The sequence below is a fragment of the Hymenobacter baengnokdamensis genome, from assembly GCF_008728635.1.
GTDB lineage: Bacteria > Bacteroidota > Bacteroidia > Cytophagales > Hymenobacteraceae > Hymenobacter > Hymenobacter baengnokdamensis.
Genome location: NZ_CP044285.1, coordinates 515,657 through 630,641, shown reverse-complemented (window position 1 = coordinate 630,641; position 114,985 = coordinate 515,657). Strand labels below are relative to the sequence as shown.

General features: G+C 59.1%; 103 protein-coding genes and 2 tRNA genes (1 of these 105 only partly in view). 47 read left to right on the top strand and 58 right to left on the bottom strand.

Translation table 11 applies throughout. From position 1 onward, the window contains the following. Positions 1-179 precede the first annotated feature (179 nt). Positions 180-1,628 carry a hydrolase gene (locus tag F6X24_RS02645; protein WP_151086364.1) on the top strand — a complete coding sequence of 483 codons (1,449 nt, stop codon included), beginning with the start codon at positions 180-182 and terminating at the stop codon, positions 1,626-1,628. An 81-nt stretch (positions 1,629-1,709) separates the two neighbouring features. Here the strand turns inward: F6X24_RS02645 and F6X24_RS02640 are convergent, their stop codons facing one another. The 6 genes from F6X24_RS02640 to F6X24_RS02615 all read right to left on the bottom strand — a co-directional run bounded on the left by F6X24_RS02640 (position 1,710) and on the right by F6X24_RS02615 (position 10,416). Next, on the bottom strand, positions 1,710-4,331 hold the full coding sequence (locus tag F6X24_RS02640) for a DUF5686 and carboxypeptidase-like regulatory domain-containing protein (protein ID WP_151086362.1): 2,622 nt from the start codon (positions 4,329-4,331) through the stop codon (positions 1,710-1,712). Positions 4,332-4,431: 100 nt separating this feature from the next. Next, positions 4,432-5,616, bottom strand: a complete 1,185-nt coding sequence (locus tag F6X24_RS02635; protein ID WP_151086360.1) for a hypothetical protein — start codon at positions 5,614-5,616, stop codon at positions 4,432-4,434. A gap of 39 nt (positions 5,617-5,655) precedes the next feature. Beyond that, on the bottom strand, positions 5,656-6,990 hold the full coding sequence (locus F6X24_RS02630) for a family 1 glycosylhydrolase (RefSeq protein WP_151086358.1): 1,335 nt from the start codon (positions 6,988-6,990) through the stop codon (positions 5,656-5,658). Positions 6,991-7,130: 140 nt separating this feature from the next. Next, positions 7,131-8,822 (bottom strand): GMC family oxidoreductase, encoded by a 1,692-nt coding sequence (locus F6X24_RS02625; protein ID WP_151086356.1) that lies wholly within the window; start codon positions 8,820-8,822, stop codon positions 7,131-7,133. Positions 8,823-8,857: 35 nt separating this feature from the next. Next, the gene (locus F6X24_RS02620; protein ID WP_151086354.1) at positions 8,858-9,427 is read right to left on the bottom strand and encodes a gluconate 2-dehydrogenase subunit 3 family protein; all 570 of its coding nucleotides are present in this window, start codon (positions 9,425-9,427) and stop codon (positions 8,858-8,860) included. Between the two features lie 95 nt (positions 9,428-9,522). Beyond that, positions 9,523-10,416, bottom strand: a complete 894-nt coding sequence (locus F6X24_RS02615) for an SDR family oxidoreductase (RefSeq protein ID WP_151086352.1) — start codon at positions 10,414-10,416, stop codon at positions 9,523-9,525. A gap of 252 nt (positions 10,417-10,668) precedes the next feature. On the opposite strand from F6X24_RS02615, the gene F6X24_RS02610 reads away from it, so the two are divergent. After that, positions 10,669-12,177: an alpha/beta hydrolase family protein gene (locus F6X24_RS02610; RefSeq protein WP_151086351.1), complete on the top strand. Its 1,509-nt coding sequence runs from the start codon at positions 10,669-10,671 to the stop codon at positions 12,175-12,177. A gap of 6 nt (positions 12,178-12,183) precedes the next feature. Here F6X24_RS02610 and F6X24_RS02605 read toward each other — a convergent pair whose 3' ends face one another. From F6X24_RS02605 to F6X24_RS02580, 6 genes are all read right to left on the bottom strand, one after another. Continuing rightward, positions 12,184-13,350 (bottom strand): PA14 domain-containing protein, encoded by a 1,167-nt coding sequence (locus tag F6X24_RS02605; RefSeq protein WP_151086349.1) that lies wholly within the window; start codon positions 13,348-13,350, stop codon positions 12,184-12,186. Positions 13,351-13,398: 48 nt separating this feature from the next. Further along, on the bottom strand, positions 13,399-14,109 hold the full coding sequence (locus tag F6X24_RS02600) for an SDR family oxidoreductase (RefSeq protein WP_151086348.1): 711 nt from the start codon (positions 14,107-14,109) through the stop codon (positions 13,399-13,401). 41 nt (positions 14,110-14,150) lie between these two features. Further along, on the bottom strand, positions 14,151-14,615 hold the full coding sequence (locus tag F6X24_RS02595) for a putative signal transducing protein (protein WP_151086346.1): 465 nt from the start codon (positions 14,613-14,615) through the stop codon (positions 14,151-14,153). 75 nt (positions 14,616-14,690) lie between these two features. Further along, positions 14,691-15,230, bottom strand: coding sequence for a hypothetical protein (locus F6X24_RS02590; protein WP_151086345.1), 540 nt, complete (start codon positions 15,228-15,230; stop codon positions 14,691-14,693). A gap of 27 nt (positions 15,231-15,257) precedes the next feature. Then, complete coding sequence (locus tag F6X24_RS02585) at positions 15,258-15,854, bottom strand: energy transducer TonB (RefSeq protein WP_151086343.1); 597 nt, start codon at positions 15,852-15,854, stop codon at positions 15,258-15,260. Between the two features lie 152 nt (positions 15,855-16,006). Beyond that, positions 16,007-16,570, bottom strand: coding sequence for a fasciclin domain-containing protein (locus tag F6X24_RS02580; RefSeq protein WP_151086341.1), 564 nt, complete (start codon positions 16,568-16,570; stop codon positions 16,007-16,009). A gap of 255 nt (positions 16,571-16,825) precedes the next feature. Here F6X24_RS02580 and F6X24_RS02575 point away from each other — a divergent pair. Continuing rightward, positions 16,826-16,901: transfer RNA gene (locus F6X24_RS02575), tRNA-Gly, on the top strand. A 92-nt stretch (positions 16,902-16,993) separates the two neighbouring features. Then, a tRNA-Leu gene (locus F6X24_RS02570) sits at positions 16,994-17,076 on the top strand. 95 nt (positions 17,077-17,171) lie between these two features. Here F6X24_RS02570 and F6X24_RS02565 read toward each other — a convergent pair. The 6 genes from F6X24_RS02565 to F6X24_RS02540 all read right to left on the bottom strand — a co-directional run bounded on the left by F6X24_RS02565 (position 17,172) and on the right by F6X24_RS02540 (position 23,043). Further along, positions 17,172-17,954 carry a hypothetical protein gene (locus tag F6X24_RS02565; RefSeq protein WP_151086333.1) on the bottom strand — a complete coding sequence of 261 codons (783 nt, stop codon included), beginning with the start codon at positions 17,952-17,954 and terminating at the stop codon, positions 17,172-17,174. A 185-nt stretch (positions 17,955-18,139) separates the two neighbouring features. Then, complete coding sequence (locus F6X24_RS02560) at positions 18,140-18,724, bottom strand: arylesterase (protein ID WP_151086331.1); 585 nt, start codon at positions 18,722-18,724, stop codon at positions 18,140-18,142. A gap of 100 nt (positions 18,725-18,824) precedes the next feature. Further along, positions 18,825-19,436, bottom strand: coding sequence for a hypothetical protein (locus F6X24_RS02555; RefSeq protein WP_151086329.1), 612 nt, complete (start codon positions 19,434-19,436; stop codon positions 18,825-18,827). Between the two features lie 61 nt (positions 19,437-19,497). After that, complete coding sequence (locus F6X24_RS02550; RefSeq protein ID WP_151086327.1) at positions 19,498-20,163, bottom strand: carotenoid biosynthesis protein; 666 nt, start codon at positions 20,161-20,163, stop codon at positions 19,498-19,500. A 104-nt stretch (positions 20,164-20,267) separates the two neighbouring features. Next, positions 20,268-21,770 carry a 1-hydroxycarotenoid 3,4-desaturase CrtD gene (gene crtD, locus F6X24_RS02545; protein WP_229725299.1) on the bottom strand — a complete coding sequence of 501 codons (1,503 nt, stop codon included), beginning with the start codon at positions 21,768-21,770 and terminating at the stop codon, positions 20,268-20,270. A 73-nt stretch (positions 21,771-21,843) separates the two neighbouring features. Beyond that, positions 21,844-23,043 carry a class I SAM-dependent rRNA methyltransferase gene (locus F6X24_RS02540; protein ID WP_151086326.1) on the bottom strand — a complete coding sequence of 400 codons (1,200 nt, stop codon included), beginning with the start codon at positions 23,041-23,043 and terminating at the stop codon, positions 21,844-21,846. Between the two features lie 67 nt (positions 23,044-23,110). Between F6X24_RS02540 and F6X24_RS02535 the strand changes: the two genes are divergently transcribed. After that, positions 23,111-23,575 (top strand): GNAT family N-acetyltransferase, encoded by a 465-nt coding sequence (locus F6X24_RS02535; RefSeq protein ID WP_151086324.1) that lies wholly within the window; start codon positions 23,111-23,113, stop codon positions 23,573-23,575. A gap of 15 nt (positions 23,576-23,590) precedes the next feature. Here the strand turns inward: F6X24_RS02535 and F6X24_RS02530 are convergent, their stop codons facing one another. From F6X24_RS02530 to rbfA, 12 genes are all read right to left on the bottom strand, one after another. Next, positions 23,591-24,031, bottom strand: a complete 441-nt coding sequence (locus F6X24_RS02530) for an SRPBCC family protein (protein WP_151086322.1) — start codon at positions 24,029-24,031, stop codon at positions 23,591-23,593. Positions 24,032-24,055: 24 nt separating this feature from the next. After that, positions 24,056-24,730, bottom strand: a complete 675-nt coding sequence (locus F6X24_RS02525) for a hypothetical protein (RefSeq protein WP_151086320.1) — start codon at positions 24,728-24,730, stop codon at positions 24,056-24,058. Between the two features lie 6 nt (positions 24,731-24,736). Next, positions 24,737-26,452: a hypothetical protein gene (locus F6X24_RS02520; protein WP_151086319.1), complete on the bottom strand. Its 1,716-nt coding sequence runs from the start codon at positions 26,450-26,452 to the stop codon at positions 24,737-24,739. A gap of 25 nt (positions 26,453-26,477) precedes the next feature. Further along, the gene (locus F6X24_RS02515; protein ID WP_151086317.1) at positions 26,478-27,776 is read right to left on the bottom strand and encodes a hypothetical protein; all 1,299 of its coding nucleotides are present in this window, start codon (positions 27,774-27,776) and stop codon (positions 26,478-26,480) included. Positions 27,777-27,785: 9 nt separating this feature from the next. Beyond that, positions 27,786-31,247 (bottom strand): hypothetical protein, encoded by a 3,462-nt coding sequence (locus F6X24_RS18840; protein WP_191906425.1) that lies wholly within the window; start codon positions 31,245-31,247, stop codon positions 27,786-27,788. An 85-nt stretch (positions 31,248-31,332) separates the two neighbouring features. Then, the gene (locus tag F6X24_RS02505; protein WP_151086315.1) at positions 31,333-32,817 is read right to left on the bottom strand and encodes a hypothetical protein; all 1,485 of its coding nucleotides are present in this window, start codon (positions 32,815-32,817) and stop codon (positions 31,333-31,335) included. Positions 32,818-32,949: 132 nt separating this feature from the next. After that, a complete protein-coding gene (locus tag F6X24_RS02500; protein WP_151086314.1) occupies positions 32,950-33,360 on the bottom strand; it encodes a hypothetical protein in 411 nt (136 codons plus the stop codon). An 11-nt stretch (positions 33,361-33,371) separates the two neighbouring features. Continuing rightward, positions 33,372-34,688 carry a hypothetical protein gene (locus F6X24_RS02495; RefSeq protein WP_151086312.1) on the bottom strand — a complete coding sequence of 439 codons (1,317 nt, stop codon included), beginning with the start codon at positions 34,686-34,688 and terminating at the stop codon, positions 33,372-33,374. Positions 34,689-34,808: 120 nt separating this feature from the next. Further along, on the bottom strand, positions 34,809-37,808 hold the full coding sequence (locus F6X24_RS02490) for a DEAD/DEAH box helicase (protein ID WP_151086311.1): 3,000 nt from the start codon (positions 37,806-37,808) through the stop codon (positions 34,809-34,811). A 128-nt stretch (positions 37,809-37,936) separates the two neighbouring features. Then, positions 37,937-39,169, bottom strand: a complete 1,233-nt coding sequence (locus F6X24_RS02485; RefSeq protein WP_151086309.1) for an ABC transporter permease — start codon at positions 39,167-39,169, stop codon at positions 37,937-37,939. A 263-nt stretch (positions 39,170-39,432) separates the two neighbouring features. Next, positions 39,433-40,260, bottom strand: coding sequence for a class I SAM-dependent methyltransferase (locus F6X24_RS02480; RefSeq protein ID WP_229725297.1), 828 nt, complete (start codon positions 40,258-40,260; stop codon positions 39,433-39,435). A gap of 41 nt (positions 40,261-40,301) precedes the next feature. Continuing rightward, positions 40,302-40,721 carry a 30S ribosome-binding factor RbfA gene (gene rbfA / locus F6X24_RS02475; protein WP_151086307.1) on the bottom strand — a complete coding sequence of 140 codons (420 nt, stop codon included), beginning with the start codon at positions 40,719-40,721 and terminating at the stop codon, positions 40,302-40,304. Positions 40,722-40,908: 187 nt separating this feature from the next. Here rbfA and F6X24_RS02470 point away from each other — a divergent pair, with 187 nt between their 5' ends. Continuing rightward, positions 40,909-42,345, top strand: a complete 1,437-nt coding sequence (locus F6X24_RS02470) for a hypothetical protein (protein ID WP_151086306.1) — start codon at positions 40,909-40,911, stop codon at positions 42,343-42,345. 51 nt (positions 42,346-42,396) lie between these two features. Here the strand turns inward: F6X24_RS02470 and tatC are convergent, their stop codons facing one another. The 5 genes from tatC to F6X24_RS02445 all read right to left on the bottom strand — a co-directional run bounded on the left by tatC (position 42,397) and on the right by F6X24_RS02445 (position 46,492). Continuing rightward, complete coding sequence (tatC, locus tag F6X24_RS02465; RefSeq protein WP_317132505.1) at positions 42,397-43,275, bottom strand: twin-arginine translocase subunit TatC; 879 nt, start codon at positions 43,273-43,275, stop codon at positions 42,397-42,399. A gap of 180 nt (positions 43,276-43,455) precedes the next feature. Beyond that, on the bottom strand, positions 43,456-44,763 hold the full coding sequence (locus F6X24_RS02460) for a serine hydroxymethyltransferase (protein WP_151086304.1): 1,308 nt from the start codon (positions 44,761-44,763) through the stop codon (positions 43,456-43,458). A 92-nt stretch (positions 44,764-44,855) separates the two neighbouring features. Further along, on the bottom strand, positions 44,856-45,557 hold the full coding sequence (locus F6X24_RS02455; RefSeq protein WP_151086302.1) for a metallophosphoesterase: 702 nt from the start codon (positions 45,555-45,557) through the stop codon (positions 44,856-44,858). 96 nt (positions 45,558-45,653) lie between these two features. Further along, entirely contained in the window at positions 45,654-45,866 is a 213-nt protein-coding gene (locus F6X24_RS02450) for a hypothetical protein (RefSeq protein ID WP_151086300.1), read from the bottom strand. A gap of 113 nt (positions 45,867-45,979) precedes the next feature. Then, the gene (locus tag F6X24_RS02445) at positions 45,980-46,492 is read right to left on the bottom strand and encodes a hypothetical protein (protein WP_151086299.1); all 513 of its coding nucleotides are present in this window, start codon (positions 46,490-46,492) and stop codon (positions 45,980-45,982) included. A 267-nt stretch (positions 46,493-46,759) separates the two neighbouring features. On the opposite strand from F6X24_RS02445, the gene F6X24_RS02440 reads away from it, so the two are divergent. The 7 genes from F6X24_RS02440 to F6X24_RS02410 all read left to right on the top strand — a co-directional run bounded on the left by F6X24_RS02440 (position 46,760) and on the right by F6X24_RS02410 (position 51,622). Beyond that, entirely contained in the window at positions 46,760-47,014 is a 255-nt protein-coding gene (locus F6X24_RS02440) for a hypothetical protein (protein WP_151086297.1), read from the top strand. Positions 47,015-47,227: 213 nt separating this feature from the next. Continuing rightward, on the top strand, positions 47,228-47,488 hold the full coding sequence (locus F6X24_RS02435) for a 4a-hydroxytetrahydrobiopterin dehydratase (RefSeq protein ID WP_151086295.1): 261 nt from the start codon (positions 47,228-47,230) through the stop codon (positions 47,486-47,488). Positions 47,489-47,585: 97 nt separating this feature from the next. Further along, on the top strand, positions 47,586-48,353 hold the full coding sequence (rsmI, locus tag F6X24_RS02430) for a 16S rRNA (cytidine(1402)-2'-O)-methyltransferase (RefSeq protein WP_151086294.1): 768 nt from the start codon (positions 47,586-47,588) through the stop codon (positions 48,351-48,353). Further along, positions 48,334-50,037 (top strand): apolipoprotein N-acyltransferase, encoded by a 1,704-nt coding sequence (gene lnt / locus F6X24_RS02425; protein WP_151086292.1) that lies wholly within the window; start codon positions 48,334-48,336, stop codon positions 50,035-50,037. The genes rsmI and lnt overlap by 20 nt, the downstream gene beginning before the upstream one ends. Positions 50,038-50,074: 37 nt before the next feature. After that, positions 50,075-50,893 (top strand): inositol monophosphatase family protein, encoded by an 819-nt coding sequence (locus tag F6X24_RS02420; protein ID WP_151086290.1) that lies wholly within the window; start codon positions 50,075-50,077, stop codon positions 50,891-50,893. Between the two features lie 80 nt (positions 50,894-50,973). After that, positions 50,974-51,165: a FeoB-associated Cys-rich membrane protein gene (locus F6X24_RS18835; RefSeq protein ID WP_191906424.1), complete on the top strand. Its 192-nt coding sequence runs from the start codon at positions 50,974-50,976 to the stop codon at positions 51,163-51,165. 115 nt (positions 51,166-51,280) lie between these two features. Further along, complete coding sequence (locus tag F6X24_RS02410) at positions 51,281-51,622, top strand: hypothetical protein (RefSeq protein ID WP_151086288.1); 342 nt, start codon at positions 51,281-51,283, stop codon at positions 51,620-51,622. 138 nt (positions 51,623-51,760) lie between these two features. On the opposite strand, the gene F6X24_RS02405 is transcribed toward F6X24_RS02410, so the two are convergent. The 5 genes from F6X24_RS02405 to F6X24_RS02385 form a co-directional block, all read right to left on the bottom strand. Further along, positions 51,761-52,783 carry an SPASM domain-containing protein gene (locus F6X24_RS02405; RefSeq protein ID WP_151086287.1) on the bottom strand — a complete coding sequence of 341 codons (1,023 nt, stop codon included), beginning with the start codon at positions 52,781-52,783 and terminating at the stop codon, positions 51,761-51,763. An 80-nt stretch (positions 52,784-52,863) separates the two neighbouring features. Then, a complete protein-coding gene (locus tag F6X24_RS02400; protein WP_151086285.1) occupies positions 52,864-54,438 on the bottom strand; it encodes a TlpA family protein disulfide reductase in 1,575 nt (524 codons plus the stop codon). Positions 54,439-54,688: 250 nt separating this feature from the next. Further along, positions 54,689-56,089 carry a DNA repair protein RadA gene (gene radA / locus F6X24_RS02395; protein ID WP_151086283.1) on the bottom strand — a complete coding sequence of 467 codons (1,401 nt, stop codon included), beginning with the start codon at positions 56,087-56,089 and terminating at the stop codon, positions 54,689-54,691. A gap of 170 nt (positions 56,090-56,259) precedes the next feature. Further along, positions 56,260-56,877 (bottom strand): IS630 family transposase, encoded by a 618-nt coding sequence (locus tag F6X24_RS02390; protein WP_191906310.1) that lies wholly within the window; start codon positions 56,875-56,877, stop codon positions 56,260-56,262. Continuing rightward, on the bottom strand, positions 56,823-57,209 hold the full coding sequence (locus F6X24_RS02385; RefSeq protein WP_191906309.1) for a transposase: 387 nt from the start codon (positions 57,207-57,209) through the stop codon (positions 56,823-56,825). The genes F6X24_RS02390 and F6X24_RS02385 overlap by 55 nt, the downstream gene beginning before the upstream one ends. A 329-nt stretch (positions 57,210-57,538) precedes the next feature. Here F6X24_RS02385 and F6X24_RS02380 point away from each other — a divergent pair, with 329 nt between their 5' ends. Continuing rightward, complete coding sequence (locus F6X24_RS02380; protein WP_151086280.1) at positions 57,539-59,041, top strand: helix-turn-helix domain-containing protein; 1,503 nt, start codon at positions 57,539-57,541, stop codon at positions 59,039-59,041. A 4-nt stretch (positions 59,042-59,045) separates the two neighbouring features. Here F6X24_RS02380 and F6X24_RS02375 read toward each other — a convergent pair whose 3' ends face one another. Next, the gene (locus F6X24_RS02375; RefSeq protein WP_151086278.1) at positions 59,046-59,747 is read right to left on the bottom strand and encodes a hypothetical protein; all 702 of its coding nucleotides are present in this window, start codon (positions 59,745-59,747) and stop codon (positions 59,046-59,048) included. A gap of 55 nt (positions 59,748-59,802) precedes the next feature. After that, complete coding sequence (locus F6X24_RS02370) at positions 59,803-61,956, bottom strand: sigma-54-dependent Fis family transcriptional regulator (protein WP_151086276.1); 2,154 nt, start codon at positions 61,954-61,956, stop codon at positions 59,803-59,805. A gap of 241 nt (positions 61,957-62,197) precedes the next feature. On the opposite strand from F6X24_RS02370, the gene F6X24_RS02365 reads away from it, so the two are divergent. The 4 genes from F6X24_RS02365 (at position 62,198) to F6X24_RS02350 (ending at position 66,912) form a co-directional block, all read left to right on the top strand. After that, the gene (locus tag F6X24_RS02365) at positions 62,198-63,562 is read left to right on the top strand and encodes a TolC family protein (RefSeq protein ID WP_151086275.1); all 1,365 of its coding nucleotides are present in this window, start codon (positions 62,198-62,200) and stop codon (positions 63,560-63,562) included. 95 nt (positions 63,563-63,657) lie between these two features. Next, the gene (locus F6X24_RS02360; protein ID WP_151086273.1) at positions 63,658-64,050 is read left to right on the top strand and encodes a universal stress protein; all 393 of its coding nucleotides are present in this window, start codon (positions 63,658-63,660) and stop codon (positions 64,048-64,050) included. Positions 64,051-64,142: 92 nt separating this feature from the next. Further along, positions 64,143-65,228 carry an HlyD family secretion protein gene (locus tag F6X24_RS02355; protein WP_151086272.1) on the top strand — a complete coding sequence of 362 codons (1,086 nt, stop codon included), beginning with the start codon at positions 64,143-64,145 and terminating at the stop codon, positions 65,226-65,228. 112 nt (positions 65,229-65,340) lie between these two features. After that, positions 65,341-66,912 (top strand): DHA2 family efflux MFS transporter permease subunit, encoded by a 1,572-nt coding sequence (locus F6X24_RS02350; RefSeq protein WP_151086270.1) that lies wholly within the window; start codon positions 65,341-65,343, stop codon positions 66,910-66,912. Between the two features lie 143 nt (positions 66,913-67,055). Here the strand turns inward: F6X24_RS02350 and F6X24_RS02345 are convergent, their stop codons facing one another. Next, positions 67,056-68,084 (bottom strand): hypothetical protein, encoded by a 1,029-nt coding sequence (locus F6X24_RS02345; protein WP_229725296.1) that lies wholly within the window; start codon positions 68,082-68,084, stop codon positions 67,056-67,058. Between the two features lie 159 nt (positions 68,085-68,243). Here F6X24_RS02345 and F6X24_RS02340 point away from each other — a divergent pair, with 159 nt between their 5' ends. Continuing rightward, the gene (locus F6X24_RS02340) at positions 68,244-69,080 is read left to right on the top strand and encodes a class I SAM-dependent methyltransferase (RefSeq protein ID WP_191906423.1); all 837 of its coding nucleotides are present in this window, start codon (positions 68,244-68,246) and stop codon (positions 69,078-69,080) included. On the opposite strand, the gene F6X24_RS02335 is transcribed toward F6X24_RS02340, so the two are convergent. After that, on the bottom strand, positions 69,077-69,793 hold the full coding sequence (locus F6X24_RS02335) for a pyridoxine 5'-phosphate synthase (protein WP_151086266.1): 717 nt from the start codon (positions 69,791-69,793) through the stop codon (positions 69,077-69,079). The genes F6X24_RS02340 and F6X24_RS02335 overlap by 4 nt on opposite strands. A gap of 223 nt (positions 69,794-70,016) precedes the next feature. Here F6X24_RS02335 and F6X24_RS02330 point away from each other — a divergent pair, with 223 nt between their 5' ends. The 14 genes from F6X24_RS02330 to F6X24_RS02265 all read left to right on the top strand — a co-directional run bounded on the left by F6X24_RS02330 (position 70,017) and on the right by F6X24_RS02265 (position 84,108). Further along, the gene (locus tag F6X24_RS02330; protein ID WP_151086264.1) at positions 70,017-70,481 is read left to right on the top strand and encodes a GatB/YqeY domain-containing protein; all 465 of its coding nucleotides are present in this window, start codon (positions 70,017-70,019) and stop codon (positions 70,479-70,481) included. Positions 70,482-70,560: 79 nt separating this feature from the next. Continuing rightward, positions 70,561-71,082, top strand: a complete 522-nt coding sequence (locus tag F6X24_RS02325) for a CvpA family protein (protein ID WP_151086263.1) — start codon at positions 70,561-70,563, stop codon at positions 71,080-71,082. Between the two features lie 140 nt (positions 71,083-71,222). Beyond that, complete coding sequence (locus tag F6X24_RS02320; RefSeq protein ID WP_151086261.1) at positions 71,223-71,807, top strand: anthranilate synthase component II; 585 nt, start codon at positions 71,223-71,225, stop codon at positions 71,805-71,807. Between the two features lie 146 nt (positions 71,808-71,953). Further along, positions 71,954-72,733, top strand: a complete 780-nt coding sequence (locus tag F6X24_RS02315) for an alpha/beta fold hydrolase (protein ID WP_151086259.1) — start codon at positions 71,954-71,956, stop codon at positions 72,731-72,733. A gap of 243 nt (positions 72,734-72,976) precedes the next feature. Beyond that, a complete protein-coding gene (locus F6X24_RS02310) occupies positions 72,977-73,654 on the top strand; it encodes a CBS domain-containing protein (protein ID WP_151086257.1) in 678 nt (225 codons plus the stop codon). Between the two features lie 9 nt (positions 73,655-73,663). Continuing rightward, positions 73,664-75,229, top strand: a complete 1,566-nt coding sequence (locus F6X24_RS02305; RefSeq protein WP_151086256.1) for a POTRA domain-containing protein — start codon at positions 73,664-73,666, stop codon at positions 75,227-75,229. Between the two features lie 25 nt (positions 75,230-75,254). Beyond that, the gene (locus F6X24_RS02300; RefSeq protein ID WP_151086250.1) at positions 75,255-76,145 is read left to right on the top strand and encodes an NAD kinase; all 891 of its coding nucleotides are present in this window, start codon (positions 75,255-75,257) and stop codon (positions 76,143-76,145) included. A gap of 141 nt (positions 76,146-76,286) precedes the next feature. Then, positions 76,287-77,159, top strand: coding sequence for a DUF6089 family protein (locus F6X24_RS02295; RefSeq protein WP_151086248.1), 873 nt, complete (start codon positions 76,287-76,289; stop codon positions 77,157-77,159). 42 nt (positions 77,160-77,201) lie between these two features. Then, positions 77,202-77,966, top strand: a complete 765-nt coding sequence (porG, locus tag F6X24_RS02290; RefSeq protein ID WP_151086246.1) for a type IX secretion system protein PorG — start codon at positions 77,202-77,204, stop codon at positions 77,964-77,966. 153 nt (positions 77,967-78,119) lie between these two features. Then, a complete protein-coding gene (locus F6X24_RS02285) occupies positions 78,120-78,863 on the top strand; it encodes an isoprenyl transferase (RefSeq protein ID WP_151086244.1) in 744 nt (247 codons plus the stop codon). A gap of 14 nt (positions 78,864-78,877) precedes the next feature. Continuing rightward, positions 78,878-81,391 (top strand): outer membrane protein assembly factor BamA, encoded by a 2,514-nt coding sequence (bamA, locus tag F6X24_RS02280; protein WP_229725294.1) that lies wholly within the window; start codon positions 78,878-78,880, stop codon positions 81,389-81,391. A 147-nt stretch (positions 81,392-81,538) separates the two neighbouring features. Further along, positions 81,539-82,234 (top strand): OmpH family outer membrane protein, encoded by a 696-nt coding sequence (locus tag F6X24_RS02275; RefSeq protein ID WP_151086241.1) that lies wholly within the window; start codon positions 81,539-81,541, stop codon positions 82,232-82,234. 57 nt (positions 82,235-82,291) lie between these two features. After that, positions 82,292-82,924 carry an OmpH family outer membrane protein gene (locus tag F6X24_RS02270; RefSeq protein WP_151086239.1) on the top strand — a complete coding sequence of 211 codons (633 nt, stop codon included), beginning with the start codon at positions 82,292-82,294 and terminating at the stop codon, positions 82,922-82,924. A gap of 104 nt (positions 82,925-83,028) precedes the next feature. Then, positions 83,029-84,108, top strand: a complete 1,080-nt coding sequence (locus F6X24_RS02265) for an RluA family pseudouridine synthase (protein ID WP_151086238.1) — start codon at positions 83,029-83,031, stop codon at positions 84,106-84,108. A gap of 65 nt (positions 84,109-84,173) precedes the next feature. Here F6X24_RS02265 and F6X24_RS02260 read toward each other — a convergent pair whose 3' ends face one another. From F6X24_RS02260 to mazG, 10 genes are all read right to left on the bottom strand, one after another. Then, a complete protein-coding gene (locus F6X24_RS02260) occupies positions 84,174-85,811 on the bottom strand; it encodes a tetratricopeptide repeat protein (RefSeq protein ID WP_151086236.1) in 1,638 nt (545 codons plus the stop codon). A 71-nt stretch (positions 85,812-85,882) separates the two neighbouring features. Continuing rightward, the gene (locus F6X24_RS02255; RefSeq protein ID WP_191906421.1) at positions 85,883-86,902 is read right to left on the bottom strand and encodes a PstS family phosphate ABC transporter substrate-binding protein; all 1,020 of its coding nucleotides are present in this window, start codon (positions 86,900-86,902) and stop codon (positions 85,883-85,885) included. Next, entirely contained in the window at positions 86,889-87,155 is a 267-nt protein-coding gene (locus tag F6X24_RS02250; protein WP_151086232.1) for a hypothetical protein, read from the bottom strand. Before F6X24_RS02250 ends, F6X24_RS02255 begins: the two co-directional genes overlap by 14 nt. Positions 87,156-87,297: 142 nt before the next feature. After that, positions 87,298-88,122: an energy transducer TonB gene (locus tag F6X24_RS02245; protein WP_151086231.1), complete on the bottom strand. Its 825-nt coding sequence runs from the start codon at positions 88,120-88,122 to the stop codon at positions 87,298-87,300. 182 nt (positions 88,123-88,304) lie between these two features. Further along, a complete protein-coding gene (locus tag F6X24_RS19055; RefSeq protein ID WP_229725292.1) occupies positions 88,305-88,808 on the bottom strand; it encodes an energy transducer TonB in 504 nt (167 codons plus the stop codon). A gap of 5 nt (positions 88,809-88,813) precedes the next feature. Further along, positions 88,814-89,128 carry a hypothetical protein gene (locus F6X24_RS19050; protein ID WP_229725290.1) on the bottom strand — a complete coding sequence of 105 codons (315 nt, stop codon included), beginning with the start codon at positions 89,126-89,128 and terminating at the stop codon, positions 88,814-88,816. Further along, positions 89,125-89,682, bottom strand: coding sequence for an ExbD/TolR family protein (locus F6X24_RS02235; protein ID WP_151086229.1), 558 nt, complete (start codon positions 89,680-89,682; stop codon positions 89,125-89,127). Before F6X24_RS02235 ends, F6X24_RS19050 begins: the two co-directional genes overlap by 4 nt. Positions 89,683-89,694: 12 nt before the next feature. Beyond that, a complete protein-coding gene (locus F6X24_RS02230; protein WP_151086227.1) occupies positions 89,695-90,327 on the bottom strand; it encodes an ExbD/TolR family protein in 633 nt (210 codons plus the stop codon). 196 nt (positions 90,328-90,523) lie between these two features. Continuing rightward, positions 90,524-91,411, bottom strand: coding sequence for a MotA/TolQ/ExbB proton channel family protein (locus F6X24_RS02225; RefSeq protein WP_151086225.1), 888 nt, complete (start codon positions 91,409-91,411; stop codon positions 90,524-90,526). 375 nt (positions 91,412-91,786) lie between these two features. Next, on the bottom strand, positions 91,787-92,614 hold the full coding sequence (gene mazG, locus F6X24_RS02220; protein ID WP_151086223.1) for a nucleoside triphosphate pyrophosphohydrolase: 828 nt from the start codon (positions 92,612-92,614) through the stop codon (positions 91,787-91,789). A gap of 181 nt (positions 92,615-92,795) precedes the next feature. Here mazG and glmM point away from each other — a divergent pair, with 181 nt between their 5' ends. The 4 genes from glmM (at position 92,796) to F6X24_RS02200 (ending at position 97,817) form a co-directional block, all read left to right on the top strand. After that, positions 92,796-94,187, top strand: coding sequence for a phosphoglucosamine mutase (gene glmM, locus F6X24_RS02215; protein ID WP_151086221.1), 1,392 nt, complete (start codon positions 92,796-92,798; stop codon positions 94,185-94,187). A gap of 99 nt (positions 94,188-94,286) precedes the next feature. Further along, a complete protein-coding gene (locus F6X24_RS02210) occupies positions 94,287-95,429 on the top strand; it encodes a cysteine desulfurase family protein (protein ID WP_151086219.1) in 1,143 nt (380 codons plus the stop codon). A 103-nt stretch (positions 95,430-95,532) separates the two neighbouring features. Beyond that, entirely contained in the window at positions 95,533-96,495 is a 963-nt protein-coding gene (locus tag F6X24_RS02205; RefSeq protein WP_151086217.1) for a ComEA family DNA-binding protein, read from the top strand. A gap of 98 nt (positions 96,496-96,593) precedes the next feature. Beyond that, the gene (locus tag F6X24_RS02200) at positions 96,594-97,817 is read left to right on the top strand and encodes a PepSY-associated TM helix domain-containing protein (RefSeq protein ID WP_151086216.1); all 1,224 of its coding nucleotides are present in this window, start codon (positions 96,594-96,596) and stop codon (positions 97,815-97,817) included. Between the two features lie 11 nt (positions 97,818-97,828). Here F6X24_RS02200 and F6X24_RS02195 read toward each other — a convergent pair whose 3' ends face one another. Next, the gene (locus F6X24_RS02195; RefSeq protein ID WP_151086214.1) at positions 97,829-99,133 is read right to left on the bottom strand and encodes an MFS transporter; all 1,305 of its coding nucleotides are present in this window, start codon (positions 99,131-99,133) and stop codon (positions 97,829-97,831) included. Between the two features lie 122 nt (positions 99,134-99,255). Between F6X24_RS02195 and F6X24_RS02190 the strand changes: the two genes are divergently transcribed. Next, positions 99,256-99,639 carry a hypothetical protein gene (locus tag F6X24_RS02190; protein ID WP_151086212.1) on the top strand — a complete coding sequence of 128 codons (384 nt, stop codon included), beginning with the start codon at positions 99,256-99,258 and terminating at the stop codon, positions 99,637-99,639. 8 nt (positions 99,640-99,647) lie between these two features. Here the strand turns inward: F6X24_RS02190 and F6X24_RS02185 are convergent, their stop codons facing one another. After that, positions 99,648-100,583, bottom strand: a complete 936-nt coding sequence (locus F6X24_RS02185; RefSeq protein ID WP_151086210.1) for an NAD(P)/FAD-dependent oxidoreductase — start codon at positions 100,581-100,583, stop codon at positions 99,648-99,650. Positions 100,584-100,736: 153 nt separating this feature from the next. On the opposite strand from F6X24_RS02185, the gene F6X24_RS02180 reads away from it, so the two are divergent. The 9 genes from F6X24_RS02180 (at position 100,737) to F6X24_RS02140 (ending at position 110,740) form a co-directional block, all read left to right on the top strand. After that, positions 100,737-101,096, top strand: a complete 360-nt coding sequence (locus tag F6X24_RS02180; RefSeq protein ID WP_151086209.1) for a winged helix-turn-helix domain-containing protein — start codon at positions 100,737-100,739, stop codon at positions 101,094-101,096. 133 nt (positions 101,097-101,229) lie between these two features. Next, positions 101,230-101,697: a molybdopterin-dependent oxidoreductase gene (locus tag F6X24_RS02175; RefSeq protein ID WP_151086207.1), complete on the top strand. Its 468-nt coding sequence runs from the start codon at positions 101,230-101,232 to the stop codon at positions 101,695-101,697. 26 nt (positions 101,698-101,723) lie between these two features. Further along, positions 101,724-104,375: a TonB-dependent receptor gene (locus tag F6X24_RS02170; protein WP_151086206.1), complete on the top strand. Its 2,652-nt coding sequence runs from the start codon at positions 101,724-101,726 to the stop codon at positions 104,373-104,375. Between the two features lie 75 nt (positions 104,376-104,450). Continuing rightward, entirely contained in the window at positions 104,451-105,533 is a 1,083-nt protein-coding gene (gene moeB / locus F6X24_RS02165) for a molybdopterin-synthase adenylyltransferase MoeB (RefSeq protein ID WP_151086204.1), read from the top strand. Between the two features lie 277 nt (positions 105,534-105,810). Next, positions 105,811-106,578, top strand: coding sequence for a hypothetical protein (locus tag F6X24_RS02160; protein ID WP_151086202.1), 768 nt, complete (start codon positions 105,811-105,813; stop codon positions 106,576-106,578). A 26-nt stretch (positions 106,579-106,604) separates the two neighbouring features. Continuing rightward, positions 106,605-108,701: a T9SS type A sorting domain-containing protein gene (locus F6X24_RS02155; protein WP_151086201.1), complete on the top strand. Its 2,097-nt coding sequence runs from the start codon at positions 106,605-106,607 to the stop codon at positions 108,699-108,701. A 215-nt stretch (positions 108,702-108,916) separates the two neighbouring features. Continuing rightward, complete coding sequence (gene moaA, locus F6X24_RS02150; protein WP_151086199.1) at positions 108,917-109,933, top strand: GTP 3',8-cyclase MoaA; 1,017 nt, start codon at positions 108,917-108,919, stop codon at positions 109,931-109,933. A 53-nt stretch (positions 109,934-109,986) separates the two neighbouring features. Then, positions 109,987-110,229 (top strand): MoaD/ThiS family protein, encoded by a 243-nt coding sequence (locus tag F6X24_RS02145; RefSeq protein WP_151086197.1) that lies wholly within the window; start codon positions 109,987-109,989, stop codon positions 110,227-110,229. A 70-nt stretch (positions 110,230-110,299) separates the two neighbouring features. Next, positions 110,300-110,740 carry a molybdenum cofactor biosynthesis protein MoaE gene (locus F6X24_RS02140; protein WP_151086196.1) on the top strand — a complete coding sequence of 147 codons (441 nt, stop codon included), beginning with the start codon at positions 110,300-110,302 and terminating at the stop codon, positions 110,738-110,740. 17 nt (positions 110,741-110,757) lie between these two features. Here the strand turns inward: F6X24_RS02140 and moaC are convergent, their stop codons facing one another. Next, complete coding sequence (gene moaC / locus F6X24_RS02135; RefSeq protein WP_151086194.1) at positions 110,758-111,252, bottom strand: cyclic pyranopterin monophosphate synthase MoaC; 495 nt, start codon at positions 111,250-111,252, stop codon at positions 110,758-110,760. A gap of 140 nt (positions 111,253-111,392) precedes the next feature. Continuing rightward, positions 111,393-114,985, bottom strand: partial view of an Ig-like domain-containing protein gene (locus F6X24_RS02130; protein WP_151086192.1) — the 3' portion only. 1,276 nt of this gene lie beyond the right edge of the window; the window shows 3,593 of its 4,869 coding nt (coding positions 1,277-4,869); its start codon lies off the right edge, out of view; its stop codon occupies positions 111,393-111,395.

Sequence of the window (114,985 nt, the reverse complement as noted above, 5' to 3'; positions counted from 1 at the left end):
GTAAGCAAAAGCCCTCTTCCCTCGCTGTGGGGCAGGAGGGCTTTTGGCTTTGCTCGGCCGGGTGGGCGATAATCGGCTGTTACTCATCCGCAACCCGGGTTTTATGCAGGTAAATTTTAGGTGAAAAAAGGTTAGCTTTGCTGCTACACAGTCTTTCTTTCTTTTCCTAAAACCACCGCATGAAAAATGTATTTCGCTACCTGGCAGCCCCGCTGCTGAGTGCCTCCCTGCTGGCGGCCTGCGCCCGGCAAGAAGCCAGCCCGGTGCTGCCTGCCGCCACCGCTCTTAGCCAGAATGCCTCGGCACCGGGCTTCCCTGAGGGCTTCGAAACGGGCACCAAAACGGCCTATACCGCCGGCACCGTCACGCTCAGCTCGGGCTCGTGGACCCTCACCGACGCGCTTCTGGGCAACACCAGCGCCGATGCCCACACGGGCACGCAGTCGGCGCGGGTGCGCAACAGCGGCTCGCTGAGCATGAACTTCGACCTGACCAGCGGGGCGGGCGTCGTCACCGTCGACCATGCCCGGTATGGCACCGATGCTTCCGGCACCTGGGAGCTGTGGGCCAGCACCAACAGCGGCAGCAGCTACGCCAAAGTGGGCAGCACCATCACGAGCAGCAGCACAACCCTGGCCACGGCTAGCTTCACCCTGAACATGGCCGGTGCGGTGCGCCTGCAGGTGCGCAAAACGGATGGCAGCACCAACCGCCTCAATTTCGACAACATCACGGTACAGAGCTACGCGGGCACGGGCGGTGGTGGCACCCCGCCTCCCGGCAGCGGCGGTACCAAGTTCCTGTTCGACGCCAGCCACGCCGAACTGGCTGGCAACGCCGACTGGGCCCTCGACGTGGATGGCGGCGTGGCCCCACGCTACCCCACGCCAGCCGCTTCGGGTATCACGGCCAGCACCCCGGAAAGCTACTGGACGGCCGCGCTCTCTTCCTGGGGAGTGGCTCTGGTAAAGCTGGGCAACTCGGTTGAGAACCTGCCGGCCGGCACGGCTATTACCTACGGCAACTCATCCAACCCCCAGGATTTGGCCAACTACAACGTGTTTGTAATTGACGAGCCAAACACGCTCTTTACGGCCAGCGAGAAGACTGCCATCCTCAATTTTGTAAAAAATGGCGGCGGCTTGTTCATGATTTCCGACCACGACCAGTCGGACCGTAACAACGACGGCTACGACTCGCCCGCCATCTGGAACGACCTGATGACCAACAACTCGGTGCAGGTCAACCCTTTCGGCTACAGTATTGCGCTCACCAATATCTCTGAAACGACCAGCAACGTGCTGGCTGGCAGCACCAACACTATTCTGCACGGCTCGCAGGGCAACGTTACGCAGCTCAAGTTCTCAAACGGCGCCACCATCACTAAAACCTCGGGCTCGCAGGCCGTGCCCCTGGTGTGGCAAAGCAGCTCGGTCCAGGGCCTGAGCAACATCATGTGCGCGAGCAGCACCTTTGGTACCGGCCGCGTCTTCTGCATCACCGATTCGTCGCCGGCCGATGATGGCACCGGCAGCCCCGGCAACACCGTGTACCCCGGCTGGACGGAGCTGGCCAGCCACGCCAACCTGCACCTGAACGCCTCGCTTTGGCTGGCCAAGCAGCAGTAGTTGGTAATACGCAATGGGTACCAGGTACTGTCGTTCTGCTGTGTGAGCGATAGTACCTGGTACCCATTGCATAAGTGCCAATCAGAGCCGGAACTGCGCGCCCACCTTGATGCCGAAGTTTTTGGCGTTGGGTAAGTCGCGGTAGGTGAGGCGATGAATAAAATCGACTCGCACAAACTTGAAGATATTCTCAATGCCGTAGCCGGCCTCTATATAAGGAGTGTTCGGGTTCAGGGCATTCAGGCGCACCAGGCGGTTGCCGTCCTTATCGGTGGGAGGTAGCATATTACGATTGGCATCGGTAAGGCCCCCATAAAGCGCGTTGACGGTACCCACCAGCCGCCAATTGAAGCGCCGGATGACTGGCAGCGCGTTCAAAATAACACCTTCAAAATGCTGGTCGAGCCGCAGCGACACCGAGCGGTCGGTCACAAACTCGAAGTAGTTCATCAGGTTAAAAGCATTCGCATTAAAAAACGGCGTCTCGTTGCCCAGCGGTGTCTTCAGGATGATATAAGGTACCGGGTCGGGTATATAATTGCCCTCAATACGGTAGCCCAGCCGCCCAAAATGACCCAGCGACACGCTGTGTGTCAGGAGCAGGTTGTATTTTTGATAGCGCGGGTGCTGGCTGTCACTCAGATAATTGCGGGCCCCAATAGTATAGCGGAACGTAACTACCGGTAGTTTTTTAAGCCCGATGGCACGACGGCGGTTCTCACTCTGCACCAGATTTTCGTCGGGCGCGTAGCGCGACTCAAACACGGCTTCCGACAGGGTGAGGTCGCGGCCCAGGGGGGCGTCCGGGCCTTGGTTAGGCGTGTCGTAATAAGAGAAAGGGTGCAGCGGGTGAATACCCTGGTAGCGCAGGGTCAGGGTTTCGGTAAAGCCATGAAACAAATCGCGCTGAATACTGACCGAAGCCAGATTGCGCAAAATAGCGCGGCCCTCGGTAAAGCGTCCCCAGCGGGCAGCCGCCACAAACAGATTGTTGTCGGGTAAAAAGTCATTGTCCAGGAGGGCCACCTGCTCCACATCGTGTCGAAACTCGCCGGTAATGAGCGTCCAGTGGCGGCGCTCCGCAATGTAAGTCGACTTAATGCCGTACTTCACAATATTGTCCAGCGTGCCGTAAGCCACGTAGGCCTGGTGTACCCAGCTGCGGCTGAACTCGGGCGTAGTGCGCCCGCCGAGCCGAAAGCGGCTGCCTTCGAAGTTGTTATGCGCGTAGGTATTAATGATTGGGCCCAGCTCAAACTTGGCGGCGGTGGCGGCCGAAAGCAGCGGGGAATGCTGCGGGCCAATGGCCCCCAGCTTTTTATAGCCATTGATAAATAAATCGACCCAGTCGAGGGTACTGCGCACCGAGGGCAGCTCGCGGGCCGAGTCAAGCACGGCAAACGTCTGCCGCTCGCTCAAGCTCAGGGTATCGGGCCGGTTCTTGTCAAAATAGCCTTCGGAGGCCCCGCTGGGCAGCAGCCCACTCACGAGGTCACTGGTTTGTCCCTTGCCGGGCTCCAGAATAGTCGATACAATGGGCTGGTCATAAAAGCCGCTTTCGGTATGCGGCTGGTTGCGCACAAAGTCGGAGTTGACGGTGGTAAAGCGCACGCGCATGGCCGCCTGCTTTTCGTAGGGGCGCACCCCCAGCACCAGCCGGGTGCGGATGGGCAGGCCGGGGCCTTCGCTGGGCGAAGTCATCTCCTGGAAGATGCGCAGGTCGCTGATAAAGTTGATGTTAGCCTTCTCACTAGTCGTGACGTCGATGCGCTTTAAAGCATACTTATCAGCTGTAATCCAGATAGTGCCCGTGAATGCCAGGTCATGCGGGCGCTTGGGCGCGATAGCGATTTTGTAGCAGTAGTCTTTGCCTACCAGCAGCGAGTCTTGCAACTCGTAGTTGTAGGTGAGCCGGCCGCCAGCCGAGATAGGCGAGATAAAATCCTTGCCCAGGATATTCTGCCAGTTGGGATAAAAATCGAAATTCTGGAAGTTGGAGCCCAGCATCTGGCTCAGTACCGAGCCTTCGCGGGGACCGGCGCCGCGCATCTGCTTGTGCAGGATATCTTCGCGGCGGCGCAGCGGCGGGCCATACTTCTGATACACCTTTGAGCCCACCTCGGAGGCAAACAGGGGCAGGGGCGCGTCGGGGTCAGAAGCAGCTGCCGCGCCCTGGCGCACGGCCAGCGCCCGAATGTCTTTGACTACCTTACGGTTGGCCAGCGACTTCGGAATGTCGGCCAGGCTCACCTCAATCCGGTTGTATGAGCTGTACTCGGAGGTGTTGAGCGCCGTGCGCTCATTTTCGGGCTTGTGCTTCAGCACCTCGCGCAAGATGCGAAAGGCTGGGTTTTCGGGCTGCCGCGAGCTTACCACTACTTCGGCCAGGGCTACGCCGCTGCCCTTGCGCAGCCGAAACAGAATGGACTGCTGCGCCTGATTGCTCAGGTGCTTGCGCTGGGTGACGAAGCCCAGTGCCGAGGCAGCCAGTGAGTCTGGCGTGCCCGTCACGGTCAGCTTGAAGCGGCCGTCTACATCGGCCGTGATGCCGGTGCTGGTGTTGGGTACGAAGATAGACGCAAACGGAATTGGCTCGCCCGAAATCGCCTCTACCACCTGACCGCTAAGCACGAGGCGCTGGGCCACCGAATGCCGTCCCGCCAGCAGTAGTCCAAGCAACAGCAGCGAAACAATAAATCTCATAAAAATAGCGCGATAAGCAGAAGTTTAGAAAGTAGAGTTATGTTCGCAAGTTACAGAGTGCGTGGTAGGGTAGCAATAACTACTAGCCTAGTAGTACCATCTACTTGCTGGATGAGGCTGCCCGCTCGTTGGCCCTGGCCAGCCACCGCTGTAGCGTGGGCTGGGCCCCCAGCGCCGCCAGCAGCAGCCAGTAGGGGATGAAGGGGCCGGAAAAGCGCGCTCCCCATTCTTCTACTGTCATCATCACCACACTGATTTGCAGAGCAATAGCCAGCCCCGCATAGGATGGCGCCAGGTGCGCGGCGGGGCGCTTCAGCATACCCAGCCCGGCCAGTGTGTAAAGGGGCACCAGGCTGACTATCACCCACACCCGGTGCAAGGTAGAATACCAGGGCCTGGGAAAGCCTAAAAAATAAATGGCTTTTAGTAGGCACAACTTGCTGAAATAGCCAAAATTATGCGCTATAAACCAGCCCAGCTGGCTGATTGGCAGCCAGGCAGCGGGTGGGATGGCCAGGCTGGCGGGCCGCTCTACCGCCGTGGGCGGATAGTCGAAGATGACCGTGCCAGCTGCGTACGTAGCAATAAGATTGAACGCCGTAACAATGCGGTTAAGGCCCACGCCGGCCAGTACCGCCAGTACCAGCAGCCACGCCACCGCCCAGCCGCGCCGGCCCTGCTGCCACAAGTGATGCAGGCCCACAAGGGCCGCGGCCGCCAGGGCCACAAAGCCATTAGGCCGGATAGTTGCCGTGTAGCAGAGAATGGCCGCCGCTACCGCGCCGCTGCGCCGGTCGCGCACCCGCGCCATCGCCCACAAGCCGAATAGCAGGAAGCTCGTAAACAGCGACTCGGTCAGGATAAACGGGTTAAAGGCCTGCACCTCTACCCAGCTTACAAGGGCCGCCGTAGCTAGCGCCGCCGTGGGCCAGTGCCCGCCCGTAAGCCGCCGCATGGTCGCGTAAAACGCTTGCGCCGCCAGCCCCGAGAGCGCCACCTGGCCCAGCCCTACGCCCATCAGCCCCAGCCCCGTTTTCAGAAACAGGCTGATAAAGAGTGAGTAGCCGGCATAGTAGCCATAGTGGCCGCCGGCCAGCGTGCCGGTGTCGGCCAGCTGCCGGGCATAGGCCACGTAGCTGAAGCCATCGCCTAGCAGATGCGGCCCGCGGTAGTAGCGCCAGCAACCGGCCTGCACCACCGCCCACCAGGTGGCCAGCAGCCAGCCGTGGTAGCGGGCCAGCCACCCCCACGCCGCCCGCCATCTGGAAAAGGCTGCTGAATTCATTGTTTGCAAAAATAGGCGGCTCGCCGCCAGCCGGCGGGCCTACACCTCTACCTTCAGCGTAGCCGGCCGGGTAGTTACCTCAAACAGCTCGCCGTGCGGAACAATAGTAATTTGGCCATATTCGCGCAGCAGCATCTTGTAGGCCTCCGCTACCGCGCGGGGCTTGCGGTCGAGGTCAAACAGGCCGCAGGCGTTTACGGTGCCGGTTTTTTGAGCCAGGCCCTTGTCCCAGTCAATCTGGTCGATGAGCGAGTACCAGGTAAAGCCCAGCACGGGTACGCCTTCCTTGCGCATGCGCAAGATGTTGACCCACTGCTTCCAGAGCCAGGTAGGGCCTTCGCTGGCGGTGAGCACATTGGTTTCGGTATGCATCACGGGCTTTTGGTAGCGCTGGTAGTAGTCGTGGGTAATGGTGTACCACCCGAGCACGTCCATGCTGGTGCAGATTTCCCCATTGGGTAGCACAATCTTCTCGTTGCGACCGTAGTAGTCGTTGCCCATCACCTGGTAGCCGGGCGGCTCGCCGGCCATAAACCAGTCGTACTCACGCCGCGTCATGCCATTGTCGTAGAGGTAGTTTACTACTTCGCCTTCGGGCTGATGGGCATAAAGCAGGTCGAGAGCCGTGAAGCGCAGCTTGTTTTCCAGCTGCACGGCGGGGGTGCGCTCGGCCCGCAGCTCGTGGGTAAACTCGGCCGACTCGCTTTGTACAATAATGCAGTCGGGCCGGTGCTTGGCAATGCGCTGCGTGCCCATAATGCTGGCGGCGACGATGTGCTTGAGCGCCGTGACAAACGCCTTGTCGGTCGTCAGCTGCTCGTTCCAGAGACCGTCTTTGGCGCTCATCTTGGCCGTGACATAAATCTCGTTTACCGGCGTGTAGTAGCGCACCCAGGGGTAGCGCTTGGCTACCTGCTCGCAGTAGGCCGCAAAATGCACCGGCAGCTCGGGGTTCTGGAAGTTGCCCAGCCAGTCGGGTACCCCAAAGTGCATCAAATCCAGAATTGGGGTAATGCCCAGGCGCTGCATCTCGGCCATGGCCAGGTCGGCAAATTCCCAGTTGTATTTTTCGGGGCTGAGCTGGATGTTATAGTAGGGCAGGCCGTAGCGCAGCACTTTCAGGCCCATTTCCTTCACCAGGCCCAGGTCTTCCTGGTAGCGGTTATAGTGGTCGCACTCGGCCAGCAAGTCGCGGCGGGTGCGGCCGTGGTCGATGGTAGGGTAGCTGCACTCGATGCCGGTGGCAAACATAAAGTTGTTGGGCAGGCCCGTGGGCAGGCCGCTGCCGTTGTGGCCGGTGGCGCCGCCAAACTCATCACCCTCGTAGTTGCCGCTGCCGAAATGCTCTTTTATCTCGGTGAGAAATGATTTCATAAAGAAATAGTTAACGATAACTAGTGAACAGTTAAGCACAAAAGAGGAGAGCCTGACAATTGCTCACTACTCGTTAAAGCTGTTTAAAAAGTCAGCCTGACATTCTTGCACTTGCTATAACAGCTTCTTTGCTAACAGCTTTACTTGTCCCGCCTTTTCTGCTTCTCTAAAAACTTATCGGCCGTGCGCAGGCTCAGAGCCATAATAGTAAGGGCCGGGTTTACGCTGAGCGCGCTCGGAAACACCGAGTTATCGCAGATGTACAGGTTGGGTACGTCGAAGGCCCGGCCATCGCGGTCCACCACGGCATCGTCGCCGCTCAAGCCCATGCGGGCCGTGCCAATAACGTGGGCGTAGCGCCCAAACGCCCAGATATCGGTAGCGCCGGCGGCTTCCCAAATGGCCCGCATCGTTTTTTCGGCGTGGGCATTCATCCGCAGCTCGTTTTCCTGGGCCGTGAAGTGCAGGCGCGGCTTGGGCAGCTGGCGGGCATCCTGCTCCTCGCTCAGCTCCAGGTAGTTATTGGGGTGTGGCAGGCAGTCGCCGAGGATATTGATGCCCGCAATGTGGTTGAACTGCCGCATATAGTCGCGCAGGGCCTGGCCCCAGAGCTTGCGCCCGCGCGCTACCTGGCCTGCAAACGTAACCGGCATTACCCCAATGCTTTGCAGGAGGTAGCCGCCCGCAAAGTCGGCATCCTTGGGCCGGTGCGTATCCTGCGAAATCAAGCCGCCCGGAATACCCTTGGTGGGCCGCACCTCGTCGGCAAACGTGCCCCACACCTGCACGCCTGTATGCGCCATCAGGTTGCGGCCCACCTGGCCGCTGGTCAGGGCCAGCTCGTTGAGCAGCAGCAGGCGGGGCGTCTCTACCGCGCCGCCGCATAAAAACAGGTGGTTGCAAGCCAGACGGTGCGTCTGGTCGTTTTGTTTATATATAACAGCGCTAATATTTCCGTCCGCGTGGCGCTCTATCTCGGTTACGAAGCTATTAGGCCGAATGTCGGCCCCGTATTTCACGGCTAGCGGAATAAAGGTGACATCCATGCTGGCTTTTGCCCCATTAGCGCAGCCGGCCTGGCAAAAGCCGCACTTGATACATTCTTCGCGCCAGCCCACGCCCTCCTGGTAGTAGCGGCTGGCCAGGGCCGCGTTGGCGGCCGGCGAAGTGAGAATCCCGAGTTTTTGGGCCCCACGGCCCATCAATTGCGCGGCGCTGTTGAGGGGCAGCGGCGGCAGGGCGTAGCCTTTGGGTCGGGCGGGCCCCCAGGGATAAGGCGTTGGCCCTGAAATACCTAAAAACTGCTCAACCTCCTCAAAGTACGGAGCGAGGTCGTCGTAGGTAAGGGGCCAGTCTTCCCCCTTGCCAAAATCGCGGCGCAGGTGCAGGTCGTCGGGCAGCGGGCGGGGCGTGTAGGCCGTGTAGTGCAGGGTAGAGCCACCCACGCCGGTACCAGAGTTGTTTTTACCCATGGCCAGCGGGTCGTGGCCGGCCGCCAGCCGCTCATCATTCCAAAATAAAAAGTCCTGGGCTTTTTCGTCGGTAGCGAAGTCGGTTTGCGGATTGTGCCAGGGGCCGGCCTCCAGCGCCACTACCTTAAGCCCCGCCTGCGCCAGGCGGGCCAGCAGCGGCGCGCCGCCCGCCCCCAGGCCAATAACAATGCAGTCGACCGTCTCGCTGGCAGCCGGCACGGGCTGCGGCTTTTCCAGCGGGGTGTCGATAGGAGCAGTTAAAGGCGCATTTTCAGCCAGCAGCTCGCGCAGTAAAGGGTCCTGAACGGCGGGCTCGGCCGGGCTAAGGATACCTTCCTCGGCTATTTCTTCGTCGGGCATAAGCTTATAAAGCAGTGGTCAGAATAGGGAAATGGCTATGCCTCGCGGGGTTCTTTTTCGTTCAGCCCGATTTTAGTCCAGGCCGGCAGGTTGGCATAGCCTACATAGCCGATTTCATCCTGAGCCCAGGGATGGGCATAGTAGGTTTCGGTCAGCTCGGCCAGCAACTCTTCGAAGAAACGGTCGGCAGGTAGCGTTTGCCAGGTAGTGCCGGGCGGGTTGCCGCCGGCCAGGGCCCCCAGTACTTCGTCCTGCTTATCGCCAGCGAGCTGCTCAAAAGCAGTCGCAAACAGCGCCTGTGCTATTTCCTGCACCCCGCCCAGGCCAAGGCGATAGGCTTCGCGGTCGGGGGGCAGGGCATCGTAACGCCAGCCATCGGCCCGGCCCTCCGCCAGGCGGCGGTCTACGGCCGGGGCCAGCGGAATCGGCACCGGGCGCTCGGGCTGGGGCAGCAGGCGAGCGGCTACGGCTTCGAGCAATTGGTAGGTTTCGGGAGCCAGAAACTGCGGGGTATAGGGCGTGCCGGTTTCGGCCAGGCGCTCGGTGAGGGCGGCGCGGGTAGCGGCCGATACGTGCGCTGTAGGCAGCAGTTCCTGAGAGGTCATAACAAGAAAACAGGTTGAAGCAAAGCCAGTAAGCCGGTGCTTAACTGCTCCGCTTCAACCTGAACGGTAAACCAGGGCAGATGTTTGCGCTACGCTTATTCGTCGCTGCTCAGCTTGCCACCCGTTACGTGTACCAGCGCGCCGGTCATGAACGAGCCGTCTTGCGAGGCCAGCAGCACGTAGGCGGGCGCCAGCTCCTCGGGCTGGCCGGGGCGCTTGAGCGCTACCTCGTGCCCAAACTTCTCAATCTCGGACCGCGGCATGGTGCCCGGGATGTTGGGCGTCCAGACCGGCCCCGGCACTACGCAGTTTACCCGAATGTTACGCTCGCCCAGGTACAGCGCCAGCGACTTTGTAAGCGCATGAATACCAGCCTTGGTACAGGCATAATCGACCAGAATCGGAATGCCCACAATACCCACAATGCTACCCGTATTGATGATGCAGTCGCCGCTTCGCAGGTGCGGAATAGCGGCCTGCGCCATCCACATATACCCCATGATATTGGTGTCGAAAGCCCGCCGAATCTGGGCTTCCGGGATGTCTTCAAACTTCTCCTGCGCCATCTGGAAGGCGGCATTATTGACCAGAATATTCAGGCCACCCAGCTCCTGGCGCACCAGCCGCACGGCCTGAAACGCCTGCTCGCGGTCGCGCACATCAAGCTGCAGCACCTGGCACCTGCGCTTTTCGAGCTCCACGAGGCGCTTGGTTTCCTGGGCATCTTCCTGGTTTTCATTGAATAAAATGGCTACGTCAGCCCCTTCCTTCGCAAAGGCAATGGCTACGGCCCGGCCAATGCCCGAGTCGGCGCCGGTAATAAGCGCAACTTTGCCTTCCAGCTTGCCGGCGGCCCGGTACGCCGCCAGGCTGCTCTGCGGCTGAAACTTCATGTCGGCCTGCCTGGCCGGGTAAGGGAGCTTCTGGGCGTGCTCCTTCATGTCTTTCGCAGTGGGGCGCTTCGGCGGAGCCGGATGACGGGTTGGCATAACAGAAAAGAATAGGAATGATGCCCGCGTTTACGCAAAAGCCTCCGGCGTGGTCAGCGAGCCAACGGCGGGTAATTTATTAACCCACCAGCTGGAGCGGGCAACTCGCTGATTTAGCGCTCTCAAAAACCGAAAAGCTTATGAAAGCAGTACGTAGCCCAGCCACCAAAATGGGGCTGAAGCGGCCGTTCGCCGGTATTTTGCAGGGTGTGGTGCGCGTGCCGTTCGCAACCCTTCACAGAGTGAAAATTTATGCAGAAATCCTTACTTTTCCTGATGCTGTTATTGTGGGCGGCTGGTGCAGCATCCGGTGCTTCTGGTCGCCCAGCTGCCGAGCCGCCCCGCCTGAACGGACAGTGGCAGGGCCCGCTAAAAGTGCCCGGCGGCACGCTTACGCTGGCTATTACCATTGTGCCGCTCAGCAACGGTACGTATTATGCGGCCCTGGACGTACCCCAGCAGCGCATCAGCCGCATGCCCGTTGAGGTCGAGCTGAAAGACGATAACCTGACCTTGCGCATCGAGCAGGCGGGCAGCAGCTTTGTGGGGAAGGTGCTGGCTGGCGGCGACAAGCTCAGCGGTACCTGGCAGCAGCCGGGCCTCAAAACCGACCTGGTGCTGGAGCGCAGCACTGCCCCGGTAGCTGCGCAGGCGGCCAGGAAGCTCCGCCTCACGCCGCCCTACCGCGAGTCGGAAGTGACCTTCCCCAACGCCATAGCGAAAATTAAGCTTAGCGGCACGCTCACCGTGCCCAGCGGGGAGGGACCGTTTGCGGCCGTGGTGCTGCTCTCCGACTCGGGGCCGCAAGACCGCGAAGCCGATGTGCAGGGCTACCATTTATTTGGTATGCTGGCCGATTACCTCACCCGGCGCGGCATTGCCGTGCTGCGCTTCGACGACCGGGGCGTGGGGAAGTCGGGCGGCGACTACAGCCGCGCTACCACGCCCGACTTTGTAACCGATGCCCAGGCAGCCCTGGCTTTTTTGCGCGGCCGGCCGCTTATTGCGCCGCAGCAAGTGGGCCTGCTCGGCCACGGCGAAGGGGGCAACATCGCGCTGCTGGCCGCTTCCGAGCCGCTGGAGGCACCCAATTTTGTGGTCTCGCTGGCCGCCTACGGGCAGCCCGGCCGCGACGTGCTGCGGCGTCAGCAGGGCGAGATTATGCGCCTTATCGGCGCCGATGGGGCACAGGTAAAAGCGGCCCAGGGGTTATTTGACCAGTTAGTGGAAACTGTGCGCCAGACGCCCAACCAGGCGGCCGCCCGGGCCAAGATTATCAGCTTGTTGCGCAGCAACAACACGGGGCTCGATGAGCCTATGGCCCGCGCCCGCGCCGCCCAGCTGACTTCGCTGTGGTCACGGTTCTTCTTCGATTTTAACCCCGCTACGCGCCTGCCGCTGGTGCGCTGCCCGGTGCTGCTGCTCAACGGCACCGCCGATTTGCAGGTGGCCGCCGGCCGCAACATGTCGTTGCTGCAAAAAGGGCTGCGCCAATCGGGTCAGGCAGTGCAGGCCCATCGCCTGGCGGGCGTCAACCACTTATTTCAGGATGACCCCACCCAATGGCCCATCGTGGGCGGCGAGCGGCAGGCAGCCTTTTCTGCTCAGGGCCTCACGTACCTGCGCGACTGGCTGCTGGAGCGCTCGCGCCTGCTTAAAACCCAGCAGCCCGTAACGGTGCGTCGCCCCGCTCCGCGCCCCAAGGCGCTTACGCCGCTGCGCAGCCGGAGCCGCCGGGGCGTGGTCACTGCGGCGCAGTAGGGCGCGCTAGGGTAGTGGCCGCAGCACCACCCGGCGGTTGCGCGAGCGCTGGTCGGGCTGGTTGTTGTCGGCTACCGGGCGGGTGCCGCCGTAACCCACGGCCCGCAGCCGGGCAGCCTCTACCCCCTGCGTGGCCAGGTACTGGCACACGGCTTCGGCCCGCTGCCGCGAAAGCCGTTGATTGATAAAAGGGTCGCCCTGGTTGTCGGTGTGGCCCTGTACTTCTAGATGCAGAGCAGGGCGCTGGGCCAGCGCCGCCGCCAATGTATCGAGGCGAGCCCGCACGGGTGGCAATAAATCGGCCCGGCCTTGCTCAAAATACAAGTCAGGCAGCGTTACGGCTTGCCCGGCAGCCAGGCGCGCGGCCAGGGCATTTGTCTGGTCCGAGGCGGTTGGAACCTCAATTGGAATTGGGCGGGCAACCGGCGGCGCAGGCGTAGTTGCCAGCGCCAGGTAGCTCCGGGGATGCGTTTTCAGCGGGGCAACTGCCGGCCCTGCAAGCAGAACTGTTTTAGTAGGTGCCGGTTGCGGGGCGGGCACCTCAGCTGTACGGAGCTGCGCAGGGGCCGCTGGTTGAGCAGGAGGTGTCGACCGGGCCGGCACGCTGGCTAACGGCAGCTGACTGAATAAGTAGCGCGTCGGAATAACATCCGGCCCGGCCTGCTCTTCGATTATGCCCCAGAGGTTGCGCCAGCTGCTGGGGGTAGTAGTTACGGCGGGCATCTCCCAGGCAAGCCGCATTCGCGTGGAGAAGGAATACTGGCAGTAGTCTATCCGTAACGAGTAAGGCTCTCCGGCGTTAAGGTTCACAGCCAGTTGATAGTAGCTAAGGGGCTGCCCCCGCCACTCATTCAGCAGCTCGCGGCCATTGAGCCATAGCCTGATACCATCATCTACGCTGAGGTGTAGCACGTAGCGGCCGGTAGTGGGCGGCACGAGCCAGCCCGTCCAGCGCACCGAAAACTCCTCGGCCGCCAGGCCAGGCACGGGGGGCTGCTGGTGCCAGTCGAAGTTAATGACCGGGTCGTGCCGGGTCAGTACCTTGCGCTCAAAGTTGCGGCCATCGTAGTACACTCCCACAAGGCCATCGCCGCCCTTACGGACCTGTGCTCCCGCACCCAGGGGCAGCAAGCCCAGCAGCCACCAGCAGAAATACCATCCGTACCGCATCATGCAGTAAAGATGGCATTTTGCTATAAATAGTTGCTACCAGTAGCTTGCTTACCAGGGCAGGTGCTCGCCATCGTGGAAGTAGCCGCCGGTAGGCCCATCAGTGGGCAGCAGCGCCAAGCGCACGGCAGTTTTGGCGCCCTCGCTCACGTCGAGCGGCGCATTGGAGCCGCCCAGGTCGGTTTTGACCCAGCCGGGGTGCGCGGCGTTCACTTTGATATTTGTGTCGGACAGGTGCTGGGCCAGCACCACGGTCAGCATGTTCAGGGCCGCCTTGGAAGACGTGTAGCCCGGCGTAGCCCAGCTGCCGCCCTGCCCCTGACTGATAGCCGTGAGCGAACCCAGAATGCTGCTCTGGTTCACAATGCGCCCGGCCGGGGCCTCGCGCAGCAGCGGCAGCAGCACCCGCGTAATAGCGTATGGGGCAATAGTATTGGTCTCATACACCTGCCGCAGCGTGTCAGGGCTGATATCAAAGCCGTCATCCAGCTGCACGCCCGCGTTGTTTATCAGAATATCCAATCGGCCGAATGTTTGCTCGAAGTAGACTGGCAGGGCTGCTACGTCGGCAGCATTGGTCACATCGAGCCGGAGCGCGTGCGCGTCCAGTCCCTGCTGGCGCAGCTCGGCGGCCGGAGCGTCGGCCTTGCCGGGGCGCGCCCCCAGCACCACCGTAATACCCTGCTGGCCCAGCTGGCGGGCTATTTCCAGGCCCAGTCCTTTATTAGCTCCCGTAACAAGAGCAACTTTTTGAGTGTGCATATGGCTTAAACTGCCGGCCGGAGCCGTGGGTTTGCCGCTTTTCAAAAATTGAGGCCACAGTGGAAGCAATGATGAGCCCGGCCTTGCAGCGGGTAGCGCCGCAGCCGCGATAGCAGGGCCACAAACCAGTGGGCTGCGCCCGGCCGGGCCGCCGCGTCGAAGCTCACTTCGTCGGAGCCGCAGCGCGGGCAGATTGTCACGGGCTGCGTTGCCGGGGTAGCGGTAGTAGGCTCGGCTAGTCCGCCGCGCACGGCCTGCATCACGGCCGGCTCGCGCAGCGCTTCGGCCGCCCGGCTGGCGTCGCGCTCATACACGTGCAGCCGCACGCCCCCCGCCACGGGGCTATACATCCGATTGAGCGATACCAGGTTCTCATTAGTAAGAAAGCACGGAATGCCAGCCGCTTCCAGCCGCGTGCGGGCCAGGTGGGCCGCCAGCGGCTCGTAGTACGAGTCGAGCACGATAATATTGTCCGACCGGGAAGCAGTAGAGTAGTCAGTTGCCATAAGTAGAGCAGTTGGTTGCCGGATAAAGTACTGCCGCCGGCCCCTTATCAGCTACCAACAAGCGGCGGGCCATAATCATTTTTGGGTGGTCGTGGCGGCGTGCAGGTCCTGGGCTGTTCGCTTGGCCCGCAGGGCCGTAAACTCGGCCTGCCAGGCCCTGATGCGCAGCTCGTCGCGGGCGGGCAGGTCCAGGCGGATGCGGGCCAGCTGAGCATTCAGGCGGCGATAGGTATCCTGGGCATAATCCCAGTCGCGGGCCTGCCAGGCGGCCTGGCGCACGCGGGTAGCCCGCAGTAGCTGCCCATAAGCCCCGGCAATAGTGGCCGGCGTGAGGCCGCTCACCTGCCCGGCGTAGCTGCCCAGCAGCTCCTGGTCCACGGTTTTTTGCTTTTGCGGGGCCAACGGCACGGCCCGCCGGGCATGGTTGGCCGAGTCGAAGCGGGCCGTCTGGTGGCCCAGACGGCTTAAGGTGCGGCCGGTAGTATGGGCCGCAGTATCGAGCTTGCTTATTTCCTGACGCACTATTTCCTGGCGCTCGCGGGGTGTCGAGTCGCAGGCTGTCAGCAGTGCGCCCAACAGAAGTCCGCACAGTAACGGGCTATAGAATGCTTTCATAGCGCCTTGCTACGGCCACAAGGGGGGTTAGGGTTGGGCGAGCCGAAAATTGAGCGGTAGCTCGTACTCCACCGGCACGGCCCGGTGACCCACACGGGCCGGTATCCACTGATTGGGCACCAGCTGAGCTACGCGCAATGCTTCCTCATCGCATCCTCCCCCGATGCGCTGCACCAGGTGATGGTTGCTGGTATGCCCCAGCGTATCTATCAGAAAGCCAACCACTACCTTGCCCTGAATATTACGGGAAATAGCCGCCTGGGGGTAGTTCAACTGCGTAGTGTATTGCGACAGCGTCGCGTCGCCGCCCACAAACAAAGGCGGCTGGTCTGGATGCACGTAGCTCCACTTGCCGGGGCTTACCTCCGCGTGGCACGTGACATCGGGGCCCGGCCGAAAGTATAGCAGCTTTTGCTTGTCGTAGTCGTAGCGCTGCAGCACTACTTTTTCCCCCGAAAGCGTGTACCCATAGTACTCCCAGATACCGGTTTTCTGTCCTTTGTCAATAAATCCTTTTTCGAATCTTGTTTCCCGCAACTTCTGGGCATCAGCAAGTTGGCTAATAAACAGGCAGCTGAGGAATAGCAAAAAAGTACAAATGCAATAGCGAGTAGAAATAAACATAGAATGGAGTGGGAAAAGGATGAAAAACAGAATTGACGAACCAAGATAGCACCCTTAGGCCAGCCGTCAAAACGCCGCCGCACGAAACAAAAAATCACTGGCTACCCATTTTGGGTAGCCAGTGATTTTTTGTAGGTCAGTAATAACGCCGGTTAGGGCATCAATACTTTATTTATGACATGGATAACACCATTGCTTTGCATAACGTCGGCAATGGTCACGGTGGCGATGCCACCTTTCTCGTCTTTCAGCTCAATGGTTTTCGGACCTTTCATCATCGCCGTCAGGGTGCCGCCGCTCACGGTGGTGAGGGTAGCCTTTCCGCCGCCAGCCTTAATGGCCTTCATCAGGTCGGCCGATGTCATGCGGCCAGCTACTACGTGATAGGTCAGGATTTTGGTGAGGGTAGCCTTGTTTTCGGGCTTTACTAGGTTATCGACCGTACCAGCCGGCAGGGCGTTGAAGGCCTCATTAGTAGGGGCGAATACAGTAAATGGGCCAGGCCCCGACAGCGTTTCGACCAGGCCAGCGGCCTTCACAGCGGCTACCAGCGTCGTGTGGTCCTTCGAGTTGACGGCATTTTCAATAATGTTCTTCGTGGGGTACATTGGGGCGCCGCCCACCATAACCGTTTTAGCTTTTTGGGCCGAAGCTGAGTGAATGCTGGCGGTGCCAAGCAGGGCCACCAGGGCCAGCGATGCAAAAGAGAATTTCATCTGGAATGGGTAAAAAGGAAGTGAATGGTTGAGGTTTAAACCTGACCCACCTACGGTCTGCCTTCACCAACTGGATTCTGAGAAAATGAAAAAAAGGCGCAACTTGCCGGCAATGACCATAAAATAAAAAATTTTCCCCTTGAAAATGAAGCGGAAAGCCCCGGTGTATTAAAAATAAACAGCCTTACTCTTGACAGTATCGACCTTTTGCCTACCTTTGTACCACCATTCGCCACCGCGGCGAACAAGTCTCAAGCGAGAGTAGCTCAGTTGGTAGAGCGCGACCTTGCCAAGGTCGAGGTCGCGAGTTCGAACCTCGTCTCCCGCTCCAAACAAAAAAGACGTTGCGTACTTGCAGCGTCTTTTTTTTTATATCAAAAGAGCAACGATTTTATCGTTAATTTTGCTAGCAAAGCGCCCCGCGCCAGAGTGGTGGAATGGTATACACGAGGGACTTAAAATCCCTTGCCTTCACGGGCTTACGGGTTCGAGTCCCGTCTCTGGTACGAAAAGCCCCGTTTGCAGCCTGCAAATGGGGCTTTTATCATTTAGAGCCAAGCTGGCCCTTGCTGCCAGCTGTGGTCACCACTGAATAAGCTGGTTAGTCAGGGAGCGCAAGCTGGTAAGCCCCAATAATGGGGCTTTCAGGGATGAGGCCGTTCTTTTTCGCCCGGCCCATCATCCAGTGGGTGACAGGCTTCCCCGCTTTCATCGTCTCAACCTCATGGATGCTGAAGGTCGTACCAAACCGGTCTTGCTGGCCCATCGTGCAAAAAGCGGCGTGCGGACCCGAGTAGATGACGGCGGCCGGTATGGTAGCTAACCGGCTATAGTCGGTAATCCAAACTGCCTGTAGGGCCAGCAGGCGGTAGGCATCACGCGTAGGGTAGCCAGAATCAAGTAAGGAAACCGCGTTCGTAAAGCTTTTCACGCACCCGCTTTTTGCGTTGTTCCGGTCCGTAAAGTCCTTGTGCAACACCCACATTCGCTTGCAGATAAGGGTATACATTGTGAGAGCATCTTGTTGAAAGGCAGATGTCTGCCCTTTCAACGCCCTGATGCCGGCCATTTTCCGTACCGTATCTAATTCGCCGGCTCCCACGGCCACGCGGGTGCCGTCATGAAAAGTGCAGCGCGTACTATCCGCGGCTCGTCGAAACGAGGTAAAAACGGCATTGATTGACCCAAACTCCGCCAAAGCGGCTTTAATGAGCGCAATAGTGGTGCAGTTTCCGGGGCCCGTATCTCCACTACAATGCCCGAAGGCAGAGTCAATTACGGCGGAGGTCTGGCGAAAGTCGGAAATCAATTGTGGGTGGCTCTGGGCGTAGCTTAAGCGGCTGCTAACCAACAGCCCCACAGTTATAAATGCTGATTTTACCATAAACCTCAAAGAGTAGCTTTAGACCTGAGTTGCCGGCGTGCCGCAAAAGTAGGTGCATTAGTCAACCGGAAAGAGCCTGATTTTATGTGTTTACTCTTACCCATAGGAGAAGTCCGGTCTTTGCCGATAACCCGGCGGTGGTATCGGCCAGCAGCTTGGTAGCAGCGGCCACCGATGGCAGGCTCCTACACCTGCACCCGGAGCAGCGGCTCCAGCACGGCCCAGACATTGGCCGCAAGCACCTGCTGGCCCGCGGCGTTGGGATGCACGCGGTCGGGTAGGTTAAGCTCGGGGCGGCCCAGCACGCCCGCCAGCAGCGATGGAATAAAGGCTACCCCTTCGGTGCCGGCCAGGCTGCCAAACAGGCTGCCAAACTCCTGCGCATAGCGGCCGAGCCCCGGCAGACCCAGCGGCCCAAGGTCGAACGGCACTTGCAGGCCGGCCAGCACAAGCTGGGCAGCGGGAAACTGCCGCCGCACCTCTTGCAGTATAAAGCGCAGGTTGGCCGTGGTTTCGCGCACCGCAATGCCGCGCAGGCCGTCGTTGGCCCCCAGCGCCAATACAAAGACATCTACTACGTGGCGGGCGAGCACACTGGCCAGCCGCTGGCGGCCGCCAGCGCTGGTTTCACCACTAATGCCGTAGTTATAAGCCCGGTAGGGCAGGCCCGCAGCGTCCAGCCTGGCCTGAATAAGCGCCGGGAAGCTGGCCGCAGCCGGCAGCCCATGGCCGGCCGTGAGGCTATCGCCGAAGAAAATTATATTTTTCATATAGTTGAGCAACCAAAATCCCGCTGCAAGGCCTTTGCAAGCCAGGCAGCGGGATACTGCAAAGCGGGTAAGCCCCGCCTGATAAGTGACTAATTTTTAGCTAGATTCGGGCGAAATGCTCGGCTGCCAGGCGGGCACCCTCTTCGGTGCAAAGCCCGCGGATGTAATACAAGAAAATGCTGCGAAATATTTCCGCCACTGGTATTGCGGCCGGAAATACGCCGGGCGTAAGCACCATGGTAAGCTGTTGCAATAGTATAATCGTAACTAGCTGAATATTTATATCACTCCGAAAAAGCTTCTGTCGGATACCTTCGTTGAGCAGCTGTTGCAGCTGGGGCGAGGAGTAGGAAGCCAAATGGTCCTGAAAAGCTTGCCATACTTTTGGAAAGCCAACCAACTCGCTTAGATACAATGGATTGAGGTCGGTCAGGTCAATTAGCGCGTAGTTCAGCAGCCCATACAGGCGCTCTACGGCTGCTGAGTAGTGCTCATACAGGCGAAGGTGGTCGGCCTTCTGGCGCTCAAAATCGGCCAGGGTGGCATGCAGTACAAAATCGGCGCGGCTGGGGTAGCGGGAGCTGAACTCGGTACTTGTAAGGCCCTCAGTCTGGGCTAGTTGGGCATCGGTAGGGGCCAGAAGGCCAGCTTGCCGAAACAACTGCATAGTGGCCGACGGAGGTGAAGGGGTCAGGGCGGAAGTCGATTTCATAGAAGAATAAATCGCCGGAAAGAAATAAAGGTAGGGTCAGGGCCGGTCATTTCGGGCTAACTCAGGGAACTAATAACCCCAGACCGAAGAAAAACAATAGCTGTACTAAATACACCAGCGGCGCGAGCGGGTTGCGCTTGGGAAAGGGTGTGCGTACAAATAGAACCTGAAGCACCAGCGCCAGCAAAAACCAGTCACGAAAATTGCGCAGCGGCACCAGGTCGCCGGTCCAGTGCCAGAAATCGTAGCGCCCGGCCACGGGTTCCATGCACAGGTCAAAGCCTACCATCAGCACGGCGCCTACCAGCACCCGCACCACCCCCGAAGCCGGCAGGTAAGCTGCCAAAGTGCCCGCCAAATACGTGACCAGCACCCAGTTGAGGCCGATAAGCCACGGCGCGCTCATGTACTGCGGCCCCAGCGTGGCGCCGTAGATATAGTGCCCAAACAGCAGGCCGGTATTAGTGCCTACCACCTCGGCTACCATCCCCAGCAAAAAGGTCTGGGCCACAAATAGCCAAAAAACCAGGCCCCGCATGGGCTGAAATGCCGCCAGCAGCCCCGCCGTGAGCAGCAGCGTAAGCGGAGTGTAGTTGAGGTAAAAGGCCTTATTCTGACTAAACGCCAATCCCACGAAGCCCGTGAGGTGAAATAATAAAACCAGCCCCTGCGCCAGCCGCAGCCGCCCGGTAGAAACCGCCGTAGCGGGTGAATTTGAAAACTCCATGGAGAAGAAAATCAAAAATCAAAAAGCACGAATCAAAAGCTATAAAGCATATTGCAATGAGTATCAAAGCAATAGAAAATAGTTTTAATTTGTGTTTTTAACTTTTAATTGGAAATGAGTTCGGCTACAATTTTGGCCGAAAGCAGGCACAGCGGAATACCACCGCCCGGATGCACTGAGCCACCGCAAAAGTACAGCCCATTCAGCCGGCTCGAAAAGTTGGGGTGACGTAGAAATGCGGCCAGCGCGTTGTTGCTGGAGCTACCGTACAGCGCCCCGCCAAACGATGAGGTGTCGGCCGCAATGCCGGGCGGAGTCCATATTTTTTCAGCTTTGATAAGGGGCTCAAGCTCAACGCCCAGCGTGCGGCTGAGCTTGGCCAGCACCACCCGGCGGGTTTTGGTGGTCAGCGCCTCCCAGTCCTGGCCCTGGTCGTGGGGCACGTTCACCATCACAAACCAGTTTTCGTGGCCGGCCGGGGCATCAGTGGGCGTTTTTTTAGAAGTAATGTTGACGTACACCGTCACGTCGTCGGCCACGGTCTGCTGCTGGAAGATGGCGTCAAACTCTCGCTTGTAATATTTTGAAAACACTATATTGTGCAAATCCAGCTCGGGGAACTCGCGGGCGATGCCCCAGTAAAAAATCAGGGCCGATGACGAGCGCGGCTGCGCCAGGGTGCGCTCGGGCGCGGGCTGATGCGGCAGCAAGCGGCGGTAGGTGGGCACCACATCCATGTTGCTCACTACCAGGCCGAAATCGTAAACGTCTTGGTCGGTACGCAGGCCGGTGATAAGGGCGCCGGCCGTCAGGATTTCGCGTACCGGCTCGTTGAACCGAAATTTCCCCCCAAACTCTTCGGCCAGCCGGTACAGGCTTTGGGCAATGGCGTAGATGCCGCCTGCGGGATAAAACGCGCCGATGCCATGCTCGAGGTGCGGAATAAGCGAGAGCGTAGCCGGGGCCTGGTACGGGTCGGAGCCGTTGTAGGTAGCATAGCGGTCAAATAGTTGCACTAGCCTGGAATCGTTGCCGAAGGCGCTGGCGTGGCGCTGGTGCATGGTGCCCGTGAGACCCAGGCTGGGCAGCGCCGCTACGGCCTTCAGCGTTTCGGTGCTGAGGTAGGTGCCTAGTTTGTGCAGCGACTTATGCAGAAACGTGCCGGCCGTAGCGTCATACGCCCGCCCGCTGCGGGCCAGAAAATTGGTGACCTGCGCCGCCGGCACCCCGAGCTTTTGCTCGACCTCGGCCGCAAACTTTTCTGCGTCGGCCCAGGCAGTCAGCCGCGTACCGTCGGCAAAAAAATAGTTGGTAATGGGGTCGAGGCGCTCGTAGCGGAAGTAGTCGGTGGGCTCACGGTGGGCCAGCCGGAAAATATCATCTACCAATTGCGGCAGCGTGAAGAGCGACGGCCCGGCGTCGAAGCGGTAGCCGCCCGGCAGCTCAAACTGGTGCATCTTGCCCCCAAACGAGCCGCTGGCCTCGAATACCGTGACCGGGTGCCCGGCAATGGCCAGCCGCGCGGCGGCGGCCAGCCCCGCCACGCCCGCACCGATAATGGCAACGGACTGGCGCGAAGGCGATATTTTTGGCCGTTTCGTAAACACTATACTGTTAATCAACCCCACTAGGCAGAAGTTTGACCAAGCCGATGAAAGGAAGCAAACTACAGCGCTTGCGCTACTCGACGGCCAGCACCAGACCCTTCAGGTACGCCCCTTCGGGGTGAAAGAGGCTCACCGGGTGGTCGGCAGGCTGGGTAAGGCGGTGCAGGATGCGCGCCGGCCGCCCGGCCTCGATGGCGGCGGCCAGTACCGCGCCTTCAAACAGCTCGGGGCTAACCACCTGCGAGCACGAGAAGGTAAAGAGCAGCCCGCCCGGCGCGAGGTGCGCAATGCCGGCCGCGTTCAGGCGCTTGTAGCCCATGAGGGCCGCGTGGCGGGCGCCCAGGTGCTTGGCAAACGCGGGCGGGTCGAGCACCAGCAGGTCGTACTCAGCCGAGTGGCTTTTGAGGAAGGTGAGCACGTCGTCGGGGTAGGCGGCGTGGCGCTCGGGGTGGCTCGACAGCCCGGCGTTGCGCTCGGTGAGGGCGATGGCTTTCTTGCTCGAATCGACGGAATGCACCAGCTCGGCCCCGGCTTCGAGCGCGTAAACCGAGAAGCCCCCCGTGTAGCAAAAGGTATTGAGCACCCGGCGGCCGGGCGAGTAGCGGGCCAGCAGCGCGCGGTTGTCGCGCTGGTCGATGAAGAAGCCGGTTTTCTGCCCCGTTTCCCAATCCACGGCAAACTGGTGGCCATTTTCCGAAACGATATGCTCGTGGCCGCTGCTTTCGCCGAAGAGGTAGCCATTTTTGGCATCGCCTGCGGCGTGGCCGGGTACGGTTTCCGAGCTTTTATCATATATAGCCCGTAGCTTATGGCCAAACACGGCTTGCAGCGCCGCCGCAATGGCGGGCCGGGCGCGGTACATGCCCACACTGTGGGCCTGCACCACCGCCACGTCGCCATACACGTCAATGATAAGGCCGGGCAGGCCATCACCTTCGGCGTGTACCAGCCGGAAAACGTTGGTATCGGCCGTGCCGGTGAGGGACAGGCGCTGGCGTAGGGCGTAGGCATTGGCCAGGCGCTTTTGCCAGAACTCCGCCGTTGGCAGCTCAGCTTCGGGGCCAAAATCGAGCATGCGTACCGCGATGGAGCCGCCACCCGAATAGTGGCCGACGCCGAGCAGCTCGCCGGCCTGGGTTTCGACGCGCACGGCCTCGCCCTCGGCCGGCTCGCCCTGCACGCGGGCAATAGCCCCCGAAAATACCCAGGGGTGGCGGCGGCGCAGCGAGTGGTCTTTTCCGTTTTTGAGGACGATGGTGGCGAAAGTCGGCATAGCTGGCAAAGGTACGGCCCCGGTGGGGCGAACTTTGCCTTGTTCTGGCCATTTTACCCGCTGCCTTATGTCCGCTACGCTTGCTATTCTGAACTACGAGCCCGCGCACCAGCCTGCTTTCCGGGCGCTCAATCAGGAATGGATTTCGCGCTACTTTGCGCTGGAAGCGCCTGATAAGGCCATGCTCGACGACCCCGAAGGCTACATTCTGGCACCAGGCGGCCATATTCTCATGGCAGACTATGCGGGCCAACTGGTAGGCACCTGCGCACTCATCAAAGCGCACGAGGGCGTGTATGAGCTGGCTAAAATGGCGGTATCGCCGCGGGTGCAGGGGCTGGGCATCGGGCGGGCGCTCGGCGAGGCGGCCTTGCAAAAAGCCCGGCAGCTGGGCACGCATCGCGTCGAGCTGCTGTCCAACTCGCAGCTGACTCCGGCCCTGACGCTCTACGAAAAGCTGGGTTTCCGGGCCGTGCCCGTGCCGCCCAGCCCCTATCAGCGGGCCAACGTCAAGATGATAATCGACTTGTAACTAATGCGTTAATTCTTACTTAAACCACTTCCGGTACACGGGCCCGCGCATGCTAAACTGCGCCCACATGGCAGGCCAAATCAGCACATCGAGCCAGCGGCGGCCGGTGCTAAACGTAATATCCTCGACGATGACACTGCCGCCGCCCGGCGCGGGCGCGATGAGGTGGCGGTGCCGCCACTCTCGTAGCGGCGCGGGCAACTGCTGGCCTTCGTCTACGAAGTAACGCGTGCCATCCGGCAAGGTGCCGTTGTCGGTGATGAGCGAGGTCCAGCGCCAGCGCCTGGGGCCGGCTTGCAGCTCGATAATGACCGTGTCGCCGGTACTGCTGCCATCGTAGCGAATTAGATGCAGCTTCGGAAAGGGCGGGGCCAGGGCCACAAACAGCTCGCGGGTGAAGCCGGCCAGCACCTGGGCGGGCGGCTGAGCTACGGGGAAGCGGAGAAGCAAGTGCATAAGTGCTTCCTTATACGGCTCAGGCTAACGCGTAGGCGTGGCATCGAGCGAGCCGATTTTAGGCTGAATCTGGATGATAAAGCGCTTGTTGAGGTGTTCCTGGCTGTAGCCGCTGTAGCGTCCGGCGCCCCGGTACCCGCTACCGGCCGGAATAACCTCAATATTTTTAGGGAACTGAAGGCCGGCTTCCGACCACAGATAGAGTACGGCCAGCGCCCGGTTGTAACTCAGCTCACGAACATTCTGAAGGTCTGAGTTTTGGCTGGAATTCAGCGGAAAGTTAGGATTCATCGCCGCCCGGCCTTCAATGATGACGAGGTACTGAATGCCATCATTGCGCAGGCTTTGTACTTGCCGCAATAAAAACCGCCCCGCATCAATGAGCGGCTGGCGCGCCGCCGGAGGCAGGTCGTAGCGGCCGGGCTGAAACAATACCTCAAAGTTTAGCTCGTAGCGCTTAAAGTCCTTATTATAAGTGAAATACTGCGAATTGTCTAGTCGCTTCAGTGCTTCCTTTATCTCGTCCAGCTTTTTCTTTTCTTTCAGCTGCACTTCCAGCTTGGCGTAGGCGTCTGCCAAGCGGGCTTGCTTGTCCTGAAACAGCTTGTAGCTCAGCACAAAGAGCACGAGCATGGTCAGAAACAACGCCGTCATCAGGTCGACGTAGCTGGGCCAGAAAAAGTCTTTGCTTTGTTTCATAACGCCTTAGCCGACCATGCGTTGAAGCCAGTTGCGCTGGGTGAGCTTTTCGAGCACGGCGTTGGTGCGCTCGGTTTGGCGCAGCAGCTCTTCCTGAATGCGGCGGTTCTGCTCCAGCGGCTGTTGCAGGGCTTGCAGCGCCTCGGCACTACGGCGGGCCTGGGTTTCCTGGAGTTGGTTGAGGGCCTGCTGCTGCGCCGGCAATTGCTGGAACGGCGACAGATACTCCACAATTTTCTGATACACATTGTCTTGGTTGAGCTGGCGGAAGTGCGCCGACCACTGGGCGTGCGCGGCCTGGGCTTCCTGCTCAAACTCCTCGCGGCGGCGCGCCAGCACCTGCTTCATCTGCGCGGCATCTTCGCTCAGCGCCTGCCCCACTCCCTGGCTGATTTTAGCCAGCAGCGCCTGGTGCTCGCCAAAAAACTGGGCCTGCTCCCGGATGCGGGCGTCGTGCTGCGCCAGGTAGCCAGGCACCTGGTTCAGTGCTTTTTCGAGACTGCCCAGGCGGTCGAGCAGGGCCGTGATGGTGCGCGCCGTGTCGGCCCCCTGGCTCACGGCCACGTTGAGGGCCTGCTGGTAGCCCAGAAACTTCTCGAACGAAGCGGCACTCTCATCTACCCGGTCGAATACCTTGATGGTGGCATTGGCCAGCTCAGTGTAGCCGATGGTTTGCAGCTTTTCCAGGAAGTCTTTCTGGATGCTGATATTCTCGGTTATGCGGCTGATGAGCGGGGTAAACTCCGCGATTTTAGCAAAAAAATCAACCTGAATCTTGGAGAAAAAATCCTGGTTGAACGTGTCTAGCACGGCTTTGAGGCTGCTCATGCTGTTCTGCATGTCGGTGTTGAGCCGGGGCAGCAGGGCCTTTTGCAGGAAGTTGTAGTAGCCGTTTTTAAGCCGGTCGCGGGTGGCGCGGGCCGATTTCAGCAGCTGGTTGCCAGCCAGCGTCAGCAGCAGGCCGGTAAAGCTGCCGCTCATGGCGATAAGAATGCCGCCCAGAAAGTGCGTGACGTCGGCGTTGTTGAACGACGACGCGCCCGTGGCGCTGGCCGCAGCGGTCGGCGCCGCTCCGAAAGGATTTACTAAGGCTATCAGCCCCAGAATAGCCCCCAGAAAAGTGCCGAGCAGTCCCAGGTAAAGCGGTGTAGAAAGCTGCGCCTCAATCTCCTGGTCGAGCAGGGCGGTTTCGCGCTCCGATATGTCGCGCAGGGTGTTGAAGTCGGCCGCCGCCCCTTTGTTGGCTTGCAGGTAATCGTTGGTATCGGTAACGATGCGGGCAAACTCGGGGCTGGGCCGAGCCACGGTCAGCGCATCAAACGCAGTCCGGTTGGTTAGGTCGTGCGCCAATTGGAAGTCACCAGCGTTAAGAAATTGAGTTACCGCGCTTTCCGGCTGCTGATTGAAGCTTTCCCATTGATTAGCTGTGCTATTCCATTTGCTTACCTGCACCGTTCCGTCACCCGGCCGTTGCGTTATAGCAAACTCCTCCCCAGGGTAGAAAGCCCAGGCGAAAGAGCTGTGGCCCTGCAGAATCCGCTCTTTAGCAGGCAGGTTGGAAAAGTCATGTTCCGCTACCTCGACCGCTTCTACCCGTAGCTGGGCCACTTCTGGGTACATACCCTGCACCCGCTGAATAAGCCTGCGATTGAGGAAGAATGTATACCCTTGCCAGGCAATAAGCCCCAGAATAAGGACGATTTCGAGTAGCTGTAAAGACATAGTAAATAAACTATATTTTGGGTGCCTAGCTGATGAGAAGCCGCGCCCGCTCTACTACCTGCCAGCCGTTGTCGTGGCGCTCAAGCCTACCCGCTTTCATTGCCGCCACCGACGTAATGCGCCCGCCCAGGGGTGGGTCGTAGTCGAAGAATTTTTGCAGCCGGGTCAGGCCATCACCGATGAGGCGGACCTGGTCTACCTGCGGATTGAGCGTAAAAGTGGCCTGGTCGGGGTTACGCGGGTTTACCGTCAGCATCAGCGCGAGCTGGGGCAGGGGCATATCCACAATTTTGCGCTCCTCTACAAAAGGCGTTTCCTGCACCGGGCCATAGCGCGTGGCGGAGGGAGCAGACGCAGTCGGTGTTTCGACCGGCGCGCCTACCAGCTCTTCGATAGAAATTTCCGTCGGCGGGGCCGGTGGCGGCACAACCGGAGGCGCGCTTTTGGAAGGAGATGCTTTTTTCGGCGGACTAGCCGCCGTACCCGAAAGCTGCTTCTTAAGCTCGTCCAGCTCCTGCCCAAGGCGTTTCAGCTGGGTACTGAGATTCTGATTCTGCTTTTGCAGCTTGCGGTATTCCTGCGAGTTCATGATAAGCGAAGTATCGGGTTCGACCGCTTTTTGGGTGGTATGCGAGTGGGAGTGGTGCCGGGAACTGCGGCGTAGCGACCGGGCCAGCCCCACGCCGGCCAGCGCACCGAGCAGCAGCATTGCAAGCCCCGCCAGCGTAGGCGGCAGACCCAGGTAGCGCGGCTCAAGCTGCGTCACGGTATAAGCCGGAGCAGGCGGCGCTGACGCTCGCTCCGGCTTAGGATGCTGTTCTTCGGCTACCGCTGGCGGCGCAGCAGCTGGTGCTGGGGCTGCCAGGGAGGCCGAATCGGTAGGCTGACTAGAGGCGGCCAATGCCTTGGGTTGCGTGAGCGTAGCGAAAGTGGTTTTTAGCTCCGTCAGCTTCAGGCGGGTCAGGCGGCCTTTTTTACTTTGCTGGCGCTTGCTTATCTCCGTTAGAATGGCTTTCGCCACCTGCTCCGGCGTGGCTTTTGTGCCCGCTCCGATGCTCTTGACCACATCGCCGCGCAGCAACCCCAGCTCCGACTTGTCGGCTGGGGTTGCCAGGCGCCAGTCCTCAAACGCCCCGACCGTAGGCCAGGCGGCTGGCTGCGGCTGCGGCGGCTTGGTATCGGCCCAGATACGGCGCGCGGTAGCGGTCCATATTTTACCCTTCAGGCTATCCTCGGGGCTCGGGGCCGAAACGGTTTGACCTATTCCCGAATGGCCGGTACCCAGCAGCAGCGACAAATACAGGAGCCGATGGCTAATTTTCATAGGCCTGAGTTAGTTAGCCGAGCTATGCAGTACCTGCGACAGCACGTAGAGCGCGTGTTTCAGCGGCAGGAAAAACAGTGTTTCCGGAATTGGCTCACCAGCCGGCAATGTGTTGGCGTAGCGCTGGCGGCCCAGGTTAAAGGAATCGGCCAGGGCAGCGGTTAGCTCGCGGAGCACCAGGCCGGGCGGGTTTTTGATGCCCAGGTTGTGCATTGCCGCCACCAGGTCGGGGTCAGTGAGCAGCAGGGTCAGACACTTCTCCACGTTGGCGAGCACCGCATTCTTCACGTCCTCCGTGATGTCGGTGGGGTAAAGAGGCCGGTTTTCAGCCTGCTCCTCGGTACCGGTGCCCACGGGCTGCACGATGGGCGGCACCTCCGCAGTGCTTTCGGCATCGAGGCCAGTGGCGAGTACGCCACCATTGGCAGTAGTCTGCTTGGGGTCGTCGGCCAGCACTATTTTAAAATTGGCGGGCGCGGGCGTGCCCATTACTTTCGACAGAATGAGGCTGGCTACCTGCTCCAGGGGCCGCAGGTTGGTGGGGCACAGCAGGCGCAGGTAGAGGCTGCCGCGCCCCGTAAAGCACAGGTAGCGCGGCGCGGCCAGCCCCCGCAGGGCCGTTACCTGCCCCAGATGGTACACGATGGCTCCGAAGTGCAGGTAAAACAGCACCCGCAGGTGCTGAGCCAGCAGTAGCCGCTCGCCAAACTGGAACTCGCGCTCGTAGTTAAAGAGCAGACTAGCAACCTCCTCCGAGCCGAAGGCCGGATTGGCTTCAACCACGGCCAGGCACTTCACGGCCAGCTCGGCGGCTTTGGTCTGGGGCAGCGGGTGAGCCTTGATGCTATCGAGGCCGAAGCGCACGAGGCCGTTGTCTTTGGTGCCGCGCACGTCGGCCGCACCGTCGCCCCATAGCTCATTGCCCGCAAAGCGAAACGACGTACTGAAGGCCGGATGGTGCTTGCGCGGGCCCGTGGGGTTGGCCGTCTGGTCTGAATAAAACAGCACGTCGGAGGTGCCGCCGCCGATGTCGATAAACGCCGCATTCTCGCCGGGGCCGGGCGTGACGAGCCCGCGCCGGGTCAGGAAAAAATAGGGAGCCGACGACTCGGGCAAGTATGTGGTGCCGCGGCTGGTGTGAAAAATCTCCTTAAACAGCGTATCCCACTCGCGCTGGTACAGGTCGCGGCTGAAGGCCGAGAAGCTGAGCGGTGCGAACCACACCACCTGCGTAGCCGAAACATTTCCGCCGTGCGCTGCCGCTTTGTACTTGAACAAGAGCAGCATCTCCCGGAAAAACATCCGCACCCGGTGGCGGGCGGCCTCACTGGTATCGCCCCACTTCAGGTTGGTATGGTACGAGTCGTTGGTTTCCTCTTCCGTATTAATGCCGAAGCCCACGTTGACGTTGGCCAGCAGGCGCGGCGTTTCGATAGAGAAGCCCGGCGCTTCGCTGGTGGCCGTGCGAATGGGAAACTGGTAGGGCGACCCGCCCGCCCCCACGAACGAGGGCACAAATTCGCGCTGCTGGTAGCGCTGCCAGCGCCGCAGCTGAATGCCGTGCGCCGGGTCTTCCTCAATGCCCCGGTACAGCTGCTCGTACGCCTGATAATCGGTTTCCTCCGAAGACTTTTTCAACAAGGCTACGGCCGAATCTTCCGGACCAAAATTGAACGGCTGCGGCGGCTGGCTGGGGCCATCGTGGTAGGCCACGTGCGTATTGGTAGTGCCAAAGTCGATGGCAAAGCGGAACTCCTTGGTGCCCTGGCGCACCTCGCGCCACCTGGGTACCACGAGCGCCTGCCCGGCGGCCGGCGCGGGGCTGCTCACCACCACGTAGTCGAAGGGGGTGCCCTTTACTTCGTAGTAGGTGCTTCCTTCGTCGGTGCTGGTTTTGGGCGTGCGGCGGTAGGCCGTGGCGCTCTGCTCGGTGCCGCTGGCCGACAGCAGCCGGCCCTGCACCCCAAATTGCAGTTCTACCGGCTTGTGCACCAGGCTGGGGTCGATGTTATTGGCATCGACCAGCATTACTTTATAAAAGTCGTTGAGCTGGGGCGCGTCCGCGATTTTTACGAAGGGGAAAACCGATAGCCCGATGTTGGTTACCAGCAGGCGGCCCAGGCCCTCGGTGCGCGGATTGGGATAGTAGGCGCGCTCGTAGTCGACGGTGAAGCCGCCCGCCACCGGAATGCGCAGGCGCACCCGCACGCAGGCCGGGTCCAGCTCCAGCGTGAGCTGGGTGGCCAGCTCAGCCGCCGTGAAGTAGTCGAAATACAGCGGCTTCACCGGCAGCAGCGGCCAGCACGTGGGTTTGTAGCCGGGTGCGGTTTTGAGCTGGCCGGTCACGAAGCGGCTGCTATCGACCTCATACGGCACGGTGAGCAGCGTTTCTTCCAGCAGGTCGTTGAGCGTCAGGTAAGGGTAGGCCAATTCGGGGCCGGGCAGGGTACGGTCGGCCAGGGCGCGGGCGTCGGCGGCGGGCACTTTGGTGCCGCTGTCGCCCAGCAGCGAGTTGTTGTAATAAAACTTGCCGGGCACCTGCAGGCCGGGGCGCAGCACGAGCGGCAACGGGTTGGGCAGCGGCCAGCCGGGCACCGGCACGCGGTCGGGCCGGATGGTGAAGTCGGAATTGCGAATCACGCCCTCATCGGGACGCACGCGCACGGGCACGCCGGCCACCGCCACCGGGTTGCCAACCTGGTCGGTGAGCAGCGGGTAGTCGGCCAGCTGGGCGTTGCCATCCAGGCCCCACTTATTCAAAATATTGGCATCGAGCGCATTGCGCACCGCCGGGGCCAGCCGGGCCAGCGCCGGGTCGGCCACAAATTGCTGGTAGATGAAGTCCTGAAATGCCTGCTCGCGCTGGTTCAGGGCCACGTAGCGGCCATCGAAATAGTGGCCGCCGCCCTCGGGCCGCTGCACCGGCAGCGTTCGCACGGCCGGCGCTGGGAAGAACAGCGTGAGTGGCGAGGTGCCGCCCAGCAGTTGCGGCGCTTCCTGGGGGGTAGCACCGGGAAAATACAGCAGGTTGAGGTCGGTGATGGGGGCAAAGCGCTTGTCGTTCAGATAAAGCGCCAGTGCCTGCGCAAGCGGCTTGGTTTGTGGATTGGCTTCCAGACGAGCCAGCTCGGCGGCCTTATTCCAGGTGCGCACGCTCAGGCGCTGGCCCGACTGCCGCCGCTGAAAGTAGTTGAATACCAGCTCCCACAAATCCCAGAACTGGCCCACCAGCCGGTGATGCACCGTGTCGGTGGGGCCGGTAGCGCTGCCCACGTAGGCCAGCGCCGTTTCTACCAGGTGCAGACGGGCAAACGGCGACGGAATAGCCACTGCCACGCGCTCGGCCCGGCCGCCCTCGGGGTCGAGAATGCCGCTGGGACCATCAATCTCATTTTTGCCGATTTTGCCGGTGCGGCCCCAGCCTTCGTGAGTGCTGGAACCCGTGCGGTGCAGGCGAAGTATCTTGGCCATAAGGTTTATAAGCGAGTAGCTGGCGGTACTTAGCCGGCAGCTTTCTTCTGATTTTTAGTAAGCTAAATTGCCCGGCGCATGGCCCTTACGAGTATTGCAGCTTGGTGTCGACAACCTTTTCGGTAGCCTTGTTGAAGGCTTCCACCAGCCAGCGCAGCGCACGGGGCGCATCGGGGTTGTCAAGGTTGGTTTTCCCCACGGCGTCGTTCAGCTCAGCGCGGATTACATCATCGGTCAGCCCTTTATTGAAGAAGCTGGTCGCAATGGTTTTATCCGCTACCATCTTATTAAAGTCGGTTTCGTCGGGGTGCAGGGCGCCGAAGCGGCGCTCGCTCACGCCCAGCTCGCGTAGCCAGCTTTCGTACTCCGTAAAGAAATCGGTGAGGTCGGCCAGCGGGCCGGTGCTGGCGGGCAAATGCTGGCCCAGCTTACCGCCTTTATAAAGCGGCGCGTTTTTCTCTTCGAGTAAATGCTGCCGGAAGTACCGGGCGAAATAGTGAAACTGAATCATGGGCCGGGCTACTTCGCGGCGTAGCGCGGGTGGCAGCTGCCCGAAGTCAACCGTTGGCTCGTCGCTCTTCAAGCCAAATTCGTGGTAAGCCGGACTGCCGCGGTCGAGCTGACTGGCGGGCTGCCCCAAAAAGTGCGGAATGGAAAGTGCTCCTAGCAGCTCAATCAAGTGTGCTTGGTTGCGCTGCTCGGCGCGGCCGGGGTTGTTGGGCAGCGGCTGGCCGGCCTGGTCGCCGAGGTAGTACATGGCCTCCAGGCCTTCGAGGTGCTCGGCGTAGTAGCTCAGCGCCGTCTTGGTTTTGGTAATGAAGGTATTGGAGTCGATAAAATCCTGACCGTTCTTCTTCTCTTCGGCTGAAGGCTGCTGGAGCTTGAAGTAAGGTAGCAGCACCAGTGCCCCGGCCGGCACGGCGGCCCGCACCGAAGGCTGCGGCAGGTCTACCCCAGGGTCGCGCAGGTTCTTGACCAGCAGCGGAAAGCCTGCCGCGCCGGTGCCGCCAAAAATGCTGCTGATAAAAAATACCCGGTCGTCGGAGTTCAGGCTCTGGGCCAGGTAGCGCATTTCTTTGGCCTGCACCAGGGAGTTCAGTACCACGCTGCCCACGTTGGGCGAGCCCCGGAAGCCAAGGTCGAGGCTGGCATTGAGGCTGTCGGGGGTGAAGAGCAGGTCCAGCAAGCCCCGCGTCTCAACCGAAGTCTCGTTGTAGTGCATGAAGTCCTTAAACGACTGATTGATACCGCCAAAGTCGTACACAAACGAGTCGCGCAGGCCTTCCACGCCCGAGGTGTTAAGCTGAGCCAGGGTGGTGAGCGGCTGCCCAAAAAAGCCTTCGCCTTTGACATGCTGCCCATCCTGGTGTAGCGCGTTGTGGATGCGGGCATAGCGCTTAAGCAGGTCGACGGTGCGGGTTACGTCGCCGTTCTGGGTATCGGGGTCTACCAGCACGGGTACTACCTGGTCGCAATCGGGCAGGCGCATACCCGCAGCCAGCAGCATAGTGAGGGAGCGCAGCACCCGCGCGCCGGTGCCGCCCACGGCAAAAATGAAAAGACGAGCCAAAGCTTTCTAATATGGTAATGTGATAGATGAGATGAATGTGCAGCATGTAAAAACGTATGGAATGTGATAAGCTTACTTAAAAAGCGTGTGCCATTTGCACATCTCCCACACTTAATACATCCCGCACATCAGCTAAAACGGCGTGCGGCGGGCGTGATTGGACCCCCACTTCAAAATCAACGAGAAGAGAACAAACCATAACGGCGCTACCAATGTGTTGGTAATGATGAAATAGCGCATGTAGGGGTCGCGTACTGCTTCTGCGCCTATGCTTACGCGGTAGGCCAGCAGCGCCCCCAGGCCGGCCACCAGCAGCAGCACCAGCAGCCAATGCGTAGGCCGATACCAACCCTGATGAGTGAGGGCTGGCACGGCATGATTGAATATATAGTAAAAAACCACTACCAGCGCCAGCGCAGTTAGCAGGGTATAAAAGCCAGCAGTGTTAAAAATCTCGGCCTTATAAAGCCCGTACATCGGCGATTTACGGTCGTAAAACAGTTCGATTCCGTTGGTATAGAGGCTGTTAAAGAATTGCTGCATGGAAAGGAAAGTTATTGCTGAGCAAGGGTGAAAGAGGCGGTGAAAACGGGTGGTGAAGTCTGTGGAAAAGCTTCGCGCACGCCGTTCATAATCTCAGTGAGGCGGTAGGTGTGCGGCACCGGACCGGGCTGGTTATCGTTTTCGGTGCTACGCTGGGCTACCCAGGCCGGGATACCCGGCGCGGGCAGCGATAGCCGGAGCTGACCACCCGCCTTAGGGAAGTCGCTGAGATGCAGGCGCAACGTGTGAGTATAAGCTTGCAGCTGGGGCACACCGGCGGTTGTTTTAATGGAGTTGGGCAGCAGCGTTACACTGCCATCGGGCACCTGGGCCTGCAAGTTGTGCGCCAGAAAAGCCGGCTCGCGCCAGGCGGCCGGCAATTGGCGCAGGTCGAGGGCCACGGTAAAGTCTACGCCCTGCTTAACGGAGGAAACGTCCAGATTCGTACTTACCCCGGCCCCGCTGTATGAAATGGAACCGCCACCGCCCGGCGCGAGTGGGCTGGTAGCCGGCACCTGCGTAAGCACCGCCGCGTAAGGCACAGCAGGGAAGGTTAGGCCAAAATAAGCCTGCTGGGTAGCGGCCGAAGGCGCGGGCAACACCTCGTTGAGGTAGCGAGCCACGGCAGTAGGCGGCCCGATTACCCAGATGTAGTATGGCATACTCTCGCCCTTTAGCACTACTTGCTTGCGCGGCGTCTTCACGGCCGGGAAGAAGTTGCCATAAAACCGGGAGGTTTCGCCGAGTACGGCTACGGCCAATTGCTTTTTGGTAACCGACGTCAGGGCACTAGCGATTTTTACGTCTATTAGTGCCGTAGCACGTGGGTCTTGCGGACCGTATATAAAATCGGAAATGACGACGCTAACATGCTCCGTAGCATGGGGAAGCGCCAGGATACCTTCGAGCATTGTAGGCAGTTCCGTTCCAAGGGCTGCCTGCCGGGTATCGCCCTGCACTACCTGCTGAAACTGCTCATAAGTGCGCGACGCTGGTTGCTTGTTTAGTGAAAGCCAGAAATTTGCATGCTCCATCGCCGGGCTACTATTCGTTCGCAAAGCCAGTAAGCTGATGCGCTGCTGAAAAGCAGTGGGTGGTGTAGCTGCGTTATTGGCTGGCATAAAGCCCCGCATACCGCCCGAAAGCTCCAAAAAAACGTTGGCCTGCAAGGGCAATGCCTTGGTATCAGCTGCCACTCTGGGCTTTACCGTGGCCGTTGTTGGAGCGGTAGTAGATTGGGGAGAGTCGTCCTTGACTTCCCCGCAGCTGCTAAGCAGGGCGCTACCAAGAGTAAAAGTCAGAAAAGCCGCCGAAAGGTGGTTGCGCATACGCCAGAAGGAAAGGCCGGCAACTACTGTCGCCGTTACAGACGCAAGTAACGGCTTTTAGCGGAATGAGGATATACTTGCCTGGCCCCTTGTGGTCTAAAGAGGCCAGTTTTACCGGCCTTACCCCAGCAGCTCCTCAATATCCTCCCGCGTCAGCGACTTTATCACGGCTTCGTCGGTCGTTATCAAGTCGCTGACCAGCTTGAGCTTGCGCTTCTGTAGAGCCAATATTTTCTCCTCTACCGTGTTCTGGCTGATGAATTTGTACACGAATACCGGCCGTTGCTGGCCAATGCGGTGGGCGCGGTCGATGGCCTGGGCCTCTACGGCTGGGTTCCACCACGGGTCGAGGATGAAGACGTAGTCGGCCGCCGTGAGGTTGAGGCCCACGCCACCGGCTTTGAGGCTGATAAGGAAGATTTGCAGGTCGGGGTCTTCCTGAAAGCGCGCTACTTCACCCTGGCGGTCGCGGGTGTGGCCGTCGAGGTAGGCGTAGGCCAGCTGCCGCTCGTCGAGGCCGGCGCGCACCAAACTCAGGTGTTGCACAAACTGGCTGAATACTAATACTTTGTGTCCTTCGGCTACCACGCTGCGAATCATGCGCAGAATCTCCCGCATCTTGCCCGACTCGCCGGTGTACTTCTCATCGGCCAGGCGCGGGTGGTTGGCAATCTGGCGCAGGCGCGTGAGGCCCTGCAAAAGCATCAGCTGGGTACCGCCGACCGGGGTTGGGGCGTGGCCATCGAGCGTTTCCAGAATTTTATTGCGGTAAAAGCTCTTGGTTTCTTCGTAAAACTGCTGCTGCTCGTCGGTGAGCGGGCAATAGCTGAGGTGTTCGGTTTTGGCAGGCAGCTCGCTGGCTACCTGCGCTTTGTGCCGGCGCAATACGAAGGGCTTGATGAGCGCGTGCAGCTTGCGGGTGCGGCTCTCGTCCTGATGCTTTTCAATGGGCTTCACAAATTCCTTGCGGAAAAATGCCTGGGTGCCCAGCAAGCCAGGGTTGATAAACGACATCTGCGACCACAAGTCCATGGTGCTGTTCTCAACCGGCGTGCCGGTAAGAATAAGCCGATGCCGCGCCCGCAGCTGCCGCACGGCCTGCGCCGTGGTCGAGCTGGGGTTTTTAATGGCCTGCGACTCGTCCAGAATAACGTAGTCGAACTGGTACGAGGCTAGCAGCTCGGTATCGAGGCGCACAATGCCGTAGCTGGTCAGCACCACGTCGTAATCGGCAAACTGAGCTACGTCTTTGGTGCGATACGTACCAGTGTAGGCCAGCAGCCGCAGGCTGGGCGTAAACTTGCGGGCTTCATTTATCCAGTTGTGTACCAATGAGGTAGGTAGTACCAGTAGCGAAGCCGCGCCGTTGGCCGCGCCGCTTTCCTTGCGCTCCATCAGCATCACCAGGGCTTGCACCGACTTGCCCAGGCCCATATCGTCGGCCAGGCAGCCGCCGAGGTGGTAGTCTTGCACAAAGCGCAGCCAGTTGTAGCCGGCCTGCTGATAAGGCCGTAAAGTGCCCCGAAAGCCTGTCGGCAGTGGCCGGTCTTCCACGGCAGCAAAGTCGCGCAGCTTTTCGAGCCGGCGCGTCAGCGTCACGGTCGCCAGGTTATCCTGTTCTAAATCAGTAATCAGCGAAAGGTGATGGCGGCGCAGAGCCAGCGGCTGGCCCTCGCTTTCCTCGGCAAAAGCAAATAGCTCGAGGTAGTCGGTAAACCACTCGTCGGGAATGAAGGCCACCTGGCCATTGGGAAGGCGGTACTCGCGGCGGCGCTGCAAAATATAGGGCCGCAGGCGAATAAACGGTACCGCAAACTCGCCAAACCACACCGTGCCGCGCACATCAAACCAATCGCCGCGCTCCTCAATACCCACATCAACCCGTACCGGGCCAATGAAATAATCCTGGCTGGCCGAGGCCGCGCCCTGCACCTGGTAGCCCAGCTCCGACAGCGCGGGCGCGTTGTCGTGCAGCCAGCGGAAAGCTTCGGCTTTGGGTAAGGCCGCGTGGCCATCGGCATCGAGCGGCAGGCCGCGCTGGCGCAGCACATCGGCCCGCTCGTTTTCTTCCTTCGCCGAGCGGAGTAGGCGGCGGAATATATAGGAATCCGCATCCTCTTCCAGCTGCACGCTCATGGGGCGCGGCGGCGTCAGCGGTAAGTCATAAGCGCCGTAGCGAAACGTGAGCGTGAAAAAGAGCGGGGCTTCGTCGGTGCCCAGGCCGGGCACTACTACGGGCTTGGGCAGCGGCACCCGCCCGCGCCGGGGCGGGCCAGGCGGGCGCACGGGCACTACCGGGGCACCGGCTGGCGGCCCCGCCGGCACATCAGAAAACGTAAGCTGCGGCCGGGCCAGGTAGCGCTCAGTGCGAATGTCGAAGCCGCGCGCGTGCACGTCAAACGACTCCATGAGCGGGGCCACGAATTTCTGGAAATAGCTCTTCTCCACGGCGCGGGGCACCATGATAAACTTCTTATTCAGAAAGGGTTGCAGCTTGCGCCCATCTACATCGTGCCGGAAGCAGTAGAGCACGTCATCGACGAGTAGCCAGGCCGGCTGCTGGCACACCAGCACGGCGTTCTTAAACTGAAAGTCCAGCTTTTGATTCTGGTATTGAATAGTAGGAAAGTAGTGCGTGCTTTCCTCATTGCGCCGAAAGTGAAACAGCACCGAGGCTGGTGTAGGCGCCAGCTTCAGCTCGCGCCAGGTGGGCTCGCCATCGCGTCCCATAATGAAAACCTGCTTGCCCTGCAACCCCGCCAGCAGCCGGCCCAGGCGCGACTGCACGTAGCGCGCAATGGCTTCCTGCATGGGCTTGTCGCCTTTCTCCGCATTGTAGATTTTCAGGAAAAACTCGGCCGGCGTTATTTTACGGGGCCAGAATTCCTTGATAACCGCATCTTGCTGCAGCTGGTCGCAGAGCGCAATCAGCTCGTAGTCGTCGCGCTCCAGGCCATCCGCAAACTCAGGCGCGTTTTTAACCGAAATCGTTTGGTGCTGCAGCGTCAGCTGGCCGCGGGGGCCCAGCTGCACCACGTGCGCCGTAAATAAATGGCCCAGATACTCGTGCGCGAACAGCGAGTAAACAAGTTGAAAAGGTTGCGCAGTAGAAACATTCATAGCCGAGCACGAGAGCGTGCAAGTTACTCGTTTTTCGTGGTTCGTCGGCTATTTCCAGCTGCGGAGCAATGCTAAATGAGGCTTGGCCAGCAGCGAAAAGCGAAAAACTACCCGCCTAATACGGGGCATTACAGGTTTTCGCGAATCTCCATGCGTCCGGCATTCAGCGCGGGGCGAATAGACACTGCTAAGGTTATCGAGATGATAGCCAGAGCAATAAAAAAAATGTCGGCGGCCTGCATTTTTACCGGGTACGAGTCGACCACGCTCGTCGCCATGCCCATGCTTACCACATGAAAGGTTTCCTGCACCCAGCAAATAGTAACGCCGAGCACCAGCCCGGCCACCGCGCCTACCAGCGCCACAATAGCGCCGACCAGCAAAAAAGAGCGCCGAATGAGCTGCTGCGTTGCCCCAATGGCTTGCAGCACGGCAATATCCTTGCGCTTATCAATCACCAGCATAGATAGCGAAAAGAAGATATTAAGCGAGGCAATCAGCAGGATAAAGGCAAACGTGATAAACACGAACAGCTTCTCAATCTTGATGGCTTTGAGCAGGCTCACATGCTGCTCGTCGGAGTCGAGCACCGTGAAACCCTGGCCGAGGCGCTCGCGTAGCTCCTGCTTCACCTTATCGGCCTTAAAGCTGGCCCCTATGCGCACGTAGAGCGCGGTGCGGCGGGCTCCGTAACCCAGCAGCCGCCGCGCAAAGCCCAGGGGCACAAACAGGTAGCTGTCGTCAAGGTGCTGCTCAATCTGAAAAATGCCCCCGGCCAGGATAGACTCCTCATTAAAAGCTTTTTCAGGATTGATGTTAAGCGTTTTGCGGCCGGGCTCCTGGCGTGGGTACAGCAGGCGCAAAGGCGCCAGGCGGTTATCGAGCGTAATGCCCAGCTCGTGCTGCACCCCTTCGCCGATGAGCGCATACTCGCGCTCGCCGCGCCGCAAACGGTGGTCGCCGGCAATCAGATTAGAATCAATAGGAATCTGGCCAAAGTAATTCTCCGACAGCCCGCGCATCTTCACCACCATCTGGCGGTCGTGGTATTGCAGCAGGGCATTGTCTTCGATTACCTCGGTAAGCAGCGCCACGCCCGGCGTAGTTTGGATACGGGTAAGTAGCAGGGTATCAACCGGAAAGGACTTGCCCTGGCGGGCAGCAATGACCAGACTCGGGTCTGATTTGCCGTAGAGCGAGCGTACCAGCTCTTCGAGGCCGTTAAACACCGAGAGCACAATGATGAGCGCCGCCGTGCCCACGGCCACCCCCACCATCGAGATGTTGGAGATAATGGTAATAATGTTGCGCTTTTTCTTGGACAGGAAGTAGCGACGGGCAATGAGGAGGGGAACGTTCACAGGACCACTGATTGGCACGAATTGGAGCGGATTTCACGGATTTTGTGGACGATTGCTCGGCCACTCGCCACGCGCAGGCTTGCGCTTGCCAGCCTGCCAGCTTCGTTTTCTCAGCCTTATACATAAATACTGCGAGCCGGGTAGGGCGCGGCGTCCATAAAATCCGTGAAAGTTAAGCCCAACGGGAAACGGGCGCTCAAAGCCGCCGGCCGCGCCGCCCACAAAATCCGTGAAATCCGCTCCAATCCGAGCTAATCAGTGGTCTATTTCCAGGCTTTTACGATGAGGCCGGTGCCCGAGTCGTGCAGCGTGCGGGCATCGAACCAGTTGAGCAGCAGGCAAAACGGGAAAACAACCGCGTAATAGAAGGGCAGCAGCACAAAAAACCAGCGCGACTTACCCAGCATCAATATAGGGTATTTCATACTTAAGCGCCACGAAATCTGGCCGGGCTCGCCGTAGCTGTAGCGGGCCTCAATGCGCTCGAAGCCAGCCGTACGCAGCTTCTGCTGAATCTCGTGAATGTTGTAGCCGTCGCGTACGTGTTCCTCGATAAAGCTGGTTTCGGAGTCGGCGTGCACATCGGAGCCGCCCTGGTCGCTGGGCGTGGAGATGAGCAGCATGCCGCCATCCTTGAGCGAGGCGTGAATGTTGCGAAACACTTCCACATCTTCCAGAATGTGCTCCATCACATCCACGGCCAGCGCCAGGTCAAACGAGTTGTGTTCCTGGTAGAGTACCAGGTCCTGCACGGCAAACTGCACCTGCGGCCGGTTGATGGCCCGAAAGAAATTATTGGAGTCGGCTACCTGCTCCTGCTTTACATCTACGGCCAGAATGCGCCACAGGCTGCTGAGCCCGCTGAGCCAGTAGCTGTACTGGCCGTAGCCAGCGCCGGCATCCAGTATGTCGAGCGGCGTGCGGGTGCGGCCCCTGGCCCACTGGCGCAGCTCGCGGTGCACGTGCCAGGTGCGCAGCAGTAGCAGGTCGAGCAACGTATAAAACAAGCGCCGCAGCCACGGCGAACGGTTAAATACATTGCCCAGGCTGCGTTTAATCGGGTCGTAATACATAGAAGGGGTGCGTCGCACGCGCCCGTTAGGAAATGGTAAAAACGGGTAGAGTGAGAAAGTTACCGGAATAACCGCGGCCGTTCGTTGGCAGTATCCTCGTCGCTCTCACCTTGTTCGGGGTCGGCGGGCGGAATATCCAGCTGGCTGAGTACCTGGTCCATGTGAGCGGCGTAGGCGGCGCTGTCGTCGTGGAAAAACGTCAGTTCGGGCACTACGCGCACCTGGCTGCGAATGCGCTTGCCCAGCGCAAACCGGATTTCCTTGGTATGCTCCTTGATGGCTTCGAGCCGCTCGGGGGCATCGTTGCCGATAAGCAGGCTCAGGTACACGCGGGCCACGGCCAGGTCGGGCGTCACCTTCACCGTGCTGATGCTGGGCACGAGCCCCCCGCCAAACAAATGCGGCAAGTCGCGCTGAAGTACCTGGGCCAGCTCCTGCTGCAGCAGGCTGGCCATCTTTTGCTGTCGTTTGCTTTCCATAACTCGTTGCTAAACCACAAAGGTACACCGCCCGGTAGGGTGGTTTCGGGTTCGTGGGTTGCCAGTGCTGGTTTTTGGCTGGTCGTTTCCCGGTTTTCGTTTTCCCGGATTTCAGTTTAAGCGCCGACCTTTGCCTGCAGCTAGTCTAAAACTGCCTGGCCACCCACGCTAAACCACTACTCAATTAGTGCTTCGGTTTTTTAAAAGCTCTCTTCCTGCGCAGCTGCTGGGGCTGCTGGTGCTGGTGCTGGCCATTCGGCTGCCGCTGCTGTGGCTGGGCCTGCCCACCACGGCGGCCGAGCTGCGCCTGCTGCTGCTGGGCGAGGGCGTGGCGGCCGGGGCCTGGCCCTACCGCGACCTCTACGATGGCACCGCCCCGCTGGCCGCCGCCGCCGCCGGTGTGCTGGAGCTGGCCTGGAGCCGGCCAATGATGCTATACCGGGCCGCCGCGCTCGGCTTGCTGCTATTGCAGGCACTGCGCTTCAATACCGTGCTCAACCGGGCCGATGTGCATCCCGAGCGGGGCTTTCTGGCGGCCCTCACGTATCTGGTAGTCGGCAGCCTGAGTAGTGAGCTCGACACGCTGACGCCGCTGCTCATCGGGCATACCTTTCTCATCTTTGCGCTCAGCGCCCTGCTGCCTACCTCCCGCGAGGGCTACGACAACCGGCGCCTGTTCCGGGCGGGTTTTTTAATAGGGCTGGCCGCGCTCTGCTACCTGCCGCTGGCATTGTTCGTCGGGCTGGGGCTGTTTGCCGTGCTCATCTTCGCGGCCAATTCCTTCCGCAGCTCGCTGCTGCTTATCTGCGGCTTTCTGTCGCCCTACGCCCTGGTAGCTACGGTTTTTCTGTATGTCGGAGCGCTGCCCAACTTTGCCCTGATGCACCTGGAGCGGGGCTTTAGCGTGCCGGTAGCGGCTACCGATGCCCTGCCGCCGGCGGTGGTCTGGCCGCTACTGGGCGGCGCGGCGGTGCTGCTGGGGCTGGGGCTGCTGCGGGCCGCCGGCACGGCGCTCGGACTGGTATTCCAAACCAAGTTTAGGCAGCTGATGCTGGTGTGGCTGCTGGTGGTGCTGGCGGTGCTGGCCGTGGGGCGCGGCCTGGCGCCGGGCTCGCTGCTGCTGCTGCTGCCGCCGCTTACCTACTTTGGGCTGTTTTTGTGGCAGCGCCTGCCGGGGCAGCTGAGCTGGGCTCCCGAGCTGTTGTTTGTGGTGGTGCTCGGGGCTACGGTGGTAGTGCGCTACCGCGAACTGGTGCCCGGCCTGCCCGGCCTGTTGCGGCTGCCGGTCGAAAGCTCGTTTGCGCCGCAGCCTAATCCGGCTTATCGCCGCCTGGCTACGGGCCGGGCGGTGCTGGTACTGGGCCCCGACCGCCGCGACTACCTCACGCACCCGGCCGCCCGCCCCTACCTCGACTGGGCGCTGGCCCAGGCCGATTTCGGGCACCTCAACGAATATGCGGCGGTGGTGCGCGTGGCCCGCAATATCGGTCCGCATCCGCCTACCTATCTGCTTGACCAGAATGGACTGCTGCCGCGCCTTAAATATCTATTACCTGCTATATTTGGGCCGTATGAGCCGGTGCCCGCTGTGCCGGGAGCTTATGAGCTAAGAGTTAAGAATTAAAAGTGAAGAGTCAAAAGGCAGATACATTAGCTTTTGACTCTTCACTCTCAACTATTCCTGCGCCGCTTTGAGCCGGAGCTCTTCATTGAGCCGGGCGGCGCTGTTGCGGCGCACTACGCGGGCAATGTGGATACTCAGCTCGTAAAGCATCAGAATGGGAATGGTCACGATAATCTGAGCCGAGATATCGGGCGGCGTAATAATGGCCGCAATAATGAGAATCACTACGATGGCGTGCTTGCGGTACATAGTCATCAACTCGGGCGTGACCAGGCCGGCTTTGGCCAGGAAAAACACCACCATTGGCAGCTCAAATACGAAGGCGCAGGAGAGCGTCATGGTGCTGAGCGTGCTCAGGTAGCTCTGCAAGTCAATCTGGTTCTGGATGGTAGGGTCGACGGTGTAGGACGCCAAGAAGTTAATACTTAGCGGAGCTGCTATATAGTACCCAAACAATAAGCCCAGTACAAACAGTACCGATACGAAAAACACTGCCCCCTTCGAGTTGGCTCGCTCATGCGGATACAGGCCGGGCTTGATAAAGCGCCACAATTCCCAGAATAGATAAGGAAAAGCCAGGCAGATACCCACCATAAACGAGGTGCTGATGTGCATACTCAGCTGCCCGCTCATCTCCCGGTTCTGGATAATGAAATTGACCTGGTTTTCGCACGGGTCGGTCGAGCCGAAGTAATGGCCGATTTTGCAGAAGGTCTGGTACGTCCAGAAATCGGAGCGCGAGGGGCCCAGAATAAGGTCGTGAAACAGGAAGGTCTTAGCAAAAAATGCGCAGAGCGAGAACACCACTACCGCGATAGCCGCGCGGATAATGTGCCAGCGCAGCGCCTCCAGGTGGTCGATGAAAGACATCTCCGCTTCGCCCTCGGCGGCGGCGCGGTTCTGCTGAAACTTTTGAGTGGGGGAGGTCAACGGGTAGATACTGAATTTGTTAATAATAGTCTGTCATTGCGAGCGCAACGAAGTGAAGCGCGGCAACCTCTCCCTCACGTAAGCGCCGGTGGGCAGACGACAAGGAAGGATTGCCGCGCCTTACTTCGTTGCGCTCGCAATGCACAGATGCCTTTTACGAGGCATACGGTTTCGCGGCTTTTACGCCTGAAACAGTGGGTAAGCCTGCATCCACTCGTTTACCTGGTGGCGCACGCCAGTGATGCGGCTCGCGTCAGCGTGATGGGTGAGGGCTTCGTCAATTAATTCCACGATGCGCGTCATGTCGGCTTCGACCAGGCCGCGGGTAGTTACGGCCGCCGAGCCAATTCGGATGCCGCTCGTCACGAAAGGCGACTTATCGTCGAAAGGCACCATATTCTTGTTAATGGTGATATCGGCCTGCACCAGGGTATTTTCGGCCAGCTTGCCGGTAAGGCCCTTCGAGCGCAGGTCGATGAGCAGCAAGTGGTTGTCGGTGCCGCCCGAAATAATGTCGTAGCCCCGGCTTAGCAGCTCCTTGGCCAGTGCCTGCGCATTCTTCTGTACCTGCTGCACATACGTGGTATAGCCGCTGCTGAGCGCTTCGCCGAAGGCCACGGCCTTGGCCGCGATAACATGCTCGAGCGGCCCGCCCTGGGTGCCGGGAAACACGCCCGAGTCGAGCAGGGCCGACATGGGCCGGATGTCGCCTTTCGGCGTTTTCAGACCGAACGGATTATCAAAATCCTGGCCCAGCATGATGAGGCCGCCGCGCGGGCCCCGCAGGGTTTTGTGCGTGGTGGTAGTGACGATGTGGCAATGTGCAAACGGGTTGTTGAGCAAGCCCTTGGCAATGAGGCCAGCCGGGTGCGAAATGTCGGCCAGCAGCAGGGCTCCTACTTCGTCGGCGGCACGGCGCAGGGCGGCGTAGTTCCAGTCGCGCGAGTAGGCTGAGGCTCCGCAGATAATCATCTTGGGGCGTTCGCGGCGGGCCGTGTCCACCACTTTATCCCAGTCGATGAGGCCGGTCTCTTTTTCAACCCCATAAAAGCTGGGCTGGTAAAGCTTGCCCGAAAAATTGACGGGCGAGCCGTGCGTGAGGTGGCCACCGTGGCTGAGGTCGAAGCCCAGAATCTTATCGCCGGGGTTGAGGCAGGCCAGCATCACGGCCGCGTTGGCCTGCGCGCCCGAGTGGGGCTGCACATTGGCCCAGGCCACGCCAAATAGTTCCTTCACCCGGTCGATGGCCAGCTGCTCGACCTGGTCAACTACTTCGCAGCCACCGTAGTAGCGCTTGCCGGGCAAGCCCTCGGCGTACTTATTGGTGAGAATGGAGCCCTGGGCCAGCATCACCTGGTCGGAGACGTAGTTTTCGGAGGCAATCAGCTCCAGGCCGTGGGTCTGGCGCTGGCGCTCCTGCGCGATGAGGTCGAAAATGGCAGTGTCGTACACGGCGGTAGTAGCGGAGGTGGAGGCAGTGGCTTGCATGGGCTCAAAAGTACAACTGGCTACCTCACCCTCAGCGGCTTTTCAAAGACAGGCCAGAATAGCTGCCTGCCCGTCAAGCAGTAGGCCGTTGCTCAGCGCCGCGCAATAGGGTAGGCCAGCTCGCGGTTTTCAACCGCGTGCAGCTGCCAGCTGTCCAGATTGAGGGCTGCTAGGTGGCGCAGCTCGGGGTTGAGCCGATACACGGCGCCCGCATCGAGGCCGATGGCACCGGCACGGGCGGCCACCTGGGTCTTGATGTCGGCCAAAGGCTTGGGCACGTGGCCGTGCAGCAGGCGCTTGCCGGCCAGCCGCGAAGGGTCATACGCGAAGCTCTTGGTAGTGAGCATCGTGTCAAAATCACGGTGCATTTCGGCGGGCGGCAGGGCAAAATTGTAGCCCGCGTGCACCAGCATGAAGTCGGGTAGCTCCAGCTCGTAAGGTAGCCTGGCTAGCCAGCTCAGGTATTTTACGGGTATTTCGCCAACGCTTGCTATGCCGAAGCTGGCCAGTGTCAGGGCGCGCTCGGGCTCGGTAAGCCACGTTTTTTTGGCGTGGCCGTGTGCTGCGTCGAGGAGCTCCTGCTCATGGTTGCCGCGCAGGCAGTGTACTTGGTAGCCAGCGGCTTGCAGCTGCATCAGGTAGGCCAGCAGCCCGCCACTGCTGGGGCCTTTGTTTACGTAGTCGCCCAGCAGGTACAAGGTATCGGCGGGGCGCAGGCGTAGCTCTTCTTCCACCAGGTAGCGGAAAGTGCGCAGGCAGCCGTGCAGGTCGGTGGCAGCGAAGCGGCGGGCCATTGGGCTGAAATTAAAAATATTATATTTATGCTATATAAAACAATAAAATGCCCCGGCTAGAAGGCACGGGGCATTTTTAGGGCAAAGGCTCAGCGCTTAAGCGTAGCTGCCTTTGTCAAGCTCGGGCTTGTTGTGGCCGCGATTGGGGTGAGTAGTACCCGCGTCCTGCGCGTCATCGGCCAGATGAGCTTCGGTAGCTTCGTCGAGGCTGCCGGCCGGCAGGGCATCGGCTTTGTGCTGCTCGGGCAGGCCTGCCTGATTCTTATTGGTCTTCGACTCCTGGTTCTGCTCCTGGTGGTGGGTAGACATGGTGCGTAGCGTTAATAAGTGGATACTATGACAAAGGATAGGAAGTCGTCAGCCAGCGCGTATGAGTGGCCGGAGGCAACCTAAATCCGCAGGTTGTTACTTCTCTACGGCACTTAAAAGCCCTGGTCGATGGCCGAGTCCTGGGCGCCGGGGTCAGTCAGCTCGGCGTTGGTGTCAGTGCCGGTAGCGGGCTTGAACGGCTTGGGAGCCATCTGACCCATGCCTACGTGCGAGTGGGCATCTTCCATCTCGTCAGGACCCCGGCGCAGGTCATCGGCGTCAAGCTCGTCAACAGGACCGCGCTGCGGGCGGTGGCCATTCTCGTCGCGCTCGTAGTCGGGGCTGGGCAAATCCTGGTCGGGGCGCTGGTCGGCTCCCTCGTCGGCCGTGCGCATATTGTCGCCGGGCTGGTGGGTGTCGGTGTTCGAATTCATGGCCAGGGCGGTTTCGCCCTCGCCGTTTACCGTGCCGAAGCCTTCCTTGCCATCGCGATTGCCAAAACCACCGCGGGCTTTTTCATTCTTGGGCGGGTCGGCATTGGGAATGCGCAGGCCGGCAGCAAATTCTGCTTCGGTCGTATCGTCGTTGATGACGCGGATGGGACGGTTGTTCGGGTCGACTGACATAAGTAAGAGGCGCGGCTGGTTGAAAAGGCGGGGCGCCTGGGAAAGTGTACTGTGGTTTGCTGATTTGGGTTTAGCCACCGCCGCTTTCATCGGCATACTTCCTCATTTAGTCGATAGTTAAAGCCTTCTTCGAAAATGTAAGTTGCTCATTAGTAATATTAAAGTGAATAAATCACTCAAAGCACCTTCCCACATATGGCACAGGGCTTGCCTTGCAATAGGCAGACGCGTCCTGATTTTCTTTCTCACTTTCCACTCGCTTTTCCCATGAAAACCTCCCTGCTTTCGTTTGCTGTAGCGCTCACGCTGCTTGTTACTACTGCTGCTTCGGCCGCTACTTTTCCCACTCAGGGTCCTTACCGCCCGTCGCCCCGCCAGCACGAGCGCCTGGAGATGGCTCGTAGTGAGCAGCAGCACCGCATGGCCCAGGAGCGCCGTATGGAGCAGCGTCGGGCAGCCGAGCATGCTCGCTTCGAAGCTATACATCGCCACGACCGCGGCTATAGCTACAGCCACCGCTAACCGGTTATCGTAGCGTAATTCAGGCAGCCCCAGACTTTGTAAAAAGTCTGGGGCTGCTTTTTTATGGGCAGCCCAAAGCGCTTTTTATATAAAGGGGCTAAGAAGTCCAGCTACTTTACCTTGAGCGTTATACTGAACGCAGTGAAGCATGCCGTTCTTTAGTAGTTTCACCGCCTCCTAAGTAAGTTCTTTAGTAGCAATAGCCCCACCTTTATGTGGACCGAACAAGACAATGCCCTGACCCGCACCTTCCGCTTTAAGGACTTCCGGACGGCCTTTAGCTTTATGACTGATGTAGCCGAGGAGGCGGAGTTTCAGGACCATCACCCGTGGTGGAGCAACGAGTATGGTACGGTGAGCTTTCGGCTCTGCACCCATTCGGCCGGGCTCGTGGTTACGGCCAAAGACCATCAGCTGGCAGCAGCTATCGATAAACTGGCGGCTGCCTACCAGGGTAAGGAGCTGGCAGGGTGAAAACCGGGCGTGTTGCCAGCCTGCGCGAAGCGGGGTTAGGGGTTGCCTTTTCGCCTGAAAACGTGCTGCCTCTTCGTCTCGCCCTACCTTTGTAACTATGCCCGAAGCCGCTGCCCTTACCCTCGTGCCGACGCCCATCGGCAACCTCGAAGACATTACGCTGCGGGCCATTCGGGTGCTGCGCGAAGCCGATTTGGTGCTCTGCGAAGACACCCGCACCAGTGGGCGCCTGCTCCAGCACCTGGAGTTAAAAAAGCCGCTGCAGGCCTACCATCTGCACAATGAGCACCAGGTAGTGCCGCGCCTGCTCGAGCGCCTGGCCAGGGGCGAGCGTATGGCCCTGGTGAGTGACGCCGGTACGCCGGGCATCTCCGACCCGGGCTTTCTGCTGGTGCGCGAGTGCCTGGCGCGGGGTCTCGCCGTAGAGTGCCTGCCTGGGCCAACGGCCCTCATCCCAGCGCTGCTCAAGTCAGGCTTCGGGGCCGAGCGGTTTGCGTTTGAAGGCTTTTTGCCGGTGAAGAAAGGCCGGCAGACCCGATTGCAGGAGCTGGCGCGCGAAACGCGGACGCTCATTTTTTACGAGTCGCCGCACCGCATCGTCAAAACCCTGACGCAGCTGGCCGAGGTGTTTGGTCCGGAGCGGCCCGCCAGCGTGAGCCGCGAGCTGACCAAGTTGTTTGAGGAAACACTAACCGCCCCGCTCGGTGAGCTGGCGGCGACGCTGGCGGCCCGCCCGGCCATTAAGGGCGAAATTGTACTGGTAGTAGAAGGTGCTAAACAAGAAAAAGGTGAGCGCAGCAAATACAACTTCCGCGACGACGAAGCCTCCGACGACGGTGACGCCGATGACGACCCCGCCGCGTAGCTTCTGGCAGCGCCCCCTGGTGCTGGCTACCCTGAGCGCGCTGCTACTGAGCGGCGGCTGGCCTCCGCAGCCGATAGGCCCGCTGGCACTCACGCTCTTCATCGGCTGGATACCCTACCTGCTGATGGAGCGGCAGCTTACCCTGACCAAGGCGCGCAAGAGCCGCGTATTTGCCCATACCTACTGGCTGCTGCTGCTCTGGAACGCTCTCACTACCTGGTGGGTAAGCTATTCGTCGCTGCCCGCCGGCATTGCGGCCGTGGTGCTCAATGCCCTGCTGATGTGCCTGCCGCTCATGGCCTTCCGGCAAACCAAAAAGCGCTTGGGCAACCGCTTGGGCTACCTCTCGCTGCCCATCTACTGGATTGCCTTCGAGCAACTGCACCTGCACTGGAACCTTACCTGGCCCTGGCTCACGCTGGGCAACGGCTTTGCCGCCGCCCCCGAGTGGGTGCAGTGGTACGAGTACACGGGCTTCCTGGGCGGCTCGGTGTGGGTGTGGGCAGTTAATATGCTATTCTTTAGCTGGATACTTAAAAACGAAAAGTTAAAACCTGAAAAGGAAGCCGGGCGGTCAGTCAGTGTGAATGCCAGCGTAGTAAAGCCCCAGCTTTTAATTTTTAATTCTCAATTTTTAATTCCCCTGCTGGTCATTATCCTGCCCATTGGCCTTTCTTACCTCATCGGGGCGGCTTACCACGAAAAAGGCCCTACGGCCGAAGTAGTAGTGGTGCAGCCCAACCTCGACCCCTACAATGAGAAGTTTGCAGGGGGAGCCAGCTTTGTCTCACCAAACGAGCAGCTCACGCGCTTTCTCACGCTCTCCGAGCAGCACCTGACGCCCGCTACGCGGCTGATTATCTGGCCCGAAACTGCTCTGGAAGAGCCGATGTGGGAAAAAACGATTGAAAGCAGCCCCAAAATTCAGCGCATCCGGGCGTGGCTGGGGTGGCATCCGGGCGTGGCCCTGCTCACCGGTGTCACTACCATCGGCTCGTATCCAAGCAAGGAAACGGCCAGCGAAACCGCCCGCTACCGCGACGACCTGGGTTACTTCGATACCTTCAACGCCGGGGCCTACTTTGCCTCCGCTACCGCCCCCATCGCCTTCTACCACAAGTCGCGGCTGGTGCCCGGCGTCGAGAAGATACCTCCCGTGCTCACCGCGCTGGTGTCGCACATCGACCTGGGCGGCTACGTGGGCTCCTATGGCAGCCAGGCCGAGCGCACGGTGTTTGCCGCACCGGCCAGTGCGCCGGCCCTGCGGGCAGCGCCCATTATCTGCTATGAATCCATATATGGCGACTTTGTGAGCGAGTATGCCCACAATGGCGCCACGCTACTGGCGCTGTTTACCAACGATGCCTGGTGGCACGACTCGCCGGGCTATCGGCAGCTGCTGCGCTACGGCAGCCTGCGCTGCATCGAAACCCGCCGTGACCTGGCCCGTGCCGCCAACACCGGCTTTACGGGCTTCATCAACCAGAAGGGCGAAATCTTTCAGCTGGAGCCGGCCTGGATACCTACCGCCAGCCGGGGCACCGTGCACCTGAATGATGAGGTGACGTTCTACGCCCGCTTCGGCGAGCTAATCGGGCGCGCCGCGCAGCTGCTGGCCGTGCTGGGGCTGCTGGCTATAGTAGCGTGGACTCTGCGAGTCCGCAGGTTGACTACTAATTCTTAATCCACACGCGGACTCACAAAGTCCGCGCTACTTTTTTATGGCTCCCGACCTGCTCCAGCTCTCTCATTCCGTGGCTGCCCTTTGCCGCGAGGCGGGCGCTTTTATTCGCCAGGAAGTAAGCAATTTCGACCAAAGCAAAATTCAGCAAAAGGGTTTGCACGACCTGGTTTCCTACGTCGATAAGGAATCGGAAAAGCGTCTGGTAGCCGGCCTGCAAATGCTGCTGCCCACGGCCGGCTTCGTGACCGAAGAGGGCACCGTGGCTAACTCCGACGCCAGCGTGGCATACCGCTGGATTATCGACCCGCTCGATGGCACCACCAACTTTATTCATGGCCTGCCGTGCTTTGCCGTGAGCGTGGCCCTGGCGCGCGGCAATGAGCCGGTGCTGGGCGTGGTGTACGAGGTGAGCCGCGACGAGTGCTTCCGGGGGGCGCAGGGCCACGGTGCCTTCCTCAACGAACAGCCTATCCGCGTTAGCTCGGCCGCTACCCTCAACGATTCGCTTATTGCCACCGGCCTGCCCTTCTACAAGTTCGACCACCTCGATGCCTACCTGCGCATTCTGACTGAGTACATGCAGGCCTCGCGGGGGCTGCGGCGCTGGGGCTCGGCCGCGACCGACCTGGCCTACGTGGCCTGCGGGCGCTTCGACAGCTACTTCGAGTTCAATATCAATGCCTATGATGTGGCCGCCGGCATTTTGCTGGTGCGCGAGGCGGGCGGCCGGGTCACGCAGTGGCTGAGCGATGGCGACCCGGTATTCAACCGTGAAACTCTGGCAACCAATGCAGTACTACACGATGAAATGCAGGCAGTAATGAAACGCCACTGGGATGCGTCGTACCAGTCGTAACGCCATGTATAATATAGTATTTTTTGAATATTAATGATTCTTGTAAACTTTCTGGCAGCGGCCACAGTTTTTCAGGCAGTATGAACGCTCAGCTGCTTATCATCATTGCGCTTTTTGCCGCGGCGCTGGCTTACCTGGGCCGGCGCGTATGGCTGACTTTTGCTGCCAAAGGCCAGGCTGGCTGCGCCAAAGGCTGCGGCGGTGCCTGTGGCGCCGCTATCGACGTTGAGGCCTTGCAGCGCACCATTGAGGCCCGCACGGAGGCCCGCTGAGGCCAGGCATAAAAACTAGTAGCATTGCATAACCCACCCCCGCCCTGGCTCCGTATAGCCGGAGCAGGCTACTTTAGGCCCGCTTCATCTCCAGTTATCCGAAACACCCATCGCCATGCAGGATAAAGAAGAAATGACCAGTCTCGTGACGGTCGAAAAAAAGCTGAACAGCCAAGGCTATACGCACGATTTTACGGTGCGCGGCGGTCGCCTGTGCACGATGGACGACGACAGCGCCCGTACCTATAGCCCAGAGGAAACGACCATCATTGATTATTTCCGCTTCGAAGGAGAAAGCAACCCCGACGATATGGCTATTCTCTACGCGATTGAAACCTCAGATGGTACGAAAGGCACCATCTCATCAGCCTATGGCACCTACGCCAATGAAGACGTGGATAAGTTTATCCTGAACGTCGAGCTACTGGGCAAAAACCTGGTTAAAGGCAAAAAATAGACCACTGATTAGCACGGATTTAAGCGGATTTCACGGACGCAAGAAAGGCTACCCACAGAGGTAGCCTTTCACTTTTTGGGATAAGAAGCATCGTCCACAAAATCCGTGAAATCCGCTTAAATCCGTGCTAATCAGTGGTCAGCCCCATACCCTTGTACCCTCGGTGCAGTTGCGGCACATTTCTATCTGGTCGCGCCCTTTGAGCAGGGCCTGGCGAAAACCCTGGTATTTCTGGCCGTGCCAGAGCGTGCGGAAGCTTTCGTTTTCACGGTCGCCGAGCCGGTATTCGGCGTCTTTGTCGAAGCAGCAGGGCACTACCTTACCGTCCCAGGTTATCACGCAGGAATGCCACATTTTCCAGCAGCCGTTCACGAGCTTGTTTTTCAGGCTAAAGGTGCCATTGCCGTTGTTGGCATACCGCGAATAGTAATCGATGGTCGGGATGAGCGGGGAGCCTTGCTGGTAGTCGTAAATCTGCGCGGTTTTAAACCATACATCGTCTACGCCCATCGCCTGGGCCAGCGCTTTGGCATCTGCTATCTGGTGCTCATTGGGGCGCACTACCAAAAACTGAAAAATAATTCGTGGGGTGCTGCTGTTTAGCTCTTTACGCCACTTTACCACGTTGCGGGTGCCGGCCAGTACTTTTTCCAGCTTGCCCCCCACGCGGTACTGCTGATAGACCTCCTGGGTAGTGCCGTCGAGCGAGATAATAAGGCGGTCGAGCCCGCTTTCTACCGTGCGGCGCGCGTTCTGGTCGTTGAGAAAGTGGGCATTGGTACTGGTGGCGGTATAAATACCCTTTTTACTCGCATACTCCACCAAATCCAGAAACTGCGGGTGCAGATACGGCTCGCCTTGAAAGTAGAAAATGAGGTACCACAACCGGCTGGCTACCTCGTCAATCGTTTGCTTGAACAGCTCGGCCGGCAACATACCCGTCGGCCGCGTAAACGAGCGCAGGCCGCTGGGGCACTCGGGGCAGCGCAGGTTGCAGCTGGTAGTTGGCTCAAACGCCAGCGCTATGGGCAGGCCCCAGGCCCGCGCCCGCCCCGTGAAGCGGCTCAGCATATAAGACGATACTACCTGCGCGGCGTTAAGCACACGCCTGGGTGTGGCTTTACGCAAAAAGGAAAGGCTGTCGCGGATAGTGGAGCGCATAGTGTGAGGGAGTGGCGGCAAGCTGCCGCACCACAGACACCCGAACCCCCGCAGAAGTTTGCGCCGGCCGGGCTGCTGGCCTACTTGGCTCCGCTGCCAGATAACTGCGACACGGCCGCGCTGTAGATACCCGCCTTGCCAAACGACTGGTTTATCTCGTCTACGGCGGCGCGGCTGCTCATGCGCTTGGGCTTGGGATTGAGGATGGTGCCATCTTCGCCCAGCAGGAAATAGGTCGGTACTTCGGTGAGGTTGTAGGCTTTAGCTATTTCTGAGCGCATGCCACCCATTGCCCGCACATGCACCCCCGGCAGCTTTTTGATAGTAACGAGCTGTTTCCAGGGGGCCTCCAGCTCATCGAGCGCTACGTTGACAAACACGATATTTTTACCTTCAAAGCGCTTATTGAGGTCCTGGGCATAGGCCAGGTCGCGCAGGCACAGGCCGTTGGTCGATTTCCAGAAGTTTAGGTACACCAGCTTGCCCTGAAAGCTGCTCAGGCGCACCGAATCGCCAGCGGCCGTCAGGAGCCGGAAATCGGGCGCCTGGGCACCAATGGCCAGGGCTTTATGCTTGCTAAAATCGCTGTCGAGCGCTGGCAGAAAGCGCTTGCGGCTGTCCAGGTTGCGGAAGTCGGCGAGCATGGCCGACGACTGCCGCACGTGCCCAAACCGAAACGACTCCTGCAGGATGCGACCCAGCGTAAGCAGCTTCATGGTGCCATTCAGGCGCTTGCTGGCCAGCGAGTAGCAAAAGGGATAGAAATCGGGGTCGGTACGCAGGTGCTTTTGCTGCGCCGCCATGTAGTGCACGTAGTTGAGCAAAAACTCCTGAAACTGCTCGTTGCTAATGGCCGTCTGGTCGTTGAGCAGGTTGGGGTCACGCAGGAAGTCGTAATAGCCCGGCGTCATTGTCAGCCGGCCTTCCGTGCTCACCACCTGCTCGCGCAAATCGGGGAAAGTGAGCCGGTCGTTGGCATTGGAATAAGTTATTTCTGCCTTGGCATAGTTATAAAAGTCAATCGTGAAGGATTGACGCGCGGCCCGGTCTTCCAGGAAGTTTTGCTCATGCTTGATGCGATAGTCAAGAAACGAAACAAAGGGGGCTTCATAGAGCTGAATATTATCGGGAAGGACCTGAAAGCCGTCGTTCGAAACAAACTGCTCGTCAAATTCAGCCAGGTATGAGTTGGCATTTGCCATCTGCTGGCGGTGGCGCTGCGCGTCGGTCAGGTTGGCGTTGTTACGGAGCTTGGTAGCAAAGCCGGTAGGCACATCATTGGCTTTAAACTTAACCGTGCCGGGCAAATCGTCACCTTTAAAACGCACGTCCAGGTCAGTGCCGGGGTCCAAAAACAGGTCAGCAACCGCGTCGCCGTATACTAAATCAGCTTTTGTAGAGCCGCTAAGCAAAACACTGAGCCGAAATTCACCTTTCTCATTAAGGCGGGCATAGCTGATGCGCTCTTTGGCATCAAACGGACTGTCGCGAATAGAAACTGCTACCGTATCGGTAGTCGGATTGGTGACGCGACCCGTGAGTATCGCCGCGCCGGCCACGTCGGCCGGCCGGGCCCCCGCCGATTGGGCCTGGGCAGAAAGTGCCAGCGCCCAGCATAGTACCCAAGTTACTAGACAGGTAAAAGGTAATTTCATATAAAGTCGAACGGGGTATCGAAAGGCGTGGTTTTGCCAAGCCAGCAGGTAGTATAGAAGTTGAGTACCTACTTTGTTTTCGCGGTAAAAGTCAATTGTGACTTCGAAGATAAGACACGTTTGGCGCTCATCTTACACCGAGCCCCGTAAAAAAAAATACTCCTGAAAATTATGGCCTTACCCACTGCTGTTCGAGGGCGAATCCTATATTGGTTTGCTGGCTTGTCAGGTGAACGTTGGCTGAGTTAGCTTACCCAAACAGGCCTTGCAGCACTTCATCGAGCCGGCTCACTGCCTGAATGCGCAGACCCGCGCGGTCCTGGTCGGCCAGGTTCTTGCCGTTGAACTGCGACACGTACATTTCGCGGAAGCCCAGCTTCTCGGCTTCGGCCAGGCGCTGGTCGAGGCGGGGCACGGCGCGCATCTCCCCGCTGAGACCAACTTCGGCGGCCAGGCACACATCGCCGGGAATGGGCAGGTCGTTGAGCGATGACACCACGGCGGCGCACACGGCCGCATCGAGCGCCGGGTCGTCGAGGCGCAGGCCACCGGCGATGTTCAGAAACACGTCGTGCTGGCCGAGGCGCAGGCCGGCGCGTTTTTCGAGCACGGCCAGCAGCATTTGCAGACGCTTGCTGTCGAAGCCCGTGCTGCTACGCTGGGGCGTGCCGTAGGTGGCAGGTGTCACGAGCGCCTGCACTTCTACCAGCAGCGGGCGGTTGCCCTCCAGCGTAGCCCCGATAGCCATGCCGCTCAGGCTTTCGGCGCGTTGCGAAAGCAGAATCTCAGACGGGTTCGACACCTGCCGCAGGCCGGTGCCCTGCATCTCGTAAATGCCTAGCTCCGAAGTGCTGCCAAAGCGGTTTTTGGTGGTGCGCAAAATGCGGTAGCTCAGGTGCCGGTCGCCCTCAAACTGCAGCACGGTATCGACCATGTGCTCCAAAATCTTGGGGCCCGCAATGCTGCCATCCTTGGTAATGTGCCCGATGAGCAGCACCGGCACGCCGGTTTCCTTGGCGTATTTCAGAAACTCGGCCGTGCACTCGCGCACCTGGCTCACCGAGCCCGCGCCGCTCTCCACGAGCGTCGAATGCATGGTCTGGATAGAGTCGATGACGAGCAGGTTGGGCTGCACCTGGTCTACCTGCCGGAAAATATTCTGCGTATTGGTTTCAGTTAATATGTAGCAATTGGCGTGTTGGCCGTCGGCCAGGCGCTCGGCCCGCATCTTTATCTGGGCCTCGCTTTCTTCGCCGCTCACGTACAGAATACGTAGCTGCTTCATCATCAGGGCAATCTGAAGCATAAGCGTACTTTTGCCAATGCCTGGCTCGCCGCCAATGAGCACAATGGAGCCCGGCACGAGGCCACCACCCAGCACGCGGTTCAGCTCGCCGTCGGGCGTGAGAATGCGCGGCTCTTCTTCGTGCTGAATATCAGCCAGGGGGCGCGACCTGGCTGCTTTGTTGAGGTTGCCGCCGGGCACGGTGCTGGCGGGCTTCCACTGGCCGGTAGTGGTGGCCACGGTTTCCTTCTGAATAACTTCTTCAACGTAGGTGTTCCACTCGCCGCACGAAGGGCAACGCCCTATCCACTTGGCCGACTGCGCCCCGCAGCTCTGACAGAAATAAACGGTTCTTGCCTTCGCCATTTGTCCCGGATTCTTGCTAAAATAATGTGCAAGAATAAGGCTCAAAAAGCTAAAAAGGTTGCACAAGGCCAGGGAAGATGCCCGGCATTAGTAGTAGATTTTTGCTATATAAAAAGCCTCTCCCGAAACGAAAGAGGCTTTCCAAACACTTACTTAGAGCAGATTTCAGGTTAGTGTACATGATAACCACAGTGGTCAAACCAGTTTTTCGCGTCGAGCTCAGTTATCCAATTGGTGGCGTCGTGAATGACGCTTTCCAGGGCCTCGCGGGTGCGGGCCTGGGCGGTGCGCAGCCAGGTTTTGAGCTTGCTGAAGGCGAGTTCGATGGGATTGAAATCGGGCGAGTAGGGCGGCAAATACAGCAGGCGGGCCCCGCGGGCTTCGACGAGCTCGGTCAGCCCGGCCACTTTGTGGGCCGGCAGGTTGTCGAGCACGACCACGTCGCCGGGCCGCAACGTGGGGCCGAGCACCTGGTCGAGGTAGGCGGCAAACACGTCCCCGTTGACGGCCCCGCTCAGGGTCATGACCGCTTGCAACCCGTTCGGCGTCAGCGCCGCCACCAGCGTCACGTTGGGCCCGCCGTGCAGGGGCGTGGCCTGGCGGGCGCGCTGCCCGCCTTCGGCCCGGGCGTAGCGGCGGCAATACGTCAGGTTAGTGCTGGTCTCGTCCACGAACTTAAAACAGGTAAAATCCTCGGCTTGCAGCGCCTCTACAAAAGCTCGGCGCAGCTCCTTCACCCGTTGCGTGTCGCGTTCGGCGGCATGGACGCTCTTTTTTTTCGCCGCCAATCCAGTGCCTGCACCGCCCGCCAGAGTGTGGTCTGGCTCACTGCCGGACCGCCGATGGCGGCCAGCCAAATACACAATTCCGCCAACGTGGCATCGGGCTCCTGGCGCAAACAGGCCGCCAGCTGCGCTTGGGCCGCCGCGTTCAGAAACGGCGCTGGCCCACTGCGTTGCGGCAAAGCAGCCACGGAACCGCTCGTGCGCTGGCGTCGGCGCAACTTGCGCACAAACGAATCCGACACGCTGAACTGCGCGGCCACTTCGCCAATCGTGCGGCTACCTTGCTGGCAAGCGGCCGCCACGCGTTCGCGCAAGTCAGTAGAATAAGCTTTCATGAACGGAATGTACGTTATAGCCTGTACACAAACCTGAAGTTTGCTCTAGGTGGATTTGGGCCGGGTAGCAACAGACCTTATGCCAAAAACCAGCAATGGCTCAAGCGCAAGGCCGGGCAAAGCTGATGTTGTAGCCGGTACGCCGGCACTAGCTGCGCTAAAAATAAGCTTTACAGTCTTTTGGTAGCTTTGCAGCCGCAAGAAATCGCATTTGGAGAGTAGAGCAGGCTTTTTTATCAGCAAGGAAAGAGAAGCCGCTTTTACCAGGACGCGGGCCATGCCAAACGGCAGGCTGGTACACAGTATTTTTTATATAGTAAAAATAAGATATGCTTAGCCACGGCCAGATTGTCCGGCTTATTTTTGGTTTAAAGCTGCGCGAGCTGCGGCAGGAGCGGGGCCTGTCGCCGGCCGAGCTGGCGCGGGGCTGCGACATGTCGATTAGCTACCTCAATGAGATTGAGAAAGGTAAAAAATATCCTAAGGAAGATAAAATAGTAAGCCTGAGCAAGTTCTTGGGAGTACGCTACGACCAGCTCACGTCAGCTGAGCTGCCACGCCGGCTGGAGCCGGTGGCCGACCTGCTAAGCTCCAGGCTGCTCCAGGAGTTTCCATTGGCTATGTTCGGGCTGGAGCCGGCGCGGCTCATCGACCTCATTGCCAATGCGCCGGCCAAGATGAATGCTTTTACCAGCACCATCTTCGAGATTGCGCGCAACTACGAGATGCGGCAGGAGCATTTTTTTGTGGCCGCGCTCCGCTCGTACCAGGAAATGCACGACAACTACTTCGAAGACCTGGAGCAGGATGCGCGGGCCTTTGTGGCCAGCCGGCAGCTGGCTACCGAGCTGCCCTTCGGCGTGGCCCAGCTCGAAGCGGTGCTGACGCAGGAGTATGGCTACACGCTCGACCGCACCACCCTGGCGCACTACCCCGTGGCGGCGGCCGGCCGCCTGCGCTCGGTGCTACAGCCCAAAACCCGCACCCTGCTGCTACACCCCAGCCTGAGCCGGGGCCAGCAGGCCTTCATTCTGGGGCGTGAGGTGGGCTTCAATTACCTCAAGCTGAAAGAGCGGCACTACGCCAGCCCCAACACGCTCGAAATACGCTCGTTTGAGGAAGTGCTCAATAATTTTCGGGCGTCCTACTTTGCCAGCGCGCTGCTGATGGAGGAGGAGAGTATGGTGCGCGACCTGCAAGTACTTTTCAGCGCCGAAACGTGGCAGCCCGAGCGCCTGCTGGCCCTGCTAACGCGCTACGATGTAAGCCCGGAAATGCTGATGCAGCGCCTGGCTACGCTGCTGCCCCGGCACTTTGGACTCACCAGCCTGTTTTTTCTGCGATTTGACCAGCCGCGGGCCGGCGCTACCTACGTGCTGACCAAGGAGCTGCACCTCTCGCGCCTGCACAATCCGCACGGCAATGAGCTAAATGAGCACTATTGCCGCCGCTGGGTAAGCCTGCGGCTGATTGCAGAAGGCCGGGCTGCCACGCCAACCGGGCCCGGCGCGCCGCTGCGCGTGCTGCCCGATGCGCAGCGCTCGCAGTACCTGGGTACCGATGATGAGTACCTGTGCTTTACGCTGGCCCGCGTAGGAGCGGCTGAGGCGCCGGCCATGAGTGTAACCGTGGGCCTGCGCTGCGACGACAACCTGCGCCGGCAGCTCCGGTTTCTGGCCGACCCGCGGCTGCCGGTTAAGCTCGTGAACGAAACCTGCGAGCGCTGTCCGCTGGCGGATTGTGAGTTGCGCGCCGCCCCGCCGGTGCAGGTGCAGTATGCCGCCGAGCGCACCGCATTTGAGGACGCCGTAGCGGCGCTGGTGGCCGGGTGAGGCTCTAGTGGCCGGCTTCTTGGGCAGAGTGGTTGTAGGCGTCGAGCAGCTGGGGCACATTGGCGTAGCGGTGTCCTTCGGCTCCGGCCCGAATGGCGGCCGCCACTTCGGGAGAATCGGCGAGGTAGTCGGCCAGGAAGGGCGCAAACTTTTTGCCTTCCGGCACGGCCGTCATGGTTTTGGCACCGGGGCGGCGCAGGTACCAGGCGTGGTTGTACTTGTCGCCGAAAGCACCGGTCCAAACGACCGGCACCAGTACGGCACCCGGCACCGGCAGCGGAATCGGCACGCCTTTCTTGGGCGTTGCGACATCAAATACCTCCACGCGCGGGCCCGCCAGCAGGCGCAGGGCCAGCCCGTGGGCGCTTTCGCCGGGTAGGCGCACGGGCTCGTAGTACTTGCCGCTAAGCTCCACCCATTGCAGCTGCTCGCTGGTAATGAACACCGGCTTGGGCCGGGGCAGCACCAGCGGATTGCGCCAGGTAAACTCCAGGCCATTGCCGCGCTCACTTACGCTGGTAATGAATACATAAAGCTGCTTGCCACCCGCCGTGCCCAGCCGGCTCACCGGAAAATGGTATTTGGCATTAGCCGGCTGCAATGTATCGGTGGCCAGGTTGCGGGCCTCCGCTGCCTGCGCCCGCGCCTGGCTCGCCAGGCTCAGCAGCGAAGCCGTAGCTAAATAAAGAGTAAGCCGTGAAAGCATAGTTGCGTTGTTGGTGCTAAGTACTATATAGCAGCGGCAAATTAACGTCTGCCCGCTACCCAATACCAACCATGCGCCGGATACCCAGCTTTTTCATGCGGGCCTCCAGGGTTTTGGGGTTAATATCCAGCAGCAAAGCCGCCCCGTTAGGGCCGCTTACCCGGCCTTCGGTGCGGTGCAGCGCCGTCAGGATATGGTCGCGCTCCTGGTCGCGCAGCGTCTTGATAGGGGCATCCGATTGATTGGTAGTCAGTGCAGCGGCAGGGGCTTCGTAAGTAGCCGGGCCGGGCGGCAGAGCCAGCAGCGCAGGCCCCGAGGCAAAGCCGCCAAACTCCAGCCACTGGCCCTGGCTCACAATAATAGCCTGCTCGAGCACGTGCTCCAGCTCGCGGATATTGCCGGGCCAGGGATAGGCTTGGAGCGCGGCCATGTCGGCGGGGCGAATGGGCCGCGGCGGGCGGGCCAGCCGCTTGCTAAGATTAGCCAGGTAATGCTGCACCAAAGGGCCGATATCCTGTGGCCGCTCGCGCAGGGGCTGCAGATGAATCGGAAATACGTTTAGCCGATAATAGAGGTCGGCGCGGAAGCGGCCGGCGCGCACTTCGTCTTCGAGCACGCGGTTGGTGGCGGCCAGCACGCGGGCGTCGGTTTGCAGCACCCGGTTGCTGCCCAGGCGCTCAAATTCCTTTTCCTGAAGTACGCGCAGCAGCTTGGCTTGCAGGTCGAGAGGCAGCTCGCCCACTTCATCCAGGAAAATGGTGCCGCCATCGGCCAGCTCAAACTTGCCAATGCGCCGTTCAACGGCTCCGGTATAAGCGCCTTTTTCATGGCCAAACAACTCACTTTCAATAAGTTGCGTTGGCAATGCCGCACAGTTTATTTTCACCAGTGCCCGGCCGTGGCGGGGCGAGGCCTGGTGCAGGGCGCGGGCCACCACCTCCTTGCCGGTGCCGGTTTCGCCAGTGATAAGCACAGTGGCGTCGGTGCCAGCCACCTGCGCAATGCGCTGGCGCACCTGCTGCAAGGCCGGGCTATTGCCAATGAGGCCATCGGCGGGCCGGTCGGTATTTATCTCATCTATTAAATAGGTACGCTCCTGCTCCACTTTCGCCTTCAGCTCCTCAAGCTGCTCGAAGGCAAACAGGTTTTCCAGGGCTAAGACAATCTGCGGTAATAACGCCTGGATGGTCGCCTGGTTGTCAACGTTAAAAGCTTCCGGGTCGGCGGCCGAGAGGGTAAGCACTGCCTGGCTGTCGGGGCGCTGCCACAGCATAGCTACCAGCATGGCCCGCGTGCCGTAGTGCTCATACACGTAGCGCAGCCGCGGGTAGCGCACGGCCAGCGCGTGAAAATCGGCGCCCGTGTACACGCCCGAAGTTTGCAATAAGCTGTGCAGCTGTTCGTAGCTGCCGCCGCGCTGGTCCAGGCTAGCCTGCTGCTCACGGTCGATGGCCAGCGCTTCGAGCGGCCCGGCTCCTACGCGGGAGAACTCGGCAAAAGCCTCGAAGTTTTTCGTTGGGCCGGTACGGTTTATCCTGATGCCAAAATATTCAAAAGGTACTACTTTCCCCAGCGCCTCCGCTATGGCCTGGAACAGCGGCTCGCGCTGCTTAATGCTAAGCAGCGCGTGGGTAACGGCCAGCTGCATGCTGCGTTCCTGCTCACGCCGCGCTATTTCTTCAAATGCCAGGGTGTTGCCCACGGCTACGGCTACCAGCGAGCCGATTTTTTCGAGCAGGCGCTCGTCGGCTGGCGTGAGCGCCGGCCGCCGCGCCGCCGACAGGATAAGAAACCCGGTGAGCCGGCCACTAAGCCACAGCGGCACCGTTGTCATGTAGTATATTCCTTCCCTGCGAAGCTTGTTAAAGGGCTCAAAATCTGGGTAGTGCGCAGCATATTCTTCCAGGCTGATATGCCGTAGGCGGGGGTCGGCCACGAGCTGTTCAACGGGCGAGCCCGCAATAGGTGAAAAATTGCCGGCCGTGGCATCCGGCGGCGGGCCGGGCGTGGAGCCACCCACGTACTTGCGCAAAAACAGGCGCTTATTCAGCAATTCTTTGTCGAATACATTGATGCCAATCAGGTCGAAAGGGAAAATAAGCCGTAGCTTATTGGTAATCATCTGAAAAAGGACTTCCTTTTCCCGGATGGTCGCAATAGCCTCGTTGAGGTAGAGCAGCAGAGGTTCATCCTGATTAGACTGGGGCATAACTAGGCAGCTTGGGGAGCAGCTGGCAGATTTTAGAAAGAAGCCAAGCTGAATGCAGAAAAGGTGAATTCCTGCTATTTAAGGAAACCCTATTTTCAGCCTATTGTTCGGATGAAGCCAGGTAGAAAGAAAGTAATTTGTAGTTTACTATAAACCAGCGTATTACGAAAAATATGTCAATTTCTACTCTATTGGCACAATAGTCGGTAAGCCCACGGCACACTACTACGCCACTTGGCTTATGTTTTCTAGATATCAACTTGCCGGCTTCGCGGGGCTATCGCTGTTGGGCGGGCTGCTGACCCAGCCGGCGCTGGCCCAAAACCAGCCCGGTATTCCGGCTGCGGCGCAGCCCATTGGGCTGGTCAGCGATTCCCTGACGCTGGGCGGTACAGTTCAGGCCGTACTCGATGCCAACCCTTCCATCACCAACCTTACTGAGCTGTCTAATGCGGCTACCAGTCGCTTGAGCCAGACGCGCGCCGGGTTTTTGCCGCAGGTAACGGGCACTGCTACCTACACGCGTATCGACCCGGTGGTAAAGCTGCCGTTTAATGGGGAAACCCTGCAGTTTGCGCCCAATAACAACTACGACTTCCACCTGACGGCCCAGTACCTGCTGCTCGATTTCGGCAAGAATGACGCTACCGTACGGGTGTCGGAATCGCAGGTTGAAACGGCACAGGATAATATTACGGTGGCCCGGCGCGACCTGGCTTTTAATGCAGCTCAGGTATATTATAATATACTTTTTATGCGCGAAAGCATTCGGGTGCAGGACCAGCAGATTGCCTCGCTGGTGGCACACCGCAACGAAATGCAGAAGCGGGTAGATGCCGGTGTGAGCACCAAGTTTGACGTGACAACTACTGACGTGCGTATTACGCAGGCTCAGAATACCAAGCTTGACCTGCAAAATCAGCTGCGTAATCAGCAGGTACAATTAGCCAGGCTTTTACACAGGCCCAGCCAGGCCGACATCCCGGTGAAAGGCCGCCTTACCTACGAGCCGCAGGTAGTGAACCTGGAGGCTGAGCTAACCCGCGCTGCTGAAAACCGGCCCGAAGTAAAGCTGGCCAAGGATGCGGAAAATACCGCTAACCTACAAGCTAAGCTCATCGAGAAAAGCAACCTGCCCAGCCTGGGCGCAGGGGTGCAGGTAGGTGGCAAAAACGGCTACATTCTGCCCGATATCAATACCATTCGCCTAAACGAAGCGGCGGTGCTGCAACTGTCGGTACCCATCTACGACGGGGGCCGCAATCGCAAGCAGCGCGTAGAGGCTGCGGCTACTATCCGGGGTGCCCAGGCCCGCACGGCCGATACGCAGGAGCAGATTCGGGCCGATGTGCGCCAGGCAGCAAACAACATGGAGTTTAGCCAGGCGCGCTATGCCAACGCCCAGCAGCAGATAGCCCAGGCCACCGACGCGCTCACCCGTGCCGAGGGGCGCTACCGCTACGGCGTGGGCCAGAACCTCGACGTGCTCGATGCCGAAACCCAGCTGGCGCAGTCGCGCCTGGCGCTGGCCCAGGCCATGTATAACTATACGCTGGGTCAGTATCAGCTCAAGCGCGCGACCGGCGAGCAGATTTGGCCTAAATAAGTGAAAGTTGAAAATTATAGATTTAAAACAAGAGCTGCTCACTTACAGTGACTTATTTAAATTGATAATTTTTAATCTGTGATTTTTATAAAGAAATGACCCTCTCCACCATTCTCTGCCCGCTCGATTTTTCGGCTGCCTCGGCAGCGCTGGTGGCCTACGCCGCTGCGCTGGCCGTGGGCACGGGGGCCGAGCTGCGCCTGCTGTACGTGCAGGAGCCCGCCCCGGCGGGCCAGACCATCGAGGCCGAAGCTGCGCTGACGGCCCATCGGGCGGCGGCCGTGGCCGCCGGCGTAGCCCGCGTCAGCACTGAGCTGGCGCATGGCGAGGCGGCCGCCACCATTCTGGCCGAGGCCCAGCGCTACCATGCCGACTTAATCGTCATCGGAGCACACGGGCAAACCTGCCTCAGCCGCTTTTTAATGGGCAACACTGCCGAAATGGTAGTGCGTACCGCGCCCTGCCCCACGCTGCTCGTTCGCGAGTAAACGCATTGGCTGCTACCTGGCGGTTACGTAGCTAAGGCACAGCAGCAGTAAATCAGTACTTAATCAGAAGAAACCAGCACCCGCAACTTACAATGGCTACCCAAACTCAACCCCAAGAAGAGGTTCCTACCGCAGTCGCCGAGCCGCTCGAAGAACCCAAAAAGCGCAACCCGCTGGCACTTATTATCCTGGCAGTGGTGCTGCTGGTCGGCGGCTACTTTGGCTGGACGCGCTACCAGTTTGCCAAAGCGCACGAAAGCACCGACGACGCCCAGGTGGAAGGCGACGTGTACCCGATTCTGCCCCGCGTGGCCGGTCCGGTCCTGAAAGTTTTTGTTGATGACAACCAGACGGTGAAGAAGGGCGATACGCTTGTTACCATCGACAAGTCGGACTACCTGCAGCGGGTAAGCGCGGCCCAGGCGGCGCTGCTGGCGGCCCAGGCGCAGGTGGTAGCCGCCCGCGCCCAGGTAGGCACGGCCCAGGCCAATGTACGCACCGCCCAAACCACTATCGGCGTGAGCGAAGCCAACCTCTCGAAGCTGCAAAAAGACTTGCAGCGCAGCACCAAGCTCCGCAACGAGGATATTATTCCGCAGAGCGACTACGATGCGGTGCAGGCCAACCTCAAATCGACTACCGCCCAGCGTAGCACTGCTACCGACCAGGTATCGGTAGCCCGCCAGCAGGTGCTTGCTACTCAGCAGCAGGTAGCTGTGGCGCAGGCCGTGGTGAAGCAGCGCCAGGCTGACCTCGACAATGCCAAGCTCCAGCTCAGCTACACCACGCTCCTGGCTCCCGGCAACGGTATCGTAAGCAAGAAAAGCGTGCAGCCCGGCCAGGTAGTATCGCCCGGCCAGCAGCTTTTAGGTATTGTTTCGAGCAACAAAACCTGGGTTATTGCCAACTTCAAGGAAACCCAGATGGAAGAAATGAAAGTGGGCCAGCCGGTCAAGCTGGAAATCGATGCCTATCCGCACGAAGAGTTTCAGGGCCACGTCGAGTCGCTGTCGGCTGCTACGGGTGCCCGCTTTGCCCTGCTGCCTCCCGATAACGCCAGCGGCAACTTCGTGAAAGTAACCCAGCGTATTCCCGTGAAAATCGTGCTCGACCACGAAGACCCGCAGCACCCGCTGCGGGCCGGCATGAGCGTAAACGCAATTGTAGCGGTGAAGTAATCAGAGTTAAAAGCTAAGAGGTAGGAGCTGAAGCAAGTGTAGATGGCTCGTTACTGCCAATCTGCTTTTCACCTCTTACCTCTTATCTTTTAACTCATAACTAATCTAGTTTATGGAAACCGGATTTAGAAAATGGATTATCGTAGTTACGGTAGTTCTCTGCTGCCTTCTTGAGCTGATTGATACCAGTATCGTGAACGTGGCCCTGACCCAGATGATGGGCAACCTTTCGGCTACGCAGCAGGAAGTGAGTTGGGTAGTAGCGTCTTATGCAATTGCCAACGTAATTGTAATTCCGATGACCGGCTTCCTGGCCGAGCAGTTCGGCCGCAAAAACTACTACCTCGTGTCGGTGGTCATCTTCACGCTGGCCTCTATGGCCTGCGGCCAGAGCACCAACCTGTGGGAGCTGGTGGCCTTCCGCTTTATTCAGGGCATCGGGGGCGGCGCGCTCATGGCTACGTCGCAGGCTATTCTGATTGATACTTTCCCGCCCAAGCAGCTGCCCCTCGGGCAGGCCCTGTTTGGCATGGGTGTTATTATCGGCCCCACTATCGGCCCAACGCTCGGGGGCTATATAGTAGAAAACTATGACTGGCCCTGGATATTCTACGTGAACGTGCCGGTCGGCATCATGGCCAGCATTTTCACCATCCTGTTTATCCGCGACCCTGAGCGCATCAAGAATGCCATTCCCAAACCCCTGCGTGAGATTGACTGGGCGGGTATCGGCCTGCTGATACTGGGGGTGGGCTCTTTGCAGTTTGTGCTGGAGCAGGGCGAAACCAAAGACTGGTTCGACGACAATATCATCGTGCTCTTCACTATGCTGGCCGCCGTTGGCCTCATCGGGTTCATCTGGCGCGAGCTTACCGCCAAAGCACCCATTGTGGACCTGCGCGTGCTTACCAAGAGCCGAAACCTGGCGGTAGGGGCCTTCCTGTCGTTTGTGCTGGGCTTTGGCTTGTTTGCTTCGGTGTTTGTCTTTCCCATCTTCACGCAGCGCATTCTGGGCTTCTCCGCCGAGCAAACGGGCTACATTCTGCTGCCTGGCGCATTGGCTTCGGGCCTGATGATGCCCCTTGTGGGCAAAATGCTGGTGGCAGGCGTGCCCCAGAAGGCAATGCTGCCGGTGGGCTTTGCCATCTTCTTCGGCTTCACGTTCTGGATGGCCGCCCAGATTTCGCCCACTGCCGGTGAAAGCGACTTCTTCTGGCCACTCATTGTGCGGGGCGTGGGCCTGGGCCTCATCTTTATGCCCATCACCACCATGAGCCTGGCGGGCCTGCAAGGCCGTGATGCCGGCCAGGCCGCGGGCCTTACCGGCATGATTCGCCAGCTCGGCGGCTCGTTTGGGGTGGCCATTGTAGGTACCTATCTCGAGCGCACCATTCAGGCCAACCGCGTGGCTCTGCTGCCCAATATCTCGCTCTACAACCCCGAAACTACCCAGCGCCTGCAAGCCTTTACGCAGAGCTTTCTGGCGAAAGGCTATTCGCTGAATCAAGCGCAGCAGCAAGCTTACGCCGTGCTCGAAGGGGTATTGATGAAACAGGTATCGCTGATTACCTACTCGCAGATATTTACCTCGCTCGGGTTGTTTTTCCTGGCTTGCGTACCGCTTATCCTGCTGGTAAAACGGGCTAAGCAAGGCGAGAAAATCGACCTTAACGCGGCACACTAAGCAAGGTGGCCCGGCTTTTGCAAAGCCTTCGCTACGTGGCTGTTTAGGTGACGATTACTAGGCACTAGGTTAGTATATTTTACCAAAAAAGGCTTCCCGCATTATGCGGGAAGCCTTTTTTATGCGTGCGGCCTGCCGGCCGTTTATTGGTACTGAATATAGAGCGGCTTAGGATTCAGCTCGCTGAGCACTTCTTTCGGCGTCATCAGGTGCGAGTTTCGGGGCTTAATATCGTATTCGTAGAATAGTTTAAAACCTGTATATTGAACGGGCTGCTTCTCGATATAGGCCTTGTACGAATCCTTCTTGAGTGTAGGGTCGCCCCAGCCGTCCATGTCCATAATCACCTGCACGCGGGGGTCTAGCTTGATGTTCTTGTAGTTCGTCACCATACCCTGCGTAAAGCGGTGCACCATCAAAATCTTGGGTGGCAGGTGGTTTTCACTCACGATGCGCGCCAGAAAGTTGATGGCGTAGTTGACGTCCTTGGCATCGTAGGTGCCGATTTTTTTGCCGGGGCGCACGCCCTTGGTTTGCATCGCAAATTCGGGGTCGATGCCGAGGTGAATAGTCGGGTCTTTCATGTACTCAGCCAGCTTGGGCAGCTCGTGCTGCAAGTCGCTGAGGCCCACCTGCACGTCCATAAACAGGATAGCGTGTTTCTCCTTCGCCCACGCCCGGGTTTCCTCAATGGTAGACTTTGAGTTCATGAGCCGATACTTGCCATCGCCGGCGCTGCCCTGCGCCGTAATGGTCACACTGTGGAAGGCCGGCAGCACGGGCAGGCTCGGGTCGGCAGCCTGCCATTCCTTCAGCACCTTATCAAATTTGCGCATCATCTGGTCCTTAGGCTCGCGCCCCAGAATGCCCATGCCTTTCGACCGGATGTTGCCATAAAATGCCACAATGCGGTGGCCGGGCAAAATAGCGCCCGGCAGCTGCCCGCTCTTGCGCACAATGCTGTCGGCCTTGAGCGAGTCGCGCTGCAAGGCCAGGCGCTTAATCTTCACGGTGTCGACCGGAGCCGGCTTGTGGGCAACACTGGCATCGCCACCTTGGCTGGCTGAGGTTTCACCCTGACCGGGGCGGGTTTGGCAGGCAGCCAGACTGACGCTGGCTAGCAGCCCCAGGCTCAGCGCGCCGCGCCAAGCCGAATAAAAACGTGAACGCACTACAGTTGAGATAGCTAAATGAAGGCGCAAGTTACGGCCGGGCCGGTCCCCGGCAAGTAAGCTTCCTGTAGCCAGTATGAAGGCCGGCCGCACGGTGCGGTGCAGTGCAGATGACAACCGATAACTTGCGGGCTGCTTCAACCTTGTTTGCCCAAGCTGGTGTCTTCCCGTATTGCTACTGCCCTGCGCGCCTTTGGGGCGCTTGCCCGCACTCCCGCGCTGCTCACTGTGGTGCTGGCCGCCGATACCGATGCCTGGCGGGCGCGGGCCCTGGCCCACACCCCGCGCTGGCCGGACCTCAATGCCGACGGACTGCCTTTGCTGCCATTTGCGCAGTTTGTGCCGCCCACGGTACCCGCGGCAGCGCGCACCGTAGCGCCTTTTGCTTTTGGCGATGGCGGCTCGCTGCCCACCGACCTGCTGCTGCTGCGCGCACTGGCCCGGCAGCAGCCGGGCTGTCGCTACTTCGAAATTGGCACCTGGCGCGGCGAAAGCGCAGCCAACGTGGCGGCTGAGGCGGCTACCGTGCACACTCTCAACCTGAGCGCCGACGAAATGCGGGCGCTTCACTTACCCGAGCGCTACATCGGGCTGCACGGGTATTTTTCGCGGGCCCTATCCAATGTGACGCACCTGCACGGCAACTCCGCTACCTTCGACCTGGCCAATTTGCAGCGCGAGGCGGGGCCCTTCGACCTGGTCTTTATTGATGGTGACCACCGCTACGAGGCAGTGCGCCGCGATACGGCCCGCGTATTTGAGCATCTGGTAGGCCCTCATACAGTAGTAGTGTGGCACGATGCCAGCCGCCAGCCCGGCCAGCCGCGCTGGGAAGTGCTGGCCGGCCTGCTCGATGGCCTGCCCGCCGGCTTGCCGGGCCAGCTGGCGCAGGTGGGCAATACGCTGTGTGCTATATATTCGCCAAATTATATGCCCGTTCTGGCCCCCGACCCCCTGGCCGACCCGGCCCGGTTTGAGGTAGAAGTGCGGTTTTAGCGCAGCTGACGCTTGTAGAGCTGCACGGTATTCTCCAGTCCCAGATACAAGGCGTCGGCTACCAGCGCATGCCCGATGCTCACTTCCTGCAAGCCGGGCAGCTCTTGGGCCAGGTAAGCGAGATTTTCCAGGTCAAGGTCGTGGCCGGCATTGAGGCCGAGGCCGGCCGCTACCGCTGCTTCGGCGGTGGCCCGGTAGGGCCGTACTGCGGCCGCACGGTCAGTAGGGTAGCGGCGGGCATACGCTTCGGTATACAGCTCGATGCGGTCGGTACCCGTGCTAGCCGCCGCCGCTATCAGCCCCGGCTCGGGGTCGAGGAAAATGCTGACGCGGGCACTGTAGCTCTTTAGCTCGGCCACCACGTCGCGCAGGTAAGCCTGGTGCTTCACCACGTCCCAGCCGGCATTCGAAGTGATGGCGTCGGGCGCATCGGGCACCAGCGTTACCTGCTCGGGGCGCACTTCACGCACCAGGGCCAAAAAATCGGGAGTGGGATTGCCCTCTACGTTCAGCTCGGTGGTGACAATCGCTTTCAGCTCGCGTACGTCCTGGTAGCGGATGTGGCGCTCGTCGGGGCGCGGGTGCACCGTAATGCCTTCACCTCCAAAGCGCTCGATGTCGCGGGCGGCTTGCAGCAAGTTGGGGCGGGCATGCAGGCCCCGGGCATTGCGCAGGGTGGCAATTTTGTTGATGTTGACGCTTAGCTTGACCACTGATTAGCTCGGATTTTAATGGATTGCACGGATTTTGTGAACGGCGCGGGCCGGGTAGGCTGGCGCGGCGGTGCAAGGTACCTTTGCCGGGCGGTTGGGTGCCGCGCCGTTTTTGCCAGTGTAACCCATCGGGCCGGCCTTGGGTTGCGCCCAGCTCCGCACGGAGCCGCTACGCTGCGGCCATCCGGTTAATTTTTGTAATTCTTCTCCCACTCTTCTCAAAATGGCTCTTAAAGACACCATCGACGCCGGCATCAAGCAAGCTATGCTGGCCAAAGACAAAGTGCGCCTCACGGCGCTACGCAGCATTAAGTCGCAGATTCTGCTGGCTGAAACGGCTGAGGGGGCCAGTGCCACCGGCCTCAGCGCCGACCAGGAGCAGAAGCTGCTTATCAAGGCTGCCAAGCAGCGCCGCGACTCGGCAGCTACTTATAAGGAGCAGTTCCGCTCCGACCTCGAAGAAACCGAGCTGGCTGAGCTGGCTATTATCGAAGAGTTTCTGCCCCAGCAGCTTTCCGAGGCCGATTTGGTAGAAAAGCTCGTCGCTATTATTCAGCGCGTGGGTGCCACCGGCCCTTCCGACCTTGGCAAGGTGATGGGCGTAGCCGCCCGTGAGCTGGCTGGCCAGGCCGATGGCAAGCAGATTTCGCAGGCGGTGAGCAGCCTGCTGAATAACACTAATTTCTAAAAAAGCTGAAGGCAGGAATGAAGAATACGGCAAAACCGGTTCTTCATTCCTGCCTTCAGTTTCTGCTTCAACGCAACGCATGACTCCGCTCGACCTGCTGCTCCTGCTGCCCATAGCTGTCGGTACCGTTAAGGGATTCCGCAAAGGCCTGGTGCTGGAAGTGGTGTCGCTGCTGGCCTTTGTGCTGGGCGTGATAGGTGGATTGAGCTTGCTGAGCGCTGCTATTCCGGTAGTGCGCGGGTACCTGGGCGAGCTGTTTGGGATGCTGCCCCTGGTGGCTTTTCTACTGGTGCTGGTGGCTATTATGTGGGGCGTACACCTGCTGGGCGGACTCGTCAAAACGGCTGTTCACCTCACGCCGCTCGGCATACTCGACAACCTGCTCGGAGCCGTAGCAGGCGGCCTGAAATGGCTGCTTGGGTTGAGCCTGCTGCTGCACGGGACCGCGTTGGCGGGCCTGCCCCTGCTGGCTCCCGGCCTCACTGCTGGCTCAGTTGTGCTGCCCTGGGTACAAAAAGCTACTCCCCTGGCTTTGCAGGTAACCAGCTACGTGCTGCCAATCGGCCACAACCTGCTCGGCCGGCTGAAAGCCGCCATGTGATGGCCCGAGTTAGACTGGCTAATTGCTGGCGTAGATTAGTTACTGTTGCCCCCGGCCCACCTGGCGTGTGGAGTTTGCCTGCTGAGCCCGAGCCTGGGAACTGCCCCGGCAATTATTCCTTTCAAATTTCTCGCGCAGCCTTGACCCTGCTTCTCCTCGATAGCTTCGACTCCTTTACCTACACCCTGGCCGATTACCTGCGCCAGCTTGGAGCCCAGGTGCTGGTGCGCCGCAACGATGTGCCCCTGGCGGCGCTTCATGAGCTGAAGTTTGCGGGCATTGTACTATCGCCCGGTCCGGGCACTCCTGCCGCGGCCGGCAACCTGCTGGCGGTTATCGAGGCTTATCACCAGCGCCTGCCCATATTGGGCGTGTGCCTGGGCCACCAAGCACTGGGCGAATTTTTTGGCGCTACGCTGTGCCGGGCCGCCCGCCCGGTGCACGGCAAGGTATCCGACATTGAGCTGCTCGGCAACGATGCCTGGCTGGCCGAAATGCCCCGCCGCCAGCCCGTAACGCGCTACCATTCGCTGGTGCTGGAAGCCAGTACCTTGCCGGCTTGCCTGCGCCCGCTGGCTTTTACGGCCGATGCCGACCACGAGCTAATGGCGCTGCGCCATGTCAGCCTGCCGCTGTTTGGCGTGCAGTTTCATCCCGAAGCCCTGCTTACCACCTATGGCCGACAGTGGCTGGCAAATTGGATAGCCTGTTGTAACATTGCATAGACCAGCTATGGCGTGCTACTTATTGTGGCGTGCCCTCTAAAACAGCCTGAGCGGTAGGCCGAAAAGACAGCACACGCCAGCAAAGCAAGCAGCCTGCGGCACTAGCGGGCTTGTTTGTTGAATATCAGTTGTATAGTAAAAGTAATATGGAGCTTCGCCGCCAGCAACAACACGGGTTTGACTATGTCGATGAAGGCCAGGGGCCCGTTTTGCTGCTGCTGCATGGGCTTTTCGGGGCGCTTAGCAACTGGCAGGATGTAGTAGCTGAGTTTGTGCCTGCCTACCGCGTCATTATTCCGGTGCTGCCTGTTTACGATATGCCGCTGCTGCAGGCAACGGTGCCGGGCCTGGTCGAGTATGTCGAAAACTTTGTGGAAAAGCTCCGGCTGCCGGCTTCGTTTACCCTGCTTGGCAACTCACTGGGCGGCCACGTAGCCCTGGTGTACACTCTGCGCCATCCTGGCCGCGTAAGCAGCCTGGTGCTCACGGGCAGCAGCGGCCTGTTTGAAGACGGAATGGGTGGCTCGTTTCCGAAGCGGGGTGACTACAACTTTGTGCGTGAGCGTGTTGGGTATACGTTTTATGACCCTGCCGTGGCTACCAGGGAGCTGGTGGATGAGGTATTCGCCGTTACCAACTCCAATGCCAAGTGCCTGCGGATGATTAGCCTTGCCCGCTCGGCGCAGCACCATAACCTCGCCGGCGACCTGCACCGGATTCAGGCCCCGACGCTACTGGTGTGGGGCCTGAACGATACCATCACGCCGCCCCCGGTAGCCCACGACTTTGAGCGTCTGCTGCCCCGTGCCGAGCTGCGCTTTCTCGACCATTGCGGCCACGCGCCCATGATGGAGCGTTCGGCCGGCTTCAACCGCTACCTGGCTGACTTTCTGCGGCGGGTAGTGCCCGTGGCTTCGCCGGCTTGATGAGCGCGCCTGGCGAGCCGCAATAGCCGTCGGGCGAAGACCGGCGTAATTTTTGCCTTTTAGCAACAACCTTTCTGCCACGTTAGTAGTCCTAAGTATTTTGTGGGCTTACGCACCGGCCTATGCCGTCTGTTGGGTAGCTTTCCGCGGAAAAACACCTGTTGCGCGTAAGCTTCGCTGGTGCCGGCTTTTGTTGAGCCGCTTGGCTGTTTGTTAGTCGCCTGCTTTTTAGATGCTACCCTTATGCCTGCTCTACTCGCCGAAGACTTACTCAACCAGATGATTCCGCCTCTCAAAGGCACTGATACCACGGCCAAAGCTGCCCGCTGGCTCGAAGAGTTTCACGTGGGCCAGCTGCCCGTGCTGGCTGGCCGCCACTACCGGGGCCTTATTACCGAGCACGACCTGGCCGACTACGAAAATCCGGATACGCAGCTGGCCGACCTGGCCCTGGGCTACGCCAACGCGCATGTGCAGCACGACCAGCACTTTTATCGCGTAATGGAGCTGGCCATCGAAAACAAGATTCAGCTGGTGCCCGTGCTCGATGAGCAGCAGGAGTATGCCGGCGTAGTGACGGTGAGCGACGCGCTGGCTGCATTTGGCCCGGTGCCCGGCATTGCCGGGCAGGGCAGCATTCTGGTGCTCACCATGGAAGAGCGCGACTACTCGCTCTCGCAAATCAGCCGCTATGTGGAAGAGAATAATGCCAAGATTCTCTCAGCCCACGTTATTGCCGATGAGCACGACCCCTTCCGCATTCGGCTTACCCTGCGCCTCAATACGGACAACCTGGCGCGTATTACGGCTACTTTAGAGCGTTTTGGCTATATAGTATCGGCCCAGTTTAGCGGGGCTGCGGCGGTAGGCGAAGATGAGCAGGAACGCTTTGACGCGCTCCTGCGCTATCTCAGCGTCTAACTTTACACGGTGAAGTACCGCGCCTGGCTTTCTTTTTTTTACGCGGTACCGTGGCTGCTGGCAGCCGGCATGGGGCTCTTGTTTGCCAGCGCTGCGCTGGCCCAGGTGCCGCTGCCACCAGCTTCAGCCGACAGCCTGCGTGCCCTGAGCCGCGAACGCCATCCGCCGCCCCTGGCGCCGGTAGTAGCCCCTACCGATACGCTGGTGCGGGTGGGCGTGTGCCCTGCGCAACGCATACGGGTGGCCGCCATTCTGTTTGCGGGCAATGTGCGGACCCGCGAGCGGACGCTGCGGGCTGAGCTCGATTTTCACGAAGGCGACTCGCTGAACGTGGCCGAGCTGCCTGCCCGGCTCGAAGCCAACCGCCGCCGCCTGTTCAATCTGCAGCTGTTTCATGCGGTGCTGGCGCAGGCCAGCTGCGGCGGTACCGGCCAGCTTACCATTCTGTTCAGTGTGCAGGAGCGCTGGTATATCCTGCCAACGCCAATTTTTTCGACCACGCCCGGCAATCTCAATGCCTGGTATAGTCGCACCAACCGCTGGCAGCGCCTCGATTATGGCCTGCACCTCACCGATACCAACTTCCGGGGCCGCGCCGAGCAGGTCACGGCAAACATACAGTTTGGATTTAATAGAAAATTCGAATTATTCTATGAAGCCCCTGGCCTGGGCCGCCGCCGACGGGTAGGCGTGGGGTTTGGCATCTCGTATTACCAAAGCCGCAACCTCGACTATATAACGCTCAACGACCGCCTGGTTGACCTCGGTGACCATCCTGAGGAAGATGTATTTGCTATTCAGCGCTTTTATGCCACGGGGGGGCTGCGCCTGCGGCATACCGTGCAGCTGGTTTCGGCCCTCGACTTTTCTTACCACCGCGAGCAGATAAGCGACCTCATCTACGGGCTGAATCCGGATTATCTGCTGGGCTTGCAGCAGCGTCAGTACCTGGAAGCCAGCCTGATTACCACGCATAATCAGCGAAATACCTTTGCGTATCCGCTCACCGGGCAGTTTTTGCAGGGCGCGCTCACTTTCCGGCAGTTTGTCGGGGCCGAGCGTTCGCCCAGCTACGCTACGCTACGCCTGCATTATTCGCGCTACCTCAGCCTTGGGCATGGGCTGTACTACGCCATTGGAATGGGAGCCCAAACGCGGCTCTTTGCTCCTGAGCTGGCTTATGCCGATGCCCGGGGCCTGGGTTACAGCGTATTGGTGCGGGGCTACGACTACTACGTAGCCGAAGGCCGCTATTCCGGCCTGGTGCAGCAGGGGCTGAGCTTGCGCGCCTGGGCGCCGCCGCCGCTCCGTATTCCGTTTGTTGGCAATCCTAAGGTTAATACCCTTCCGCTGGCTGTGTATATCAACGCCTTTACCGATGCCGGGCTCACCGGCGGCAGCCTGCACCGGGCCCAGCCGCTGCCCAACCTGCTGCCCGACCAGCTGCTGGCGTCGGTGGGCCTGGGCCTACATTTGGTAACGTATTACGACCGCGTATTTTGCTTCGAGCTGATTCGTACGCTCACGGTGTATCGCAGCACAGGGTTTTTTCTACGCACCTCTTTCCCAATCTAGGCCAGCGTCGTATTACGTTTTTGTTATGAAAATCGCTATTCTGGGCAAGCCGTTCGACGAGGCCGCCGCCCCCTTTATCCAAACCCTTCTGGATGAGCTGGCCGCCCGCCAAACCGAAATTCTGATTGTAGAGGCTTTTCACGAGTTTATGAAGCCGCGCCTGCGCCTGCCCGCTGGCACCACCACCTTCCGCCGTGGCGACTCACTCCGCGGAGTGCAGTTCGTCCTCAGCATTGGGGGCGATGGCACGCTGCTCGATACGGTTACCTACGTGGGTGCCCAGCAGCTTCCCATCCTGGGTATTAACACCGGTAGGCTGGGTTTCCTGGCTCCTGTTAACCCCGACCAGATTGTACAGGCCGTCGATGCCCTCTTTAAAGGCCACTTCACGCTCGAAGACCGTAGCTTGCTGCGCGTCGATACCGACCCCGATGTATTCGGGCAATTAAATTTCGGCCTCAACGAGTTCAGTATTCTGAAGCGCGACTCGTCCTCAATGATTGCCGTTCATACGTATATCAATGGCGAATACCTGAATTCATATTGGGCCGATGGACTGGTCGTATCAACACCAACCGGCTCTACGGGCTATTCGCTCAGTTGTGGCGGGCCGGTTATGCTCCCGCAAACCAACAATTTTATCATTGCTCCCGTATGCCCCCACAATTTAAACGTTCGCCCACTTATTGTATCCGACCAAAGCGTTATCTCGTTTGAGATAGAAGGCCGGGCCACCAGCTACCTGCTAGCCCTCGACTCCCGCTCCGTGCCTATCGAAGCCAGCGTTCAAATGGCCGTTCGCCGAGAAAGTTTTAATGCCCGATTAGTTAAGCTGAATCATGTCAATTTCTTAAGTACCCTGCGTAACAAGCTAAATTGGGGCCTCGACCGACGTAACCCCACGACTATGATTTAGCTGAAACAGCCTAAATCTTTTATAAAAAAACAGCATAAATTTTTTTAGTTCCCTTTAACTCTTACTTTTGCATTCGCTGTAAGCCACGTCCCGTTAGGTTTGCGCCTTCCCTTGCCTGGTTAATTCTCTACTCTGCGCCTTATGACTAAGTTTTTCACGTATTCCACTGCCCTGCTTGCCGGGCTTACGCTGCTTGGTTCAACGCAGCATGCTGATGCGCAGCAATTCAGCAAGCGCAAGCAGTATACCTCTATCGGGATTAGCCTGAACGCCATGAACTATTTTGGCGACCTGAACCCAGCGACCAACTTTGCCTCGTTTCATCCAGGTGATACACGGCCAAACATAGGGTTGAACATTACGCATCGTTTCTTCCCGCGCGTTTCCGGGCGTTTTTCGCTTGCCTACGGTGCCATTCACGCCAACGACAATACCAACGCTGACGCGAACGACCAGAACGCACGCTTCCGTAATGCCCGGAACATGAACTTCCGGAATCGAATTACTGAAGCTTCTGCTGAAATAGTAGTCGACCTCATCGAAAACCGGAATAACTACCTCAAGCGTCCGGACTTTGTACCCTATCTGTTTTTAGGCGTAGCCGGGTTCCATCACAATCCGGAGGGTATGCGTGCCGATGGCACATACACCCCTTTACAGCCGTTGATGACTGAGAACGTAAGCTACAGCTTGTGGCAGGTATCCATACCATTTGGTGGCGGCGTACGTTATCGTGTTAACCGTAACATGGATGTCTCGCTCGAAATTGGTTTGCGTAAGACTTTCACCGGTTATTTGGACGACGTAAGCGGCAATTATGTAACGCCTACTAATACAGCTCCAGATGCTCTGTATTTTGCGCATGGTATAACGAACCAAGGTACCGCTAAAATTCCCGGGCTCGATAATGTAGGTAATAAGCGTGGGCAGGGTAAAGATGACTGGTACACCGTTACTGGCATCTCGCTGAACTACATCCTGAACCCGAAAATCAAAAACCCCAAGTTCCGCTAGGCCCTTGCTGGCCGGCTGGACTTTCACCTCACAGTCTGCTGCATGACCGTCTTCCGGTTTCCTTTATCACTCCTCGCTGGCTTTGTGCTGGCGGGGAGTGCCTTTTTTTGGGCTAGCCCGGCCCTGGCCCAGCATACCAGCGAAATAGGGGCCGGGGTAGGGGTGATGAATTATAAGGGGGAAGTTTCCCCGCAGTTTCAGTGGCAGAATAGTCGCCCCGCCCTTACTATATTCTACCGTCGCGATGTATCAGTGCCGGTTACGCTACGCGGGGGCATTACGGCGGGCTTCCTGCGCGCCACTGATGCCAATGTAGAGGGTGCCAATGGTGGCGTGCCACCGCTACAAAACTATCGCCAGCTGCACCTTAGCGGTGGGCTGGTGGAGGCATCTGGCGTGGTAGAGTATAATTTTCTTGACTACCATAATCGCAAAGACCAACACCGGGTGCATTTTTCGCCCTACTTATTTGCCGGCCTGGCGTTATATTATGCCAGCACAACCGTCACGACCGATAACCTCGCCCTGAAGCCCGCCTTCGACCGGCAGGGCAGTCGGGTGGGAATTGCTATCCCGGCCGGGGCCGGGATAAAGGTGGCCCTCACCGAGCACTTTAATGTAGGGTTGGAGATGGGAGCCCGCAAAACCTTTACCGATATGCTAGACCATACCGGCGACCAGAGTCCCCTGCTCGTTAATAGCCACGACCAGGACTGGTATTATTATTCTGGTATCAGCGTGTCGTATACCTTTTACCAAATTCTTTGCCCGAAGCCCTACGGAAAAGATAAAACCCTGTTGAGGTAAGCAATAAAAAGTTGGAGGTCTGGCAAATCATTCGTTGATAGCCAGCTTGTTGAGGATAAAAACAGGCAGCGGTTTTCCTGCCCTGAAGCGAGAGCTGCGGCCTGACTGCAACCCTTTGCGTAACTTGCGGCCTCTTATACGCAAACCGCAACAATGGCCGAACGGTCCGAAATAGACCTCTCTAATATTCCAGCCCATGTCGCCGTTATCATGGATGGTAACGGGCGCTGGGCCAAACAGCGGGGAGGCCTGCGCGTGTTTGGGCATCAAAGCGCTATTACGGCGGTGCGCGACACCGTGGAAGAGGCAGCCGAAATTGGAGTTAAGTACCTGACCCTGTATGCCTTCTCAACCGAGAACTGGAATCGCCCGGCTATGGAAGTAACGGCGCTCATGCAGCTGCTTGTGCATACCATTCGCCAGGAAACCAGTACGCTGCTTAAAAACAGCGTGCGGCTCCAAGCCATTGGTGAGATAAGCAGCCTGCCGGGTAATTGCCAGCGGGAGCTTGCCGAGGCAATTGAACTGACCAAGGCCGGCATGCGCATGACCCTGGTGTTGGCGCTGAGCTACAGCGGGCGTTGGGACATCACCCAGGCCTCCCGGCGGCTTGCGGCTGATGTAGCGGCTGGCCGCCTGCTGCCAGCCGCGGTAACGGAAGCGACTATTACGGGCTATTTGGCTACGGCTGGTATTCCCGACCCCGAATTACTTATTCGCACAAGCGGCGAGCAGCGCATTAGCAACTTTCTGCTCTGGCAGCTGGCCTATACTGAACTTTATATCACTCCGTTGCTGTGGCCAGATTTCCGCCGCAGTCACTTTCGCGATGCTCTGCGAGCCTACCAAAGCCGGGAACGGCGCTTTGGCAAAACCAGCGAGCAGCTGGCTTCCTGATTTTATTTATGTTGATGATGCGCACCTACTTACGTAGTGGACTATTAAGTTTTTTACTGCTGACCGGCCTGCTGTCGGCCCGACTGGCGCATGCTCAGGTAGCTGGGACTTCGGCCGACGAGCCGCATAAATACGAACTGGGCGGTATTACAGTAAGCGGCTCCCGCTACCTCGACCCTAATACCCTGATTGGCCTGTCGGGCCTGCGCATCGGGGATGCCGTCAATGTGCCCGGCGATGACATTGGCAAGGCAATTCGTAAAATATGGGCCCAAGGTATCCTGGCGGATATCTCGGTAAGTATTGCCCGTACCGAAGGCAACAAGATTTTCCTGGACTTTAACGTTCGGGAGCGGCCCCGCCTCTCCAAATTTACCTTCGAAGGCATCAGCAAGGGCCAGGCTGAGGAGATTGATAAGAAAATCAAGCTCATTCGCGGTAAGGTGGTGACTGATGCCCTATTGGCTAATACCCGGACGCAGGTCCGTAAGTTCTACAATAACAAGGGTTTCCTGGATGCCAAGGTAGTCATCCGGCAGGTGGCCGACTCGGCGCTCTCCAATAGCGTGGCCCTGAAGATTGACGTGGATAAAGGGGCTAAAGTCCGCATTCATGATATTGATTTTGAAGGCAATAAGGCCTTTAAGGATGGGAAGCTGGCCAAGCAGTTTAAAAAAACTAAAGCGCGCAACTCCTATAAATTTCTGACTCCGGGTAAGTTTCAGCGCTCCGACTTTGAGGACGACAAGCGTAAGCTGGTCGATTTCTACAATAACGAGGGCTATCGCGATGCCGCTATCGTATCGGATACTATTGAGCGTGATGAGAAAGGCCTGATTGTGAAGGTGAAAGTAGATGAAGGTCCCCGCTACTTCTTCCGGAAAATCACCTGGAACGGCAACTATCTCTACGATAGCAAAACCCTGGGCTCGGTGCTGGGCATTAAGGCCGGCAGCCCCTACAGCAAGGAAATCCTGGATAAGCGCCTGAGCTACAACCCTACCGGGCAGGACGTAACCTCGCTCTATATGAACGACGGCTACCTGTTTTTTACCATCGACCCGGTCGAAACAAAAGTAGAAGGCGATTCTATCGACATTGAGATGCGCATTACCGAAGGCGTGCAGGCGCGGGTAAAAGACATCAACATCGCGGGCAATACCAAGACGTCGGACCATGTGCTGCGCCGGACGCTGCGTACCCTGCCCGGCGATAAGTTTAACCGGGAGCTGCTTATTCGCTCGCAGCGCGAGATTGCCACGCTGGGCTACTTCGACCCCGAAAAAATCGGCATTAACCCAGTGCCAAACCAAGCCGATGGCACCGTGGATATCAATTATACCGTAGTTGAAAAGCCTTCGGACCAGATTACCCTTTCGGGCGGCTGGGGCGGCTACGCCGGCTTTATCGGCACGGTAGGCCTGGTGTTCAACAACTTCTCGCTACGCAAAGCCAGCGATTTTCATAACTGGACGCCGGTGCCGGCGGGCGATGGCCAGCGCGTAGCCCTTAACGTGCAGGCCAACGGCTTGCAGTACCAGGCGTACTCGTTCAGCTTTACGGAGCCCTGGCTGGGTGGGCGCAAGCCTAACTCGTTCTCCTTCAGCTTAAACCGCAGTATTTCGCGCTTAGGGATTAACTTCAATCCTACCACGGGCAGTTTTATTAAGGTCAATAGCGCAACTATCGGCCTCGGCCGCCAGCTGCGTGTGCCCGACGACTACTTCTCGCTGAGCAACTCCATCTCGTACAGCCAGTACACCCTGCAGAACTATTCGATTTTCTCGGATTTCAACACGGGCCGGGCCAACAACTTTACGTTTAATACTACGCTTTCGCGCAATAGCATCGACAACCCCACGTACACGCGCCGTGGCTCATCCATCAGCCTGAGCCTGAGCCTGACGCCGCCGTACTCGGTATTCCCCGGGGCGCACCCCAATACGTATGAGTGGGTAGAGTTCCACAAGTGGATGTTTGACGCGTCGTGGTTTACGCCTATCGTGGGCAAGCTGGTGCTGAATACGCGTGCCCACTTTGGCTTTATCGGTACCTACAACAAAGACCGGGAGCCCGGTCCTTTTGAGCGGTTTAAGATGGGTGGGGCCGGCCTGGGCTACGGCGGCGGCGGCTCATTCCTGGTGGGTACCGACTACATCGGTCTGCGTGGCTACGACGACCCCAACGGCGCTTTTGCTATCCCGACAGCCCAAAGCGGTAAGAGTGGCGGCGTTGCTTATAATAAGTACGTGGCCGAGCTGCGTTATCCAATCAGCCTCAACCCGGCTGCTACGGTATATATCCTGAGCTTTGCCGAAGCTGGCAACGCAGTGGATGTATATAGCCAGTACAACCCCTTTAAGCTCTACCGCTCGGCTGGTTTTGGTGCCCGTATCTTCATGTCGGCCTTCGGCCTGCTGGGCTTCGACTACGGCCGGGCCTTTGACACCGTCATACCACCCGCCGGCACTACCAGCAAGCAGGACTTCAACCACTTTCACTTTATCATCGGCCAGCAGATTCGCTAATTTGCGCCCTGAGCTGAACGTTTAGGCAGTGGCCAGTGGTTTGCGGGAGGGCGGCCGTCCTCTCGTAACTCAGACTAAAATGCCCGGTTTGCTCGTTGAATGAGCGGCACTGGTGCCGGCTTCAGCTCCTATTTCTCTTTGTCTCGCATGACCCTCGTTGCTCGTTATTTGCTGGCGCTGCTGCTGCTGGGAGCCTTTGTTCCTGCGTGGGGTCAGAAATTCGGTTATATAGATACCGAGTTTATTATGGGAAAAATGCCGGAATACGCGCAAGCCCAGCTAGAGCTGGGCAGGCTCACCGAAACCTGGCAACGGGAGATTGAGGCGCAGAAAAAAGACCTCGATAAGCTTTATCGGACCTACCAGGCCGAAGAAGTGGTGCTGACGGAGGCGATGAAAAAGAAGCGCCAGGACGAGATTCTGAAAAAAGAGCAGGATATCAAAGCCTACGAAGCTAAGCAGTTTGGCTACGAGGGGCAGCTCTTTAAGAAACGCGTTGAGCTCAACAAGCCGGCGCAGGATAAGATTTTTGATGCCGTAGAGAAAGTGGTGAAGGCCCGTAAGCTCGATTTCATGTTTGACCGCAACGGCGACCTGACCATGCTCTATGCCAGCCCCACGCACGATTACACCGAGTTTGTGTTGGAGGAGTTGGGCCTCGGCTCGCCTACCCGCAACCAGCCGGGTACTAAAGGCCCCGTGAAAACCGTGAAGCCGCCCAAAACCCCCAATGCCAGCGCTGACCCGGCATTTGAGTCCGATTCGGGCACGCCCGACCCTGTAACCGGCTCCAAAACCCGGGCGGCTAAGGCTGGCAAGGCAGACGCTGGCGGAAAGCCTTAAACTAGTTAACTTTGCAGACCAGAATTTTTTAGACCCTTGACTTTCTTCGTAAACCGCGTGAAAAAACTTCACCTGACCTTCGCCGCCGCGCTACTCGTAGCCGGTTCGTTTTTCGCTCCGAATGCCCAGGCCCAGGCCCCGCTTAAGATTGGCTTTACCAGCGTGGAGTACGTACTGAGTCAGATGCCCGAAAGCAAGCAGATTGAGTCGGACCTGAAAACGTATGGCACCCAGCTGGAAGCCCAGCTCAAAAGCAAGCAGACGGCTTTCCAGACCAAGCTGGACGCGTACCAGAAGGGCGGCGCGGCTATGACGCCCGTTGTGAAAGCTGATACGGAAAAAGAGCTGCAAACCATGCAGCAGGGCCTCCAGGAATTCCAGCAGACCGCCCAGCAGTCGATGCAGCAGAAGCAGCAGACCCTGCTGCGCCCGGTGCTCGATAAGATTCAAAAGAACATTGACGCGGTGGCTGAGGAAAATGGCTACACGTATATCCTGAACTCAGATTCGGGCAGCAATCCCATTCTGCTGCACGGCCCGAAAGATGGCGACGTGTCGGATATCATCCTGAAAAAGATGGGTATTACGCCTACCGCGGCGGCCCCAGCCCCGGCCACCCAGGCGCCCAAGGCTACCGGCTCGGGCATCCCGGCTGCACCGGCCGGCAAAACCAAGACCAAGACCAAATAAGTATTGCCAGCAATTGGCTAAGAAGCCGGGGCCTTTGGCTCCGGCTTTTTTCGTGCTGCCTATTGGGGTGGTAAAATGGGGTTTGTTTGTGATATATAATATTTATGGAATATTTTCCTGAATCTTCGCTCGACCCTGTGCGCAACGAGCCCGACCTGGAAGCAGATGAAGTAGGAGAGGGCGATGAGCTGTATGAGCACCACCGCATCGTGGCTGACCGGGGGCAGGAACTGCTGCGCCTCGATAAGTTCCTGCTCAACCGCCTGGCGAATGCCTCGCGCACCAAGATTCAGGATGCTATTCGGGCGGAGGCAGTACAGGTAAATGGGAAGGTAACCAAGCCCAACTACCGGGTGCGCCCGGCTGATATCATTACTATTACCCTGCCCGAGCCCCCGCGCACGGGCAAAGTGGTGCCGCAGGAGATGGCGCTTGATATTCGCTATGAGGATGCCGACCTGCTCATCGTAAATAAGCCGGCCGGGATGGTCGTACACCCCGCGTACGGCAATTGGGAGGGAACATTGGTAAATGGGCTGGCGTACCACCTCCAGAACCTGCCTACGGGCCGCAATGGTGAAATAAGGCCGGGTCTGGTGCATCGCATCGATAAGGATACATCCGGCCTGCTCGTCATCGGTAAAACCGAGTGGGCGATGACGCACTTGTCGCAGCAGTTTTTTCATCACACCATCGAGCGCAGCTACCTAGCCCTGGCCTGGGGCCGGTTCGATGAAGACGCCGGCACCGTACGCGGCCACATCGGGCGCAGCCTGCGCGACCGCAAAGTGCAGGCCGTGTACCCCGACGGCAGCCAGGGCAAACACGCCGTGACCCACTACCGGGTACTCCAGCGCTACGGGCCGGTGACCCTGCTGGAGTGCCGCCTCGAAACCGGGCGCACCCACCAGATTCGGGCGCATATGCAGCACATCGGCCACCCGCTATTCAGCGACGCTATTTACGGGGGCGACCGCATCCGGGTGGGACAGTCTACCGGCACCTACAAGGCGTTTGTAGAGAACTGCTTTGCCCTTATGCCCCGGCAGGCGCTGCACGCCCGCTCACTAGGCTTCGTGCATCCCAGCACCGGCGAGCGCCTGTTCTTTGAGGCTGAGCTGCCCGAAGACTTCACGGCAGTGCTGGCCCGCTGGGAAAGCTGGGCCGCCACGCAAGGAGTTTGAAAGCCTAACCAACAAAAAGCCCGGTCACTATATAGTGACCGGGCTTTTTGTTGGTTAGCTACGCGTTATTTCTTCTTAACGGTAGTTGTAGTGGTCTTTTTCGTGGCGGTAGTACGGGACGGTACGCCTTTGATAATCTTCATGGCCCCTATTGCATCCGAGTTGGTTGGGTCCAGCTCCAGTACCTTCTGGTAGTAGGGAGTGGCGGCAGCCTTATCACCCTTTTGCAGGTTGTAGTAGCCCAGGTAGTTGTTAGCCTCCACCAGGCCGTTCTTGTACTTGGTTGGGTCGGCGCTGGTCAGCTCGATATACTTCTCATAATAAGGCTTGGCCAGCCCTTTCTTCGAGTCGGGGTCGAGGTTGAAGTTGGCCTGCGCACGGGCCTGATAAGCGGGGGCATAAGTAGGCTTGGCCGTGGTAATGATGTTATACACGCTGTCGGCCTGCGCATACTGCTTATTGCCGCTGTAGGCAGCACCCAGGCGGAACTGGTCGCTCAGGTCGCCGTAAGGCGTAGCCATTATCTGCTTGTAGGTCCGGATAGCGTTAGCATACTGCTTCTGGGAGTTATAAGTCGTGGCCAGTTCGTGCAGCGCCTCATTTTTCTTGATAGGGTCGGTAATGCTGGCAATGGATTTTTGCATTACATCAATTGCATCGCTCCCCTTGCCCGTCTTAACCAGAATTTTGCTCCGGTAAGCATTGTCTTCGGGAAGAATCTTCTCCGGTGGCGCAATTTTCAGGAAGTTGTCCATCGCGGCCAGCGCACCATTATAATCGCCCGTCTCATACAGGTCAAAAGCCTTGAGGCGATTCATGGTAAAGTTGTTGGGCTCAGCGGCCAGCACTTTATTCACTTCTGCCAGCGACTCCGGATACTTCTTGCTCAGATAGAGGAAGGAAGCATATTCGGCATCGGTTTTAGGCGACTTCTCGGCCATATCCCTGTACTGCTGGAAGGTGCTAACGGCCTTATCATACTGTCCTGCTGAGTAATACATCTCGGCCAGCTCCTTGTAAGCAGGGGCGTACTTGGGGTCAACAGCAATAGCTTTGTCAAGGCTTTCCTTGGCAGTAGCACCGTTGCGACTGCGCACACTCAGGATACCCTTCTTCAGGTAAGCCTCCGTGTAATTGGGATTGGCTGCGATAGCCCGGTCGTAGCTACTCATGGCTTCGCCGCCACCCTGGTCAGTTTTGAGGTAGATATCACCGCGGGCTACCATCAGAGCCGGGTCGTCTTTCCCCTTGCCGAGGGCTTCGGCCGTCTTAACGTACGTAAGCGGCTTGGTAATATCCTTTACGTCAGACTCGCCGTAGGCCTGCGCAATCATGGTCAGCACCCGGGCGTCTTTATTTTTGGTGGCTTTAGCAGCGGCATCAAACTTGGCGTCGGCCTCTCCGGCTTTGCCTTTGGCCAGCAATGCCCGGCCTTCGGCAACCATGCCAAAGGGCGTAGGGCCAGCGGCGCGGTTAAAGTAATAGGAAGCAGAATCGGGCAGGTCGCGCATCTGGTAGATGCGGCCCAGCTCGAAGTTGGCTTCGGGGCTGCTGTTGCCACGCAGGTCGGCACGAGCCTCGTTATAGCGGCCAAGCTCAATGGCTTTTTGAGCGCTGGCTACAGTTTGGGCGGTGGCGGCCGTAGCGCCGGCCCCTACGGTGAGGGCGGTCAGCAGCAGCGGTTTCCAGGGCTTGAAAGGCATAAGGAGGAAGGGGAAAGTAAACTTAGGGTGAAAGATTGGTGCTTATACTACGCTTAGTGAGCGAAGGTAGTTCACTGGCGTTTGTTGGTGGTAACGATGCGGGCTTGCATATTCGCAGGCATCAGACCCGATTTCTGGAAGATGAGCTGCCCCTTTTGCCCGGCTACAAACGACACAAAACCTGAGCCAAGCCCGGCCCGCGCTTCCCGGCTGATAGCGTAGATATCACGGCGCAGCGGATAGTTCTGCAGCTCCGGGTGTTCCTTCAGCAACGCGGCCGGTTTAGGAGCCAGGTACACCTGGTAGGGCTGGATGTAGTCATCTTTGGTAGGGTGGGGGCGGGCCGTGATACTGGCCACCCGAATGCGCCGCAGAAAGCCGCGCACGTTGGGGTCATCAAAGTCCGAAATCCAGTTGACGCCCACTATGCCAATCGCGCTTGGGTGCGTGGCCACGTACTCAATAAGCTTGCGGTTCGATTGCGTAGCCGCAGCCTTGGGGCTCAGGGCGCCCCCGCGCAGCAGCGTATCGCGCACGAAGCGGCTGGTGCTGCTGCGGTTGGCATCAAATACTACGTTGATGCCCCCTAGCTTCTTTTGGCCGCTCACTTCACTCCACTGGGCCGTCTGGCCGCTGAAGATGCTCCGCAACTGGGCTACTGTGAGCAGCGTGTCGGGGTTGGATGGGTGCAAAATAATGGCCAGACCATCAATGCCCACTTTGGTAGCGCGGGGCAGCATATTTTGCTTGTCCAACTCCTTTTTCTCGTCCGCATTGAGCTCGCGCGACACTACAATGGCCTTTACCTTGTCATTCAGCAGGTCGAGAAAAACGCTGTCTTCGGGTTGATACGTCACTTTCAGGTGCGCATCAACATAGAGTTTTTGAAATGTATCGACCTGCGATTCCATTACGGGCGCAAAGGTTTCATCGACGCTGATGCCTACGTGGCCGCTGGTAGGGGTATCGGTAGCGTCCTCGCTGGTGCCGGCCGAGCGGTCGGGGTGGCAGGCGGGCAGCAGGCAGCTTGTGAGCAGCAGGGCTCCCAGTATAGCGCGGCCGGGCCGCCAGGTTGGTTTAGCTAAAATCATCGGGCGTGGGCTTGCGAAACTGCGTGCGAATGGTGCGCACGAAGCGAATGAGGCCATAAAGAATGAATACGGAGCCTAGCACCATACGGGTTTTAGGGCCCAGGGGTAGCAAAGCGCCCGCCGCAGTGGGCCGGTGGGCAGTAAGCCAAAGCCAGATGCCCAGCGCGGTATACACCAGCGACATGATGAGGGTGAAGTAGCGAACTATTCGCTGGGGGGAGCCCAGGCGCTCTTCGGTGGTGGGGAGGGGCATGGTGTAGCGAAAGTGGGAGAATACCATAACCCGCGCCCGGCTCCGATTTGTTCGGTGCCCGGCGCGGGTTGCTTATTCCGAATGCAAAAAAGGGCACAAAACCCCGCTTCTCCTAACTATGGGTACCGGCGACCAGCCGCGCCTACTGGTACTGAAACGTAATAGGCAGGGTAAAGCGCACCGGCACAGCGTGCTTGCTTTGGTAGCCGGGCGTCCAGGCGGGCATCTGGCAGATTACCCGCAGGGCTTCCTCGTCGAGGCCATAGCCTAAGCCTTTCAAAATGGTAACGTCCGAAATCTGGCCATCAGCTCCTACCACGAAGCTCATAAATACCCGCCCGCTGATGCCAGCCGCCAGGGCAGCGCCGGGGTAGCGCAGGTGGCTGCGCAAGTAGCGCAGTAAGGCTTCCTGCCCACCGGCAAACTCCGGCATTTTTTCGACGTAGCGAAACGGCTCGGTGGGCGCGGGAGTAGCAACGGCAGTGGTACTGCTTGCCGGGCCCGCGGTACCGGCCACACCGGCATCGTCGGCCGCTATCCCTGGTACCACTGGCCCGGTGAGGCCATCAGCTACCGCTTCGACCGGGGTAGTAGCAGGGCGGGGAGGAGCCAGCTCATCTTTGGTCACTTGCGTCGGCTGCGTAAGGGCCCGATGCGCCACAATGCTATGGGGGCGGGGTGGCGCTACCACGGCTGGCTTGGCCTTTTCCACTGTTGCCTGCATGGGCGGAATGATGGGGTCAAGAGCTACTATATGCGGTACCATTACCACCGGGGCCGGAGCCAGCGCCTGCCAGATATTCCAGCCCAGCACCAGGCCCGCCAGCAGCACCACCGTCAGGCCGCCCGCCGAGGTCAGGTGCTGCTGATAGTCTTGCCGCAGCTGGTAAGCGCCATACGCCCGGTTACGGCCCTCAAATACTACCTCGTCGAGGCTGTCAGTCAAAAATGCAGGAAGCAGAGACATAGCAGAGTAGGGGAAAAGTGAAGGGATATTCACCGGAGGCACCCGGCTACCAAGCTGATGCCGGGCTTATGCTTTTTCCACACCGTGCCAAGAATATTTTCCAGGCAGCATAGCAATACTCCAAAAGCAAAAAGGCCCTGGCTGCGAAGCAGTCAGGGCCTTTAAGACAAGCAAAAGGTAGCTTATTGAATTTTCAGCGTTACTGGTACCGTAAACGATACTTTCACTGCCCGGCCATTCTGCTTACCGGGGATAAACTTCGGCAGCGCCTTGATAGAGCGGATAGTTTCGGCGTCAACCGTGCCAGTCAGGCCTTTCACGATTTTCACGTCCGATACGTCGCCATTCTCATCTACGGTGAAGCTGGCAAACACACGGCCTTCTACCTGGTTGCGCAGGTCAACGGCCGGGTAGCGGAAGTTTTTCTGGATGGCTGCCACGATGGCACCCATGCCACCACCACCGGGGAGGGCCGGCATTTGCTCGACGTAGGTGTAGACTTTATTTTCTACAACTTCTTCGACCACTTTATTGCCTTCGCCGCTCAGGTCGCTCAGGTCGGGGGCATCCGTGTTACCTTTTACGGTTACGGTCGCTACCGTTTTATCCTTCAGCTCCTCCTGGTCGGGTACTTCCTCCTTTTTCACTTCCTCGTCCTTTTTAATTACCGGCGGCGTGAACTTCACGGTCGTCAGCTTGGGCGGGGGGGCGGCGGAGCCTCGGGGGGCGGCGGCGGGGGCGGCGGCTTGGTTTCATCCAGGGGCGGCGCGTCCATCAGCACGTTTTCTTTCAGGTTCAGCACTTCCTTGGGCTTACGCTCTTCGAGCATCTTAGCCAAGGCCGGAATGAATACCAGCAGCGCCAGCAAAGCCGTGCCGATGATAAGCGCCCGGGTTACGTGCCGCCCATACATGCGACGCAGTTGAAAAGCGCCGTACTCCTTGTTGCGCCCCTCAAATACGATGTCGTTCAAGCTGGCACTGGCCAGCTGCGCATTGTCCATCATAGCAATTTCTGAGTTTTAATGAGGTCAATGTCTTTTTTCGGGATGTCAATCAGCGCGTATTTCTTCTGATTGGTGATGTTCATCTCATCCAGAATGTCAACCATATTCTTATATTTCGCCTCTTTGCCTTCGTACACGTAGGGCTCAATCAGAATAATGGGTTCGGGCTGTTGGTGCTGACGCTCCAGCAGCACCTTGCGGATGCCATTGGCCGAGAAGTCGGTTACCTTAATCTCGGGCTTGGGTACCGAAGGGTCGGTGGGCTCGTTCAGGCCGAAGAAGTAAAAAACCTTGTTGTCAGGGGCCAGAATAATAGTAACCGCCTGCGACGCCTTGATTTTGGTTTGTTCGTCGTCCTTGAGGTTCTTATCCTTCACCGGCATCGTGAGCTGCATCACGTTGGGCTTGGCGAAGGTGGTGGTGAGCATAAAGAATGTCAGCAGCAGGAAGGCCAGGTCAACCATGGGCGTCATGTCGATTTTGGTCGACATTTTCTTGGCCCGCTTTTTACCGCCTTTGCCAGAGTCTTTACTCTGTTGTTGGATTTCTGCCATGATTTCTCAGAATTATTGTCCGATGTACGAAGGCTTCATTTCCAGGCTGGTGAGCAGGTTGAAGCGGTTGATATCCTTTTCCTGCAGGTCTTTGATTACCGTTTGCACGGTTTTTACATCAGCGTTGCCATCGCCCTTGATAACCAGGAAGGTCGGCTTTTTGAACAGGGCAGCGTTGGCTTTGCGGGCCTCGATTACCCAGTCAATCATCTGGTTGTTGAGCGAGTCGTACGGGATGCCGGGCAGGGTCGGGTTAAGGGCCTTGCGCTGTTCGGTATCCTTGTCGAGGTAGCTGCCAAGCTGCGTAATCGGCACGCCGAAGTTCGGCATCAGGGAAAATTGCTTAACCTGCGTAGGCGTGAACGTAACGCCGTACTTGGCGCCAACAGCCTTCAGGGCAGCTTCTTTCACGGGTGCTTTGTCGTAGCCGAAGAAAACGCGCTTGTTTTTATCAACGGTCAGGGTCAGAATGTCGCTGTCGGGAGCGTGCAGGTCCGACGTCGAGGACGGAGGGTCTACTACCACAGCTTCATCGGGGCGAAACTGCGTGGTCAACATAAAGAATGTTACCAGCAGAAACGCCAGGTCAACCATCGGCGTCATGTCGAGCGACGGCGAGGTGCGGTGCGGTTTTACTTTAGGCATTGCCGGGAGAAGTTAAAATGACTGGGCCGGGCCCACGGTGCCGGAAGATTAGCGGGTAGTACCATCAGCGGGCCGCCAGGCGGGAGCCGCTCAGAAGTACTGATGCCGACTGTATTCAGATTGCACACGAAGCCCGAAAAAAAAGTTGGGGCGGGGACGGCAAAACGCCTCCGCCCCTCTTTTCGTGCCAGCAGGATTACGACTCCTGACCTGCGTTGCCGTGCTGGGCAGCGAAGGTCTGAATGATGCTGAAGCCAGCCTCATCGATGCTGTAAGTCAGCTCGTCAATCTTGCTGGTAAAGAAGTTGTAGGCTACGATGGCCAGAGCCGACGTACCGATACCGAGTGCCGTGTTGATAAGAGCTTCCGAGATACCGGTTGCCAGAGCCGTAGCGTCGGGGTTACCAGCCTGGGCCAGTGCCGAGAAGGCCTTAATCATACCGAATACCGTACCGAGCAGACCTACCAGCGTAGCGATAGAAGCCAGGGTCGAGATGATAACCAGGTTCTTTTCGAGCATTGGCAGCTCCAGGGCGGTGCTTTCCTCGATTTCTTTCTGGATAGCGAGCACACGCTGGTCGGTGTTCATCGTGGTTTCGCGGCCCATTTCCTGGTATTTCTTCAGGCCGGCGCGTACTACGTTGGCAACCGAGCCTTTCTGCTGGTCGCAGAGGGCGATGGCGCCGTTGATATCGTTCACGTTCAGCTTCTGGCGTACCGAGCGCACAAACGCTTCGATGCTCTGGCTGCCTTTAGCTTTCGAGATAGTAAGGGCACGCTCGATAGAGAAGGTAATAACGCAGAGTAGCATCGTCATCAGGAGCGGTACGATAACCCCGCCCTTGTGCACAATGCCGAGGTAGTCACCCGGCTTCGGGTTGTTCTCCGGGTTGTTGCCCAAGTAGTGGCTCGGGTCGCCCAGTACGAACATAAAGATAATGACGCTGGCGATGAAGGCGAGAACGATAACGATGACCGAAAACAGCGAGGCGCCACCGCTGCTTTTGGCGGGTGCGGCAGCAGCTTTGGGGGCGGCTGGCGCAGCGGGCCGAGCGCCCGGGTTTACAGCATTTTTCTGTTCCATGTGTCCAGTAAGTGTAGGAGGTGGGGGGTTGGTTGAAGGGTAAAAAAGAAGGCTATAGGTGCGAGTTAACCAGGGCACAGGACCCAAGACACTGGCGCAAACAGGGGTTTCGGGGCCGAATCTACGCCGAAGGAAGGAAAAATCCGGCCTGCTAAATTTTTTTTTGTGCCGAATACTATTCGGTAAAAGGCCGAAAGTACTCGCTGAACCGGCCTGATGAGTTACTTAACCAGTCACTGAATTTTGGGTGAGGCCCCAACGCAGGAAGCTGCACGAAGGTTAATTGCCCAGGCGGGCGTTAAAACAGGCGTCGGCTACTAGTATACGCAGCCTCCCCTGGCTCAGTCGTTTAGCCGCCTGGCTGCTTGCGCTTGCTTAGTTGCCGGCAGCTTTGGCGGCGTTCCAGTAAACATCCATCTGGGCCAGCGTCATTTCCGACAAATTTTGTCCGTCCTGGGCCGCAGAAGCTTCCAGGTACTGAAAGCGGCTGATAAATTTCCGATTCGTGCGTTCCAGCGCTTCTTCGGGGTTAATACCCGCAAAGCGGGCAAAGTTGACGAGCGAAAACAGCAGGTCGCCAAACTCCTGGGCGGCCCGCTCGGCCCGGCCCGCGTCGGCCAGCGGCTGGCCGCTGCCGTACTCGGCCCCGAACTCGGCCAGCTCTTCCTGCACTTTTTGCCACACCTGGATTGGCTCTTCAAAATCAAAGCCGGCGCCCCGGGCTTTTTCCTGAATGCGCATGGCCTTTACCAGTGCTGGCAGGGAGGCAGGCACGCCCCCGAGCACGCCGCCGGTGTTGCCTTTTTCCTTTAGCTTCAGCTGCTCCCAGTTGCGCTTTACGGCCGCCTCATCGTCGGCGCGTGCATCGCCATAAATATGGGGGTGTCTGTATATTAGCTTTTCGCATTGTGCGTTCAGCGCGTCGGCAATGTCAAAAGCGCCCTGCTCGGCCGCGATACGGGCATAAAACAGCAGGTGCAGCAGCACATCGCCCAACTCCTTTTTGAGGTCGGGCAGGTCATGCCGCAGAATGGCATCACTCAGCTCATAGGTTTCCTCGATGGTGAGGTGGCGCAGGCTTTCGAGCGTCTGTTTTTTGTCCCAGGGGCATTCCAGCCGCAAGCGGTCGAGCACATCGAGCAGGCGGCCGAATGCCTCAAGCTGGGCGGGCCGGCGGGCAGCGGTAAGCAGCGGATTTTCCATAAAAAAGAAGCAGGCCGAATAATTTTGTTTGGCTAAAGAAGGCCGTAGATACAGTTGGCAGCGTAACTAGATAGCCGATTGCTAGAAATAAGGGGAGGTTGCTGCCAATTACCCCAAGGTATAGATAGCGGGCCTACAAACGGGCAAAGCGCCTACTTTTGCAAAGCTAAAGAGATAACCAGTGACGCTCATAAAATCTATTTCCGGTATTCGCGGCACCATTGGTGGCCCGGCCGGACAAGGACTTACCCCCCTCGATGTGGTAAAATATGCGGCTGCCTACGGCACCTGGGCGGCCGCTCAGGCCACTACCAGCAAGCTGATAGTGATTGGCCGCGACGCCCGCCTTTCGGGCGAGATGGTGAGCCGCCTGGTAGCCGCCACGCTGCAAGGCCTGGGCTTCGATGTGCTCGACCTGGGCCTCAGCACTACGCCTACGGTGGAGATGGCGGTGCCGGCCCGGCAGGCCGCGGGAGGCATCATTCTCACCGCCTCGCACAACCCCAAGCAGTGGAATGCCCTGAAGCTGCTCGACGCGCAGGGTGAGTTTTTGTCGGCGGCGGCCGGCGAGCGCGTGCTGGAGCTGGCCGAAAGCGAAAGCTTCGATTTTGCGCCCGTTACCAAGCTGGGCAGCTACGCCACCGACGATACTTTTCTGAGTGAGCACATTGCCGCTATCCTGGCCTCGCCCCTGGTTGACGTGGCGGCTATCAGGGCCAAAAAATTCCGGGTAGTAGTCGATGCGGTAAACAGTAGCGGCGGCTTTGCCGTGCCGCAGCTGCTAACGGCCCTGGGCGTTGCAACCATTGAGAAAGTACACTGCGAGCCCACCGGCGATTTTGCCCATAACCCCGAGCCCCTGCCCGAACACCTGCGCGATATTGCCAAAGTGCTTGAGAAAGGGGGCTTCGACCTGGGCATCGTGGTAGACCCCGACGTAGACCGCCTGGCGCTGGTGAGCGAAAACGGGGAAATGTTTGGCGAAGAATACACGCTGGTAGCGGTAGCCGATTACGTGCTGGGCTACCACGGCGGCGGCAACACAGTGAGTAACCTCAGCAGTACCCGTGCCCTGCGCGATGTGACCGAAAAGCACGGCGGCACCTACACGGCCGCCGCCGTGGGCGAGGTAAACGTGGTGACCAAGATGAAAGAAACCAACGCCATCATCGGCGGCGAGGGCAACGGCGGCATCATATTCCCCGAGCTGCACTACGGCCGCGATGCGTTGGTAGGCATCGCCCTGTTTCTGACGCACCTGGCTAAGTCGGGCCTAGCCATGAGCCGCCTGCGCAACTCCTACCCAAGCTATTTTATCTCCAAAAATAAAATTGAGCTCACGCCCGAAATCAATACCGACCAGGTGCTGGTGCAGATGGAGAAGCGCTACGCCAAACAGCCGGTAAATACCATTGATGGGGTGAAAATTGAGTTCGACAAAGAGTGGGTGCACCTGCGGAAGTCGAATACCGAGCCCATTATTCGCATCTATGCCGAGTCGGACTCGAACGCCACGGCCGACCATCTGGCCCAGAAAATTATTGCCGATATAAAGGAGATTATCAATGGGTAGTGAGTACTAGGTAATTGGGTAATAAGTAGCGGCTAAGCTGTTAATCAGTACCCAATGCTCATTACCCAATTACCCATTAAGAAGTTAACCACTAAGTAGATGCACGTTTACCTCGACAATGCCGCGACGACGCCGCTCGACCCCGAAGTGCTGGATGCCATGCTGCCCTACCTGAGCCAGCATTACGGCAACCCCAGCAGCCTGCACGGGCCGGGGCGACAGGTGCGCTCGGCAATTGAGGTGGCGCGCAAAACGGTGGCGCAGCTTATTAATGCGGCCCCCAGCGAAATCACGTTTACCTCGGGCGGCACGGAGGCCGATAACTACGCCATTTTCGGCAGTGTGCGCACGCTGGGTCTGCGCCACGCCATTACCTCACCGCTTGAGCACCACGCCGTGCTGCATCCGTTGCAGGCCCTGGCCAAAAACGGCGAAACGGAGCTGAGCTACCTGCGCCACGATGCGCAGGGCCGGCTCGACCTCGGCCAGCTGGAGGAGCTGCTGGCCACCCATCCGCGCTCCCTGGTGAGCCTGATGCACGGCAACAATGAGCTGGGCAACCTGAATGATATATCGGAAATAGGTGATATTTGCGCCCGGCACGACGCCGTGTTCCACACCGATACGGTGCAGACGATGGGCCACTACCGCCACGATGTGCAGCAGCTCAAAAACCACTTTCTGGTGGGGTCGGCGCATAAGTTTCATGGGCCGAAAGGGGTAGGGTTTCTGTACCGGCGCGGCGGGCTGGAAGTAGGGCCGCTTATCCACGGCGGCGCGCAGGAGCGCAACGTGCGCTCGGGTACCGAAAACGTGTACGGCATTGTGGGCTTGGCCAAGGCCCTGGAAATTGCCTGCCGCGATATGGCCGCGCACCAGTACTACATTCAGCGCCTGAAAGACCGGCTCATCGGCCGCCTACAGGCGGGTATTGCCGATGTGCAGTTTAATGGCCTGTCGGCTGCGGCTGACCAGAGCCTCTACACCGTGCTCAGCGTGAGTCTGCCGCCGTCCAGCATCAGCGAGATGCTGCTTTTCAGCCTCGATATTAACAAGATAGCTGCCTCGGGCGGCTCTGCCTGCACGAGCGGCGCCCAGCTCGGCTCGCACGTACTCGAAGCCCTCGGGGGTGATGCCAATAGAGCGACTGTTCGCCTGTCGATGAGCAAGCTCAATACCGAGGAGGAGATTGACTACGCAGCCGCCCAGCTGGTGAAGCTGTACCAGCCCGCGCTGGTGTAAGACTGCCTTCGGATGAATATTTGATGAGGGGCAAGTATCATTGCGCTGATTTCTCATCATCAGCTCTTCATCTATAATCAAGCAGTTCATTTTCTGGCGCTGGATGCGGCGCTACTTCGGCTTTTCGCGGGCTGAAACCCGCGGTTTTGTGCTGCTGCTGTTGGGGGCGCTGGCGGTGGCGGTGCTGCCCGTATTACTACGCCCTACCGCCCCCATTTACCTGCCGGCCGCCGACCAGCGCCAGCTCGATGAGTGGGGACGCGCACTGGCGACCCGGCTCGATTCGGGCCGGGCGGCCAGTGCGCGTACGTATGCGGCCCGCTATCCGGCGCGGAGTGCGCGCTACCCGGCCGTGCCGCAGGTAGCGCTAGCTCCTTTCGACCCCAACGCGCTCACGGCGGAAGGCTGGGAGGCGCGGGGCGTCCCGCATTTCGTGGCTGGTCGCATCGTTGCGTACGGGCAGAAAGCCGGCGGCTTTCGCGCCAAAGCCCAGATACAACGCATCTATGGGCTGCCCGATTCGGTGTATCAGCGGCTGCAGCCGTTTATGCAGCTACCGGCCGAACTGCCGGCTCCTGCCGGCTACGCCGCCCGCTCATCGGCGTTTAGTGATAAGACCGGATTTCCGAGCCGGTTTGCGCGCAAGCCGGCGCATCTGCAGCCCTTCGACCTCAACCTGGCCGATACCACTCAGCTGATGCAGATAAAAGGCATCGGCCCCGGCCGCGCCCGGTGGATAGTAAAGCGCCGCGACGAGCTGGGCGGCTACCTGACGGCAAGCCAGCTGGATGAAGTATTCGTGCTGCGTGACGCGCCCGACCTGGTGGATAGTCTGCGCAAGTACACCTTCGTAGCCGCTGGCTTTGTGCCCCGGCCGGTTCATATCAACTCGGGCACCTTCGATGAGCTATGGCCGCACCCTTACGTAGGCAAGCCGCTGGCCCGGCTCATTGTGGCCTATCGCAAGCAGCACGGCGCTTTCGGTACTCCCGATGACCTAAGGCAAATCAAGATTCTAAAGGAAGAAAGCTTTGTAAAGCTGCGGCCCTACGTGCACTGCGACTGATAGGCAGCTGAGAGTAGCTGCTTCAAACGAATAGGGAGCTTAATGATAATTTTTATTTAAAATCATTCTAAATTGCGGCCGAATTCGTTTTTACCATCATGAAAGTATTTTTTCGGCGGGTGCACTTGTACCTGGCTTTTGCGGCGGGGCTGGTCTTTTTGGTGCAGTGTCTTACGGGGGCAGTTCTGGTTTTTGAGGACGAGCTAACCCATGCCCTTTATGCGGGTCGCTATACAGTGGCGGTGCCGGCTGCCCAGCCGCGCCAGTCGCTGGCCGTGCTGGCCGACCACCTTCGGCAGCTCAAGCCAAAGAGTAAGCTATTGGGCTTCAGGGTGTATGCCGACCCGGCCCGTACTGTCGAGCTGACTTATCGGGAAACACCCGCCCGGCCTGATGATACGCAGCCGGCCGAAGGGCGTGGCTTCCGCCACAAAAGCGCTGCCCCACGCAGCGCTGGAGTCGACAAGCCCAAGGGCCGCCCCGAGCGGGGTAATACGGCCTTTCTGAATCCGTACACCGGCCAGGTAGTAGGCCTGCTCGACAGGCAGGACCGCGGCATATTTAAAGTAGCAGAAGACCTGCACCGCCGCCTGCTGGCGGGCGAGGTAGGGAAGACCGTAACGGGCCTCTCGGCACTATTTATCCTGGTTATTACGGCTACGGGCGTAGTGCTGTGGTGGCCCAAAACCTGGGCTTTGCTCACGGGCCGCCTGCGCATCAGGTGGAGCGGCAGCGGCAAGCGCATCACGCACGACCTGCACGTAGTGCTGGGCTTTTACTGCGCGCCGTTTTTGTTTGGCCTGGCGCTGACCGGGGTTATTATGTCGTATCGCTGGGCAGCGGAGGGTTTATTTCGCCTCACGGGCACCCGGCCCACGGTCGGTATTGCCGCTCCCCGGTCGGCCTTGCCGGGCCGCCCGCGCACGCTGGCTTATGATGCGGCGCTGCGCACGGGCCAGCAAGTATATCGCACCGCCGAATTCTGGCGCGTGGGTGCTCCCAAAGATTCGGCAGCCGCTATCTGCATAAGCGCGCCGAGCACCTTGCCCTGGCGTGCGGCGGGCCTCGATACCTTGTTTGCAGACCGCACTACCGGGGCCGCGCTGGGGCAGCACCTCTACAGCCGGCAGTCGGCCGGTGCCCAGCTGCGGCGGCTGGCCAAGCTCCTGCACACCGGCGAAATCGGGGGCGCTTGGACCAAAGCCCTCGCGCTGGTTGTGGTCTTGTGCAGCCTCACGTTTCCGATAACGGGCGTGCTGCTGTGGCTGAACCGCACGCGCCGCAAGCAGCCGAAAAAGACCCGCACACCAGTGACAGTATAGGCGGACCGGGCCTACTTCTTACCGGCGCCCATTTCCAGGTTGCGGAGCTTATCGGCGCGCCAGGCCGTAACGCCAACCACCAGCATGGTCATCATTCCGCCGAATATTACGCTGGGCACCGTTCCCATGAGCTTGGCCGCCGCTCCGCTCTCGAAGCTGCCAATTTCGTTGCTGGAGCCGATAAAGATGTTGTTTACTGCCGACACCCGGCCTTTCATATATTCCGGCGTGTAAGTATGGATAAGCGTGGAGCGCACGATTACCGAAACCGAATCGAAGACGCCCGTCAGGAACAGCAGGAAAAGCGATAAATACAGATTTTTTGATAAGGCAAAGCCGATGGTTGCCAGCCCGAAGCCGCCCACGGCCCACAGCAGCTTGCGGCCCGCATTCTTTTTGAGCGGCGAAAAAGTGAGCCACACCGCCATCAGCACCGAGCCAACCGAGGGAGCCGCCCGCAGATAGCCCAGGGCATCGGGACCAGCTTTCAGTATTTCGGAAGCGAAAATGGGTAGCAGCGCCACTGCCCCGCCGAAAAGTACCGCAAACATATCCAGCGACAAGGCCGATAGCACAATCTGATTGCTGAAAATGAACTTGATACCGCTCATAATGCTCTCGCTTAGGCGCAGGCGCACGCCCTCAATAACGGGCAGCTCGCGGCTGCCGATGCTGATAAAGAATAATAGGGCCAGGCCTTCCATTACTGTATCGACGCCGTAGGCAAACTCGATACCCAGGTGCGCAAACAGCAGGCCGCCAATAGCTGGGCCCAGCACCGCGCCGGCCTGCCAGGTAGTAGAGTTCCACGTAACGGCATTGGCCAGCAGGCCACGGTCGGGCAGCAGCTGGGGCATAAACGAAAACACGGCCGGCCCCAGGAAGCCGCGGGCAATGCCACTCACGAAAATAACCAGGTACAGCGGCCACACTACCGTAGCATCGAAGGCCGTCAGGTGCAGCCGCCCGTGGTTGAGCACGCTGGCCTGCGCCGGGTGCGAAAGCCAGAACAGCGTGACGGCGCATAGAAACAGCACTGCCACGGCCGGCACAATAATGCGCTTGCGCCGCACCGAATCGACTACGTGCCCGGCATATAGTGAAACCCCTATGCTTGGAATAGCTTCGGCCAGCCCTACCAGGCCCAGGGCGAGCGGGTCTTTGGTGAGCTGAAAAATCTGCCAGCTTACTACTACGCCCTGAATCTGGGTGGCGATGGTAAACAGGATGCGGGCTGTAATCAGGCGCCGAAAATCGGGGATGCGCAGGGCGGCGTACGGGTCGTGCGGGGCCGCGGGGGGCACACTAGGGCTCATGGGCAACTTACGTCTAAAATAGAAGCAGTATTAACTACTGCATGGCACAAAAGTATGGTTCAGGGTAGAGGAAAGTAGCTTATCTTGCAGGCAGGCCGGGCTTGCCGGCTGCCTGCCACCTTATGACCAACCACGGCCTCGACCTGCTGCACCGCCCCGACCTGCCAGTGGTTATTGCCCGCTGGCAGCGCGCCGTAACGCCCACCGAGCTGCGGGCCGGGTACGAGTCGCTGCTGGCTACCGCCGACGCAGTGAGCTGCGGCCGCTGGCTGCTCGACCTGCGCCGCCGCGAAGACCTCACCGAGCCCACGGTCAATACCTGGTTCAGCACCGAGTTTGCGCCGGGGCTGCGCGGCCGTTACGGCGAAGCCGTGCGCCTGGCCTTCCTGGTATCGCCGCTGCGGGCGGCTCAGCCGGTGATGGCCATTGTATCGGCCACTACCACCGACTGCCAGATTGCGACCTTCACCGATGAAGCCGCGGCCTACGCCTGGCTGGCCGGCTGAGCAGGCTACTAGCATCGGGTCGGTTTGGGGCGGTGTACATCTTCGCGGGTGAGTGCCTCGTTGAGGCAAATGCCCGCTTTGTTGCCTTCGGCGGCGGCCAGCATCGCCTGCTGCTGGCCGGGCACCATATCGCCGGCCGCGTACACGCCCGGCACGGTAGTCTGGGCATTTTTATCGACCCATACGGCGCCTTTGCTGGTGAGGCGTGCGCCCAGCTCGGCCGCCAGCGGGCTGCGCTGCTCCTGAGGAGCGTGCATAAACAGAGCCGTACGCTCGAGAAAAGAGCCGTCGGCAAACTCAACGCAGCGGAGCGACCCCCTGGGCCCGCCCACCAGCCGGGCCAGCGGCTCTTCGCGCACGCTGATGCCCTGGCGCAGCAGCCGCCGCCGCCCGTGCTCCGTGATGCGGCTGGGCCCGTCGGTAACAACTACCAAATCGCGGCTCCAGTTGGTGAGTAGCAGGGCCAGCCCCAGTACCGTTTTGCCCTGGCCATACACGGCCAGCGGCTGGTCGCGCACTTCGTAGCCGTGGCAGTAGGGGCAGTGTAATACGCTCGTGCCCCAAAGCTCCCGAAAGCCGGGCAGCGGCGGCAGCAAATCCTCGACGCCGGTGGCCAGCAGCACGCGCCGGGCAGTGCCGGCCCAGGCGTGGCCCTGGCCAGTGGTGCCCGCCGCCCGAAAAACCGGCCCTTCGCGTACAACCGACGTTATCTTCAGCTCCCGCAGCTCCACACTAGGGTAGGGAGTAAGCTGCGCGCGCGCAATGCGTAGCAGCTCGGCCGGCCGGATGCCGTCGTGGGTGAGAAAGCCATGTACGCCGCCCGAGGGCGCATTGCGCGGCGCACCGCCATCGGCTACCAGCACCCGGCGGCGGCAGCGCGCCAGGGTGAGGGCCGCACTCAGTCCGGCGCTGCCCGCGCCCACTACCAACACATCATATTCCATAGAAGATTACCCTAAAAAGATAGTTTGCCAGGTCAGGCGCTGCCCCCTATACTGCCCAACGCATACCGAAGGTTATGTTCGCGGCGGCTTGGCAGTGGATGAGCTATTTTTAAGGCATCGCTGGTACCTGCCACGCGCCTTCTGAATTTTTCTATGCACGAGCTTTTTGCTGAAAATCAAGCCTTCCGCGCCAGCGGCCGCCTCTGGATAGAGGGCCCGGCCGACCGTTTCCTCGGCATTGGCCGGCTTGAGCTGCTGGAGCGCATTCAAGCCACCGGCTCCATCTCGAAGGCGGCCAAGGAAATGGGCATGTCGTACAAAAAAGCCTGGGACTTAGTGAGTTCGATGAATGCCCAGGCCCGACAGCCGCTGGTGGGTGCGCACGCGGGCGGGGCCCACGGCGGCGGCGCCAGCCTCACGCCGGCCGGCGAGCAGGCCATCGCCGGGTTTCGGGCTATGCAGGCGCGGTTTGCGCAGTTTCTGGCCGACGAAACCGCTCGCCTCTACCATTAAAGACCCGTTAAGAGCCCGAACTTTCAGCCGGGGTCGCCGTTATATTTGTCAAAATATAACGCTTTCGACTATTCGGCACATGCTACTTTTTTCTATTGGCCGCCGCTGCTGGCTGCCCACAGCAGTATTAGCAATGAGCGTTGCTGGCTTGCACCCGGCCGCTTGCGCGCAGGCCGGGCCCGCTACGCTTCGGGTCGAGGGGCTGGTGGCTACGCCCCGCACCTTCAGCGCCGCCGACCTGGCCGCGCTGCCCCGCCACGAGCAGGCTACTACCGATAAGGATGGTAAAAAGCACCTGTACCGCGGGGTGGCGCTGGCCGACGTGCTGCACCTGGCGGGCGCGCCGGCCGGCAAGGCCATTCACGGGGCGGTGCTGGCCGAGGCCGTGCTGGCTACTGCTGCCGACGGCTACCGGGCGGTATTTGCCCTGCCGGAAATCGACGCCGATTTCTCGCCCCAGACTATTCTGCTGGCCGACCAGCGCGATGGCCAGCCCCTGCCCGCGCCCGATGGCCCCTACCAGCTCATTGTGCCGCTGGAAAAAAAGCCCGCCCGCTGGGTGCGCCAGCTCACTGGCCTGCGCGTAGTGAGTGTCCAGTAAGATATAGTTAAAACTAAATACAATAAATGAAACAAAAGCTACGCATCCTGTGCGGCTTGGGGGCCTGTGCTGCGGCCCTGGCCCATCCGGCGGCCGCCCAGGCGCCGAAGCCGCCGCGCCACCCGGCCCCTGCCGATACGCTGCGCACCAGCCTCAACGAGGTCGTGGTCTCGGCTTCCCGGGTGGAGGAAAGCTTTTTGCAGTCGCCCGTGACGGTAGAAAAGCTCAACGCCCGCGCCATTCGGCTGTCGGCGGCCCCCTCGTTTTTCGATGCCATCGAAAATCTGAAGGGCGTGCAGGTCATTACCCCCAGCCTGGGCTTCAAGGTGATAAATGCGCGGGGCTTCACCAACACCACCAACGTGCGCTTTGCCCAGCTCGTGGATGGGGTGGATAACCAGGCGCCGCACATCGGCGGGCCAATTGGCAACGTGCTGGGGCCGAGCGACCTCGATATTCAGAGCGTGGAGGTGGTGCCCGGCACGGCCGCCGCCCTGTATGGGCTGAATGCGATTAACGGCCTGGCAAATTTTCAAACCAAAAGTCCATTTAACTCGGAGGGCCTGAGCCTGCGCCAGCAAACGGGTCTCAACCACCTCAGCGACCCGAATGTCAAAACGTTTGGGCAGGGCGCAACCACCGAAAAGCTGTATTCGGAAACCAGCTTGCGCTACGCCAAAGTGCTGATACCCGACAAGCTGGCTTTTAAAGTAAATGGCACTTACCTGCGCGGCTACGACTGGGTAGCCAACGACCAGACCGACATCAACCCCAACGGCAATGCCACGACGGGCCTGTTTGGGGCCGATAACCCGGCCCAGGACCAGGTGAACCGCTACGGCAACGAGTCGTCGGACCGCAAGAGCATTACGCTGGGCGGCAAAAGCTATTCGGTGGCCCGCACCGGCTACGACGAGCGCGACCTCGTCGACTACAATCTCAAGACGCTCAAGGCCGACGCCGCGGTGCACTACCGCTTCCGGCCGGGCGTGGAGCTGGCTTATACCTACCGCGTGGCGGGTTTCGACAACGTGTATCAGCGCTCGAACCGCTTCCGGCTGCAAGGCTACCGCCTGCAGCAGCACGCCCTCACCCTGACCACGCCCGTGGTGCAGGCCCGCGCCTACCTCACCGAAGAAAATACTGGCCAGAGCTACAACCTGCGCTCGATGGGCGAGAACCTCGACCGCAGCTACAAGGCCGATACGCCCTGGTATGCCGACTATACCAACGCCTGGAACGCGGCCGTGGCGGGTGGGCAGTCGGTAGCCGCCGCGCACGCGGCTGCCCGGGCCGCGGCCGATGCCGGCCGCCTTCAGCCCGGCACCGACGCCTTTAATCAAAAGCTGGCCCAGCTTCAGGATATCAATAACTGGGACGTGGGGGCGGCCCTGCGCGTGCGGGCCAGCCTGGCCCACGCCGAAGCGCAGGTAAACATTGCCGAGGCCATCCGGCGCGGCGGCACGGCCCTGCCGGCTAACCTCGACCTGCTGGCCGGGGCCGACCACCGTACCTACATCGTAGTGCCCGATGGCAACTATTTCATTAATCCGAACCCCGGCAAAGACCCGCTGCACGACGATTTGCTATATTCCAAAACCGGGGGCTTCGTGCAGGTTGGCGGCCGGCTTTTGCAGGAAAAGCTGCGCCTTACGGCCACGCTGCGGGTCGATAAAAACGACGATTTTGACGTAAAATTCAACCCGCGCTTCACGGCGGTGTACTCGCCCACGCCGCGCCAGAATTTCCGGCTCAGCTACCAGAGCGGCTACCGCTTTCCAAGCTTGTTTGAGGGGTTCTCGAACGTGAACAGCGGCCAGGTAAAGCGCATTGGCGGCTTGCGCGTGATGTCGGACGGCGTATTTGAGAACAGCTACCTGCGCAGCAGCATCGACGCGTTTAATGCGAAAGTGACGGCCGGCATCAACGGTACGCCGGCCCAGACGCGGGCTCAGGCCATTGCCGCCAATCAAAGCTTACTGGTGAAAAACCCCTACACCTACCTGCGGCCCGAGTATATCCGCTCGCTCGAAATGGGCTACAAGGCGGCCTTAGGGCCGGGTGGCAGGCTACTGGTGGATGTCGATTTTTACTATAATTCGTACCGCGATTTCATCGCTCAGGTCGAAGCCTACGTGCCGCTTACGGCCAGCGGCACAGCGCTCACTACCGGCACCGACCTTACTACCATTGCTACGGCGCTCAGCAGCAGCGCCACGCAGGCGCGCTACCGGCTCTGGACCAACTCCCAAAGCCAGGTGTACAACTACGGTGGCTCGGCCGGGCTGCGCTACGAGCTGGGCGCCGGCTACCTGGCCGGAGCTAACACAACCTACACCCGCCTCGACCGCACCGAAAACGGCGATGGCCTCGAAGACGGCTTCAATACCCCGCGCTGGATGTATAACCTGAGCTTCGCCAACGAGAACGCTTATCAAAATGCCGGCTTCGGGCTGAACTTTCGGCACCAGGTCGGGTATTATTCCCAAACCTTCCTTGTCAATGGCGACGTACCCGCCTACAGTACCCTTGATGCGCAGGTGAGCTACTATATTCCGACCGCTCAGGTGCGGCTAAAACTAGGCGCGAGTAATGTATTGAATAAATACTATGTATCGTACCTGGGCGGCCCGAGCGTGGGCGGGCTGTATTACCTAACGGTGATGTACGGCCTGTAACTACTGCGCCCTGACCGGCGGGAAGGCAGACCACCGATAGTTAAGGCGCGATTTTTTATTCTATACTTCCTCGCTATGTTTTCTCCTGCCGAGCGCCAGCGCTACCGCCGCCACCTCCAGCTAGCCGAAATCGGCGAAGCCGGGCAGGCGCGCCTGCGCCAGGCGCGGGTCTTGGTGGTAGGCGCGGGCGGCCTGGGCTGCCCTGTGCTGCAATACCTGGCGGCGGCGGGCGTAGGCACGCTGGGCCTGGCCGACGCCGACCAGGTGGAGCTAACCAACCTGCCGCGCCAGATTCTCTACGGCCCCAACGACGTAGGCCAGCTCAAAGTAGAAGCCGCGGTCCGCGCCCTGCGTCGGATTAATGAGCTGAATACCTATGTGTTGCATCCCGTGCGCGTAAGTCCGGCCAACGTGCGCGACCTGGTGGCGCAGTACGATGTGGTAGTCGACGGCTCCGATAACTTCCCGACCCGCTACCTGCTCAACGATGCCTGCGTGAGTCTGGGCCGGCCGCTGGTGTCGGGGGCCATCTACAAGTTTGAGGGGCAGGTATCGGTGTTTAACTATGCAGGCGGCCCTACTTACCGCTGCCTTTTTCCCGAGCCGCCCAGCGCGGCCGAAGCGCCCGACTGCAACACGACCGGCGTGCTCAATGTGCTGCCCGGCCTCATCGGCACGGTACAGGCTACCGAGGCGCTGAAAGTAGTGCTGGGCCTGGGCGACGTGCTCAGCGGCCGTCTCTGGCTATTGGATACGCTCAGCTTTCAGACTCGCACGCTGCGCTTTCAGCGCGACCCTGTGCAAAGCCAGCTTAATCTCGACACGGCTAACCCGGCTGATTACATTGACGCCAGCTGCGCTCCGGCACAAGTTGTTGCTAGCCTGAGCGCCAGCGAGCTACGGCAGCAGCTGGCCGCCGCCGAGCCGCCGCTGCTACTCGATGTGCGCGGGCCGCTGGAGTTTCAGCGCCGCCACCTGCCCGGTGCTGTGCTGCTGCCCCTGCCCGAGCTGGCCGCCCGCGCTGCCGAGGTGCCGCGCCAGCGCCCGGTAGTAGTGTATTGCCAGAGCGGGATACGCAGCGCCCAGGCCGTGGCGCTACTGCAGGAGTTGGGCTACGCCAACGTGCAAACCCTGAGTGGCGGCCTGGAGGGCTATTAACGTCTGCCAAAGCCAGTTGGGCATTGTGTGCAAAGCCGGGGGAGTGCATCATCGTTACCAGTCGCCAGCGGCCAGCTAGGGGCGGAACCCCTGCATTGGTCTGGTAGTGCAAAGAGGTTATTTTACTGCTAACACGGTCACTTAGTGAAAATTCATGCGAGCGTCATGAGGGGGAAATGATATTTGGAATATAATATGCTTTTTTACTGTGTTGCGTACTAATAGTTGCTGCGCATTAGATAAGCTAGTAAAACTTCCTTTTTCCACGCTGTAAACTATGTTAAACTCTTGCGTTAAGTTGCTGCTAGTGAGCGGTGGCTGTTTGCTGGCAGTAAGCAGTTGCCGACACCACGATAACCCGCCCAATCCGTGCCAGGGGATGCAGTTGAAGCCGCTCACGTTCCAGTTTTTAGAATACCCGGGCACCCCCACCCCCGATACTACCTATAACAATCAAGTCGTTACGTTTGCCGGACCAGGTGCCCCCTACACGGCCTGGGACTGGCAGGTGGGCTCGTCGCTCAACACGCGCAACGTGCAGCAATTTTCGCTGAGTTTCGACGACGTCACGACCGGGCCTATCCGCGTGCGCCTGATTGCGCACCGGCCGCCCAACACGGCCTGCTTTCCGCACGACGACGGGGTGGATACGCTGACGAAAGTGCTGACGCTGGTGCCCTTCAAGGATTCGCGGGCGCCAATCCGCGACCCGCGTGCGCCTATTTATGGCAAGTTTCAGGGGGCTACTACCGATGCGCCGCGCGACACCTTCACGGTGCGTATTTACCAGGGAGCGAATTATTTCTATCCGAAAGACCCTACAGCCCCACCCAGCGATTACATCAGTAATATTCCTAAAGGTTGTACACGCGCCAATTTTAGTAACTATTTGGCTTGGCGGAGCATCCATATGAACCCAAATTTTTGTACAGATGATGATGGGGTTGGTTACCTGACTAGCCGTGACAGCATTCGGATTAGCTATTTCGTGCAGGGTAGTACGGCACGTGTTAATAAATTTTTCTTAGGCAAGCGGATTCGCTAGCCGTTTCATCCTTCTTTTTCTTTTATATGCGCTTTTCTCTACTGTTAGCAGTGGGGCTAGCAGCTACGTGCGTCTGGTATCGTGCTGCCGCTCAAGTGTGCCCACAAGCGGGCATTGAAACCGACCCACCACGAGCCACTAACCCAAATGGCAACCCCAACACGTTTAATTGGTACTCGGGCGATTATCAGCCGAGCGTCAATAATGGCACGCTCTATAAGCTGAATAGCTCAGTCGACACTACGCCCTACCTCGACTTGCCGTGGCAGCAGCCTAATAATATTAATATGGTCAGGTTTCAGGGCAAGAATGATATCGGGATTAACGGCTGGGAATTAATTAAACGCGACCTCGGCTATACTGACGCAGGCTACCCTTTGGTTACGTCAAACCCTTTTGTTATCATATATAATAAATACCTTGGCATATTGAGGGTTTTCGTTACTATTCAGAATCAGCTTGCCCCTTTCCAGTTTTCCGAAGTGAAACTGAATTTTAGTGATGCCGGTAATTATAAAGCTGCTACGCTGAATCGGATGTCGGCCCTCGGGGTGCCATTAGACGAAACCCCAAAGGGAATGATTAGTCAGCCCTCGGTTGTTGCACGCTACCTTAACGATGGCCGGAAATGGCTGGTCGCGGACTTTCCGATGGATTATGACCCATGTATCTGTCAGTTTGACTCACGCTTGCAAATAGAGGTAAATCTTATCAAAAAAGCTACGGTCACTTTGCAGGCAACTTCTACCGGCAGTATTGTTACCTCACAGGACGCTACAGCGGGTACCGCGAATGGACCTTCTTTCTTCAACGTCGCGAATAAGGCTATCAATGCGGCGGGCACATCCTTTGACAGCGTTGATAAGCTTACAGGTAAACTCAAAGCCGATGGGGCATCAAGTGCAATTGATGATTTTGCTAAAGTAATAAAGACAAATACTTTTCTGCAAAATGGACTGGCATCATTGCCATATATTGGGGCTGCTGTGGGGCTGCTTGATTTTTTTATAGGCGGCGGCGAAGACAGCACGCCACAGCCCATAGCCCTACAGCCGCTGGCAATCCAGATGAGTACCAAAACCACAGGTACCATTCAGGATACTAATTTATACGTTACGCCTTATTTTTTTAATCCAGGTAATCGTTCTACTGTTACGCGTCCGTCAGATATTCCCAATTACAACGAGGCGCTAGGGGTAATCAGCGTATTGCACCGCCCCGTAGTAGATGTTACCTCCCAAAATGTAATATCAGGGACGCGGGGTAATACCTTGCGGCAAATAGTGCAGAAATTCAGGCTGACGCAGAATATCTCTTACGTAATTAATCCGGCGGCTGGTATGACCGTGCAGGATTTCCAGGTGACCCTGGTGGCAGAGGGCGACGAAACAACAACGGTCGGTAGTGGCGACTTTAGCACTTACGAAGGCAACACTGTACACGTTGACCCAACTACTGGTAGCAGTACGCTACGGCAGCTTTATCGCAATCAGTACGTTGATGCCGCGTGCGTGAAGAACTCCGTATTTACCTACTCCAGCACCTATCAGTCAGACAACCCAGCTACCCCGCTTACGTCCGCCGTCACGAATATGTACGTCAAGCTGATGGTTAACCTGAAGCCCAACCCGGTGGCGGGCATGCCAACAACTAATCGACAAAACGTCCTGCTGGTAGCACGCTACCCGGTTACCCTCAACACCGTAACGGCCTTCAGCAGCATTCCGACGGCTGCCTGCGGGGTATTAGCGCAAGCATCTGATAACGACGTACAGGCTACGTGCAGCAGCTCTAAATACGTAATGGCCGTAACACTTCTCAAGAAAAACGACCCCGTAGTAGTGAGCGCCGTTGGGCTGCCTGAAAAAGCCTTTTTAATGTATCCCAATCCGGCTACGAGCAACATGCGCTTTGCTATAACCACCACGACCCCCGGATATGTGCGCGTGTTTTTGAGTAATGCTATGGGCCGAGAAGTCAAGCAAGTAGTAGAAGATAACCGGGCGATGGCTGGCAGCTTCGAAACGTCGGTCTCGGTTGCTGACCTACCGCCGGGTATTTACTACTGCACAATGCAAACTGCTGCTGGCAAAGTAGTCCGGAAGCTAGTAGTGGCACCGTAAGTTGTGCAATAGGTAGTTTACGACCTGTGCTCTCAGACCTGAGGACAGCAGGGTTTTGCTGGTTGACCAGTAAGACCCTGCTGTTTGCATTACCAAACTATTCGCGGCAGGCACGCAACAAATTTTCGTATTAGCCCTACAAGAAGCTGCGCTGGCTTGTTGATACAAGTACAGGCTTTGGGTATACTGCCCTCCACTGCTGTAAATTTGAGTTGATGCCACCCTTATCCTTCCCTCAGTTGTACGACGCCCACGGCCGGCCGCTTGAATACCTGCGGCTGGCAGTTACGGACCGCTGCAACCTGCGCTGTTTTTACTGTATGCCCGAAGAGGGTATTACTTATTTGCCTAAGCACGAGCTGCTTAGCTATGAGGAAATGCTGCGCCTGGTAGGCGTAATGACGCAGCTGGGCGTGCGCAAGGTGCGCCTTACCGGCGGTGAGCCCTTCGTGCGCCGCGACCTGGTGCCGTTTATGGAGCGCCTGGCGGCCCTGCCGGGTCTCAGTGATATCAGCCTGACTACCAATGGTGTGCTTACGGCACCCCACGTGCCGGCCCTGGCCCGCCTGGGCATAAAAGCGGTTAACCTAAGCCTCGACACCCTCGACCGCCAGCGCTTTTTTGAGATAACCCGCCGCGATGAGCTGCCGCAGGTGCTGCGCACGCTGCATGCGCTGCTTGAGGCGGGTATTCAGCTGAAAATCAATGCGGTAGTAATGGATGGGCGTAATATCCAGGACCTGGTGCCGCTGGCCGAGCTAAGCCGCGAGCTGCCGGTTGACGTGCGGTTCATTGAAGAAATGCCCTTTAACGGCGGCAGCCATATTGCCACGCCCGAGTCGCTGCCCTGGAACCACCGCCGCATCCGGCAGCATCTGGAGGCGCATTTGGGGGAGCTGGCGCCGGTGCCCATGCCCGTGGGAGCCACGGCCAGCGAGTATACTATTGCCGGCCACCGGGGCAGCGTGGGCATCATCGCGGCTTACTCGCGCACGTTCTGCGGCAGCTGCAACCGCCTGCGTCTCACCGCCGAAGGCGGCATCAAAACCTGCCTCTATGACCAGGGTGTGCTCGACCTGCGGGCGCTGCTGCGCAACGGCGCAACCGATAACGACCTGGCCGAAGCCCTGGCCCAGGCTTTTTATCACCGCGCCGCCAACGGCTTCGAGGCCGAGCGCCTGCGCCCCGTGCACCAGCTCAATTTCGAGAGCATGGCAACCATTGGCGGATAACCTTAGTGAGCAATAAATAATTGCTGGAAAACTGCTTATTGCGCACTGATACGATGAATCTGACCGTTTCTCTGTTTGGAATTGCCCGCGAAATCGTGGGGCAGCCGTCGCTGACGCTTACTGCGCCCGCCGGGCAGTCGGCCGCCGGGCTGCTGGCCGAGCTACGCACCGCCTACCCCGCGCTGGCTGGCTTGCGCAGCCTGGCCGTAGCGGTTAATAATGAATACGCTGCTGCCAATGTGGAGCTGCACGAGCGCGATGAAATTGCGCTGATTCCGCCCGTAAGCGGCGGATAATATAGTATTTATTTAATGTTTTGAGCGTGGCGCTACTGCATTGAGTAGCCCATGTGCTCTTCGCTCTGCCATGGCTGACCAGTCTGCTGCTCCTTTACTTATCGACCTCACCGACCAGCCCATCGACGTGGCGGCGGTGCTGCACGCGGCCGAGTCGGACGAGGCGGGGGCGGTTAACGCCTTCATTGGTACGGTGCGCAACCGCAGTGAAGGGCGCCGCGTGATGCGCCTGCACTACGAAGCCTACCCACCCATGGCCCTGCACCAGCTGCGCCGTGTGGCCGAAATGGCCCTCGAAAAGTGGCCTATGCTGCGCAAGGTAGCTGTATCGCACCGCCACGGCACCCTCGAAATCGGTGATGTGGCCGTAGTGGTGGCGGTATCGACGCCGCACCGCGCCGATTCGTTTGCCGCCTGCGAGTACATTATCGATACCTTGAAAGAGGTAGTGCCTATCTGGAAAAAAGAGGAGTACGAGGATGGTACCGTGTGGGTAGCCGCTCACCCGTAGCCAGCGGGGCGCTACCCTTAGCCTAGATGGTGAAAGTCGGACTTGCCGCCGGTTTTCTCCACCAGCCGCACCTGCTCAATCACGATGTCGTGCGACATCGCCTTACACATGTCATAGATAGTAAGGGCCGCCACGGAGGCGCCGGTGAGCGCTTCCATCTCGACGCCGGTCTTGCCCGTAACGCGAGCCGAGCATTCAATCAGTACCGAGTCGGGCAGCACTACTTCGATAGTGAGCTGGCAGTCGTCGAGCCCGAGCGGGTGGCAGAGCGGAATAAGGTCAGCGGTTTTCTTGGCCGCCATTACGCCGGCCAGGATGGCCGTTTGAAACACCGGTCCTTTGCGGGTGGGCAAATCGCCGGCCTGCACCAGCGCCAGAATATCGGCCCCGAGGCGCACCCGGGCGCGGGCGCGGGCCAGGCGGGCCGTGATGGCCTTGCCGCCGACGTTGACCATGGCCGGCTGGCCGGCTGGGTTGATGTGGGTGAGCGAAGAAGAAACCGAATCAGGCATAAGAAAAGCGAAAGCACAAAGTACGGGTTGCCGGCCGGGTTGGTAACTGGTCAGAGCCTTCAGACTAAGTTGGTAAAAATATAAAAAAGCCTTCCTGCATTCGGCAGGAAGGCTTTTCAGGAGGAAAAAGACAGTGCAGGCTATTCTTTGGTCAGGTGCAATACCTGGCGCAGTTGACTGCCATCGGCCTTGGTTCCGCTTACCAGCACCAGGTAGGAGCCACTGGCCAGGTCGTTGACAGCAAGCGGGCGGGGCTGCCCGCCTGCCAGCGCCCACTGGCGGATAGTGCGGCCGGTTGCATCGAGTAGGCGTACCTGATAGGTAGTAATAGCAGGCAGGGAGCTCAAATCCAGGGCAGTGCCCTGGCTGGCTACCGGGTTGGGATAAAGAGTCAGGTTGCTGCTGGCATCTGGTACAAATGACACCACCCGCACCGGCGAGTAGGCCGCCGTGCCATTTACATCAACCTGACGCAGGCGGTAGTAGACCAGCTTGCTCATGGCCGCCGCATTGCGGTCGGTAAACTGGTAGCTGGTGCCTGTTGCTACCGTGCCCTGCCCAGCTACCTGGGCAAGGGCTACGAAGTCGGTGCCCAGGCCGGTTGTGCTGCGCTCAATGGTAAAGTAGGCATTGTTGAGCTCGCTCGCAGTGTGCCAGTAGAGCTGGGCGCTGGTGCCACTAGCCTGGGCCGTAAAGTCCGTGAGCGTAACGGGCAGCGGGCCCGAGCTTACCGGAATGGTGTAGGTGGCCGTGTTGCTGGAGCCCGCGCCTTCGCTATCCGTAGCCGTGTACTTAAACGAGGCCGTGCCGGCTGAGCTGCCGTTGGGCACGTAGTACAGAGACCCGCGCTGAGAATAAGGAATAATCTGTCCGGCTACAACCGTCGTCCCATTGGCTCCGCCCAGGCGAAGGCTGCCCAGCGTGGGCACCGTCTGCATGACAAACGAGGCAATAGATACGCCGCTGGAGGAAAGCGTAGCCTGCAAGGGCGCAATGCTGGTGGGCGGGGCCGTGTAGGAGATGCCGGGCGAGTTATTGACATCTACGGCCTGCAAATCCACACTGCACGTGCCGAAGTACAGGTCGTCGAGGCCAAAGTCGTTGCCACCGGCCGCCCGGTTGATATCGCGCACCTCAAAGGTGGCCGTGCGGTTGGCGCCCGAGTACCATACTCCTGAAAACTGCTGGTATTGGCCCACCGTGGTCGAAAGCGTAGTCGAAACCGAGGCCGACTTACCGTTTATCACGAAGCCCAGCACGGCCGGGCTTTGCGGGTTTACCGACTGGGCATAGCCCGAGAAGTTGTAGTAGCGGTTGGGTATAACATTCACAACCTGCGCATATACCTTGCTCTGGTTGGCATCGCCGTTCACTATCATAAAGTTGCCGCTGCCCCCGCGTCCTAGGCCAGTAAAGCTGGCGTGGTAATAATGAGCATCGGCATCAACGGCATAGGTGCTTTCGGGATACAAGCCGCCTGGGCCACCCGTAACGGCCGAGGCCGGCCGGGCGACAAAGGTGTAGGCTGATGTGAAAGAGCCATCGTTGCCCGTCTCGAAACCAGGGTTTTGTAGCAGGTTGGAACCGTTGGCCGTATTGCATACCCGCGAGGGGTCAAATACATTGATGCTGACCGTGGCTATGTTGGAGCAGGCCGGCGTAGTGGTGGTCTGGCAAATCTGGTACTGAAAGCTGTCGGCTCCCAGGTAGCCGTTGTTGGGTGTATAGGTGTACGACCCGTCGGCGTTGAGGGTCAGCGTGCCATTGGTAGGTCCTACCAATTTCGTAACGGTAAAGCTGGTTACGTTACCCGCGTTGCCATCGTTGAGCAGAACGTTGCCGGCAGTAGAGGTATTCTGCGGCGCATCGAGGCCGTCGTCGTTGGCTACAAAGCCGTTGCTGTTTACTACCGGGATAGAGTAGGTCGCGGTGTTGGTGCTGGTAGTGCCCGCCGCATTGGTAGCGGTGAAGGGGAAGGAGGCAGTGCCCGTAAAGCTGGTAGTCGGCTGGAAAGTCAGCAGGTTGGTATTAGCCGTGAGCACTACCTGGCCAGTGGATAGAATTGCTGCACCGTTATAAAGCAGGGTGCCGTTGGTGGCCGGGAACACCTTAAATGAGCTAATGGTGCTACCGGGGTCGTCGGCCGCCTGCGGCACGGTCAGGCCGGGGTTGAGGACGGCGGCCGCCGCGTTCATCCCAATCTTGAGGTTGGCGACATCATACGCCGTGGGGCTGGTCATGATGGGCACATTACCCGAAAACTCCGAGGTGCTCGTGTTGAGCGTGGCAGTGCTGGTAAGTAGCCCCCCGGACGTTTTCAACGCCGTACGCTGGTCGCTCGTCAGGCCATTGAGCGAAATAGTCAGGGTAAACGCCACGCCCGAGCCCGAGCCCTGCGCAAAGCCATTGATAGTAGCGCCACTTGCCCCGTAGCTTGTAGTAGTGCCCGAGCCAATCACCATCGAGCCCAGATAAGAGCTGCCCTGCCCAAAATTATTGCCCATGCTTGGGCTGCTCACGGCATTGGGGGTAGCAATAAACAGCTCCACAGTGCTTGCGGTAGTGGCGATACCCGTCACTGTGAGGGAGGTGCCGCTAAGTTTGGCAGTTTGCAGAATAGGGTACCTGACGAGCCCGTTGGCGTTGGTACCCGTCGTGACGGAGCCATTCAGGGTTACATAGGGCGCATTGGCGTTGCCGGCGGTGGCACCAATATTCTGGTTGTCATTCACTATTTGCAGGTCAATCCCAATATCTCCGGTAGCCGCCGAGCCGTTGGCTGAAGTTATTGAGCCATTTTTGTATATGGAATTTTGACTAACTGTTGTGTTCGTCACGTTTGGCGTGAGGCGAACACCTGCGCCATAGTTGCTATATATCAAATTCTGACTAACGGTATTGCCTGTGCCATAAATGCGTATGCCAGCATTGCCATTGGTCGTGGTACTTGTGCTACTGTTCCCAATGCCGTTGTTGGTCACCGTGTTGCCGGTCCAGACGTTGCTACCCGCCGAGCTTAGTCCATCCAGGCCGATTCCGGCATTGTTGATGACCAGATTATTTTGGATGGTAGAGCTGCTGCCCTCCACATCCACGCCGGCCAGAATGGTACTGCCTTGCAGATTGTTACCGCGTATTTCGTTCAGGCTGATGGTAGCCCCCGTAACGCCGCTACTCGTATTGAGGCCCTTGCCCTTATGAAAGCCAATCAGGTTGTTGATAGCCTGTAAGCCGGTGCCGGCCGTAACCCGCACGCCATCAGCCGAATTGCCGCCGGAGGGCAGCGAAAAGCTGGCGGCAGAAGCCCCGATAATATTGCCGAACAGCGTGACATTATTGGCCGACACCCGCAGGTTAGCGTAAGTATCGGAGTTTACCCCATTGCCAAAGCCATAGATGGCCAGCCCGGTAACGCCTTCGCCCGCCCCCGTCAGGTCGAGCCCAACCGTAATAAGCGTATTGCCATTGAGCTGGATTTCCGGTGCATTCAGCTGAGGCAGCACCACGGCATTTACCCCGGCGGTAGTCCCGGCACCCAGGGTTACATTATTAGTATTGCTCGTGTTGGCTGCCTGCGTCCAGCCGTTGATAACGGTGGCCGGCCCGGTGAGAGCCGGCAGGATGTTGGCGGCAGCGGTAAGGGCAATAGTAGCTACTCCTGAAGTAAGCTGGCTGGCGGGGCCTCCGGTGCTGGTGCCATCGTAGGCCCGCAGGCCGCCGTGCGCTGCGCCGT

Coding starts and splice junctions, on each gene's coding strand:
- F6X24_RS02645 (WP_151086364.1), top strand. CDS start 180: ATGAAAAATGTATTTCGCTACCTGGCAGCCCCGCTGCTGAGTGCCTCC.
- F6X24_RS02640 (WP_151086362.1), bottom strand. CDS start 4,331: ATGAGATTTATTGTTTCGCTGCTGTTGCTTGGACTACTGCTGGCGGGA.
- F6X24_RS02635 (WP_151086360.1), bottom strand. CDS start 5,616: ATGAATTCAGCAGCCTTTTCCAGATGGCGGGCGGCGTGGGGGTGGCTG.
- F6X24_RS02630 (WP_151086358.1), bottom strand. CDS start 6,990: ATGAAATCATTTCTCACCGAGATAAAAGAGCATTTCGGCAGCGGCAAC.
- F6X24_RS02625 (WP_151086356.1), bottom strand. CDS start 8,822: ATGCCCGACGAAGAAATAGCCGAGGAAGGTATCCTTAGCCCGGCCGAG.
- F6X24_RS02620 (WP_151086354.1), bottom strand. CDS start 9,427: ATGACCTCTCAGGAACTGCTGCCTACAGCGCACGTATCGGCCGCTACC.
- F6X24_RS02615 (WP_151086352.1), bottom strand. CDS start 10,416: ATGCCAACCCGTCATCCGGCTCCGCCGAAGCGCCCCACTGCGAAAGAC.
- F6X24_RS02610 (WP_151086351.1), top strand. CDS start 10,669: ATGCAGAAATCCTTACTTTTCCTGATGCTGTTATTGTGGGCGGCTGGT.
- F6X24_RS02605 (WP_151086349.1), bottom strand. CDS start 13,350: ATGATGCGGTACGGATGGTATTTCTGCTGGTGGCTGCTGGGCTTGCTG.
- F6X24_RS02600 (WP_151086348.1), bottom strand. CDS start 14,109: ATGCACACTCAAAAAGTTGCTCTTGTTACGGGAGCTAATAAAGGACTG.
- F6X24_RS02595 (WP_151086346.1), bottom strand. CDS start 14,615: ATGGCAACTGACTACTCTACTGCTTCCCGGTCGGACAATATTATCGTG.
- F6X24_RS02590 (WP_151086345.1), bottom strand. CDS start 15,230: ATGAAAGCATTCTATAGCCCGTTACTGTGCGGACTTCTGTTGGGCGCA.
- F6X24_RS02585 (WP_151086343.1), bottom strand. CDS start 15,854: ATGTTTATTTCTACTCGCTATTGCATTTGTACTTTTTTGCTATTCCTC.
- F6X24_RS02580 (WP_151086341.1), bottom strand. CDS start 16,570: ATGAAATTCTCTTTTGCATCGCTGGCCCTGGTGGCCCTGCTTGGCACC.
- F6X24_RS02565 (WP_151086333.1), bottom strand. CDS start 17,954: ATGGTAAAATCAGCATTTATAACTGTGGGGCTGTTGGTTAGCAGCCGC.
- F6X24_RS02560 (WP_151086331.1), bottom strand. CDS start 18,724: ATGAAAAATATAATTTTCTTCGGCGATAGCCTCACGGCCGGCCATGGG.
- F6X24_RS02555 (WP_151086329.1), bottom strand. CDS start 19,436: ATGAAATCGACTTCCGCCCTGACCCCTTCACCTCCGTCGGCCACTATG.
- F6X24_RS02550 (WP_151086327.1), bottom strand. CDS start 20,163: ATGGAGTTTTCAAATTCACCCGCTACGGCGGTTTCTACCGGGCGGCTG.
- F6X24_RS02540 (WP_151086326.1), bottom strand. CDS start 23,043: ATGCCGACTTTCGCCACCATCGTCCTCAAAAACGGAAAAGACCACTCG.
- F6X24_RS02535 (WP_151086324.1), top strand. CDS start 23,111: ATGTCCGCTACGCTTGCTATTCTGAACTACGAGCCCGCGCACCAGCCT.
- F6X24_RS02530 (WP_151086322.1), bottom strand. CDS start 24,031: ATGCACTTGCTTCTCCGCTTCCCCGTAGCTCAGCCGCCCGCCCAGGTG.
- F6X24_RS02525 (WP_151086320.1), bottom strand. CDS start 24,730: ATGAAACAAAGCAAAGACTTTTTCTGGCCCAGCTACGTCGACCTGATG.
- F6X24_RS02520 (WP_151086319.1), bottom strand. CDS start 26,452: ATGTCTTTACAGCTACTCGAAATCGTCCTTATTCTGGGGCTTATTGCC.
- F6X24_RS02515 (WP_151086317.1), bottom strand. CDS start 27,776: ATGAAAATTAGCCATCGGCTCCTGTATTTGTCGCTGCTGCTGGGTACC.
- F6X24_RS18840 (WP_191906425.1), bottom strand. CDS start 31,247: ATGGCCAAGATACTTCGCCTGCACCGCACGGGTTCCAGCACTCACGAA.
- F6X24_RS02500 (WP_151086314.1), bottom strand. CDS start 33,360: ATGCAGCAATTCTTTAACAGCCTCTATACCAACGGAATCGAACTGTTT.
- F6X24_RS02495 (WP_151086312.1), bottom strand. CDS start 34,688: ATGCGCAACCACCTTTCGGCGGCTTTTCTGACTTTTACTCTTGGTAGC.
- F6X24_RS02490 (WP_151086311.1), bottom strand. CDS start 37,808: ATGAATGTTTCTACTGCGCAACCTTTTCAACTTGTTTACTCGCTGTTC.
- rbfA (WP_151086307.1), bottom strand. CDS start 40,721: ATGGAAAGCAAACGACAGCAAAAGATGGCCAGCCTGCTGCAGCAGGAG.
- F6X24_RS02460 (WP_151086304.1), bottom strand. CDS start 44,763: ATGCAAGCCACTGCCTCCACCTCCGCTACTACCGCCGTGTACGACACT.
- F6X24_RS02455 (WP_151086302.1), bottom strand. CDS start 45,557: ATGGCCCGCCGCTTCGCTGCCACCGACCTGCACGGCTGCCTGCGCACT.
- F6X24_RS02450 (WP_151086300.1), bottom strand. CDS start 45,866: ATGTCTACCCACCACCAGGAGCAGAACCAGGAGTCGAAGACCAATAAG.
- F6X24_RS02445 (WP_151086299.1), bottom strand. CDS start 46,492: ATGTCAGTCGACCCGAACAACCGTCCCATCCGCGTCATCAACGACGAT.
- F6X24_RS02440 (WP_151086297.1), top strand. CDS start 46,760: ATGAAAACCTCCCTGCTTTCGTTTGCTGTAGCGCTCACGCTGCTTGTT.
- F6X24_RS02435 (WP_151086295.1), top strand. CDS start 47,228: ATGTGGACCGAACAAGACAATGCCCTGACCCGCACCTTCCGCTTTAAG.
- rsmI (WP_151086294.1), top strand. CDS start 47,586: ATGCCCGAAGCCGCTGCCCTTACCCTCGTGCCGACGCCCATCGGCAAC.
- lnt (WP_151086292.1), top strand. CDS start 48,334: ATGACGACCCCGCCGCGTAGCTTCTGGCAGCGCCCCCTGGTGCTGGCT.
- F6X24_RS02420 (WP_151086290.1), top strand. CDS start 50,075: ATGGCTCCCGACCTGCTCCAGCTCTCTCATTCCGTGGCTGCCCTTTGC.
- F6X24_RS18835 (WP_191906424.1), top strand. CDS start 50,974: ATGAACGCTCAGCTGCTTATCATCATTGCGCTTTTTGCCGCGGCGCTG.
- F6X24_RS02410 (WP_151086288.1), top strand. CDS start 51,281: ATGCAGGATAAAGAAGAAATGACCAGTCTCGTGACGGTCGAAAAAAAG.
- F6X24_RS02405 (WP_151086287.1), bottom strand. CDS start 52,783: ATGCGCTCCACTATCCGCGACAGCCTTTCCTTTTTGCGTAAAGCCACA.
- F6X24_RS02400 (WP_151086285.1), bottom strand. CDS start 54,438: ATGAAATTACCTTTTACCTGTCTAGTAACTTGGGTACTATGCTGGGCG.
- radA (WP_151086283.1), bottom strand. CDS start 56,089: ATGGCGAAGGCAAGAACCGTTTATTTCTGTCAGAGCTGCGGGGCGCAG.
- F6X24_RS02385 (WP_191906309.1), bottom strand. CDS start 57,209: ATGAAAGCTTATTCTACTGACTTGCGCGAACGCGTGGCGGCCGCTTGC.
- F6X24_RS02380 (WP_151086280.1), top strand. CDS start 57,539: ATGCTTAGCCACGGCCAGATTGTCCGGCTTATTTTTGGTTTAAAGCTG.
- F6X24_RS02375 (WP_151086278.1), bottom strand. CDS start 59,747: ATGCTTTCACGGCTTACTCTTTATTTAGCTACGGCTTCGCTGCTGAGC.
- F6X24_RS02370 (WP_151086276.1), bottom strand. CDS start 61,956: ATGCCCCAGTCTAATCAGGATGAACCTCTGCTGCTCTACCTCAACGAG.
- F6X24_RS02365 (WP_151086275.1), top strand. CDS start 62,198: ATGTTTTCTAGATATCAACTTGCCGGCTTCGCGGGGCTATCGCTGTTG.
- F6X24_RS02360 (WP_151086273.1), top strand. CDS start 63,658: ATGACCCTCTCCACCATTCTCTGCCCGCTCGATTTTTCGGCTGCCTCG.
- F6X24_RS02355 (WP_151086272.1), top strand. CDS start 64,143: ATGGCTACCCAAACTCAACCCCAAGAAGAGGTTCCTACCGCAGTCGCC.
- F6X24_RS02350 (WP_151086270.1), top strand. CDS start 65,341: ATGGAAACCGGATTTAGAAAATGGATTATCGTAGTTACGGTAGTTCTC.
- F6X24_RS02330 (WP_151086264.1), top strand. CDS start 70,017: ATGGCTCTTAAAGACACCATCGACGCCGGCATCAAGCAAGCTATGCTG.
- F6X24_RS02325 (WP_151086263.1), top strand. CDS start 70,561: ATGACTCCGCTCGACCTGCTGCTCCTGCTGCCCATAGCTGTCGGTACC.
- F6X24_RS02315 (WP_151086259.1), top strand. CDS start 71,954: ATGGAGCTTCGCCGCCAGCAACAACACGGGTTTGACTATGTCGATGAA.
- F6X24_RS02310 (WP_151086257.1), top strand. CDS start 72,977: ATGCCTGCTCTACTCGCCGAAGACTTACTCAACCAGATGATTCCGCCT.
- F6X24_RS02300 (WP_151086250.1), top strand. CDS start 75,255: ATGAAAATCGCTATTCTGGGCAAGCCGTTCGACGAGGCCGCCGCCCCC.
- F6X24_RS02295 (WP_151086248.1), top strand. CDS start 76,287: ATGACTAAGTTTTTCACGTATTCCACTGCCCTGCTTGCCGGGCTTACG.
- porG (WP_151086246.1), top strand. CDS start 77,202: ATGACCGTCTTCCGGTTTCCTTTATCACTCCTCGCTGGCTTTGTGCTG.
- F6X24_RS02285 (WP_151086244.1), top strand. CDS start 78,120: ATGGCCGAACGGTCCGAAATAGACCTCTCTAATATTCCAGCCCATGTC.
- bamA (WP_229725294.1), top strand. CDS start 78,878: ATGATGCGCACCTACTTACGTAGTGGACTATTAAGTTTTTTACTGCTG.
- F6X24_RS02275 (WP_151086241.1), top strand. CDS start 81,539: ATGACCCTCGTTGCTCGTTATTTGCTGGCGCTGCTGCTGCTGGGAGCC.
- F6X24_RS02265 (WP_151086238.1), top strand. CDS start 83,029: ATGGAATATTTTCCTGAATCTTCGCTCGACCCTGTGCGCAACGAGCCC.
- F6X24_RS02260 (WP_151086236.1), bottom strand. CDS start 85,811: ATGCCTTTCAAGCCCTGGAAACCGCTGCTGCTGACCGCCCTCACCGTA.
- F6X24_RS02255 (WP_191906421.1), bottom strand. CDS start 86,902: ATGATTTTAGCTAAACCAACCTGGCGGCCCGGCCGCGCTATACTGGGA.
- F6X24_RS02250 (WP_151086232.1), bottom strand. CDS start 87,155: ATGCCCCTCCCCACCACCGAAGAGCGCCTGGGCTCCCCCCAGCGAATA.
- F6X24_RS02245 (WP_151086231.1), bottom strand. CDS start 88,122: ATGTCTCTGCTTCCTGCATTTTTGACTGACAGCCTCGACGAGGTAGTA.
- F6X24_RS19050 (WP_229725290.1), bottom strand. CDS start 89,128: ATGATGGACAATGCGCAGCTGGCCAGTGCCAGCTTGAACGACATCGTA.
- F6X24_RS02235 (WP_151086229.1), bottom strand. CDS start 89,682: ATGGCAGAAATCCAACAACAGAGTAAAGACTCTGGCAAAGGCGGTAAA.
- F6X24_RS02230 (WP_151086227.1), bottom strand. CDS start 90,327: ATGCCTAAAGTAAAACCGCACCGCACCTCGCCGTCGCTCGACATGACG.
- F6X24_RS02225 (WP_151086225.1), bottom strand. CDS start 91,411: ATGGAACAGAAAAATGCTGTAAACCCGGGCGCTCGGCCCGCTGCGCCA.
- mazG (WP_151086223.1), bottom strand. CDS start 92,614: ATGGAAAATCCGCTGCTTACCGCTGCCCGCCGGCCCGCCCAGCTTGAG.
- F6X24_RS02210 (WP_151086219.1), top strand. CDS start 94,287: ATGCACGTTTACCTCGACAATGCCGCGACGACGCCGCTCGACCCCGAA.
- F6X24_RS02205 (WP_151086217.1), top strand. CDS start 95,533: ATGCGGCGCTACTTCGGCTTTTCGCGGGCTGAAACCCGCGGTTTTGTG.
- F6X24_RS02200 (WP_151086216.1), top strand. CDS start 96,594: ATGAAAGTATTTTTTCGGCGGGTGCACTTGTACCTGGCTTTTGCGGCG.
- F6X24_RS02195 (WP_151086214.1), bottom strand. CDS start 99,133: ATGAGCCCTAGTGTGCCCCCCGCGGCCCCGCACGACCCGTACGCCGCC.
- F6X24_RS02190 (WP_151086212.1), top strand. CDS start 99,256: ATGACCAACCACGGCCTCGACCTGCTGCACCGCCCCGACCTGCCAGTG.
- F6X24_RS02185 (WP_151086210.1), bottom strand. CDS start 100,583: ATGGAATATGATGTGTTGGTAGTGGGCGCGGGCAGCGCCGGACTGAGT.
- F6X24_RS02180 (WP_151086209.1), top strand. CDS start 100,737: ATGCACGAGCTTTTTGCTGAAAATCAAGCCTTCCGCGCCAGCGGCCGC.
- F6X24_RS02175 (WP_151086207.1), top strand. CDS start 101,230: ATGAGCGTTGCTGGCTTGCACCCGGCCGCTTGCGCGCAGGCCGGGCCC.
- F6X24_RS02170 (WP_151086206.1), top strand. CDS start 101,724: ATGAAACAAAAGCTACGCATCCTGTGCGGCTTGGGGGCCTGTGCTGCG.
- moeB (WP_151086204.1), top strand. CDS start 104,451: ATGTTTTCTCCTGCCGAGCGCCAGCGCTACCGCCGCCACCTCCAGCTA.
- F6X24_RS02160 (WP_151086202.1), top strand. CDS start 105,811: ATGTTAAACTCTTGCGTTAAGTTGCTGCTAGTGAGCGGTGGCTGTTTG.
- F6X24_RS02155 (WP_151086201.1), top strand. CDS start 106,605: ATGCGCTTTTCTCTACTGTTAGCAGTGGGGCTAGCAGCTACGTGCGTC.
- moaA (WP_151086199.1), top strand. CDS start 108,917: ATGCCACCCTTATCCTTCCCTCAGTTGTACGACGCCCACGGCCGGCCG.
- F6X24_RS02145 (WP_151086197.1), top strand. CDS start 109,987: ATGAATCTGACCGTTTCTCTGTTTGGAATTGCCCGCGAAATCGTGGGG.
- F6X24_RS02140 (WP_151086196.1), top strand. CDS start 110,300: ATGGCTGACCAGTCTGCTGCTCCTTTACTTATCGACCTCACCGACCAG.
- moaC (WP_151086194.1), bottom strand. CDS start 111,252: ATGCCTGATTCGGTTTCTTCTTCGCTCACCCACATCAACCCAGCCGGC.